Source organism: Mesorhizobium sp. B1-1-5, assembly GCF_006443065.1.
Lineage (GTDB): Bacteria > Pseudomonadota > Alphaproteobacteria > Rhizobiales > Rhizobiaceae > Mesorhizobium.
In genome coordinates this window covers 1-114382 of record NZ_VFWS01000005.1, presented here as the reverse complement: position 1 = coordinate 114382, position 114382 = coordinate 1, and the positions used below count along the sequence as shown (strand labels likewise).

Here is a 114382-nt window from a genome sequence, read left to right as displayed (position 1 = left end):
ACCGTGCGGCTCGCCGGGTGGCCCTCCCTGCCGAACACATCGGAGGAACCCGCAAGCCGGGTGGCCAAGGCGCCGATCGCGCCGGTATCGCCGCGCCAGAAGCGCCTGGCATCGTCGCGGTAGCGATCGTTCCATTCCAGATATGGCGGCCGGAAATTGCCGAGCTGGTAGCCGTTCGGACCGATGTCCCATGGCTCGGCGATCAGCACGCGGTCGGCGAGCCCGGGATCGCCGGCAATGGCCCGAAGCAGCGGCGCTTCCGGGTCGAAGGCGCCGTCGACGCGGCCGAGCACCGGCGCCAGATCGAAGCGGAAGCCGTCGACGCCGGCCAAGCTGACGAAATGGCGGAGCGCGTCGAGTACCATCCGGCGCATCACCGGATGGTCGCAGGCGACAGTGTTGCCGGTGCCGGTGTCGTTGATCAGGCTGCCATCCGGCCGATGCCGGTAGTAAGCCAGCGCATCGAGCCCGCGCAGCGACAAAGTCGGCCCGAGCCGGTCGCTTTCGCCGGTGTGGTTGAAGACGAGGTCGAGGATGGTGCCGATGCCGGCCTGGCGCAGAGCGGCGACGGTGCCGCGCAGTTCCTTGAGACCGCCGGGCGCAAGGCGCGGATCGAGCGCCATGAAGGTGACGGGATTGTAGCCCCAGGCGTTGCCCAGCCCCAATGGCGGCAGATGCCGCTCGTCGATCGATGCGGTGACCGGCATCAATTCGACGGCCGACACACCGAGATGCTTCAGGTGCTCGACGACAGCCGGATGGGTGAGCGCCGCGATGGTGCCGCGCTGGGTTTCCGGCACGTCCGGATGCAGCTTGGTGAAGGAGCGGACATTGAGCTCGTAGATCAGCCCGCCTGGCCGGAACAGAGGCGGCTGGGGCGGCACCGGTTTGGGCAGCGAACGCGCAATCGCCTTCGGCATCAGCGGAGCGGTGTCGGCGCCTTCGTAGCGTTTGGCGGCAAGCCGCCAATGATATTGGTATGGACGATCGACCTCGACGGCATAGGGGTCGGCGAGAAGCTTGTTCGGGTCGAACCACAGGCCGCCCTCCGGCGCATAGTCGCCGTCGGCGCGGAAGCCGTAACGCGCGCCGTCGCGAAGGCCGGAGACAAGGAGCGCGTGCACGCCCCCGCCTTCGGGGTTGAGCTCCAGCCGGTCGGTTTCAAGCGCGCCGCTGTCGTCGAAAAGCGAGACCCACAGGCGTCTCGCCGATGACGACCAGGCGGCAAAGCGGATACCTTCGGGGGTGATGGTGGCGCCGAGGGTCATGCGAGCGCCTCCCCTTCTCCCCTTGTGGGAGAAGGTGGATCGGCGCGCAGCGCCGAGACGGATGAGGGGTGTTGGAAGAAATGAGGCGGCGGCGATGCGAGCGCCGGTTTGCGCCAAGCTGGAGCACCCCTCATCCGGCCGCTTCGCGGCCACCTTCTCCCACAAGGGGAGAAGGGGGAGTCGCGCCACACCACCCTCAAGTAATCACGCTCGGCTTGTTGCGGCCGGTGTGGCTCTTGATGCCGGCGATGTCGTCGGCGGCGGCGATCAAATCGGCGAGAGCTTCTTGCGTGTCGAGGTCGTGCCTTGCCTTGTCCGGCTCGTAGCGCTCGATATAGAGGCGCAGCGTCGCCCCTGACGTGCCGGTGCCGGAGAGGCGCAGCACGACGCGCGAGCCGCCCTCGAACAGGATGCGAATGCCCTGGTGCTCGCTGACCGAGCCGTCGACCGGGTCGTGATAGGCAAAATCGTCGGCCTTGGCGATCTTGAGGCCGCGCACGTTGGTGCCGGGCAGCGAGCCCAGCTTGGCGCGTAATTCGTCGACCAGCGCATTGGCGCGATCGCTCTCGACCTCCTCATAGTCGTGGCGCGAATAATAGTTGCGCCCGTAGGTCTCCCAGTGCCCGGTTACGATGTCCTTGCAGCTCTCGCCGCGCGCGGCGAGGATGTTGAGCCACAGAAGCACGGCCCACAGGCCATCCTTCTCGCGCACATGGTTGGAGCCGGTGCCGGCGCTTTCCTCGCCGCAGATGGTGGCCATGCCGGCATCGAGCAGGTTGCCGAAGAACTTCCAGCCGGTCGGCGTCTCATAGATGCCGATGCCGAGCTTTTCGGCGACGCGGTCGGCGGCGCCGCTGGTCGGCATGGAGCGGGCAATGCCTTTCAGGCCGTCCTTGTAGCCCGGCGCCAGTTTGGCATTGGCGGCAAGCATCGCCACCGAGTCCGACGGCGTGACGAAGATGCCTCTGCCGATGATCAGGTTGCGGTCGCCGTCACCATCCGAAGCCGCGCCGAAATCCGGCGCGTCCGGCCCCATCATCTCGTCGTAGAGATGCTTTGCGTGCACCAGGTTCGGGTCCGGGTGGTGGCCGCCGAAATCGGGCAGCGGCTTGAAGTTGCGGCAGGTGCCGTCCGGCGCGCCGAGCCGGCGTTCGAGGATCTCCTTGGCATAGGGGCCGGTCACCGCATGCATAGCGTCGAAGCGCATGCGGAAGCCCGACTTGAAGAGCTTCCTCAGCGCGTCGAAGTCGAACAGGCTTTCCATCAGTTCGGCGTAGTCCTTGACCGGGTCGCAGATCTCGACCGTCATGTCGCCGGCCTTGACGGTGCCGATGGTGTCGATGTCGATGGCGCCGATATCGGCGATCTTGAAGCTCTTGATCTCCTTCGACTTGGCAAAGATCGCGTCGGTGATCTTTTCCGGCGCCGGGCCGCCATTGCCGGCATTGTACTTGATGCCGAAATCCTCGTGCGGGCCGCCCGGATTGTGGCTGGCCGACAGGATGATGCCGCCGAAGGTCTTGTATTTGCGGATGATGTTGGAGGCGGCCGGCGTCGACAGAATCCCGCCCTGCCCGACCATCACCTTGCCGAAGCCGTTGCCGGCGGCGATGGCGATGGCCTTCTGGATGACCTCGCGGTTGTAGAAGCGGCCGTCGCCCCCGATCACCAGCGTCTTGCCCTGAAAACCGTCCAGCGCGTCGAAGATCGACTGGATGAAGTTCTCCGCATAGTGCTCCTGCTGGAACACCGGCACCTTCTTGCGCAAACCGGAGGTACCCGGCTTCTGGTCGGTATAGGGTTTGGTGGGGACGGTTTTGATCATGCCTCAGGCAGCCCTTTTTGAAAGCAGCAAGCGATAGAGTTCGACATATTTTTCGGCGCTCTTGTCCCAGGAGACATCGGCCTTCATGCCCTGGCGCTGGATCGAGGCCCAGGTCGCGGGCCGCGCATGCTGCTCGACCAGCCGCTGGATGGCATGGAGCATCGCGGCACCATTGTTGGGCGCGAACTGGAAGCCGGTGGCGACGCCGGCCGACAAGGCGGCCTCGTTGGCGTCGATGATGGTGTCGGCCAGACCGCCCGTCCTGGCGACGACCGGCACGCAGCCATAGCGCAGGCCATAGAGCTGAGTCAGCCCGCAAGGCTCGAAGCGCGAGGGGATGATGATGGCGTCGCAGCCGCCCTGCATGACGTGCGAAAGGTCTTCGTCGTAACCAACGACGACGCCGACGCGGCCGCGATGGCGGGCGGCGGCGGCGAGCAGCGTGCCTTCGAGGCCGGCGTCGCCGGAGCCGAGGATCGCCAGCCGCGCGCCGGCGGCGACGATGCCGTCGACGACCGCGGCGAGGATGTCCATGCCCTTCTGCCAGGTCAGCCGGCTGATGACGCAGACGATCGGGCTGCCATCCGCTTCCAGGCCGAAGCGCTCTTCGACCGCCTTGCGGTTCTTGCCGCGCGCCGCAAGCGTCTCGGCCGAATAATTGGCGACCAGATGCTTGTCGGTCTGCGGATTCCAGATGTCGACGTCGATGCCGTTGACGATGCCGTAGAGATCGGTGGAGCGCATGTTGATCAGCCCGTCGAGACCCATGCCGAATTCGGGCAAGCGGATTTCCTGCGCATAGGTTGGGCTGACCGTAGTGATGGCCCAGGCGGCTTGCAGGCCGGCCTTGAGAAAGCCGACGCCGCCATAATATTCGACGCCGTCGAGCTGCATCGCCACGCTCGGCAGGCCGAGCTCGCCGAAGATGCCGGCGCCGAACTGACCCTGGAAGGCGAGGTTGTGCACGGTGATCAGCGACGGCACGCCGACCGCCTTGCCGTAGCGCATATAGGCAAGCGTCATCGCCGACTGCCAGTCATGGGCATGCACGATGTCGGGCTGGTAACCGGAGATCGCGCCGCCGGCAATGTCGCCGCCGGCCTGGCTGAGCGCGGCGAAGCGGCGCCAGTTGTCCGGCCAGTCGGCGCCGGAGGCGGTGCCGTAAGGGCCGCCCTGACGATCGAAGAGGTGCGGTGCGTCCAAAACGAAGAGATCGAGATCGCCGATCCTGACGGCATGGATCGAAGCCTTAGCGCCCTGCAGCAGCGGGTATTGGTAGACCGCCTTCTTCTTGGCGAAGGCCGCCATCACCACGGGATAGCCGGGAACCAGAGTGCGCATCGCCACGCCCTTGCCGGCAAGCGCGATCGGCAAGGCGCCGGCGACGTCGGCAAGCCCGCCGGTCTTGATCAGCGGGAAGATTTCGGGCGTGACCGACAGAACCTGCATGCGCTCCACATTCCGATCTCAAGATGACAGCTCAAAGTGACAATCTGTTGATCTAGTCGTCAGCTTGCTGATCGACCCCCTCAGCTTGCTGATCGACCTGGCAGCTTGCCGATCGAGCCTATCAGGCCGACAGCTTGCCGATCGAGCCTACGGGGTCGACAATTTGTTTATCGACCCTACGGGGTCGAAAGCTTGTTGATCATGTCCTGCGTGATGAGGCAGATGCCCTTTTCCGAAACGCGAAAACGCTTGGCGTCGAGCGCCGGATCCTCGCCCACCACCAGTCCTTCCGGGATGTGGACGCCGTGATCGATGACGACGCGCTTGAGGCTCGCGTTGCGGCCGACCTGGACGTCGGGCAGCATCACCACTTCCTCGAGCTTGGAATAGGAATTGATGCGCGCGCCGGTGAAGATCAGGCTTCGGCGCAGCGAGGCGCCGGAAACGATGCAGTCGCCGGAGACCAGCGAGGAGATCGCCTCGCCGCGGCGGCCGTCCTCGTCATGCACGAACTTTGCAGGCGGCTTCAACTCGGCATAGGTCCAGATCGGCCAGTCGCGGTCGTAGAGGTCGAGCTCGGGCGTGATGTCGGTGAGGTCGATATTGGCTTCCCAATAGGCGTCCACCGTTCCGACGTCGCGCCAATAGGGTTCGGCCTCGTGCGAGGAACGCACGCAGGATTTTGCGAAGCGGTGGGCGATCGCCTTACCGTGCTCGACGATGTAAGGGATGATGTCCTTGCCGAAGTCCCGGCTGGAGCCGGGCTCGGCGGCGTCGCGGCGCAGCTGCTCCATCAGGAACTTGGTCTTGAAGACATAGATGCCCATCGAGGCCAGGGCGAATTCCGGCTTGTCCGGAATGCCGGGCGGATCGGCCGGCTTTTCGACGAAAGCGATGATGTTGTCCTTGTCATCGACATGCATGACGCCGAAGCCGGTCGCCTCCATGCGCGGCACTTCCAGGCAGCCGACGGTGACGTCGGCGCCGGCGTCGACATGCTGGCGCAGCATCAGCTCGTAATCCATCTTGTAGATGTGGTCGCCGGCGAGGATGACCATGTATTCAGGGCCGTAGGCCTCGATGATGTCGATGTTCTGGTAGACAGCGTCGGCCGTGCCTTCATACCACTGCGTTTCCGAGACGCGCTGCGATGCAGGCAGGATGTCGAAGCTTTCGTTTCGCTCGGGCCGCAGGAAGTTCCAGCCGCGCTGCAGGTGGCGGATCAGCGAGTGCGCCTTATACTGAGTGGCGACGCCGAGGCGGCGGATGCCGGAGTTGAGCGCATTGGAGAGGGCGAAATCGATAATGCGCGTCTTGCCGCCGAAATAGACCGCCGGCTTGGCGCGCCGGTCGGTCAGCTCCCTGAGGCGGCTGCCGCGGCCGCCGGCCAGCACATAGGCCATGGCATCGCGTGCCAGCGGCTGGGTTCTTCTGATCTCTGCCATTCTGTTACCCTCCCAAACAAGCTGCCCGGACTGTTGCAAGAGCAGGATGAGACATCATCTGCTTCAGTCCGTGACGAATTCCAGCATGATCGTCGACAGCGGCGGCAAAAGCATCGTCGCCGATACGCCGCCTCCTTCCCCGCTTGCCTCGACCGTGCCGCTATTGCCCATGCCGGAGCCGCCATAGACCTCGGCGTCGGTATTGATGATCTCGCGCCATTTTCCCGCCTTCGGCAGCGGCACGCGATAGTTCTCGCGCGGCACCGGCGTGAAATTGGAGATCACGGCGATCGAATTGCCGTCCGGCGCGCTGCGCAGCCAGGCGAAGACCGAATTGTCGCGGTCGTCGACGATCAGCCAGGAAAAACCCTCCGGCTCGCAGTCGCGCGCATGCAGCGCCGGGCGCGAACGATAGAGATAGTTCAGGTCGCGCACCGTCTGCCAGACGCCGCGGTGCGGCGCGAATTCGAGCAGGTCCCAGTCGAGCGCGCGTTCCTCGCTCCACTCGCGGCGCTGGGCGAATTCCTGGCCCATGAACAGGAGCTTCTTGCCGGGATAGCCCCACATGAAGGCGTAGTAGGCGCGCAGCGTGGCGAACTTCTGCCAGTCGTCGCCCGCCATCTTGTGGAGCAGCGTGCCTTTGCCGTGCACGACCTCGTCATGCGAAAGCGGCAGCACGAAATTTTCCGAGAAGGCGTAGACCAGGCCGAAGGTGATGTCGTTGTGATGGTGCTTGCGGAAGATCGGCTCCTTGGAGAGATACTCCAGCGTGTCGTGCATGAAGCCCATGTTCCACTTGAAGCCGAAGCCGAGGCCACCTTCATGCACGGGACGCGACACTTTCGGCCATGAGGTCGATTCCTCGGCGATCGTCATCACGCCGGGGTGGTGGCCGTAGACCTCCTTGTTCATCTTCTGCAGGAAGCTGACGGCCTGCAGGTTCTCGCGCCCGCCCTTCTCGTTGGGGATCCACTCGCCGGCCTTGCGCGAATAATCGAGGTAGAGCATCGAGGCGACCGCGTCGACGCGCAAGCCGTCGACATGGTATTTCTCGGCCCAGAACAGCGCGTTGTTGACCAGGAACGACACCACCTCGCGGCGGCCGAAATTGTAGATGGCCGTGTTCCAGTCCGGGTGGAAGCCCTGGCGCGGGTCGGCATGCTCGTAGAGCGCCGTGCCGTCGAAATGGACCAGGCCATGCTCGTCGACTGGGAAATGCGCCGGCACCCAGTCGAGGATGACGCCGACGCCGGCGCGGTGCGCGCCGTCGACGAAACGGGCGAAGCCGTCGGGGTCGCCGAAGCGGGCTGTCGGCGCATAAAGCCCGGTGGTCTGGTAGCCCCAGGATGGGTCGTAGGGGTGCTCCGAGATCGGCAGGAACTCGATATGGGTGAAGCCGGTGTCGACCACGTAGGGAATCAGCCGCGCGGCGAGTTCGTCCCAGGAGAGGAACGTGCCGTCGTCGCGGCGCTGCCAGGAGCCGGCATGGACCTCGTAGATCGAGATCGCCTCGCGCCGGGGATCGGCTTTCTGCCAATAGCCGCGATGCGCCTCGTCGCCCCATTGATGCGCCATGGGCGGCGCCGTCACCGAGGCGGTCGCCGGACGCAGTTCGGATTCGAAGGCGAACGGGTCGGCCTTGAGCGGCAGGCGCACGCCGTCGGGGCCGATGATCTCGAACTTATAGGGCTGGCCCGCGCCGAGATCTGGAATGAACAATTCCCAGATGCCGGTGTCCTTGCGGTCGCGCATGGTGTGTCGGCGGCCGTCCCATTCGTTAAAGGCGCCGACCACGGAGACGCGCCGTGCGTTGGGCGCCCAGACGGCGAAATGCACGCCGGTGGCGCCCTCGTGTTCGACGATGTGGGCGCCGAGCTTGTCGAAGAGCCTGAGATGCGAGCCTTCGGCCATGTAATAGTCGTCCATCGGACCGAGCACCGGGCCGAAGGAATAGGGATCGGTCAGCCACCAATCGCCGCCGGCATTCCTGGCGTGATAGCGCAGCGGCTGGCGCTTGCGGATCGAGACCTTGCCCTCGAAGAAGCCGGCGTCGTCGCGGCGGGAGAGCTCGCCGACCTCCTTTCCGGTCAGCGTGTAGGCCATGACGAATTCGGCGTTGGGCACGAAGCAGCGGGCGACGAAACCCTTGCCGGCTTCCTGCACGCCCAGGACCGCGAAAGGATCGCCATGCGTTCCGGCGACAATCGCCGCGACATCTCCGGCTGGCGCCAGTCCGTCCGGCCCGCTTGTCGCAGCGGTCGCGCGCGGCTTCCTCATCAAACGGTCGCCCTCCCCGGGCACCTTGTTCTGGCGCATGCCTCGCTCCGGCATGCGCTGTTCTTTGTCTTGGTGCATGTCGTGGTCCCAAAACCGCTACGCACTTTTGGGCGACATGCATCTGGCCACATTCTTTGTGGCTCATGCAATCATATCAGACGGGCACGTTCCAGATGTCTTTCGCATATTGGCGGATTGTGCGATCGGACGAGAACCAGCCGACGCGGGCGACGTTGCGGATGGCGCGCGCGTACCAGTCGGGGCTGTTGCGCCACACGGCGTCGACCTCGCGCTGGCAGGCGGCGTAGGAATCGAAGTCGGCCGCCACCATGAACCAGTCGCTTTGGTAGAGGCCGTTCATCAGGTCGCGATATCGGTCGGGATCGTCGGGTGAGAAGACGCCGGAGGAAATGGCCGATACCGCCTGCGCCAGCTCGGACGAGGTCTCGATCACACTGCGCGGATTGTAGCCATTGCCGCGCCGCTCGGCGACCTCTGCGGTGGTGAGGCCGAAGATGAAGATGTTGTCGTCGCCGACATGTTCCTTGATCTCGACATTGGCGCCGTCGAGCGTGCCGATGGTCAAGGCGCCGTTCAGCGCGAACTTCATGTTGCCGGTGCCCGAAGCTTCCATGCCGGCGGTCGAAATCTGCTCGGAGAGATCGGCGGCCGGCATCAGCACCTCGGCCAGGCTGACATTGTAGTTCGGCACGAACACCACCTTCAGCAGGCCGCGCACCGACGGATCGCCATTGATGACCTTCGCGACGTCGTTGGCCAGCTTGATGATCAGCTTGGCGTTGTGATAGCTGGGCGCCGCCTTGCCGCCGAAGATCTTGACGCGCGGCATCCAGTCCCGTTCCGGATGCGAGCGAATTTGATCGTACAGCGCGATCGCTTCCAGTATGTTGAGCAGCTGGCGCTTGTATTCGTGGATGCGCTTGACCTGGATGTCGAACAACGCCGACGGATCGAGCCTGATGCCGAGCCGGTCGGCGACGAGATTGGCGAGCCGCGCCTTGTTCTGCCGCTTCACGGCGGCGAATTTCTCACGGAAAGCCGCGTCATCGGCGAGCGGATCGAGATCCTTGATCGCCTCGATGTCGTCCATGAAGCGGTCGCCGATCGCCTCGCGGGCAAGCGAGGTCAGGCCGGGATTGCACTGGATCAGCCAGCGCCTGGGCGTGATGCCGTTGGTCTTGTTGTTGATGCGATCGGGATAGAGCTTGTGGAGATCGGCGAACACCGTCTCCTTCATCAGCTCGGTGTGCAGCGCCGAGACGCCGTTGATCGAATGCGAGCCGACAAAGGCCAGATTGCCCATGCGCACGCGGCGGTCGCCATTTTCCTGGATCAGCGAGATGCGGGCGATCTGATCGCCCGAGAACTGGTTGGTGGCGCGGGCCTCGAGCAGCACCTGCGCATTGATGGCGTAGACGATCTGCATGTGGCGCGGCAGCAGACGTTCGAACAGCGGCACCGGCCAGCTTTCAAGCGCCTCGGGCAACAGCGTGTGGTTGGTGTAGCCGAAGGTGCGCTTGGTGATGTCCCAGGCCTGGTCGAAGTCCATGCCATGGACGTCCATCAGGAGCCGCATGAGCTCCGGCACCGCGACCGCGGGATGCGTGTCGTTTAAGTGGATCGCTGCCTTGTCGGGCAGCGATTTCAGGTCGCCATACTGGCTCAAATGACGCTGGACGATGTCCTGCAGCGAGGCGGTGGAGAAGAAATATTCCTGCCGTAGCCTGAGCTCCTGGCCGGCCATGTGGGAATCGGCAGGGTAAAGCACGCGCGACAGCGCGTCGGCCTTGTTGCTCTCGGCCAGCGCGCCGATGTGGTCGCCCGCATTGAACTTGTCGAGCAGGATCGGGTCGATCGGCATGCCGGACCAGAGTCTCAGCGTGTTGACGCGCCTGGCGCGCCAGCCGGCCACCGGCGTGTCGTAGGCGACGGCGAGCACATGCTCGGTCGGCTTCCAGACGTGGCGTTCGAGCCGGCCTTCCTTCGAGGTGATCGATTCCACCGAGCCGCCGAAGCCGACCTCGAAGGAACGCTCGCGCCGTTCGAACTCCCAGGGATTGCCGTGATCGAGCCAGGTCTCCGGCAGTTCGACCTGCCAGCCGCCGTGGATTTCCTGGCGGAACATGCCGTTGGCATAGCGGATGCCATAGCCATGGGCGGGAATATCGACGGTCGCCATGCTTTCCATGAAGCAGGCGGCGAGACGGCCGAGGCCGCCATTGCCGAGTGCGGCGTCCGGTTCGAGCCCCGCGATCAGGTCGAGATCGACCCCGAGGGAGGACAGCGCCTCACGCATGTTCTCCATCAGGCCGAGATTGGAGAAGGCGTCACGCATCAGGCGCCCGATCAGGAATTCAAGCGAAAGGTAATAGACGCGTTTTTCCTGCTGGTCGTAGGCTTCCCTGGTCGCCTGCATCCAGTGGTCGACGACGCGGTCGCGCACCACCTTGATCGAAGCGGTCAGCCAGTCATAGGGCGTGGCGACGGTTGTGTCCTTGCCGACTCGGTATTTGAGCGACATCAAGACTTCTTCGGCGAGCGTCTTGGGGTCGGGATTGTCGAGAACAGGGACTTCGATCGTCATGGCGGATGTCATGCTGCCTCTCGTTCAACTGGCCTGATCATAGCGGCTTTCACCGTTCCTCCCAGCCCATCTTAGTGCGTTGCAGCATAGGTTCAATCGATTTACTCAACCGACCCATCAGCCCGCCTGCGGCAACAGGGACATGTCGTAGGGATCAAGCCGCCAGCGCGTCCTCCGGCGGCTTCTTGGCGCCGGTCATCAGCGCCACCGCGTCCGACATGGAAATCTGCTTAGGATCGACGACGCAGAGACGCCTTCCAAGCCGGTGGATGTGAATGCGGTCCGCCACCTCGAAGACATGCGGCATGTTGTGCGAGATCAAAACGATCGGCAGGCCGCGCTTCTTGACGTCTAGGATCAGCTCAAGCACGCGGCGGCTTTCCTTCACGCCAAGGGCGGCCGTCGGCTCGTCCATGATCACCACTTTCGAGCCGAAGGCGGCAGCACGCGCCACCGCCACACCCTGGCGCTGGCCGCCCGAAAGCGTTTCCACCGCCTGGCTGATGTTCTGGATGGTCATCAGGCCGAGCTCCGTGAGCTTGTCGCGAGCACGCTTCTCCATCGCCGGGCGGTCGAGCATGCGCAGCCAGCTGCCGAGCGGACCTGGCTTGCGGATCTCGCGGCCGAGAAACATGTTGTCGGCGATCGACAGCGCCGGCGACAGAGCGAGGTTCTGGTAGACCGTTTCGATCCCGGCTTCCCGGGCCTCCATCGGCGACTTGAAGGCAACGGGCTTGCCCTCAAGCCGGATTTCGCCTTCGTCGGGCACGGCCGCGCCGGAAATCGCCTTGATGAGCGATGATTTTCCAGCGCCGTTGTCGCCGATGACGGCGAGGATTTCGCCCGGATAGAGGTCGAAATCGGCATTGTCGAGCGCGGTAACGCGGCCATAGCGCTTGATGAGGCCGCGCGCTGTGAGAATGGGCTCCTGGGTCATGACTATGCCGAAACCTTTCTGATCCATTGATCGATCGCCACGGCGCCGATGATCAGCACGCCGGTGAGCAGCACCTTCCATTGCGGATCGGCGCCCAGCATGTTGAGGCCCATCGAGACGACGCCGACGATCATGGCGCCGAACAGCGTGCCGAGGATCGAGCCGCGCCCGCCGAACAGCGAGATGCCGCCGATCACCGTCGCGGTGATGGCCTGCAGATTGTAGTCCGTGACAGCGGCGGACGGCGAGACCGAGCCGTTGCGGCCGATCGAGACCCAGGCCGCGAAAGCGGCGATCAGTCCGGCAAGGGCATAGACCGTCATCAGCACTTTCTTGGTCTGGATGCCCGACAGTTTCGCAGCCTCCTGATCGTCGCCGACGGCGTAGACATGGCGGCCCCATGCGGTGTGGTTGAGCACGTACCACAGGAGGATCACCAGCAGGACCATGGCAATGACGCCAAGCGTCAGCACGGCAGAGCCGACCCTGAAGCTCACCGCAAACAGATGCAGCAGCGGCGCCTGCACGTCGACATCGGTGTCGCGGATCGTCTCATTGGCCGAATAGATGAAATTCGTCGCCATGACGATGTTCCAGGTGCCGAGCGTGACGATGAAGGGCGGCAGCTTCATGTAGGCGACCAGGAGACCGTTGAGCAGTCCGCAGGCGCCGCCGGCGGCAAGCCCAATCGCCACGGCGAGAATGGCCGGCATCCCATAGGTCACCGCGCAATTGCCCATGATCACGGCCGAAATCACCATGATGACGCCGATCGAGAGATCGATGCCCGCGGTCAGGATGACCAATGTCTGCGCGGCACCGAGGATGCCGACGATGGCGATCTGCTGCAGGATCAGCGTCAGCGTGTAGGACGAAAAGAAACGTCCGCCGATGGCGATGCCGAAGATGATGACCGACAAAACCAGCACGATCAGCGGCACCGCCGCCGGCGTGGAGTGCAGGAAGTGCTGGGCGCGCTTGACGGCCGATTTGTGCTCGTCGAAGGCGGCGACGCTGGTGTCGCTTCCCGTAAGTACCTTCTCGAATTCCTGTATCTGAGACATATGTCCTCCCGTCTGCATACGGCCTCTCATTGCCGCACACGCCGTCGACGCCTATTCCGGTCTTGTCGCCAGGATTGTCGCGCTTTGACGAAAGCGCATCGTCCACCCGATGCGGCCGGGGATCAAGCCCCCAGCCGCACGGTTCGTGGACCTCTCAGAGCATCAGCCCCAGCACTTGGCCAGGCCTTCCTTGGTGTCGATCGACTTGACGCCATTGGCCGGCTTGTCGGTGACAAGGTTGACGCCGGTGTCGAAGAAGTTCTTGCCTTCGGTCGGCTTGGGCTTGGTGCCGTCCTTGGCGAAGGCGGCGATCGCCTCGATGCCGAGCGCCGCCATCTGCAGCGGATATTGCTGCGAGGTGGCGCCGATGACGCCTTCGGTGACCGACTTCACGCCCGGGCAGCCGCCGTCGACCGAGACGATCAGCACCTGCTTCTCGAGGCCGACGGCCTTGAGCGCCTGATAGGCGCCGACAGCGGCCGGCTCGTTGATGGTGTGGATGACGTTGATGGTGTTGTCCTTCTGCAGAAGGTTCTCCATCGCCTTGCGGCCGCCCTCTTCGTTGCCGTTCGTCACGTCATGGCCGACGATGCGCGGATCGGTTTCGTCTCCGATCTTGTTGGGGTCCTTCACGTCGATGCCGTAGCCCATCATGAAGCCCTGGTCGCGCAGGACGTCGACGGTCGGCTGCGAGGGGGTCAGGTCGAGGAAGCCGATCTTGGCGTCCTTGGCCTTGTCGCCAAGCGTAGCGGCGGCCCAGGCGCCGATCAGCTTGCCGGCTTCGAGATTGTCCGTTGCGAAAGTGGCGTCGGCGGCGTCGATCGGATCGAGCGGCGTGTCGAGAGCGATCACCAGCAGGCCGGCGTCACGCGCCTTCTTCACCGTCGGCACGATGCCCTTGGTATCGGAGGCCGTGATCAGGATACCCTTGGCGCCGTCGGCGATGCAGCTTTCGATCGCCGCGACCTGGCTCTCGCTGTCGCCGTCGATCTTGCCGGCATAGGTCTTGAGGTCAACGCCCAGTTCCTTGGCCTTGGCGGTCGCACCCTCCTTCATCTTGACGAAGAAGGGGTTGGTGTCGGTCTTGGTGATCAGGCAGGCGCCGACGCCCGCGGCCGACGCGGACGAGGCAAATGCGAGCAGGCCCAGCCCGGCCGCCGCGAATACGGTGGATTTCAGCAGCGATTTCTTGGTCACGATTTCCTCCCAGTGGAACCATTCCGGACGCCGGCCAACCCGGCGCCTCAAACGCATCCAACAATTTCTCCCAGCGTGGACGCCAGATCAAAAGACACCAGTCCGCAACGGCTGTCAATAATTAAATCACTCTTATTTATTATTGACAGCCTTGCGCTGTTCACCCATTCTGAACGAAAAGCATCGAGGGGAAACAGACGGGAGGAAACAGGGTGGAGACCGGCATTGCGAGGCACGGTTCGCCCGAGGCTTTGGAGAGCCGGCTGCACCGCGGCACCAACCAGAGCGGCATGCGCGACCACAATGAGCGGCTCGTGCTGTCCCTGGTGCGCCAGCATGGCAGCCTGGCCAAATCCGACATTGCGCGCATGACCGGGCTGTCGGCCCAGACGGTGTCGGTGATCATGCGCGAGCTCGAGGAAGACAAGCTGCTTGTGCGCAAGGAGCCGCTGCGCGGCAAGATCGGCCAACCTTCGATTCCGATGGCGCTCAATCCGGAAGGCGCTTTTTTCATCGGCCTCAAGATCGGCAGGCGCTCGGCCGAGCTCGTGCTGATCGACTTCCTCGGCAATGTGCGCGCCATGCTGCAGCATTCCTACCGCTATCCCGCACCGCGCGAGACCGTCGAATTCGTCACTGCCGGCATCAAGACGATGCGCGGCGAACTGACGCCGGCCCAGGATAAGCGCATTGCCGGGCTCGGCATCGCCATGCCATTCGAGCTATGGAACTGGGCAGACACGGCCGGCGCGCCGCGCGAGATCATGGACGAATGGCGCCATCGCGACATCCGCGCGGACATCCAGGGGCAGTGCGAGTTCCCGGTTTACCTGCAGAACGACGCGACTTCGGCTTGCGGCGCGGAACTCGTCTTCGGACGAGCGGGCGCAGCGCGCGATTTCGTCTATTTCTACATCGGCGCCTTCGCCGGCGGCGGTATCGTGCTCAATGGCCGCCTCTACAGCGGGCCGAACGGCAACGCCGGTGCGCTGGGCTCGATGCCGGTGCCCGGGCCGGACGGCAAGCCGACGCAGCTCATCGACGTCGCCTCGATCGCGATGCTGGAAAAGGCGCTCTCCGCCAAGGGCATCGACGGCTCCTATCTGTGGACCTCGCCGCAGGAATGGGGCGAGATCGGCGCCGAGCTCGACGAATGGATCGCCAGCGCCTCGCGGGCGCTGGCCTATGCCATTGTCGCTGCCTCGTCGGTCATCGATTTCGAAGCGGCGGTTATCGACGGCTGGATGCCGCTCGATGTGCGGCGCCGGCTGGTCGATGCCGTCACGGAAGCGATCGCCCGCGTCGATGCCGAAGGACTGAAACTGCCTGTGGTGCGCGAGGGAACGGTCGGCATTCACGCACGCGCCATGGGCGGCGCCAGCCTGCCGCTCTCCGAACGTTTCCTGATCGGGCCTCACACGTCCGGGGGCGCCTGACATGCTGATCGGCATCCCGTCGCTGCTCGGGCCCCAGTTCCTGGCGACGCTCAGGGCCATGGGCCATGGCGACGAAATCGCGATCGTCGACGGCAATTATCCGGCCGAGGAACAGGCGCGGCGGCTGATTCGCGCCGACGGCCACCACGTCATAGCCGTCCTCGACGCCGTGCTCAGCGTGCTGCCGGTGGACGAGGCTGTGCCGCAGGCTTTGTTCCGTGCCTCGGTGAAGGGCGACCCGGCGCTGGCCGACGCCGTGCATCATGAGATGGAAGCGGTTTGCGCCAAGCGTGCGCCCGGCCACAAGGTGGTTGCGCTGGCCGGGCCCGACTTCTATGCACGCGTCAAGGCGGCGCACGCCATCGTTGCGACCAGCGAACCCAGGCTCTTTGCCAACATCATCATCCGCAAGGGCGTGATCCATCCGCCGGAGACCAAGACGACATGATCCTTTGCTGTGGCGAAGCCCTGATCGACATGCTGCCGCGCACCACGACGCAAGGCGAAGCGGCCTTCGCGCCCTATGTCGGCGGCGCGGTGTTCAACTCGGCGATCGCGCTCGGCCGGCTCGGCGCTCCGGCAGGTTTCTTCTCCGGCCTCTCCTCCGACCTGTTCGGCGGCCAGTTCCGCGAGGCGCTCGGCGCGAGCAAGGTGAGCTCTACCTATGCGCACACCTCGCCGCGTCCGACGACGCTCGCCTTCGTCCGGCTCACCAACGGCCAGGCGACCTACACCTTTTATGACGAGAACACCGCCGGGCGCATGCTGACGATCGAGGACCTGCCGAAGCTCGGGTCCGAGATCGAGGCAATGCTGTTCGGCGCCATCAGCCTGATCTCCGAGCCGGCGGGATCGGCCTATGAGGAATTCATGCGGCGCGAACACGAGAGTCGGGTGATGATGCTTGATCCCAACATCCGGCCGAACTTCATCCCGGACAAGGCGAAGCATCTCAGGCGTATCCGCCAGATGATGGCGATGGCCGACATCGTGAAACTCTCCGACGAGGATCTCAAATGGTTCGACGAGGCCGGCTCGCATGAGGATGTGGTGCGCAACTGGCTGGAGCGCGGGCCGAAGCTGATCGTCGTCACCCATGGCAGCGAAGGCGCCGTCGGCTACAGCAAGGCGCACAAGGTCACCGTCATGCCGCAGAAAGTGAAGGTCATCGACACGGTCGGTGCAGGCGACACCTTCAACGCCGGCATTCTGGCCTCCCTGCACGAGCAGGGCCTGCTCACCAAAGCGGCGATCGGCGACCTGCCGGAAGATGCGATCCGCAAGGCGCTGGAGCTCGGCGCCAAGGCGGCGGCGGTGACGGTTTCGCGGGCCGGCGCCAACCCACCCTGGCGGCACGAAATCGCCTGATCCAGCGTGAGAGCGGACGCGAATCCGCCCTTTGCGGCCGATCACTTTATGTTTCCCATCGGCGGATGACGCGATAGGAGGGGCTGGAAAACGCCTCTCACAGCTCGGATTTTCAGGCATTGCGCCGGCAAAATCGGTAACAGGCTGCGACACCTGAGCAATTTGCGCCGGCCGCCACCGGCTTTCTCAGCCGGTTCAAGTCTGTTACCAGCGGGCCGGTTTTACAGTCACTTTCGAGGCCGACATGCAGTTCATCGATCTTGGCGCGCAGCGCGAACGTATCCGCGACCGGCTGAAGGCCGCGATCGACCACGTCGTCGAGGACGGCCGCTATATCCTCGGGCCGCAGGTTGCGGAATTCGAGAACAAGCTCGCCGCCTATATCGGCGTCAAGCATGTGGTCGCCTGCGCCAACGGCACCGACGCGCTGCTCCTGCCGCTGTTTGCCGCCGGCATCGGCCCGGGCGATGCCGTGTTCGTGCCGAGCTTCACCTTCGCAGCCACCGCCGAGGTGGTGGCGCTGGCCAAGGCCGAGCCGGTCTTCGTCGACGTCGACCGCGACACCTACAACATCGACATCGCCAGCCTCGAGGCGGCGATCGAGATGATCAAGAAGGAAGGAAGGCTGAAGCCGAAGGCGATCATCCCGGTCGACCTGTTCGGGCTCTGCGCGAACTACGAGGCGATCATGGCGATCGCCAAGCGCGAGAACCTGTTGGTGATCGAGGACGCTGCGCAGTCGATGGGCGCTTCCGCCGACGGCACGGCGATCGGCGATTCCGCCGACACCAAGATGTGCGGCGCCTTCGGCCATGTCGGCTCGACCAGCTTCTATCCGGCGAAGCCCCTTGGCTGCTACGGCGATGGCGGCGCGATGTTCACCAATGATGCCGCGCTGGCCGACAAGCTCCGTTCCTTCGCCTTCCACGGCAAGGGCGAGACGCAATATGACAATGTCCGCATCGGCATCAATTCGCGCCTCGACACGCTGCAGGCGGCGATCCTGATCGAAAAGCTCGCCATCCTCGAGGATGAGATGGTGGCCAGGCAGATGGTCGCGGACCGCTACGCCAAGGGCCTTGGCGACATCGTCAAGGCATCGCGCAATCTCGGCCACGGCCGCTCGGCCTGGGCGCAGTACGCCATCGAGACGCCGAAGCGCGACGGACTCAAGGCCCATCTCGGCGAAAAGGGCATCCCGTCGGTGATCTATTACGTAAAGCCGCTGCACGAGCAGGTCGCCTACAAGCACTATCCGCGGACACCGACCGGCCTTGCCATCTCGGAGCAATTGCCGAAGCAGATCCTCTGCCTGCCGATGCACGCCTATTTGAGCGAGGCCGATCAGGACCGGATCATCGAGACGATCAGGAACTACATCGGCTCGAATTCGGCGCATGTAGCGGCGGCCTGATCTCCCTCGTGGGGGAGATTACGCGCCCTTTCCCGTCGCGACGAAATGCGGATTGGCGAAATCGCTGTCGCTGGCCTGGTTGCGCTTGCCGTAGATCAGCGGCTCACCGTCCAGGGTCCGCGTCATGCCACCGGCGGCGCGCAGCACCGCGTCGCCCGCCGCCGTGTCCCATTCCATGGTGCGGCCGAAGCGCGGATAGACGTCGGCTTCCGCCGCGGCGAGCAGGCAGAATTTCAATGACGAGCCGATCGAGACGATCTCGGCGGCGCCGAGATCGCGGATGAATTCCTCGGTTTCCGGCGTGTTGTGTGAGCGGCTGGCGACGACCGCGAGCGGCATGCCCCCTGCCCGCACCGTGATCGGCCGGCGGCCGGCGATGCGATAGTCGGCATCGATCTCCAGCGCCTCGGCCTTGCCGGGTCGCCCGGAGAAAAAGCGTCCCGTGCACGGCGCGAAAACGACGCCGACTTCCGGCGCACCATGGCGGACCAGCGCGATGTTGACGGTGAAATCGGTGCGGCGGTTGACGAATTCCTTGGTGCCGTCGAGCGGATCGATCAGGAAGAAGGCGCCGTCGAGATCGGGCGTGGCGATGCCCGCCGCGACCTCCTCCTCCGCCACGCAGGGTATGTCCGGATAGGCGGCGCGCAGGCCGGCGAGGATGATCTTCTCGCTTTCGCGGTCGGCTTCCGTCACCGGCGAAGTATCGGCCTTGCTGTCGACGGCGCAGCCCTCGTGGAAGACGCGCATCACCTCGCGCCCGGCCTCGAGCGCCAGGCGCTCGAAGACGCCGAGCATCGCCTCGTCAGATACCGCCGCCATTGTCGTACTGCTCCTCGGCAATGTCGCGCTCGGTCAGCCAGTGTTCCAGCGCTTCCGCCATCTCCTGCGGGCTCCTGCCCAGAGTTTTCAGGTGAATTTCCGGATTCTGCGGCGCCTCATAAGGAGAATCGACGCCGGTGAAATTCTTGATCTCGCCGCTCAAGGCGCGCGCGTAGAGGCCCTTCGGATCCCGGCGGGCGCATTCCTCGAACGGGGTGTCGACGAACACCTCGACGAACTCGCCCTCGGCCATCAGCTCGCGCGCCATGCGCCGCTCGGCGCTGAAGGGCGAGATGAAGGAGACGATGACGATCAAGCCGGCATCGGCCATCAGCTTGGCCACCTCGGCGACGCGGCGGATGTTTTCCACACGATCGGCGTCGGTGAAGCCGAGATCGCGGTTGAGGCCGTGGCGGACATTGTCGCCGTCGAGGATGTAGGTATGGCGGCCGGACGCGAACAGCTTCTTCTCGAACAAATTGGCGATGGTCGACTTGCCTGAGCCGGAGAGCCCGGTGAACCAGAACACGGCCGGGCGCTGGTTCTTCAGGTCTGAGCGGCCGCGCTTGCCGACATCGAGCGATTGCCAGTGGATGTTTTCGGCACGGCGCAGCGAATGCAGGATCATGCCGGCGCCGACGGTGGCGTTGGTGATGCGGTCGATCAGGATGAAGGCGCCGGTGGTGCGGTTTTCGGCGAAGGGATCGAAAGCGATCGGCGCTCGCGTCGACAGATTGCAGACGCCAACCTCGTTGATGTCGAGCGACTTCGCCGCCTCATGCGCGAAATCGTTGACGTTGACCCGGTATTTCAGGTCGGTGACGGTCGCGCTCACCTGGTCGGTTTCGGTGCGCAGGATGTAGGAGCGGCCGGGCAGCAGCGCCTGCTCGTCAAACCAGACGATGTTGGCGGCGAACTGGTCGGCGACCTGCGGTCGTGCAGCCGGCGACACCAGCATATTGCCGCGCGACACCTCGACCTCATCGTCGAGCACCAGTGTGATCGCTTGGCCGGCGACCGCCTGCTCGAGGTCGCCGCCTTGCGCAACGATGCGCTTGACCCTGGATGCCTTGCCCGACTTGGCGACGACGACCTCGTCTCCTTCAGAGACGGTGCCGGAGGCGATGGTGCCGGCAAAGCCGCGGAAATCGAGGTTCGGACGGCTCACATACTGAACGGGGAAGCGGAACGGCAGCTCGACGGCGGCCTCGTCGACAGACACGGTTTCCAGATGCTCGATCAGCGACGGTCCGGAATACCAGGGCGTGCGCTCCGAGCGGCTGCTGACGTTGTCGCCAAAGCGCGCCGACATCGGGATCGGGGCGACGCTCATGAAGCCCAGTTCCTTGGCGAATTCGCCGTAGTCGGCGACGATCCGGTCGAACACGATCTTGTCGAAGCCGACGAGGTCGATCTTGTTGACCGCAAGCACGATATGCCGGATGCCGAGCAGCGAAGCGATGATGGAGTGACGCCGGGTCTGGCGCAGCACGCCCTGGCGCGCGTCGATCAGCACGATGGCGAGATCGGCTGTCGAGGCGCCCGTCGCCATATTGCGTGTGTACTGCTCGTGGCCGGGCGTGTCGGCGACGATAAACTTGCGCTTCGGCGTGGCGAAGAAGCGATAGGCGACATCGATGGTGATGCCTTGCTCGCGCTCAGCCTCCAGCCCGTCGACCAGCAGCGCGAAATCGATGTCGTCGCCGGTGGTGCCGTGCTTGCGCGAATCCCTTTCGAGCGCGGCGAGCTGATCCTCGAAAATCTGCTTGGTGTCGGAGAGCAGCCGGCCGATCAGCGTCGACTTGCCGTCGTCGACCGAGCCGCAGGTGAGGAAGCGCAGCAGCGACTTCTTCTCCTGCGCGGCCATGTAGTCGCGGATCGAATCGGTCGGGGCGAGGCTCTTGGCCATGATGTGGCGCATTATCAGAAATACCCCTCGCGCTTTTTCTTTTCCATGGAGCCGGCCTCGTCGCGGTCGATGAGGCGGCCCTGGCGCTCGGAGGTGCGTGCGGTCAGCATCTCGCCGACGATGGCTTCCAGCGTGTCGGCATCGGACTCGATCGCGCCGGTCAGCGGGTAGCAGCCCAGCGTGCGGAAGCGCACCAGGCGGTTCTCGATCACCTCGCCGGGATGCAATTGCATGCGGTCGTCATCCTTCATGATGAGCATGCCGTCGCGCTCGACCACCGGCCGCTCCTTGGCGAAATAGAGCGGCACGATCGGGATGTTCTCCTGCAGGATGTACTGCCAGATGTCGAGTTCGGTCCAGTTGGACAGCGGAAAGACGCGGATCGATTCGCCCTGCGCGATGCGGGTGTTGAAGATCTTCCACATTTCCGGCCGCTGGTTCTTCGGGTCCCAGGCGTGCTGGGCGTTGCGGAAGGAAAAGATGCGCTCCTTGGCGCGCGACTTCTCCTCGTCGCGGCGGGCACCGCCGAAAGCGGCGTCGAAACCGTATTTGTCGAGCGCCTGGCGCAGCGCCACCGTCTTCATGACATGGGTGTGGGTGTTGGAACCATGGTCGAACGGATTGATGCCGTCGCGCACGCCGTCCTCGTTGACGTGGACCAAAAGGTCGAAGCCGAGCTTCTGCGCCATCTGATCGCGAAAGGCGATCATCTCGCGGAACTTCCAGGTGGTGTCGACATGCAGGAACGGGAAAGGCGGCTTGGCCGGATAGAAGGCCTTCATCGCCAGATGCATCAGCACCGAGGAATCCTTGCCGACCGAATAGAGCATCACCGGCTTGGAGAAAGACGCCGCGACCTCGCGGAAGATGTGGATGGATTCGGCCTCGAGCCGCTGCAGATGCGTGAGCGCGATATTCATGGAGCGTCGAGCGTTCTCTCGTGCCGTGGAGCGGAAATCTTGCATCGCAGGGGCAATCCGATGCCGCCCAGGCGCAGATTTCACTTCGGACAAACTGTTTCGTGCGGGCGTTCTAACAGATCGGCGCCGCCGATAACAATGCAAGACCCGCGCGGCTCGCGGTGATTGGAGAACGAATTTTCCAAACATGCCCGGCAAAGCGGAAAATCCTGCCGGAGCCATCGAAAACGCTGAGCGGGGAAAAGCCGTGGTGCCAAGACAATTCCGGAGTTCCCCGATCCTCACCGGACCGGGGGATTTCTGTCGCAACATTGTCGACCGCACTATCGCAGATCGGCGCCAGCCGCTATATGGGCTCGGGGAACGGGCAAGGCGCGGCAAACGGAGACCGGCGAGGCGGCCTTTGGCTGGCTCCATGGATCCGGGCGCAACCTGGAAAATTGCGAAGCGAAGCATTTGAACCCGTCTACAACGCTCCGGCGCCACCTCACGCCCGCACAGATCAACATCTATTTCTCGATCGTCTGCTTTTTTTCGCCGCCGGTGCTTGGATCGCTGGTCAGCGTCGCCTTCAATGCCGGTGGCGTATGGTCGGCGATGGTGGTGGCCGCGAAGCGCCGACGCTTCAATATCGACCGGCCGATGCTCGCCGTCACGGCGGCGATCTATGCCTATTGCGCGGCGATGGTTCTCGCTTCGATCGTCAACGGCACGCTGACTGCCGATTTGCGGTTCTTCCTGCCGTTGATCACCTTCCTGCTTTTCCCCCTCTCCTATTCGACATGGAGCATCACCGAGAAGGCCGCGCTGGCACGCATCGCCATTCTGGCCAGCACCGCGGCCTGCTTCGGCGCGCTGGCGATGGCCGTGTTCCAGTCTCACCGGCTCGGTGTGAGGGCGGAGGGCGGTGCCGGCAATCCAATCGTTTTCGCTACCGTCACGTGCCTTGCCGCCGTGACATGCCTTGCCGGCGCGCTGTCGGGCATCGAGAAACGCTGGAAGCTGCTGGTCCTGGCAGCGATCGCCGGAGCCATGGCGATCGTCTATTCGGGATCGCGCATGATCTGGGTGGCCGTGCCGATTGCCGGCATCGTCGTGCTTCTCATCAACCGCCGCCGGTTCACCGGCGCCAGCGTGGCGCGCTTCGTGGTGATCGGCGTCGTGGTCGCCCTTGTGATTGCCGCCATCGGCTCTCGCGTCATCCTGGACCGGGCCGATTTCCTGGTCAGCGACTGGGATGCGCTGAATGCCAATGGCGACCATTCAACCGCGCTCGGCTTGCGCGTGGCGATGTGGGAAATCGGTTTTGCCGCGTTTCGCGAGATGCCGATTTTCGGCCACGGCATCTCGGCGAGCCGGGCGCTGATGAAGCAAGGCTTGCAGGACCAGTTCGGCCTACAGCAGGGTTTCAGCCATTTCCACAACGGCTTCCTGACGGCGCTGGTCGAGGCCGGCCTGCTGGGAGCATTGGCCCTGGCCTCGATCTTCGTCGTTGCCGCATGGAATGCGGCACGGACGCTGCGCCGCAGCGCCGATCCGGTGGAGCGGTTCGGCGCGACGATGATCCTTGTCGCGGTCATCACCTATCTCACCGGCGGAATGACCGGCATCCTCGTCGGCCACGACATCCTCGACGCGACGCTGATGGTGTTCTTGATTGCGGGAACCTACCTCGCGTCCGGGCGGACGATAGCGCCGACCGGCAAAAGCGCGCCCACCATGGCGCCGGGCGCCAGCCCGCAACCATGAGGGTCCTGGTCACCGGCGCGACGGGCTTCATTGGACGCCGGGTCGTGAGCCGGTTGGGCGAGGCCGGATTCGACACACGGATCGCATCGCGCCTGCCGCAGCGGCTGGCAGGCGACGACGATGCCGTCGCGCTGCCCGGTAGCGATGCACCGCAGGAAGCCTTTCTGGCCCTCATGCGTGACGTGACGCATGTCGTCCACTGCGCGGCGCTCAATAATGACCGCAGCGCCGGCACGGCCGACTTGCGAGCCGTCAATGCGACACTGACCGGACGGCTGGCCCAAGCGGCGGCCACGCGTATCGACGGGCGCTTCGTCTATCTCTCCTCGATCCGCGCCGTGGTGGGCGCAGGGTTCAGCGGCACGATCGACGAGGCCACGCCCCCTGCCCCGCAATGCGCCTACGGGCGCTCCAAGCGCGAAGGCGAGATCGCAATGCTGGAGACTTTTGCAACCGCCGGACGCGCCGGCGCGACGGCGCTACGGCTGCCGCCCGTTTATGGCGAAGGCATGAAGGGAAATCTGCGCGGGCTGATGCGGTTGGCCGCCACCGGTCTGCCGTTGCCGACAGCCGCTCTGACGGCGGTTCGCTCGTTCGTCTCGCATGACGCCGTGGCCGGCGCCGTGACGCATCTTTTGAGCCGTCCCACGGCGCCGCTCCCAACTTATGTGCTGGGCGATGCTTCGCCGGTTGCGGTGTCCGAAATCGTCACCGCGTTCCAGCGCGGATACGGCCGGCCGGCCCGGCTTCTTCCCGTACCGGCCTGGCCGTTCCGAATGCTGGCCACGCTCAGCGGCAGACGGGCGGCGTGGCAAGCTCTGGTGGCGACGCAGGTCTGCGATTCGTCGTTGCTTGTTTTGGAAGGCTGGGAACGGGAGGCCGACACACTCGGCCGGCTTGAAGAACTGGCGCGACAGAGGAGCCGTTCGCCGCTTCCGTGAACGGTGAACCGCTCTATGCGCGGAAGAACGTACCCAGCAATATCTTGAGGTCCAGGCCGGTCGAGGCGGCCTTGACGTAGGCCGCATCGGTTTCCGCGCAAAGTCTTGGATCGGACATATCGATGCCCTTGATCTGCGCCAGCCCTGTGATGCCCGGAAGTGCGGTGAGCACGCTCAGTTCCTTGCGCCGCTCGATCAGCTCCGCCTGCGTCGGCAGGCAGGGACGAGGCCCCACAAGGCTCATCTCACCCTTCAGCACGTTCCAGAGCTGCGGCAGTTCGTCGATCTTGGTTGCGCGCAGAACCTTGCCGACCGCAGTGACCGAACGGGCCGGCGCCTCGTGGGTGGGCAAGGAAGGGGTTTCCCGATACATGGTGCGCAGCTTGTGGCAGGCGAAGAGGGCTCCTCCCCGGCCGACGCGGATCTGCGAGAAGATGGCGGGGCCTGCCGACGTCGCCCGGATCGCCAGCATCGCGACAAGCAGGACGGGCGACGTTGCCGCCAGCATCGGAACTGCGATCGCCAGGTCGAGCGCGCGCTTGGCCGTCATGTCTCAGATCCGGCGCCAGAGGAAAGCGACATAGAGCCCGAGCGTGCCCATGAATGTCTGCCGGTAGACACCGCTTTTGCCGAGCAGGCCGAAGCGCCTGAAGACATTGCCCTTGCGCGACCTGATGAACAGGCGAAGGCAAAGCGCTGCATCGCGCGCAATGAGGTCGCGGTTGACGGCTAGGCCGCGCAGATTGGTGTCCGTCCAGGTGGCGAACTGGCCCTTGAACAGGCGGCCCAGCCTTGAAAACCTCGCTTTCCATGAAACGTTGGCGCCGACGAGGTTTGCCGCGTGCTGGCGGTATCTGACCAGCGGCCGCGGCTCGTAGCGGACTTTGCCGCCGGCGGCGGTGACGATGAGATAGGCCCACCAGTCATGGCTGACGAATTCGGTTCTGGCCGACGCTTTCGCCAGAAGGTCGCGCGCCTTGCGGTTGAAGAGCATGGTGTTGCCGCCGGCGATGCTTTGCACCAGCGCGTTGCGGAAGGACGGCGGGCGCCGGAAGAGCGGCGAGTAGCCGGCCGGAACGCCGGCCTCAGAGATAGTCGCCGTGCGCGAGCAGAACAGGAGCGGCGTTTCCATGTCCTCTGCCTCGATCCAGCGGATGGCGCTCTCCAGGCGATCCGGCTCCCAGACATCGTCCTGGTCGCAAAAGGCGTAGCAGTCGGCATCGATGCGCGGATCGAGGATCATGGAGCGGAAATTGGCGGCGAAGCCCCTTCGCGGGCCCTGCAAAAGTGTCAGCGACCCCTTGGTCCAGCGGGACCGCCACGCCTCGACGATCGCGGCCGTGGCGTCCGACGAGCCGTCGTCGGAGACCCAGAGATCGACGAGCGGCCAGGATTGCGTAGCCAAGGATTCCAATTGTTCGCCGATATAGGCCGCGCCATCCTTCGTGCCCATGAGAACGGCCACGCGCTGATCTTTTCTGGTCACGACTTTGGAATCACTTGCCCGCGAGGTGCTTGAAAGGTTTCAATAGCTAATTGCGGGCACGCGGCAAAGTTCTAACCGACCTGCCCGGCCGTTTTCGGTTCCGCTTCCTCGCGCACGCCGCCCATGTCTTCTTCCGCCCGGTAGAGCGCGGCCAGGATGGCAAGTGCCTCGGCCTTGTCGCGATGGTGCATCGCGGTCGCCAGCGCCGGCAGGGCCGCCTCGATCCTCGGCCATTCGACGACGCCGGTCCTGAGGCCGAAGATCTTGGCGGTGTCGAGCTTGACCACCTCCTCGTTCTCGGCGTGCAGCGTCTCGTGCAGCTTCTCGCCGGGCCTGATGCCGGTGAAGCGGATCGGAATATCGGTGTGGGGGCTTTTGCCGGCCATGCGGATCATGGTTTCGGCGACTTCGAGGATCGGCACCGGCTTGCCCATGTCGAGCATATAGATGGCGTAGTCGTCCTTGCCCTGGCGCTGCTCGGCATCGGCGGCCGACATGATGACGAGATCGACGGCCTCGGCCACGGTCATGAAATAGCGGGTCATGCGCCGGTCAGTGATGGTGACCGGCCCGCCGGCCTCGATCTGCGCCTGGAAGACGGTCGCCACCGAGCCGTTGGAGCCGAAGACGTTGCCGAAGCGCACGGCGATGAATTTCGTGCCCGAATGACGCAGATCGGCGGCGCCGGCATGACCATTCGCCGCGCCGGCACGCGGCGCCGAGGCCGCCTGGGCCTCATGCAGCGAGGAGACGATCTGTTCGGCCGCACGCTTGGTGACGCCCAGCACCGAGGTCGGGTCGACCGCCTTGTCGCTGGAAATCAGCAGGAACCGCGGCACCCCGCATTCGGCGGCGATCTCGGCGCAGGCAAGCGTGCCGAAGACATTGGTCTCGATCGCCGCTTCCCAGTTCTCCTCGAGCAGCGGCACATGCTTCAGCGCAGCGGCATGAAAGATGATCGCGGGTTTGAACTCCTTGACGAGGCGCGTCATGTGGGGCCGGTCGGTGACGTCGACGATGCGGCTGGTCAGCCGGTCGCGGTCGGCGTCGTCGGTCTGCTGATCGAGCTGGAAAATGCCGAATTCGGAATTGTCGGCCACCAGCACCGCCTCGGCGCCCAGCTCCAGCGCGCGCTTGACGAGCACGCGGCCGATGGAGCCGGCGCCGCCGGTGACCATCACGCGCTTGCCGCCGACGAAGGCGCCGATGCGCGTGGTATCGGTGGCGACCGCCGAACGGCGCATGATGGTTTCCATTTCAACGGCATCGAGAACCAGCTTGCCACCCTGCCCCAGTTCCGACAGGCCGGCAAACTGGACGACGGCGATGCCGCTGTGGCGGGCGACGCGCACCAGCTCGGCATAGTCTTCGATCTCGCGCTCGACCCCCTGGCCGAAGATCAGGAGGTCGAGGCTTTGCGTGCCTTTGACATAGTCTTCCAGCACCTCGACCAGGCGCGGTCGCAGCGCCACGACCGGAACACCCTGGATCCGCGTGCCGAGCGGCGCGGCGCTCTCGGTGGCCATGATGCCGGCGATGGCGTATTCGGCGGGCTGAGCCGTGCGGGTGAAGCGCACGATCAGATCCGCCTCGCCCAGCCGGCCGATGAACAGCGCCTGCTTGGTCGAGCCCTCGCCGGCGGCGCGGCGCAGGATGCGCCAGCTCGCGCCATCGCGCAGGAAGCGGTAATAGAGCCTGGGAGCCGAGATGATGGTGAAGGAGACCAGGAAGAAGACGATGAACTGGCGCTCGTTGAGGCCGGCGACGGGCTGGAAGAAGAAGCGGAAGGCAAGCGAGGCCAGGTAGAGCACCACCGTCAGGCTGCCGCAGCCCTTGAGGATGTTGAAGAAGTCGGGCGTGGAGGCAAAGCGCCAGACGGTGGTGTAGAGGCCGCTGGATCGGAACAGCAGATGGGCGATGAGCACGATGAGCGCCCAGCAGGCCAGCCCGCCGACGGAGAACGCGTCGAAGGAAAGCCGCGACTGCGACAGGATCAGACTAAGCGCCACCGCGACCAGGACCATGACGAGATCCTGGACCATGATGATGGCGCGCCGCATCCTCGGTCGGAGTTCCGATAAGGCTTCTACGTATGCGGTCATTGGGCAGTACTGACTCCAGGCGCGGTGATACTATCAGAACGGGCGAGGACAAAACATCGCCCACCGCCACTTCAGATTGCAATCCCCAACCCCGTCACCCGGTTATCGCCTTAGCGCGGAGAGGGCGGGAGGGCTAGAGGTTTTTTGGGGATATTTGATTGTGCGAATGATTTGACTAGGAACGGCAATAACTCGGAGCGGATTGTCAGTCGTTCAGAGAACCTGTCGGGCGCCCAAAAGGGAAGCCAATAGATGTCACGATGTGACGATCCGGCTTCACCACGGCGCAGCACGCTGCAACAAGCTTGTCGCAATAGCTATGAGTCGCTGACGGCGGTGCCGATCAGGTCTGCCGAAGCGGTTTTGGCCAGCCCCTAGGCTCACAGCGTTCCACAAATGACGCCAGCCTGTCGCGACCGAGCCGAAATCTCAATAGTTGGGCACGTGGTTTTGGCTTTCCGCTGTTTCTGCGGTGCAAGTATTCTTAACTGAGTCATGCCAGAATCATCTGAATTTCCGAATGTTTGCGGGCGAACACGCCGGAGCGAACAAGACACGCTGTCGAGTTGTTGATGACGAAGCCGAATGCCGTTCCGATGAATGATCTCAAGCGTCTGTACCAGCGCTATGAGGTTGAAATCGCGCGCGAAGTAGCAGGCACGCTGCGGTCCGGATGGTGGCTCAATGGCGCGGCAGGGAAGCGATTCGCAGCGAACTTTGCGACGTTTGCAGGAGCCTCGGATTGCATCCTCGTCGCCAACGGAACGGACGCCCTTGAACTCGCTTTACGCTCTATCGTCGGGCTTGGCGATGCGCATGGACGCGAGGTGATCGTGGCGGCGAATGCCGGGGGATATGCCAGTTGCGCGTGCTGGCACAACGACCTTATTCCACACTACGTCGACATCGAACCAGCCAGCCAACTTGCAAGCGTCCAATCGGTGCTGGAAGCGGTGAGTACCGACACGGCTGCGATTGTCGCTACCCATCTTTACGGCGGCGTGGTCGATGTACCCGCTATCCGGGCAGGACTTGTCAATGCCGGCATGTCGCACATACCGGTCATTGAGGATTGCGCCCAGGCACATGGTGCTCGCATCGGGGGTGAAACGGCTGGATCACTTGGAGACATCGCCACCTTCAGCTTCTACCCGACCAAGAATCTCGGCGCGATGGGTGACGGCGGCGCGGTCCTCACCTCCAACCCAAGACTGGCGGAGCGCGTTCGTCAGCTTCATCAATATGGCTGGAGTTCCAAATACCATGTAGCCCTGCCGGGAGGGCGCAACTCTCGCATGGACGAGGTCCAGGCCGCGATTTTGGATGTACTTCTTCCGGACTTGAACAGCCGCAACGAACAACGCCGTAGCATCGTTAGCAGATTTAAGGCCGTTACCGGACGCCGGCTCAAATTCCTCGACGGCGGCAACGGCGCCGTCGCACACCTTGCGGTCCTGCTCTGTGACGACCGGGACGCATTCCGCGCCTTCATGAAGGAGCGCGGCGTCGATACCGATGTCCACTATCCCGTGCTGGATTGCGATCAGATTGGTTGGGCTGCCCTGCCCATGAAAGGGACCGAAAATCTCGCAATCTCCCGGGCAAGCATCAGTCGTCTCTGTTCCGTCCCGTGCTACCCGGACATGACGAATGATGAGGTCGAGCAAGTGTGCGGGGCCCTTGGCGAATGGGAGGCAATGTGACTGCGCGCTCTCTTGTTTTTCCCATTTACCGCAATGAGCCGAACATCCCTTCCCTGTTGCAGGCCGTCGCCGATTTCGACGCCATGTATGAGGGCGACATCGAGTTTGTCTTCGTCATCGATGGGTCGCCCGACCAGTCGGGCGGCCTGCTGGTCAGGGCTTTGAAGGACGCCAGCTACCGATACAAGATCATCTTCCACAGCCGGAATTTTGGTTCCTTCACGGCCATTCGGACGGGGCTCGAGCACGCGTCCGGCAAACATGTGGCCGCGATGGCGGCCGACCTGCAGGAGCCGCCCGAACTCATTGTCGAATTCTTTTCGATGCTGGAAAAGGACACGGCCGACGTTGTGTTTGGCCGCAGAACCGGCCGCGACGACCCCCTTCTGACACGTTTCCTGTCCCGGGCCTTCTGGAGCGTTTACCGCAGGCTGATTTTGCCCAGCATGCCGAGCGGCGGCGTCGATATATTTGCCTGCAACCGCCAGGCGCTCGATGCGATCCTGTCAATCGAGGAGCCAAACAGCTCGCTTGTGGTTCAGCTGTTCTGGGTCGGGTTCAGGCGGGAGTTCGTGCCTTATCGGCGGCGCGAGCGGGAGCATGGGAAGAGTGCCTGGGGTATTGGGCGCCGGCTCAGATATATGATGGATTCGATCTTCTCGTTTTCCGATTTTCCAATCGTTTTCATACTCTGGGTAGGAATTGCGGGCTGCGTGCTCAGCCTTGTGTTTGCCGCGATCACCGTCGTCGCCCGCTTGCTGGGCAAGATCGATCCGGCCGGATACACGACCCTGGTGCTGCTGATCGTGGGGTTTGGATCAGCGATCCTCGCGGTGCAAGGCATCCTTGGCTGTTATCTTTGGCGGGCGGTTGAAAACACCAAATCGCGCCCATTGCGGATAATAAGCCGCATTGTCGACGGGACGTCCGCATGAACGACAAACCGTTTTTTGTCCATGACCGCGGTATCTGCGAAAGCACGCGCGTCGGCAATGGCACGCGCATATGGGCGTTTGCCCATGTCCTCGCAGGCGCCGTGATCGGCGCGAACTGCAACATCTGCGATCATGTCTTCATCGAAAACGACGTGACCGTCGGTGATGACGTCACGATAAAAAGCGGCGTTCAGCTATGGGACGGCGTTCGGCTGGGTAATCGCGTGTTCGTCGGCCCGAATGCGACCTTCACCAACGACCGCTTCCCGCGTTCGAAACACTATCCGGAGCAGTTTCTCCAGACGGTCGTCGAGGACAGCGCGTCGATCGGCGCCAACGCAACGATCCTGCCGGGCATAACGATCGGCCGCCAGGCGATGATCGGCGCCGGCGCCGTGGTGACCAAGAACGTCCCGGCAAACGCCGTGGTCGTTGGAAATCCGGCCGTCATCGTCGGCTATCAGACCGGCCCGCAGGTCGAGCCGGTGATGACGCAAGCGGCCCCTGGCGCCGCAGGCGACAGGATGGCGCTGGGCGTCGGCGGATGCGAGCTCTGGCGGCTGCCGCACTTCAGCGACCTGCGCGGCGAGCTGGCCCCGCTCGAGTTCGGACAGAACCTGCCGTTCAAGCCCTTGCGCTCGTTTCTGGTTTACGGCGTGCGTTCCGACAAGGTCAGGGGCGAGCATGCGCACCGCCAATGCCAGCAATTCCTGATTGCCACCCATGGCCGCCTGTCGGTCGTCGTCGATGACGGTCACGACAGAAAGGAAGTGTCGCTGGCGGATCCCTCGGTCGGGCTCTATCTGCCGCCCGGCGTGTGGGGCATCCAGTACAAGTTCCAGCCGGACACGGTCTTGCTGGTCATGGCCTCGCACCCCTATGACGCAAGCGATTATATCAGGGACTATTCGGATTTCCTCGCGACGGTCGGGCCGGATGACCGCTGACCGGATAGGCTCGGATGCGCTCCGTTTTCTTGCGGCGGGAGGACTGAACACCGCGCTGACGAGTGCCGTCTACTTTGCCGGCCTGACGATCCTGTCGTCGGGCGTTTCCTACACGATTGCCTGGCTGGCAGGCCTCGCATTCGTGATGGCGTTCTATCCGGACCGCGTCTTTCCCGGCGGGCGCACCGGCTTGACGGACCGGCTGGCGGTCGGCGGCTCGGTCGCCGCGGTGTTTGTAGCCGGGTTGGCGACCCTTCATTTTCTCGAGCGAGCGCTGCAAAGCCGAGTGGCGGCGTTCTTTGCAACGCTGGCCATCACAACAGCGCTCAATTTCCTGGTTTCTCGATGGATACTCCGTAGACGATACTGACACGCCCTTCCCGATCCGGGCGGCGCTGTCGGTGGCCATGATGCCGGCGTATTCGGCAGGCTGGGCCGTGCGGGCGAAGCGCACGATCATGGTGCGCCCGCATCCTCGGACGGATTTCCGATACGGCTTCTACGTCTGCGGTCATTGGGCAGCACTGAACTCCAGGCGTGAGGACATGCATACCAAAACCGCGCCGGACCGACCATCGTCCGCCACCATTCTAGATTGCAAAACCCCAACCTCCGTCACCGGCTACCTCATCAGCGCGGAGCGGGCGGGAGAGCCATAGATTTTTTGGCCTCCCACCCATGCCAGAGTTGCAAGATTACTGCGCACCTACCAGCTTGGGCAAAGTTAGAGCGCTTCACCGTTTCAGTGAAACGGTGAAGCGCTCTAATGTCCCCAAACGGCCAGTTCGTTGCCGGCCGGATCGGTGAAATGGAATCGCCTGCCGCCGGGAAAGGCGAAAATCGGCTTGACGATGGTGCCGCCGGCGCTCTCCACCGCATCCAGCGTTTCCTCGAGGCTCTCGGAATAAAGCACCGGAAGCGGCTTGGCCGGCGCCTCCCCGGCATCTGCCTGGAAGCCGCCGTCGAGCCCTTCGGCAAAGGCGGCGTAAGTCGGACCGTAGTCGGTGAACGACCATGAAAAGGCGGCGCTGTAGAAAGATTTGACGCTGTCCAGCGTGCCGCCCGTCGCCGGCAGTTCGAGATGGTCGAGTTTTCCGTTGAGTTTCATCACGCTACTCCACTGCGTTCCCGTTATGTTCTAGATCGGCCGTTTCCCTCCGGCAAGTCTTTTTGACGCAGCTTTTGCTTAATCGATTGTAGCCGCAGTGGTTGCTTGCCGGTGCCTTGCCTTTCGCACTGCAGCATCCTATCGCTCGGAGCGGGGAAGGCGGGAAACGGCACTCATCCGGATGTTTCTATCTTCCACGAACTGGAGGGCAAGCATGACCAAGTGGGTTTACACCTTCGGCGACGGCGCCGCCGAGGGCCGTGCCGGCGACCGCAACCTTCTCGGCGGCAAGGGTGCCAATCTGGCCGAGATGTGCAGCCTCGGGCTGCCGGTGCCGCCCGGTTTCACCATCACCACGGAGGTCTGCAACGCCTATTACGCCAACGGCCGCACCTATCCCGGCGGGCTCGAGACGGATGTCGTCTCCGCTCTCGACCATATCGGCCGGATTACCGGCCGCCGCTTCGGCGACCCGTCGAAGCTGCTTCTGGTCTCCGTGCGCTCCGGTGCTCGCGCCTCGATGCCCGGCATGATGGATACGGTGCTCAATCTCGGCCTCAACGACGAGACGGTCGAGGCCTTGGCCGCCGATTCCGGCGATGCGCGTTTCGCCTATGACAGCTACCGCCGCTTCATCCAGATGTATTCCGACGTCGTCATGGGCCTGGACCACGAAGTGTTCGAGGAAATCCTCGAGGACCAGAAGGCCAGTCTCGGCCATGAGCTCGACACCGGCCTGACGGCCCAGGAATGGCAAGGCGTGATTTCGCTCTACAAGGCCAAGGTCGAGGAAGAGCTCGGCAAGCCGTTCCCGCAAGATCCGCAGGAACAGCTCTGGGGCGCGATCGGCGCCGTGTTCTCGAGCTGGATGAACAACCGCGCGATCACCTACCGGCGCCTGCACGACATCCCGGAAAGCTGGGGCACCGCCGTCAACGTCCAGGCCATGGTATTCGGAAATATGGGCGACACGTCGGCCACCGGCGTCGCCTTCACGCGCAATCCTTCGACCGGCGAAAGGCAGCTCTACGGCGAATTCCTGGTCAATGCCCAGGGCGAGGACGTGGTGGCCGGCATCCGCACGCCGCAGAACATCACCGAGGCGGCGCGCATTGCCGCCGGCTCCGACAAGCCGTCGCTGCAGAAGCTTATGCCGGACGCCTTCCAGGCTTTCGTCGACATCTCCGACCGGCTGGAAAAGCACTACCGCGACATGCAGGATCTCGAATTCACCATCGAGCGCGGCAAATTGTGGATGTTGCAGACCCGCTCCGGCAAGCGCACCGCCAAGGCTGCGCTGAAGATTGCCGTCGAGATGGCGAAGGATGGGCTGATCACCAGGGAGGAGGCGGTCGCCCGCATCGACCCGGCCTCGCTCGATCAACTGCTCCATCCGACCATCGACCCGAATGCCGCGCGCGATGTCATAGGCATGGGCCTGCCGGCGTCGCCCGGCGCCGCCACCGGCGAGATCGTTTTTTCCTCCAGCGATGCCGAGGACGCCAGGGCGCAAGGCCGCAAGGTGATCCTGGTGCGCATCGAAACCAGCCCGGAGGACATCCACGGCATGCATGCCGCCGAAGGCATCCTCACCACGCGCGGCGGCATGACCAGCCACGCCGCGGTGGTGGCGCGCGGCATGGGCAAGCCCTGCGTGTCCGGCGCCGGCTCGCTGCGTGTCGACTACAAGGCCGGCACGCTGCTCTCGATGGGCCAGACCTTCCGCAAAGGCGACATCATTACTATCGACGGCGGCAACGGCCAGGTGCTCAAAGGGGCGGTCGCCATGCTGCAGCCGGAGCTGTCGGGCGATTTCGCCGCCATCATGGAATGGGCCGACGCCACGCGCCGCATGAAGGTGCGCACCAATGCCGAAACGCCGCTCGACGCCCGCATGGCGCGCTCCTTCGGTGCCGAGGGCATCGGCCTTTGCCGCACCGAGCACATGTTCTTCGATGGCGACCGTATCGTCGCCATGCGCGAGATGATCCTGGCCGACACCGAGAAGGACAGGTGTGCGGCCCTGGACAAGCTCCTGCCCATGCAGCGCTCGGACTTCCTCGAGCTGTTCGAGATCATGGCCGGCCTGCCGGTGACGATCCGCCTGCTCGACCCGCCGCTGCACGAATTCCTGCCGAAGACCGAGGCCGAACTCGCCGAGGTCGCCTCCGCCATGAACGTGTCGGCCGACAAGCTCAGGCAGCGCACGGATGCGCTGCACGAATTCAACCCGATGCTCGGCCATCGCGGCTGCCGGCTCGCCGTCTCCTATCCCGAGATCGCCGAGATGCAGGCGCGCGCCATCTTCGAGGCAGCGGTCGAGGCCGGCCGCAAGGCCGGCGCGCTGGTCGTGCCGGAGATCATGGTGCCGCTGGTCGGCCTGGTGAAGGAGCTGCAATACGTCAAGGCGCGCATCGATGCGGTCGCGCAAAGCGTCATGAAGGAGACCGGCACCAAGATCGATTATCTGACCGGCACGATGATCGAATTGCCGCGTGCGGCGATCCGCGCGCACGTCATTGCCGAAGCGGCCGAATTCTTCTCCTTCGGCACCAACGATCTCACGCAGACCACGTTCGGCATCTCGCGCGACGATGCGGCGTCCTTCCTCGAAACCTACCGGCAGAAGGGCATCATCGAACAGGATCCGTTCGTGTCGCTCGACATTGACGGCGTCGGCGAGTTGGTGCGGATCGCGGCCGAAAAGGGCAAGGCGACGCGCCCGAGTATCAAGCTCGGCATCTGCGGCGAACATGGCGGCGATCCGGCTTCGATCCGTTTCTGCGAGGAGGTCGGCCTCGATTATGTATCGTGCTCGCCCTACCGCGTGCCGATCGCCAGGCTGGCCGCTGCGCAGGCGGCAGTGGCGGCAGCGAAGGGTGCGGCAAAACGCGCCTGACGGGCTTCGGCCAGCGGCGTCCCGATACATTACGACTTTGTATGCAATGTCACGCGAACGTGCGCGTGACGGCCCTGAATCTCGACACCGTTCCAAGCGACTTTCCGACACCGAATTTATCTGTGTCGGAAAACCCATGTTGCAGATTTCCCCATCCGTTTACCGATCGATCCTGATCCTGCAGACCAAGTTCATCGGCGACATCGTGCTTGCCTCGGCACTGGCGAAGAACCTGCAGCTTCAATATCCGGGCGTCAGGATCGTGTTTCTCTGCGAAGCCCATTTCGCCGGCTTCCTGACTGCCCATGGCATAGCTTCCGAGGTCGTCCCCTTCAGCCGTGCCAGGATGCGTGGCTCGCCGCTCGAGCGCGGGCGCGAGCTCTTCCGCATTGTGCGCACATTGCGGCGACACCGTTTCGACATGACCATCGACATCACCGACTCCAAGACCTCGCGGATCATTTCCGGACTGGTCAACGCTCCGGTCAGGGTCGGCTATTTTCCGACGGAGCGGCCTTTGCGCTGGCACGAGCGTCAACCCGCCAACGTCAGGATGAAGCCGTTCGGATTCGGCAAGAAGCACTATCTCTACCGTTATTTGTCTCCGCTGGAGGCGCTGGGCATCGATCTGCGCGTCAGGGCGCCGGCCATCCGGCCGCTGCCCTTCGAGACGACGCGCGTCCTGGCCTTGCTCGCCAGGCACCGGATCCAGCCAAACGCTTTTGTTGCGGTCCATGCCGGAGCAAGCTTCGCGGGGCGGCGGTGGCAGCCGGAGCGCTTTGCCGAGACAATCGACAGGATCGTCCGCGAAACCGGCCTGCGCGTGGTCATGGTCGGCGGTCCGGACGAGGTTGAGGCGACCGACAGGATCATGGCCGCGGCGAAAACGCCTGTCGCCAACCTGGCGGGCACGCTGCGGCTGGAAACGCTGCTGGCGCTGCTCTGTGAGGCGCGGCTGTTTCTCGGCAACGAAAGCGGACCGATGCATATGGCAGCCGCGGCCGGAACACCGGTCGTCGGCCTGTTCGGCCTGACCAACCCGGTCCTTTGGGCGCCGGTCGGCGTGCCCAGCATTTCGTTGCGGCCATCGATGCCTTGCGACTGCGTCGGGGGCGACCTGTGCCGCCGAACCGACCCGAGCAAGGCATGCTGCGTCTGGCGCCTGGAGGTCGATCCGGTGGTGGACGCGGCGCTGGAACTCTTGGCGCGCACCGAGATGGTCCTGGAAGCCGCGGTCTGACATTTGCTGGAATTGCGGACCGCCCGTCGGCCGCGTCTCCCTTCTTTGCGCAAGCCAGGAAAACGTGTGAAACGGTCGGGTCCTGGGACTTCGCCTTAGCCTTCCGTCCGGAATTGCGTCAAAGACGACGAAATAGCGCATTCTTCGCGGTTTCCGAGAAATGTTGAAACGCTCTATCGGCGCGCGAGACTCCGATGGTTCGCGACCGTGTCGTCTTGTATAAGATCACGTGAAAATGCGCGTGATGGTTCCACATGTCGACATCTCAACCCGGCTTCGCGAATTCCGGTCCGTCCGGCCCCCGGACACCGACGTTGCGGGCTCCCTCCGCGGTCCGCTCGATCCTGATCCTGCAGACGAAGCACATTGGCGATCTCGTTCTTGCCTCCGCGCTGGCGAAGAACCTGCAGCTCGAATACCCTGACGCCCGCGTCGTCTTCCTCTGCGACGCCCGCTTCGGCGGTCTCCTCACCGCCAACGGCATCGCCGCCGAGGTTGTGACCTTCCGCCGTTCCCATATGCGCGGCACGCCGCTGCTACGCCTGCAGGAGCTCGTTCTCACGCTCTTTAAGTTGCGCCGCTACCATTTCGACATGGCCATCGACATCACCGACACCAAGACGTCGCGGTTCATCTTGGGGCTGGTCGGCGCACGGGTTCGCGTGGGATATCACCCGTCCGAGAGGCCCCTGCATTGGTTTGCGCGCCAACCTGCCAATGTGAAGGCCAAGCCGTTCGGCTATGGCGAGCAGCACTTTCTCTATCGTTATCTTTCGCCGCTGGAGGCGCTTGGCGTCGACTTGCGCGTGCGGGCTCCCGCCTTCCGGCCGCTGCCGTTCGAGACGACGAAAGCCTTGGCGCTGCTGGACAAGCTGCACCTTCGGCCGAACGCCTTTGTCGCGGTGCATGCCGGGGCAAGCTTCCCTGGGCGCCGCTGGCAGCCCGAGCGCTTTGCCGCTGCAATCGATCGGATAGCGGCCGAAACCGGTCTCGACGTCGCCCTGGTCGGAGGCCCGGATGAGAACGGGGTGGCCGAGAAGATTCTGGCGACTGCCAAGACGCCGATCGTCAACCTGGTCGGGGCGCTCCCGCTCGAAACGTTGCCGGCGCTGTTCAAGCAGGCGCGGCTGTTTCTCGGCAACGACAGCGGCCCCATGCACATGGCTGCCGCGGTCGGCACTCCCGTCGTCGGCCTGTTCGGCCTGCAGAGCCCGATCCACTGGGGGCCAGTCGGCGCGCCGAGCATCGCGGTATGCCCGTCCATGCCTTGTGACTGCGTCGGTGGCGACCTGTGCGAACGGCCCGACCCCAACAAGGCATGCTGCGTCTGGCGCCTGGAGGTCGACGCGGTCGTCGAGGCCGTGCTCCAGTTGCTGGCCCGAACCGAGATGCCTCTGGAAGCAGCGGTATAGGCGAAAGCAAATTTTCGCGATTGCTGTTTTTACGCTGTTTGCCGTCCCGATTTTCGCCTAGATGCCGGTCTTCTAGAGACAAGTTTTTGGCGCGGCGCGAAGATGATGCCGAGCGTGCCGGTTTGGAATGAATGATGGGTCTGCTTCGAAACTCCTTTTGCGCGATGGTGCTGTTCGCGGCGTCGGCGGGCAATGCCGCGACGCTGCTCGAGCCGACGCTGCATCTGAAGCCGCAGGGCGTTGAAGGTGGTGGTCGCGTCGCCTTGACACTCGATGCCTGCGGCGGAAAGACCGACACAAGGATACTTTCGGCGCTTGTCGACAACAGGATACCGGCGACGATCTTCGTTACCGGCATCTGGCTGAAGCGCAATGCCGAGGCCGTCGAGATCATGCGGGCGCATCCCGACCTGTTCGAGTTGGAAAATCACGGCGGCCGCCATATTCCGGCGGTCGATATGCCGCGGAAGATCTTCGGCATCCGCAGCGCCGGCAGTCCGGACGCCGTGCAGGCCGAGGTTGAATCCGGCGCCGCCGCCCTGGTTGGCGCGGGCGGCCCTGCGGCAAAATGGTTTCGCGGCGCCACCGCCGAATACAGCCCCTCGGCGATCGCCATGATCCGCAGGCTGGGCTTCAAGATCGCAGGCTTCTCGGTCAATGGCGACGGCGGCTCGCTGCTCGGCGCGAAGGAAACGGCGCGCCGCATCGGGGCCGCCAAGGACGGCGATGTCATCATCGCCCACATCAACCAGCCGACCCATGCCGCCGGCGAGGGCGTGGTTCAGGGGCTGCTGGCCTTGAAGCAGAAGGGCATGACCTTCGTACGCCTCGACGATGCCGAGGGCGTCGGCAATGACGGCACCACGGATTGAGAGCGCGGCGCGAGGGTGGCGACGGCTGAATTTTTGGCAGCCACATGCTTTCGAGATTGACGTAAACGCCCTCCCTTTACGGCTCAGTCCGGCGTGGCTTCGACCGTCACCTTGTTCGTGTAGAACGCGCCGTGATTGCGGATCTCGACCATTTCGTCGAACGGATGCTCGTAAGCCCACATCGCATTCTCGCCGGCTTCGCCGGCTGGCTGGACGCTCCAGTAGCTGGCATCGCCCTTGTATGGGCAATGTGTCGAATGGTCGGTCGGGGCGAGCTTGCCGAAATCGATATCGTCGAACGGGATGTAGAAGACGGCCGGGTAAGGTGGCTCCGAGAGAACCTTTGCCGCAGTCGATGTGGCGATGATCCTGTCGCCCGCGCGGACCGTGACGGTGCCGCGATAAGGTTCGACCGTGATCACCTTGTCCCGGTTGCGCTGGAAGCCGGGCGCTGGATTGGTAAGCTTGTCCATGAATGGTCTCCTGGAGCAATTCCAGGAAAAGTGCGTTTTTCCGTCCGGAATTGCGTCAAAACGAAGAGAGAACGTTTCGTCGTTTCCGCGAAACGGTGAAACGTTCTCAGGGGGGACTTACATGTGTCGGCCAGGCGCGTCGCGCAAGCGCGCGTCCCGCTTGGCGTCATCACCATTCATTGAACGTCAGCTTCGGGTCGTCAGGCGGCCGTCTTGAAGGCGTCCATGAGGCCGGCATAGGCAGCAGCAATGCCCGCGACCGGATTGGTGCTTCTCGCCGCCGTCTCGACCTTCAGCGCGCCGCCGGTGGTCGGCAGCGTGAGCAGCAGGAACTGACGATTGTCGGCGTTACCGATGCAGGCCGCGGCGACATGCTCGCCCTCGGCGCCGTTTTCAACGCGCATCTGGAACAGCAGCGTTCCGCCGACGGCCTCCAGCGCGCCGCCGACGACTTCGGCAAATTCATCTTCGGAAACGGTTTTGGTGTCCGGCGTCAGATCGTCCAGACTTTCGGCAAGCGTGCTTTCGAGGGCCTTATCGTCGAGCTGCGCGTCCATGCGAACCTCTCCATCCGCCAATCTCACCGAGCCCGTTAATGAACCTTAACGGCGACGATGGCCGGATTATGGCGGCTTTGCCTGGCCCTTCGATCCATCCACCGGCTTCGACTTATGACGGCTGGACAATCCGCCGGTTCGTTCCACAATGCGTGAAACAAATGACGCGAAATGCGCAAAGGGGAGGAATTGATGCTCGGATTGATGCAGGAATGGCCGCTGCTTTGCCACAAGCTGCTTGATCATGCGGAACGTCAGCATGGCGGCAGGGAGGTGGTGTCGCGCTCGATCGAAGGCCCGATCGTGCGCACCACCTTTGCCGAGATCCATCACCGGTCGCTCAAGGTGGCGCAACGGCTGGAGCGCGACGGCTTCAGGCTCGGCGACCGCATCGCGACTCTCGCCTGGAACACGGCTCGCCATATCGAGGCCTGGTACGGCATCATGGGCATCGGCGCGATCTACCACACGCTCAACCCGAGGCTTTTTCCCGAGCAGATCGCATGGATCATGAACAATGCCGAAGACAAGGCGATCTTCGTCGACCTGACTTTCGTGCCGATCCTGGAAAAGATTGCCAGCGCGGTCCGGTCGCTGACAAAGGTGATCGTGCTGACCGACCGGGAGCATATGCCGCAAACGTCGCTGACGAACGCCGTCGCCTACGAGGAATGGCTGGCCGAAGCCGACGGCGCCTTCGCCTGGAAGACGTTCGACGAGAACACCGCCGCCGGCATGTGCTACACGTCGGGCACGACGGGCGACCCGAAAGGCGTCCTCTACAGCCACCGCTCCAATGTCCTTCACGCCATGATGGCCGCCATGCCCGACGCCATGGGCATGTCCACCCGGGACGTGATCCTGCCGGTCGTGCCGATGTTTCACGCCAACGCCTGGGGGCTCGGTCAGAGCGGGCCGATGATCGGTGCCAAGCTGGTGATGCCGGGCTGCAAGATGGACGGCGCTTCGATCTATGAACTGCTCGACACCGAGAAGGTGACGTTCAGCGCGGCCGTGCCGACCGTATGGATGATGCTGCTCCAATATCTTGAGGAAACCGGCAAGAAGCTGCCTCACCTGAAGAAGGTCGTCATCGGCGGGGCGTCCTGTCCGCGTGCCATCACCGCCAAGTTCCAGGACAACTACAACGTGCAGGTGGTGCATGCCTGGGGCATGACCGAGATGTCGCCGCTGGGCACCCTGTGCACCTTGAAGCCGCAACATGAGATGCTGACCGGCGAGGCGCGGCTCGATGTCCAGGGCAAGCAGGGTTTTCCCCCCTTCGGCGTCGAGATGAAAGTGACGGACGACGACAACAACGCGCTGCCCTGGGACGGCAAGACCTTCGGACATCTCAAGGTGCGCGGCCCCGCGGTGGCCCGAGCCTATTATGGCGGCGCCGGCGCCGAGCAGTTCGATGCGGATGGTTGGTTCGATACCGGCGATGTCGCCCATATCGACGCCAGCGGCTATATGCAGATCACCGATCGCGCAAAGGACGTCATCAAGTCCGGCGGCGAGTGGATATCGACCATCGATCTCGAGAACCTTGCCGTGGGCCATCCGGACGTGGCGGAGGCGGCGGCCATCGGCATCCCGCACTCCAAATGGGGCGAGCGGCCTTTGCTCGTCGTCGTGCGCAAGCCCGGCAAGGAGCCGACCAAGACCGACATTCTCGCCTTCATGAGCGGCAAGGTGGCGAAGTGGTGGATGCCCGATGACGTCGCCTTCGTCGGCGAAATTCCGCACACCGCCACCGGCAAGATCCAGAAGACCAGTTTGCGCGACCAGTTCAAGGATTACCGCCTGCCGACGGATTGACGAAAAATGTTCGATCTTTCGGCTTCAAGCCGGCGCCAAAAACCGCTAACTCTCGGCCCGGGTTGGGGCGACACGGCAAAGAATGGCATCTATTCCTGAACGGCAGACGTCAAGGGCGGCCGGCTGGTCGCGGCGGATCGGGGCATTCTCTCTCGTCCTTTTGCTCACCGCCGTTGCCGCTTACCGGCTGGGTCTCGTCGAAACGCCGCCTTTCCTGTGGGTGCTGGCGCTCGTCGCGCTGCTGGCCGCGCTTGCCCTGTTGCTGGCCGGGCTCGGCCTGGCCAGGGTCTGGAGCTTCGGCGATCGCGGCGGCCGCGATCTCTCCATCGGCGCGCTGCTGGCCCTGCTGGTGCTGGCGCCCTACGGCGTCGCCGTCTACTGGGCGACGATCTATCCGCCGCTGCGCGACATCTCGACCGATCTCGACGATCCGCCTGTGCTGGACACCAGCGACCGCACCGGCGACATGAACGAGTTGTCGCCGCCGACCCCGGGCGAGCAGAGCCTGCAGGCCGATGCCTATCCGCTGGTCAGCGGGCGCAGCTACAATCTGCCTTTCGAAACCGTCGTCGACGCTGTCGAAACCGTGCTCGACCGCCGCGACTGGCAATTGACGGCACCTTATCCCGACATCAACGGCCAGAGCGAAGCGACGATCAACGCGCTGGCCAAGGGCTTCGTGCTCGGACTGCCGGCCGACGTCGCCATCCGCATTACCGACGACGGCGAGCAGGTCATCGTCGACATGCGCTCGGCCTCGCGCTACGGCCGCTACGACCTTGGCGACAACGCCGCCCGCATCACGGATTTCCTCGGCGAGCTCGACCAGGAGGTCGCGGGGCAGGTCGGCGCGGCGCCGGCTGAGTGATCACGCGGCGGGGCTGAAAATTCCGTCTATGGCCGGATCGCCGTCCGTGACGACCAGGCCGCGCGCGACCAGATCCTCGAGATGGGCAAGCACCGACAGGCCGGCAGCGCCGTGCAGCCGCGGGTCGGTGTCGCGATAGATCGCCGCAACCATCTCCGCGATCGTCCGGTCCCCGGCGCGGATGCGTTCCAGGATCGCCCTTTCGCGCATCTTGCGATGCGTCTTCAGTCCGCGCATGAAGCTTTGCGGCGCGGTCACAGCTCCGCCGTGGCCCGGCAACAGCAAACGATCGTCGCGCGCCAAAAGCTTGTCGAGGGAGCTCATATAGTCGGCCATGGCGCCATCCGGCGGCGCGACGATCGAGGTCGACCAGGCCATGACATGGTCGGCTGAAAACAGGGTTCCGGTCCCCTCGAGGGCAAACACGGCGTGGTTGGCGGTGTGGCCGGGCGTCAGCACGGTGCGGATGGCCCAGCCGTCGCCCTCGGTCAGCGCATTGTCGGCCAGCACGACATCGGGAACGAAGGCGAGATCGGCGCTGGCGTCGAGCGGATTGACTTCGCCGATGCGCAAGGCGCGCGCCGGCCGATGCGGGCCTTCGGCAAGCATTGGCGCGCCGGTGCGCTCTTTCAGCCGCGCCGCCAAAGGCGAATGGTCGCGATGGGTGTGGCTGACGAAGATGTGGCTGACCGGTCGGCCGCCGATCGCCTTGAGCAGTGTTTCGAGATGGGCGTCGTCTTCCGGCCCTGGATCGATCACCGCCAGCGTGTCGCGGCCGACGAGATAGCTGTTGGTGCCGTGGAAGGTGAAAGGGCCCGGATTTCTTGCGGTGATGCGCAGCACATCCGGCGCGACCGAAACCGCACGGCCATAGGCAGGATCGAAGCTGGTGTCGAATTCAAGGGCCATGCCTGCGGGCTCCGTTGCGATGCGGCAAAATGATTGCCGTCCGATACGGAAGCCAATATAGGAAAAACAATGCATGTCTCCCAAAACTGCGCAGCGGTTTTGGGAGAACGACATGCATCAAGACAATTCTAAAGCGCGTCGCCTGAATGCGTTTCTGCGCGATGCGCTTTAAGAGCCAGCTGATCAGCCACCCGGCAAATCAGCCAGAATGGGGAAGACCATGGCAACTGCAACCACGATGCGCCCGCTTGTTTCTCTCACCCTGCCGGATCGGGGTGTTGCCCGGCTGGCGACCCAGCTCTTCCTGGCGCTCGCCGGAACCTTGCTGCTGACACTTTCAGCCAAGACCAAGGTGGTGCTCGGCCCGGTCGACATCTCGCTGCAGACGCTGGCCGTGCTGTTGATCGCCTCGGCGTTCGGCCTGCGCCTTGCCGTCGCGACGCTCCTTCTCTACCTCGCCGAGGGCGCTTTTGGTCTGCCGGTCTTCCAGGGCACGCCGGAAAAGGGCATCGGCATTGTCTATATGCTGGGCTCCACGGGCGGCTATCTCGCCGGCTTCGTGGTCATGGCGGCGATCGCCGGCTGGGCCGCCGACCGCGGCTGGGACCGCGACCCGTTCAAGCTGTTCGGCGCCATGCTGGCGGCGGAGGTCGTCATGATGGCCATGGGCTTTGCCTGGCTGGCCACACTCATCGGGCCGGAAAAGTCCTGGCAGTTCGGCGTCCTGCCCTTCATCGTCGGCGACCTGATCAAGGTGGCTTTGGCCGCCAGCCTGGTGCCGGCCGTGTGGACATTGCTCAAGCGCGGCTGAGAACAATCGACGAGAAAAGGGCCGGCGGGCGACAGGCGCCTGCCGGCCCTTTTTCATGGCGCTGTCGGATTTCGCTCGAAACCGCCTTACGCCGGATGATAGAAAGCGATGAAGTAACGTCGGAAAGCAGTCAAAGCCGACATTGACAAGCCAGCGCCCGAAAACTAAGCACGGGCAACTTGGCGTCGAGGCGGGGGCCGCGGTAGTTCAAGGAGAGCTTTTTGAAAGGAATTATCCTTGCGGGTGGCAGCGGAACACGTCTCTATCCGCTAACATTAGCGGTTTCTAAGCAAATACTGCCGATCTACGACAAGCCGATGATCTATTACCCGCTGAGCGTGCTGATGCTCGCGGGAATTCGCCAGATTCTGGTCATTTCAACTCCGCGCGACTTACCGGTTTTCCAGGCGTTGCTGGGCGACGGTTCCGAATTCGGGCTGGAATTGTCCTATGCCGTGCAGGCGCTGCCCAACGGCCTCGCCGAGGCCTTCATCATCGGCCGCGACTTCATCGGCAAGGACAGCGTGTCGATGATTCTCGGCGACAACATCTATTTCGGCGGCGGCCTGTCGCAGCTCTGCCGCGAGGCGGCGACGCGCGACGGCGGCGCCTCGGTCTTCGCCTATTATGTCGACGATCCCGAGCGCTATGGCGTGGTCTCCTTCGACAAGGCCACCGGCAAGGCCCTGACGATCGAGGAGAAGCCGCAAAGGCCGAAGTCCAACTGGGCCGTGACCGGTCTCTATTTCTACGACAACGACGTGGTCGACATCGCCTCGACGATCCGCCCTTCGGCGCGCGGCGAGCTCGAGATAACCGCGGTCAACAATGTCTATCTCAAGCGTGGCGAATTGCATGTGCATCGCCTCGGCCGCGGCTATGCCTGGCTGGACACCGGCACGCATGACAGCCTGCTCGAGGCATCGTCTTTCGTGCGCACGATCGAGCATCGCCAAGGCATCAAGATCGCGTGCCCGGAAGAAATTGCGCTGGAGCAGCACTGGATCGGCGCCGACAAGGTTCTGGACCGTGCCGCGCGGCTCGGCAAGAACGAATATGCCGCCTATCTGCGCCGGCGGGTGGCCGATCTGATGGAGGAACGCGGTGCTTGAGGTCAGGCGGCTCGGCCTCGACGGCGTGCTGGAGATCGTGCCGAAGCGGCATGGCGACGCGCGCGGCTTTTTCAGCGAGACCTGGAATGCGGAGCGCTTCGCCGAAGCCGGCATCGATCTCGATTTCGTGCAGGACAACCATTCCTATTCCGCTGCGGCCGGCGTGCTGCGCGGCCTGCATTACCAGCTGCCGCCGCGCGCGCAAGCCAAGCTGCTGCGCGTCATCCGGGGCAGCGTGCTCGATGTCGCGGTCGATATCCGCCGTTCTTCGCCCACTTTCGGCAAATGGGAAGCGCTGGAGATATCGGCCGACAAGGGCAACCAGGTCCTGGTGCCGAATGGCTTCGCGCATGGTTTCGTCACGCTCGTGCCGGATACCGAGGTGCTCTACAAGGTGACCGACACCTATTCGCCCGGGCACGACCGCTCGATCCGCTTCGACGACCCGGCGATCGGCATAAAATGGCCGGAGATCGCCGGCGGCTTCCAGCTTTCGGACAAGGACCGCAACGCGCCGCTGCTGGGCGCGGCGGAGGTGTTCGCGTGAGGAGGGACGGCGGCATGAATTTCCTGGTCACCGGCGGCGCCGGCTTCATCGGCTCGGCCGTGTGCCGGCATCTGTGCGCCAATCCGGCCTACCGCGTCACCAATCTCGACAAGCTCACCTATGCCGGCAACCTCGCTTCGCTGAGGCCGATCGAGAACGCGCATAATTACCGCTTCGAGCAGGCCGACATCTGCGACGAGCGCGCGGTGCTGGAGATCTTGCGCCGCGACGATATCGACATCGTCATGAACCTCGCCGCCGAGAGCCATGTCGACCGCTCGATCGACGGTCCAGGCGCCTTCATCGAGACCAACATCGTCGGCACCTACCGCATCCTGAACGCCGCGCTGGAATATTGGCGCGGCCTGCCCGACGAGCGCAAGGCGGGCTTCCGCTTCCATCATGTCTCGACCGACGAGGTCTTCGGCGACCTGCCTTTCGACGGCGGCATGTTCGTCGAGGACACGCCCTATGCGCCGTCCTCGCCCTATTCGGCCTCCAAGGCGGCCTCCGACCATCTGGTGCGGGCCTGGCACGAGACCTACGGCCTGCCGGTGGTGCTTTCCAACTGCTCCAACAATTACGGCCCCTATCATTTCCCGGAAAAGCTGATCCCGCTGGTCATCCTCAACGCGCTCGACGAGAAGCCGCTGCCCGTCTACGGCGCCGGCGCGAATGTGCGCGACTGGCTGTTCGTCGAGGATCACGCGCGCGCCCTGGAGCTGGTGGCGACCAGGGGGCGGCCGGGCGAGAGCTACAATGTCGGCGGCAATTCCGAGCGCACCAATCTGGGCGTCGTCGAGGCGATCTGCGACCTGCTCGACCTGCGGCGGCCGCGCGCCGGCGGCAAGCGCCATCGCGAGCTGATCGCCTTCGTCACCGACCGCCCCGGCCATGACCGCCGCTATGCGATCGACGCCTCCAAGATCGCGCGCGACCTCGGCTGGGCGCCGCGGGAGGATTTCGACAGCGGCCTGGCCCGGACCGTCGACTGGTATCTCGACAACAAATGGTGGTGGGGGCCGATCCGCGAGCAGCGCTACGACGGCGCGCGGCTGGGCCGGGCTACGGCGCGCCCGGTCGAGAACGCCCTGGTCGAGAACGCCCCGATCGAGAACGCCTTGATCGGCAACGCCCCGATCGGCAACGCAAAGACCGAACGCAGCCCGGCTGAAAACGCGGCCGAGAGCAGGAAGGTGACCACGTGAGGCTTGCCGTCACCGGACGCGAAGGCCAGGTCGCCGCAAGCCTGGTCGAGGCGGCGCGGAACCGCGACGATGTCGAGGTCGTCGCCGTCGGCCGGCCGGCGCTCGACCTTGCGCGGCCCGGCACCGTGCTCGCGGCCCTTGAAGCGGCAAGGCCCGACCTCGTCGTTTCCGCCGCCGCCTACACCGCCGTCGACCAGGCCGAGGACGACAAGGACCTGGCCTTCGCCGTGAACGCAACCGGCGCCGGCACGGTGGCGCAAGCCGCGGCAAGGCTCGGCGTTCCCGTCATCCATCTGTCGACCGACTATGTCTTCGACGGCGCCAAGCACGGCGCCTATGTCGAGACCGACCCGACCGCGCCGCTCGGCGTCTACGGCGCCTCCAAGCTCGCCGGCGAAGAGGCGGTCGCCGCGGCCAACCCGCGCCATCTCATCCTGCGCACGGCCTGGGCCTACAGCCCCTTCGGCAGGAACTTCGTCAAGACAATGCTGAGGCTGGCCGCCGACCGCGACGAGATATCGGTCGTCGCCGATCAGTGGGGCAATCCGACATCGGCGCTCGACATCGCCGACGCGATCCTGCATGCGGCGGCGAAATTGGCGAACGACAAGAATTTTGCCGCCTTTGGCATCTATCACTTGGTAGGAAGTGGCGACACCAACTGGAGCGGCTTTGCCCGTCACATCCTCGACACAAGCCGGGCGTTTGGTGGTCCATACGCGACCGTGCGCGATATCGCGACGGCGGACTATCCGACCAAGGCGCGGCGTCCTGCCAACTCACGGCTCTCAACAGTGAAGTTCGCCTCGGCATTTGAATGGGCCGCGCCACAGTGGCGCGAGTCTACCGCAGAAATCGTGTCGCGTCTTGTGCTCGGAGAGGCAAGACAGGCAAACATGCAACTGAACCAGTAGGCAACGCTGGAGGAACGATGACTGTTCAGCTATTTGTACCAAGTTTCCGTATTGAAGAGTGTCTGTCGGAGATCCGCGAGTGCCTCGAAAAAGGCTGGACGGGACTGGGCTTCAAGACAACGGAATTTGAGACCGCGTGGAAGGATTATACCGGGATTCCGCACGCTCACTTTCTGAATTCCAATACCGTCGGACTTCACCTAGCTTTCCAGATTTTTAAGTCGAAACATGGATGGACCAACGAAGACGAAGTCATAACGACGCCGTTGACATTCGTTTCGACGAACCATGCCATTCTCTACGCTGGCCTCAAGCCGGTGTTCGCGGATGTTGACGAGCATCTTTGCCTCGACCCTGAAAGCGTCACCAAGCTTATCACCGACAGAACAAAAGCCCTCATTTTCGTCGGCATGGGCGGGAATGTCGGCAGATATCAGAAGATCTTGGAAATATGCCGTGCGAACGGCATCAAAGTTGTGCTCGATGCGGCCCACATGGCGGGAACGCGCGTTGACGGCAAGCACATCGGCGGTGAAGCTGACGTATCAGTGTTCAGCTTTCAGGCTGTCAAAAATCTCCCCACAGCCGATTCCGGAATGATTTGCTTCAAGGATGCGGAAGACGACGAGCGGGTCCGCAAGCTCACTTGGTTGGGCATCAATAAGGACACCTATGCCCGCACTGCTGCCCAGGGGGCTTACAAATGGATGTATGACGTCGAGGAGGTCGGTTATAAATTCCATGGTAACTCGATCATGGCAGCGATGGCCATTGTCCAGTTGAAGTATCTCGATATCGACAATTCCTTCCGGCGCCAGCTGGCCGTCTGGTATCGGCAGCATTTTGATGGGCACAACAGGGTAAGCGTCGTGCCGACCGCCAAGGGATGTGAATCTGCACAGCATCTCTTGCAGATACGCGTGAAGAATCGCGACATGCTGATGCTGGCGTTGAACGAGCATGGCGTCTATCCTGGCGTCCACTATCGCGACAACACTGATTACCAGATGTACGCTTTCGCCGCGGGCACATGCCCAAATGCGGCAGCCGCAAGCCAGGAAATCATCTCCCTGCCTCTGCACCTGCGGATGCGCAAGGCGGATGTGGATCTGGTTTCCGAACTGGTCCTCCAATACGCACAATGAAGCAGCACGTCACTCCTTTTGGAGATGGAACCGTCGTCTTGAGACTCGTGGAGGAGCGAGATCTTGAGACTATCCTTGCTTGGCGCAATCGCGACGAGGCGCGCGTCTGGTTCAAGAGTTCCGACAAGATCGCCTTCGAAGCGCATCTCTCCTGGTACAAACGCTACCTTCAAAAGGAAGATGATTTTTTCTTCCTGATAGAAGCTAATGGCCGACCAGTAGGCCAGTGCGGCATCTATGACATCGATCACTATGCTGGAAGCGCTGAGATTGGGCGGTTTCTTGTTGCTCCGGATATGGGGGGGAGGGGTTACATAAAGCGCTCGTGCGCTGAACTCGTGCGGTTCGGAATCGATGTACTAAAATTGCCCAATTTATTCCTGGAGGTCATGGAGCGGAATCGCAAAGCAATCGAACTCTACACACGATGCGGCTTTGCAGAAGAGAGTCGTTCGAACGGCCTCATCCGGATGAACTTTAACCAAGAGCCCGCCAGATGACTCCAAGAGAGCAACTTTATACCGATGCGCTTACATCGCTGAAGCTTTGGCGAGTTTGGACCTTCCTAGGTGTTCAAGACATCAAGGCACGATTCCGACGCTCGTTTATTGGACCTTTGTGGATCCTGCTTAATTTGGCGTTTTTCGTCGGCGGCGCTGGTCTTGTCTATGGCGTCATGCTTGGTCAGCCTATGGCTGATTTTTTGCCCTTCTTGAATACCGGTTTTGTTATATGGGGATTGATACTTTCTTCATTTACTGAAGCCGGGTCGGCATTCATCGTCTCTGAGGGTTACATCAAACAGTTTTCATATCCAAAACAGATATATCTTCTGCGCGCTCTTGTAAGTTACAGCATAATTATGATAATTGGATTTTCGGCAATTGTCCTAATGCAATTGTTTTTTGGGCGAATGCACATTGTGGGCTGGCTAATCGCCGTTCCGGGGCTTGGGCTCTTGTTGGTCGCTGCTCTTGGTCATATTGTGATTTCCGCATATCTCGGCACTAGATTTAGGGATTTTCCTTTCGCACTGGCGGGAATATTACAAGTTTTGTTCTTTGTAACCCCAATCATGTTTCCTGTACAAGTACTTCAGGCGAAGCACCTAGATTTTGTCTACAGGTATAACCCACTTTATTATCTGATTGATGTTGTTAGACACCCAATTCTTGAAGGAGGATTCCCTCCGTTGGAAAACTATTTTTTTACGGTGATCTATGTTTTCGCGGTGTGGGCAGTTGCCGCAGCGATCGCCCGTAGTCTCGATAATCGGCTTGTTTTCCTGCTATGACCGAATTCGCAATCAAACTCGAGGACGTGGGAATTCGTTTTCAGGGCGAGCGCAGTAGCGACGGTTTGAAAGACTGGTTGGCTGGCCGCTTAACGGGGAGAAAGCCGCATCAGTCCACATATAGCGTGGACGCGCTTCGTGGGGTCAACCTCAGTATCGGGAGCGGCGAAAGAGTTGGCCTTATAGGCCTCAACGGCGCGGGTAAAAGCACGCTGCTGAAGGTTATGGCAAAGATTTATCCACCAACGTCCGGAAAGGTGGTTGTTCGGGGTCATGTTTGCCCGATGTTCGAATTCGCGACCGGTTTCGAGATGAATCAATCCGGTTGGGATAATATTCGCATCCGCGGTCTTCTGCTTGGTATGTCTCCCGCCGAGATCGAGGAGAAGTTGCCCGAAATCGGGGCATTCACGGAGCTCGGAGAATTTCTGGATTATCCGGTTCGCACTTATTCAGCCGGCATGTTTATCCGCCTAGCTTTTGCCGTGTCGACCAGCATTAATCCTGAGATCTTGCTGATCGATGAGGTGATGGGTGCCGGGGATATCAGATTTGCGGACAAGGCCAAGCGGCGGATGTATGAGTTTATGGAGCAAGGCAAGGTTCTGGTCTTCGCAAGCCATGCAACGAATCTTCTGGAGTCTTTTTGCCGGCGAACGATTTGGCTCGATGCGGGCGGAGTTCGTATGGACGGAGAGACGTCTAAGGTACTCGAAATCTACTCGCGTACAAACTTACCAAATCCATGATGGCTGAATTACGATGAAAGTCAGAGACTTAGTGAAAGATACGATCTGGATTCCAGGATCCGGATATTCGGACGACCACAAGCCGGCCATTTCTGTGCTGCTGCCTACATACCGCCGAGGCGCTAGCGGCCTATTTCGTAAGGCGGTCCAGTCCGTGTTGGGTCAGACGCTGGAAGACATCGAGCTCATTATCGTTGACGATGCAAGCACTGACGGAACTGCCGATCAGATCGCAGAATTGATGCGTGGCGATGGACGCGTAAGCTGCCTCAGGCATCCACGCAACATCGGCCTTCCAGCTATATCTGAATTTGAGGCCTTTACTAAGGCTCGCGCCGACTTTATCGCATTCGCATTCGACGATGATATCTTCTACCCCGATGCGCTCGAAAAGTTGCTAGAGCATAGTCTCGCCAACCCTGGTCGAGTTTGCTACGGCTATGTTACAATGTTAGCTAGAGAATATGGTTCATCTACAATTCAATCTGTAAGGCTAGGTCAACCGCTATCTGCATACAATTTGCAAACCCGAAATTTAATCTCTAACTCTGCCGTACTTTTGCCAAGGCGCGTTATAGACGTTATTGGGCTGTATGATCCTAACGTAGTTATGACTCGGATATGCGATTGGGATTTGTGGCGCAGGGTCGGCGAAAAGTATCTGCTACATTACGTTGATGTAAACGTTGGTGAGATAACTGGACCTTCGACTGAAGATTCGTTAGGAAAAACTTATGTTATGACGTCGGGCGCAAGCGAGGAGTGGATGCGTGCTGACCGTAGAAATCTTACTCCTCAGGTTTTTCTCGATATCGATGTCTTTTCGTCGCGGCCAGGAATTTCTGCGCGTACGACTGCTACAATTGCGGACTTGGCCACCTCTCACATTTCAAAGCGGCAGTGGCTGAATGATATGCCGCTCGGTGAAAAGTCCGCCCAGAAGAAAGAAATTATCGTCTTAACATCTGCGCATAACGCTTCGACGTCGTTGTATTTCGACTACCTTCCGAGAGCGATGCAAGGTCAAGTCCGAGTTATTCTCTCGCAGGGTAATCTCCAAATTTCTGAATTACCTTCAGCTTCTTGTGTCGTGATCGTACGACACCTCGACATTCACATGGAGTGGATAAACGCCGCTCATCAACTCGGTATACCGTTGTATTATTTCCTTGATGACAATTTTACTGAGCTGTCATCAGTAGAATCTTACGTAACGTCCGAAGATTTTTCTAAGCAGCAACTAAGGATAAAACTAAAAAGGTTCTCTGGGGTCCTGCTGAGCAGCCCTGAATTGTTGGAATATTTTGACGCCAATCTTATACATCCGAATTTGTATTTGTTCCCTGTCAGCTACGCAAAGACTCCCCCAGAATTTACAGAATCAACCAAAGTACGCGACTTCGAGTTGAAAGTTGCTTCCATTGGAGGAAAGCATCGGCAACGCGGTCTGCGGGAAAATGTTCTTCCTGCTCTGCGTCAACTGGCGAGCAAGGCATGTAGAATTCACTTTATTGTGGGTGGCTTCGATGCCGAGGACGCAGAACTCTGGGATCTTGCCTCCGAAAACCGAAATCTGAAGATAACTTTTTTGCCGTTCGATATAGATTGGAATCGAGCGCTGCTCCAGCTTGCGGAGTACCGCCCAGATATCCTCATCCACGCGCCCAGCAGGACCATCAATAACAAATATAAAACTCTCAATGTGGCGCTCTGCGCCTACCTGCTCGACGCTTTGCTAATGGTGCCGAACGATCCACCCTATGATATCCCGGCGTTTGACGGCGCCTCGGCAAGAGTGGAGCCGGCGCAAGAGCCCAGAGCCTGGCTTCTGGCACTAAAGAGGCTTATCGCCAATCGCGAATCCTGGGAAAGTTGCAAACGGGTCAACGCCGCTTTCTGCCGAACACATTTCTCTGGCGAGCAAAATTTGAGGACACTGCACAAGATTGTTGAGGCCACGCCAGCCGTCAGCCCAACGACTATCGAATCTCGATTGAAAGAAATGCTTCTTTCTAAGGCAAGCGCGAACCGCGCCTCGGATATTAACTCGCTCAAAACGAGCCTGCTTGAGCTTTCAGGACTGAGGACAAAAATTCGACGTTATAGGCGCTTCAAGCCGCGTCTCACCCGAGAAGACCTCTGGCCTCATGTCTCGCCCGTCTTTGAGGACATTCGCCAATATGTTCAGAAAAATAGGATTCGCACCCCGAACAGCTATTTAGAATTGTCAGATGGTATTCAGGATAAGGTTTTCGTTGAATACCCAATTCCGCTTAGGAGCGGAATGCTCAGGAGCATTTCTTGCGCTTTCTCATCTGAGGGCGTTCATGAAGGGCTTGTCGGGATCGAATTGGTTACGCCTGACGGGGACATCGCCATTCAATCGACACATGCTCTCGACGCAATGGATCTCCAGTTTCCGGTCACCTTCGACCTGAAAGGAACTGTAGTCCATCAGGATGGCACATGGCGTCTTCGTCTGTTCGCTCGTTCCGGTTGGCCGATCTATGCCCTCGAATTTGCGACCTATTCTCATCTGGGCTGGAACCGCTTAGCCATCGCTCCGTTTGCAAAGGTCGAATACGTAGAACAGATTCAAATCGCAAAAGTTACCAGGGACGCGGTCGTCGGAGGTGGTTTGGCATAGCCATTGCAAGCCTGTCGAGCCGTTGTAGCCATGCCTAACGTCGCCAACATACTGGTCGTAATCGAGGCGGAAATCGCCACAACGCATCTAATCGAGCAGATTATGAGGGCATGCCACGAACATGGTGTTCGCCATAAAACTCAGTTTCTCGACCGTTTGCAAGCATCTGAGATTACACCCGACGTCATTCCGATGTTTGTCCGATGCGCAGATCCGCTGGCTCTCTGGTGGGCGCAGATATTGGTCGATGCAAAGCGGCCCTATGCATATTACATCGATGACAACTTCTGGCGTATTGCCGGAAATACTTCTCTCGCCGCATATTATCGACATCCCGTTGTAAGGAAGTCGCTAGAGTTTGCGGTCTCTAACGCACAAGCAGTGATTGCCAATTCCATCGAACTGGCAAAGTTCGTTTCGAGTTTCAATGATCGTGTCACCGTTCTGCCAACGTTTTTTGATTTCGCTGCGATTGATGGTGTGCAACCGTCCCCTACGGATGAAATCCGGATTGGTTTTGCGGGCAGCCCGTCACGTATCGACGATTTGGACTTGATATCAGGGGTTATCAAACCGACTCTAGAGAGATTCCCCAAGGCCGTATTCGAGTTCGCTGGCGTCCTTCCAAGGGATGTCACGATTGGGGAGCGCATCCGCTTTTTTCCGCACACCGGCGACTATGATGCCTATATTAAATTTCAGGTCGCCAGGAATTGGGCAGTCGGGTTAGCGCCACTGGTGGACCACGAAGCCAACCGCGGAAAAACGGATAATAAGTACCGTGAATACGGTGCCTGCCATATAGCCGGCATCTACTCGAACATTACACCCTACAGCGACGTTGTGAAACATTCGGCCACCGGGTTGCTGGTCGATAACACCCAGGCATCCTGGTTGCAGGCGCTATTCATTCTTCTTGAGCACACCAATCGGCGCGAGACCTTGGCGAAATGCGCATTTGAGGACGTCAAAGCACGCTATGACGTCTTGCACGTTTCCCACACCTGGGCGAGCTTTTTCAAGCAATTGGCGGGGCACCGTGCAAATCACCCTAAGCCGCTTGACCAAGGCGGCTTCAATACGAAGAGGTTCTGGAGGTGGCTCGATCGGCTAAAGCTCCATCTCTCAATCACTTATGAGGAGGGCGGACTCCCTTTGATCACTCGGCGCATTATAAAAAGATTCAAAATTCTCGGGTGAGATGCGCTTTATGGGAATGAATATGGACCAGATTCACAGTGTAACGATGTAGGCTGTGCCTCCGATCGGGAGGGGTTCCACATCGATACTCCTAAAATCCTTGGGCGGGACACCATAGATTGCTCTTTTGACATAGGCGTCGGAGTATCGCCGGTGCAAAAATTTGACGCCATCGATTATTTCGCAACTTTCAGCGATGTCGGCGCTATCGCTCGGCCATACGGTAAAGATGCATGTCTCTTTTGCGACGCGGATCAACTCGCGGACGACCGGTTCGATCTGCGGGATGTGGCCGAGAACTTCGAAGCACAAAACAGTATCGAATTCTCTGTCTCTAAAAACGAGTTCATAACCATCGCCGTAAAGAAATTGCCCCTGAGGGAAATTTTCCCTGGCGATTTCAAGCATCTTTATCGAGGAATCAACACCAGTATACCTGATATTGACGGGTAAGTTTGTTACGAGCTTTTCGTAAACGAGGCCTGTTCCGGAGCCGACTTCCAATACAGACGTTTGAGCGCGGGTGACATAGCGGGACACAACGTCCACTAATCTCTCGCGATGGGCAAGTTCAGCCTCGGAACCCTGCCAAATTGCTTCAATCTCGCTGGCAACGCCTCCGACGTCCCAATTTTCCCAATCTCGACTCATCAATCAACTCCTTCAATTAACAATTATACAGCTGACGAAGCCAATGGGGCAGCTGTAGTGGACGATCTAGGAATTATGGTGGCGCAGGCACATTAGGGTTGATTTTCGGACAGCGCCGCAAGGTGCGAGGCTCACACAACGTATCGGCCGTTTGGCGCACAGCATCTCAACAGCGCTTCAAAAAACCTCTAGCCCTCCCTCTCTCCGCGCTAACGCGATAACCGGGCGACGGGTTGGGGTTTTGCAATCTGAAGTGTCGGTGGACGATATTTTGTCCTGGGCCTGCCTGATGGCATCTTCGCGCCTACTCAATTAGCTTGAGGATGGTGATGGCAGTGACTCAGGACGGTCTGAACGGCTTTGATGAAGAATTCCTGGCGAAGTGGGAGCCAACATCGAACCGGGAAAAGTGCTTGGCGCGCGGCGTTCTCTATAGGGAACAAAAGGGCCTTGAAATAGGCGCTCTTAATTTCCCTACTCTGCCAGTCGGTGATGTCTCCTACGTCGACTATGCGTCGACTGAAGAACTGAAAAAACGGCATCGCGACCATCCTAAACGGGTACAAAGGATGGTGGATGTGACGTATGTGTGGCCCGGCTCCGGCTCTCTGGCTGCAATCGTCGGTGACACCGATGTCTTCGATTTTGCAATCGCATGTCATGTCATCGAGCATGTGCCCAATGTCCTTGGATGGTTTAGAGGCATCGGCGAAGTGTTAAAGCCAGGAGGCGTGTTCAATCTCGCCATCCCGGATCGTAGATACACTTTCGACATCAGATGCCCATTAAGCACAATGGGTGAGTTGGTGGAGGCCGATCTTCTTGGATATGTTCGTCCGAGCATCAGGCAGATGTTCGATCATACGTACTATGCCAAAGCCATCGAACCAGGAGCTATCTGGAATACCGATGTCGATGTCGACGCGACCCCTGCATTTTCCGGATCGCCAGCTCCATTCTTGGCTTTGCAACAAGCATATGAAATTAGGGACAATGCATCTTACATCGATAGTCACTGCTGGATATTTACGCCGTCTTCGTTTCTCGACCTGATTGACGGCGCTTGCAGGTTGGGCCTCTTTACCCTGGTTCCGGATTTTCTCGAGCCGACGTCCCCTGGCCAATTCGAGTTCTATTTTTCCGCGAAGAAGGCACCAGTTGAGATGCCAGAAGAAGCACTGAGGTCGCTGCAAGCCGAGAAGATCTCGTCGATCCGCAACAGCTTGCGCAAGCGAGACAAGGAACTGCGCCTGCTTATTTCGTAAGCTGCATCGCCAAGCATGGCTCTTTGATTTTACGCAATTCCGGACGGAAAACCGCTCACACTTTTCCTGGAATTGCTCTAGGAAAGACGCGGATTTCGAGTTGTTTTTGCTGTTGACAGCCGGGGGCGGCCGGGCTCATTCCAATGAGCGTCGGCAGTCTTCCAACAGCAAAGCAGACTGATGAAATTCGGCTCAAGCGGCGTTCGGGGTTTGGCTTCCGAATTGGTTGGAAGGCCAAGCGGACTTTATACCGAGGGTTTCGCCCGGCGCTTGCGGTCGACCGGATTTCAGCAAGGCAAGGTCTTCGTCGGGCGCGATTTGCGCGACAGCAGCCCAACGATTGCCGAAGACTGCATGGCGGCATTGGCCGCGGCCGGCTTCCAGCCGGTCGATTGCGGTCCCATCCCCACGCCCGCGCTCGCCTTTTATGCCCGCCTGCACGGCGCCGCGGCGCTTATGGTGACCGGGTCGCATATTCCCGCCGACCGCAACGGCATCAAGTTCTATGGGCCGAAGGGCGAGATCGACAAGGCGGACGAGGCCGCGATCACCGCTCATGTCGCGGAACTGTCGGATCGATATCCCTGGCCTCCGGCCCATGCGGACCGGCAAGCCGGCCACGAACAGGCGCTCGCGGCCTTTCGAGATCGTGTCGACGGCATTCTGCCCCCTCGCGCCCTTTCCGGAATGAAGCTCGGCGTCTACCAGCACAGCACGGTTGCGGCGGAGCTGCTGGTCGAGGTCCTGCGGTCCTACGGCGCCGAGGTGATCCCCGTCGGGAAAACGGAAACCTTCGTGCCCGTCGATACGGAGGCCGTCGGCCAGGAAACGATGGCGAAGGTGAACGACTGGGTGCGCGAATTCGAATTCGACGCCGTGCTCTCGGCCGACGCCGATGCCGATCGCCCGCTTGTCATCGACGACAGTGGCGAGCTGTTCCGCGGCGACTTGATCGGGCTGGCCACGGCGCTGTTCCTTAAGGCCGATATTGTGGTGACGCCGATCACCTCCAACTCAGGCATCTCCGAGGCTTTCGGATTCGGCGTCAGGAGAACGAAAGTCGGATCCCCTTTCGTCATAGAGGGAATGGACGCCGCGCGGCAGGCAGGCGGCATTATCGTCGGCTTCGAAGCCAATGGCGGGGTTCTTCTGGGGTCGGACTGCGTGGTGAACGGCAAGGTCTTGTCGGCGCTGCCGACGCGGGATTCATTTTTGCCGATCCTGGCGGTGCTGGGCACGATGGCATCGTCCGGAAAATCGCTGTCCGGCCTGCGCGAAACCTGGAGGCTTCCGGTCTGCGCCAGCGAACGGCTCGAGAACTTCCCTGTCGAGAAATCGCGCGGCTTGATGCGAAAGCTCGCCGACCGCGACGCCTTGCAGCACTTCCTTGCCCCCTTCGGCAGCGTCTTGGACGTCGATGAGACCGACGGTCTCAGGGCACAGATGACCAGCGGCGAGATCATCCATCTGCGGCCTTCCGGCAACGCTCCCGAATTTCGGTGCTATGCCGAGGCCGCCAGCCATGACAGGGCGAGCGAGATTGTGGCAATGGCGCTGGAACGAGCGCGCGACACCACACTGGCAGATGAATCAGAAGCCGTATAACGAAGATGGAGCCAGCGATCGCCGCGGGCTTGGGGCGCGGCCCGCTCTACAATAACGGGGACTCGTGCCCCACGTCTCGCTCGAGCCCTGAGAGCATCGATGACAAGAACGGCGTTGATAACCGGCATTACCGGGCAGGATGGCGCCTATCTGGCCCAGCTCCTGCTTTCGAAGGGTTACCGAGTCCACGGACTGGCGCGGCGGTCGAGCACAGCCGACGTCAACACCACGCGCCTGAAATGGCTGGGGATCGAAAACGACGTGCGGATCGTGGACGGCAACCTGACGGACCTGTCGGGTCTTAGTCGAACCATGCGCGACGTAAGACCGGACGAGGTCTACAACCTTGCCGCACAGTCTTTCGTCAAATCCTCATGGCAGCAGCCGATTCTGACCGGAAATGTCACCGGTATCGGCGTCACCAATGTTCTGGAGGCGCTGCGTCTCGAGATCCCCGAGGCGCGTTTCTACCAGGCGTCGTCGTCGGAGATGTACGGCCTTATCCAGGAGCCGGTGCAGTCGGAGACCACGCCTTTCCATCCCCGCTCTCCCTACGCGGTGGCGAAGGTCTACGGTCACTGGATCACCGTCAATTATCGCGAGAGCTTCGGCCTGCACGCTTCGAGCGGCATCCTGTTCAATCACGAATCGCCGCTTCGCGGCATCGAATTCGTGACACGCAAAGTCACCGACGCCGTCGCGCGCATCAAGAAGGGGCTGGCAAGGGAACTGCGCCTGGGCAACATCGACGCCAAGCGCGATTGGGGCCACTCCAGGGACTATGTCCGCGCCATGTGGCTGATGCTGCAGCAGGATCAGCCCGACGACTATGTGGTCGCCACCGGCAGGACGACGACGGTGCGCGATATGTGCAGGATCGCGTTCGAGCATGTAGGGCTGGAGATGGATGACCATCTTTTCATCGATCCCGACCTGTTCAGGCCGGCGGAAGTCGAAATCCTTCGCGGCAATCCGGCCAAGGCAAAGGCGAAGCTCGGATGGGAAGCGACGATCTCCCTGGAGGATATGATCCGCGAAATGGTGGACGCCGATCTGGCGCGCCACTCGGCTGCCAGGAATTGAAAGGAAGCTCTTGCATCTACAGGTCGATGACTTGACGCACCGTCTTCTGCCACGCATCCGCGTGCGGACAATTCGTCGTGGTCCGTGAGGCCGGCATGCGCGTTTTGATAACCGGCGCCAACGGTTTCGTCGGGCCCTATGTGGGCGACGCGCTGCGCAGGATTTGCGGCCGCGAAATTGCCATTGTCGCGACCTCCAAGGATGGTGGTCCGCATCCCGCCTTCGGCCAGGTGGAAGAACTGGACGTGACCGATCCGGCCGCCGTCCATGATGCCATTGCCCGTCACCGGCCCACCCATGTCATTCACATGGCGGCGGTCGCCGCCCTGGGTGCTGCCCAGGCCGATCCCCGCAACACATGGCGCATTCATGTGGGCGGCGCGCTCAACGTGGCCCGTGCCGTCCTCGACAAGGCTCCGGACTGCTGGCTGGTTCATGTCGGATCGGGCTTGGTCTATGGCGAAAGCGCCAAGACCGGACGCCCGCTCGACGAAGGCACGCTGCTTGCTCCGATCGACGACTACGCCGTGAGCAAGGCCGCGGCCGACCTCGCGCTCGGCGCGCTTTCGCGCCAGGGGTTGAAGTGTGTCCGAATGCGCCCCTTCAACCATACGGGCCCGGGCCAGACCGAGGCATTTGCCGTGCCGGCCTTCGCCATGCAGATCGCCCGGATCGAAGCGGGCCTGGCTCCGCCGGTGATCCGCGTCGGCAATCTCGATGCGAGGCGCGATTTCCTGGATGCACGCGACATCGCCAACGCCTATGCGCGCGCGGTTCTGAAGAGCCGCGATCTTGCGCCGAACGCCATTTTCAACCTTGCGTCCGGCCTCTCCTGGCGGATGGGAGACATCCTCGATCGGCTGCTGGCCCGCAGCAGCGTCAAGATCGTCACGGAGCAGGATCCGCTGCGGCTGCGGCCGAGCGATCTGCCATGCATCGTCGGCGATGCGACCCGCGCCCGGACCCTGCTCGGCTGGGCGCCCGAGCATCCCTTCGACGATACGCTTGCGGCCGTCCTGGAGGATTGCCGCGCACGCGTGGCCCAGGCGGAGGCAAGGACACATCGCCTGCTTCCCTGAAGCCGGAGCTGAGCCGCTCCCGCGCCAGCACTGCTCGAAGCAGCCGCGCGACGCGTGCGGCTTACGATCCACCGCCGGGCGATCGGCGACGAACTGGCCGGAAATGGCGCCCCGCCTCGCTGCCGATTTTAGTTGATCTCCCGGCATTGAGCTTTGCGCCGCCTCGTCCTATAAGGCCGCGCGCAGCGCGGCATGCCCGCCTGCTGGGGCGTCGCCAAGTGGTAAGGCATCGGTTTTTGGTACCGACATTCCCAGGTTCGAATCCTGGCGCCCCAGCCAACCTCCACATCAACGCCAAGCTCGACGGACGATCGGCCAACGCGTTTGAAGCATCGTGATTTGACCGGGAAGCCGGTCGGACATCAGGTGCCTTGAATGGCGATTGCGGTGGTGAGCAGGATCAGGCTCAGCATCGCCAGTGCCGCGCGGATAACGTGCGACAGTTCCCAGCGGTTGCGCAACGCCGTCCACTCCTGCGCTGGTGGGAGCGGAGCTCCGTCGCTGCCTTCAGTCGCGAAGAAGCGCTTTGCCGGCGCGTTCAATTCCACGTCCTGCAGCCAGTGCTTGTTGACCGGCTGGGTCATGAACCAGAAGACAAACTGCATGGCGAGGAGCGCGATCAAGGCGCCGGCGATCAGCCAGACATGGAGCGCACCGCTCGACGTCAGCATCAGCGCAAAAGTCGCGAGGATCCCACCGATCTCCGCGATGCCGCCTCCAATCGTGAAACCCGGGTAGTAGATGCGTTGGACAACGAAATACTCTTGCCTACCGAGTAGCAACTTGCCGGGCAGCTCCAGCGCGTGGGCGAGCGCCATAGCCATCGCCCCGGCCACAAGGACGACGGTCAGGACCTCCAGAAAGACATACATCGGATCGGCATCTCACTCCAGCTCGAGCGCTTGTGCGGAAGCAACCTCGTCAAGACGGAACGTGATCCTGCCGACCGAGTTCCCATCGGCGTACGCTCCAATTCCGCTGGGCAGCGCGCTGTATGGGCCGTGAGCTGGGCGAAACACCGCGATCGTTTCGACACCTAAACCTTTTCCGCCGACAGGCGTTGTTCGTTCCAGACGGACCGACAAACACCGTTCGGAGAGGTTTCAACCGATGTATTTCATGGCATTGGCCACCGATTATGACGGCACGCTGGCGCATGATGGCCTGGTCGCGGCCAGCACGATCTTGGCACTGGAGAAGCTGAAGAAGTCCGGGCGCAAGCTGATCCTGGTCACCGGGCGGGAACTGCCCGATCTCAAGGAGGTGTTTCCCGAACTTTCCCTGTTCGACAAGGTGGTCGCCGAAAACGGCGCGCTGGTCTACACGCCGGCCAGCGAGGAAGAGCGCACGATCGCCCCCTCGCCTTCCGTGGATCTTGTCGACAGGCTCAAAAAGCGCGGCGTGAAGCCGCTGTCCGTCGGCCGCTCGATCGTCGCCACCTGGGAACCGCACCAGGCCACCGTGCTCGACGTCATCAAGCTGCTTGGGCTGGAGCTGGAGATCATCTTCAACAAGGGCGCGGTGATGATCCTGCCTTCCGGCATCAACAAGGCGACCGGGCTGGCGGCGGCGCTAGACGACCTGAAGCTGTCGCCGCACAATGTCGTGGCCGTCGGCGACGCCGAAAACGACCACGCCTTCCTCAGGGCTTCGGGCTGCAGCGTCGCGGTGGCCAACGCGCTGCCCGCCGTCAAGGAGACTGCCGACCTCGTCACCAGGGAGGCGCGCGGCACGGGCGTCGAGGAACTGATCCGCAAGCTGATCAAGCACGATCATCTGGTGGCTAAGAAACGCTTGCGCGGCGTGCTGCTCGGGACCTCGCGCGGGAAAGAGATCTATTTGTCGCCGATGGAAACGGTGCTGATCGCCGGCAGCTCGGGCATCGGCAAATCGACCTTGGCCATAGCGCTCACCGAGCGGCTGGTCGAAAAGGGTCTGCAATTCTGCATTTTCGACCCCGAGGGCGACTATGACGAACTGAAAGGCGCGGTGCCGCTCGGCAACGGCTCAACCGCGCCGAACAAGGAACAGTTGCTGGAATTGATCGAGAAACCGCAGACCAATATCGTGGTCAACGGCCTGGCACTGAAGGTCGATGAGAGGCCCGATTTCTTCGCCGAATTGCTGCCCGGCCTCGGCAATGTCCGCTATCGCACGGCAAGACCGCACTGGCTGATCATCGACGAGGCGCATCATTTGATGCCCAAGCGACGCGGGGATACGCGATCCGTGCTTTCGATCGAGCTGCCCGGCACGGTGCTGATCACTGTCCATCCGGAAGCAATCTCGACCGATGCGCTCGGCCTGGTGACGGCGGTGATTGCGCTTGGGCCCAAGGCGAAGGGCGTGATCAAGACCTTCTGCAAGGAAACGGGGCTCCAGGCTCCAAAGAGCATTCCGTTGCCCAAGGGCGACCGGGTGCTGTTCTGGCGGCCGCACGACGGCAAGAAGCCGTTCACGGTAAAGGCAATCGAGCCCGACCAGTCGCTGAAGCGCCACAGCCGCAAATATGCAGAAGGCGAACTCGACGAGGCGGGCAGCTTCTACTTCACCGGCCCGAGGAAGGCGATGAACCTCAGGGCCCACAATCTCATCATCTTCGCGCAGATGGCGGAAGGCATCGACGACAAGACGTGGGAATACCATCTGCGCGCCGGCGACTATTCCAAGTGGTTCCGCCAGCAGATCAGGGACGAGGACCTCGCCCGAGAAACGGCTGAAGCGGAGAAGAACAAGACATTGTCGGCCGACGAGAGCCGCAAGCTGGTGATCGACGCCGTGCGCCGCCGCTATACGGCGCCAGCCTCCGCTGCGGAGAAGTAGATCGGTTCGCCAGCCTGAACCGGCCGAGCTCTCAGCTCGCCTCGCGCATCGCCTCGGCGGCCTGCAGATCGACCGAGACCAGCTGGCTGACGCCCTGCTCGGCCATGGTGACGCCGAACAGCCGATCCATGCGCGCCATGGTGATGGGATTGTGGGTGATGATGACGAAGCGCGTCTCGGTGGTCTTCGACATCTCGTCCATCAAATTGCAGAAGCGCTCGACATTGTGGTCGTCGAGCGGCGCGTCGACCTCGTCGAGCACGCAGATCGGCGCGGGGTTGGTGAGGAACACCGCGAAGATCAGCGACATCGCCGTCAGCGCCTGCTCGCCGCCGGAAAGCAGCGTCATGGTCTGCGGCTTCTTGCCAGGCGGACGGGCGAGGATTTCCAGCCCCGCCTCCAGCGGATCTTCCGATTCGATCAACTGCAGCTCGGCCGTGCCGCCGCCGAACAGATGCGAGAACAGCCGCTGGAAGTGGCCATTGACCACCTCGAAGGCCGACAGCAGCCGCTCGCGGCCCTCGCGGTTGAGGCTCTGGATCGCCTGGCGCAGTTTTCTGATCGCCTCGATGATGTCCTCGCGCTCGGAAACGATGGTTTCCAGGCGCTCCGACAATTCCTTCTGCTCCTCCTCGGCGCGCAAATTGACGGCGCCGAGCCGCTCGCGCTCGATCTTCAGCCGGTCGAGCTGGCGTTCGATCTCGGTCATGTCGGGCCTCGGATCGTCGGCTTCGAGGCCGGTATGCTTGATGACCAGATGCGGCGGCGTGTTCAGCGCCTCCTGGATACGCGCCTCGACCTCGGCGCGGCGTTCATCCGCCGCGGTCAGCCGCTCCTCGGCGCGAACGCGGGTTTCGCGCGATTCGGCGAGCGACTGGATGGCGGCGGTGGCCGCCTTGTCGAGCTCCGCCTGCTTGTTTTCCGCCTCCTGTAGACGGTCGCCGGCAGCCTTGCGCAGTGCCTCGGCCTCGGAAAGCTGCGTCAGCAGCGCGCGGCGCTTGGCGTCGATCTCGTCGGGCGCATCGGCCAGCCTCTCGCGCTCGGCTTCGGCTTCGGCCTTGCGCTCGCCGAGCGCCGCGATCTGCGTCGAGGCATTTTCGGCGCGCTCCAGCCAGTTCCTTCGCTCGGTGCCGATGGCGTCCAACCGGCGAATGCGCGCCTCGGCCTCGCGCCGCAGCCCTTCATGCACGGCGCGTGCATCGGCAAGCGTGGCGCGGTCGCGCGAGACGTTGGCGGAAGCCTGTTCGAGCTGAAGCTGCAGGTCGCCGAGATCGGGCGCGTCCTTCAGCATCTCCTCGGCTTCGAGGAAGGAGGCCTGCGTCTCCTCGTGGCTGTCAACGATGCGAGCGCGTGCCTCTTCAAGCGCGGCGCGCCGGCTCAACAGTTCGCCGCCGGCCTTCTCGGCCTCGGCCAGCGCGTTGCGCGCGGCATCCAGCGCATGCTGGGCATCGCGGCCGGCTTGGCGCGCATTGCGCTCGGCCTCGCTTGCCTGGCGCATCGCCTGCTCGGCGCGCGCCAGCGCTTCCTCGGCCTCGCGCACGACGCGCGTCGCCTGCACGGCTTCGGCGTCGAGCTCGGCCAGACGGTTCTTCTGCGCCAGCCGCTGCGCGGCGGCGGTCGGGGCATCGGCGCTCGCGGTCAGGCCGTCCCAGCGCCAGAGCGCGCCGTCGCGGCTGACCAGCCGCTGGCCGGGCGAAAGCTGCGCCTGGAGACGGCGGCCGTCGGCGCCATCGACGATGCCGATTTGCGCGAGGCGCCGGGCAAGCTGCGGCGGGGCGCGCACGACGCTGGCAAGGCTCTTGACGCCTTCGGGCAGCGCCGCATCGCTGGGCTGCACCACGCTTTCGCCCCAATGCACCGGGGCGCTGCGGTCGAGCGGGACGTCGAGATCCTCGCCGAGGGCTGCGCCAAGCGCGGTTTCATAGCCGCGCTCGACATTGATCTGCTCCAGCACGGAGGGAAAGAGATCGCCGCTGGCGGCGTTGAGTATCTTGGCCAGCGTGCGCGCTTCGGTCTCGATGCGCGCCAGTTCGGCCCTTGCATCCTGCAGCGGCGGGCGAGCGGCGCTTTCGGCCGCGCGCGCCTCGGCGACGGCCTGCTCGGCGGCAATGGCGCCGGCCTCGCTCTCTTCCAGCCGAGCCAGCGCGTCCTCGACCAGCAGGCGCTTCTCGGCCGGATCGGGCAGGCCGGAAATCCGCGCGACGATATCGGAAAGCTCGCGGTCGACCTCGGCGAGCTGGCGGGCGAAGCGGTCGCGGCGCTCGGCGGTCTCGCGCAGCGAGCGCTCGATCTGGTGGCGCGAGGCGGCCGCCTCGGCGCGCTCGGCGGTCAGCGCGGCAAGTTTTGCCTCGCTTTGCGACAGCGTCGCGCCGGCCTGCTCGAAGGCGGCGCGCGTGGTCGCCTCGCGCTCGGCGGCACCGGCGTTTTCCGAGTTGAGCTCGGCCTCCTCGGCGCGCAGGCGCTCGAGGATGTCGGCATTGTCGCGCACCATCCGCTCCTCGCGGGCGATGTCGGCGTCGAGCTGCTGCAGTCGGCGTTCGAGCTCGGTCTGGCGCGCACGGATGCGGCCGGCCTCTTCCTCGATCTGGGTCTTGGCGATCGACAGGCGCTGGAAGGCGGCTGCGGCGGCAGCTTCCGCATCACGCAAATCCGGCAGCCGGTGCGCGGCTATGCCCTGCTCCCTGGCCGCCGCCATCTGCGCGGCCGCGCGGTCGCCAACCAGCGTGGTGGCGACGGCAAGCGCGGAACGCGCCTCGCCTTCCTGCGTCTTGGCCAGCGTCCAGCGCAGATGCAAGAGCGTTGCCTCGGCCTTGCGGATATCCGCCGACAGGTTCTTGAAGCGCGAGGCCTGGCGCGCCTGGCGCTTCAGGCTCTCGATCTGGCCTTCCAGCTCGCCGACGACGTCGTCCAGCCGCTCGAGATTCTGCTCGGCACCCTTCAGTCTGAGCTCGGCTTCATGACGGCGCGTGTGCAGGCCGGAAATGCCTGCCGCCTCTTCGAGCAACGCGCGACGGGCCTGGGGCTTGGCCTGGATCAGCTCGCCGATGCGGCCCTGCCCGACCATCGAGGGCGAGCGCGCGCCGGTCGACTGGTCGGCGAACAGAAGCTGCACGTCCTTGGCGCGCGCTTCCTTGCCGTTGATGCGGTAGAGCGAGCCCGCCTCGCGCTCGATGCGGCGCGACACCTGCAATTCGTCGGCATCGTTGAAGGCGGCGGGTGCCGTGCGGTCGGTGTTGTCGAGGAAAAGCGTGACTTCGGCGGTGTTGCGCGCCGGCCGCGCACCCGAGCCCGAGAAGATCACGTCGTCCATGCCGGACGCGCGCATGTTCTTGTAGGAGCTTTCGCCCATCACCCAGCGCAGCGCTTCGACGAGGTTCGACTTGCCGCAGCCGTTCGGCCCGACAATGCCGGTCAGCCCGCGTTCGATGACGAACTCGCCGGGCTCGACGAAGGACTTGAAACCGAGGAGGCGAAGGCGCGAAAACTTCATTCGCGCCGCCCAACACTACAGGAGTGCGCGCCGAAGCCGGACCGCTTCGGCGCGGCCTGGATGTCAGAGCAGAGGGTCGATGATGGCCGACATTTCCTCAATCGACATCGCCCCTTTGTAGGTCTTTCCATTGATGAAGAAGGTCGGCGTCGAGTCGACCTTGAACTCGTCCGCTCCGCGTTTCTGGACTGCTCTCACATCGTCCAGAAGTTTCTGGTCCGTCAAGCAGGACTCAAAGGACTCCTGTGTAAAACCGGCCAGCTTGGAAATCTGCAGCAGCGCTTCCTTGGTGTTGCTGACGCCAACCCAGCTCGGCTGCTGCTTGAACAGCACGTCGACCATGGCGAAGTAATTGTCCTTCGAGCAGCGCGCCAGCATGAAGCCGGCCTCGGCGCTCGGGTCGAACGGGAATTCGCGCAGGATGTAACGGGCCTTGCCTGTATCGATATATTTGGTCTTCAGCTCAGGGAAGGTGGTCATGGCGAAATGCGCGCAATGCGGGCAGGTCATCGACGCGTATTCAACGATGGTGACCTTGGCGTCGTCCTTGCCGAGCTGCTTTTCGGGCAGCGCGCCGGGCTTGAGCAGTTCCGCCATGTCGACGGTGCCCTGCGCCTCGGGCACCTGGGCCGCCGCCGGCGTGGCAGCCGGCTTGGCAGGCGTCGACGGGTTGGCCGGTTTCACATCGGCGGCCTTGGCCTGCTCGCCGGAGTCGCTGCATGCTGCAAGCAGCGCCACCGCAGGAACAGCAGCCAGCGTGGTCAGAAGGTTCCTGCGAGACAGACTTTTGCCAAACGGGGCACGGTTCATGCGAATCACCTGATATCGGTTGGATTTTGCAATGCAAGGGCTAGAAAAGGCGAGAGTTGGCGCGAATTAAGGCATCGCGATCCCCAATCCAATCGGGAAACTCGATCATGAGCATCACGAATGCGCGAGATCGGTAACGCATTCATGACGCTTCTTACGACCCTTTGGGCTTCCTTTCACCCATAATCGTGGCGCCGAGCCGCTCCAGCGAAGCGCGCAGGCCGTCATCCTCGATCTTGCCGACCATGCGCGAAAGCTTCGATTTCTCGGCGTCGCTCAAAGGGCGCGGCGCCGGCTTTGGGCGCGCCTTTTGCGAAAGCACCGGTTTTTGCAGAATCTTGATGCGGCCGACCGCGTTGAAACCCAGGAAGGCGTTGACGCGGTTGATGACCTCGCCGGCCTCGTGCTGCAGATGCAGCGCAGCCATGCCTTCGCAGGCGATGATCAAGGTCGCCGGCTCGAACGGGTCGTCCTCATGCAGCCGGCGCGGCCACTGGATCTTCTCTGGCCGCGAGTAGGCGGCCAGGCGCGGTCCGGCGATCTCTTCCCAGGACTGCACCAACCCTATCGAGATGCCGGCGCGCTTCTTCAACACCGGATCGAGGATCTCGGTCGCGAGATCGCTCACCGGAACGGGATTGCCGAAGGGCCTTTTCCCTGCCATGTGCGTTCTCCAGTCCCCAGCTCATCCGATCAATGACACCGCTCGATCAGACCCGCAAGGCATCACAGAAGGCCCCGTCCGGCGATACGGGATCCGGAGATACCAGCAAAGCTGGATCCCGGGATATCGGGGCCCGCCTGCTTGCCTGGTATGATGCGCATCATCGCGACCTGCTCTGGCGCGTGACGCCGGGCGCGTTTGCGCGCGGCGCAAGGCCTGACCCCTATCGCGTCTGGTTGTCCGAAGTGATGCTGCAACAGACCACGGTCGAGGCGGTAAAAGCCTATTTCAGCAAGTTCGTCGAGAAATGGCCGACGGTCGAGGCGCTGGCGGCGGCACCCGCCGAGGACGTGATGAAGGCCTGGGCCGGGCTCGGCTATTATTCCAGGGCGCGCAACCTGAAGGCCTGCGCCGACCTCGTGGCGCTGCGAGGCGGCCGCTTTCCCGACACCGAGGCGGGCCTGCGCGAATTGCCCGGCATTGGTGCCTACACCGCGACGGCGATCGCGGCGATCGCCTTCGACCGGCCGGCGGCGGTCGTCGACGGCAATGTCGAGCGGGTCGTGGCCCGGCTCTATTCAATCGAGACGCCGCTCAGCGAAGCCAAACCGCAAATCCGCGCCCTGGTGGAAAAGCTGGTCCCGCAAACGCGGCCCGGCGATTTCGCCCAGGCGATGATGGATCTCGGCGCGACGATCTGCACGCCGAAGCGGCCGCGCTGCATGCTGTGCCCGGTGCGCGGGGATTGCAGCGCCATTCTCAGTGGCGATCCGGAACGCTTTCCGGTCCGCCTGCCGAAGGACGACAAGCCGCTGCGCAAGGGTGCCGCCTTCGTCGCCGAGCGCGACGACGGCGCCATCCTCTTGCGCAAGCGGCCCAACAAAGGCCTGCTCGGCGGCATGACCGAGGTGCCGACCACCGCCTGGACCGCCAGGGTGGATGGCGCGACGACCGCGGACGCCGCGCCTTTTCCCGCCGATTGGCGGCGCGCCGGGCAGATCGGCCATGTCTTCACCCATTTCGCGCTCGAACTCGACATCTTTCACGCCCACGTCAAGCGCGATGCGCCCGACGGGCATTTCTGGTCGCTGGCCCATGAAATTTCCGGGGAAGCGCTGCCCACCGTCATGAAAAAGGTAATCGAGACCGCCATACCGGGCGCGACCAAAAAGCAGCACCCGCATTGAAAGGACCGCAATGACCGAAATCCGCCATATCGTCTTCGACATCGGTAAGGTGCTTATCCATTACGATCCGGACATTCCCTTCAGCCGCCTGATCCCCGATGCCGAGGAGCGGAGGTGGTTCTTCGACAATGTCTGCACGAGCGCCTGGAACATCGAGCAGGATCGCGGACGGACGTGGGAAGAGGCGGAGGCGGCGCTGATCGCCGAACATCCCGACCACGCCGAGAACATCCGTAACTTCCGCCGCCACTGGCATGAGATGGTGCCGCATGCCTACGAGGATAGCGTCGCCGTCATGCTCGGCCTGATCGAGAGGGGCCACGATGTGACGATGCTAACCAACTTCGCCGCCGATACGCTTGCCGAAGCCAGGCAACGTTTCGATTTCCTCAACCGGCCGCGCGGCGTCACCGTCTCCGGCGAGATCGGCCTGATCAAGCCGGATCAGGCGATCTACGACCATCACGTCGCCGCATTCGGGCTCGAACCGCTGGCGACGCTGTTCATCGACGACAGCCAGAAAAATGTCGATGGCGCCAAAGCGGCAGGCTGGCAGGCCGTGCTGTTCACCGACGCCAAGGCGCTTAAGGCAGACCTTGAGCGGCTGGGGATTGCAGCCTGATCTGAATCGCTTGCGGCGATCCGTTGATGTTTTGATTCAGCTTCAGGCGGATCAGCCCCCCGCCCGCTCCATGCCGAGGCGCGCGATGCGGCGCAGCTCGTCGATCGGGGTCAAGCCGCCGCTGCGCTCATAGTGCCAGAAGGTCCAGCCGTTGCAGGCATCCAGCCCCTGCACCTCGGCGCCGATCTTGTGGATCGAGCCGGCGCTGTCGCCGATGGCCAGCGTGCCGTCGGCGCGCACTTTGGCCGCCCAGCGCTTCTTGGCGTCGTAGAGCGTCGCGCCCGGCGTCATCAGGCCGTTGTCGAGCAGGCTGATGAAGGCGACGCGCGGTTCGGCGCGCTTGCCGGAAAGCACGGTGAGATCGGCGCTTTCCAACGGGCGCACCGCGGCGATGCGCTCATTGGCGGCATCGATATAGGCTTGTTCGCGCTCGATGCCGACAAAGTGGCGGCCAAGGCGCTTGGCGACGGCGCCGGTGGTGCCGGAACCGAAGAAGGGATCGAGCACGACGTCGCCCGGCTTGGTCGAGGCCATCATGATGCGGGCAAGCAAGGCTTCCGGCTTCTGCGTGGGATGCAGCTTGTTGCCATTCTCGTCCTTGAGCCGCTCGCCGCCGGTGCAAATCGGGAACAGCCAGTCGGAGCGCATCTGCAGGTCGTCGTTCGAGGCCTTCAGCGCTTCGTAGTTGAAGGTGTAGCCCTTGGCCTTCTGGTCTCGCGAGGCCCAGATCATTGTCTCATGCGCGTTCTGGAAGCGGCGGCCGCGGAAATTCGGCATCGGGTTGGTCTTGCGCCAGACGATGTCGTTCAGGATCCAGAAGCCGAGATCCTGCATGCGAGCGCCGACGCGGAAGATGTTGTGATAGGAGCCGATGACCCAGATGGTACCGCTGGGCTTCAGCACGCGGCGCGCCGCGAGCAGCCAGGCGCGGGTAAAGGCGTCATAGGCCTCGAAACTCTCGAACTGGTCCCAGTCGTCGTCGACGGCGTCGACCTTGGACTGGTCGGGCCGGTGCAGGTCGCCGTCGAGCTGCAGATTGTAGGGCGGGTCGGCGAAGATGACGTCGATCGACTTTTCCGGCAGCCGGTCGAGCGCGGCGACGCAATCGCCTTTCAGGATGGTGTCCAGCCATTCGGACCGCTGGGGAACGTGGGAAAGCTCGTCGAGAAGACGCATGGCAGACATCAAAGCACCCAAGGCACGCGTTACGGTTTACTGGCTGTTATGGTTACCGATCAGCGTAAACATTCGGTGAAGGCTGCGGATGTATGTACCCCAGGCGACGCCGGTCAATCTTCATCGTCCTGCAGCAGCCGGGTGAAATCCCGGGGGCGCGCATCCGATAGCAGCCGGCCGGCTTTCGCCACGCGCTGCACCACTATATGCTTGTATATGCTTGCCGGAAGACAGGAGCCGACAGTGCAAGACGAGACAGGCAAGCCGGCCAAGCGCCGGCTCAACCAGAGTGAAAAGCGGGCGCTAAGGGCTGCACAGGTTCAGCTCTTTGCCAGGCAGTATGCTCGGAAGGCTCAACGGAAAACCGAGCCTAACGATAGGCGCTATGATCGTGAGGTCGAAGCCGAGATAAAGCGGATGTGTCCCGATACGTTGGACACACTGATCCGTGACGAGGAAGTGTGAATGCCTGCCTGACGGATCCTTGAGGGCGTTTGCGCCGGCCGGCCCGTTGGTGTATGCCGCACCGCTTGGGCCAGCCATGCCATGCTCCCCTTCTCAACTTCCGGATTGCCATGCCCCAGCCAGACCTTGTCATCTTCGATTGCGACGGCGTGCTCGTCGATTCCGAAATCATCGCCGCGCGCGTCGATGCCGAGCTTCTGACGTCGGCCGGATTCGAGATTTCGGCCGAGGAGCTTGCCGAGACCTATGCCGGCCTGACCTTCAAGGACATCATGCTGCGGGTCGAGGAGAAGTCGCGGATCCCATTCCAGGCCTCGCTGATCGACCGCGAGGAAGAACTCGTCGACCGCAAGCTGCGCGCAGACGTGCGCGTCATCGACGGCGCCCGCGAGGCGGTTGCCGCAGTCACCGCGCCACGCGCCGTCTGCTCCAATTCACGCACCGAGCGGGTTGAATTCATGCTGGAGAAAGTGCGGCTGCTGCCGTTCTTCGCCGGCCGCATCTTTTCGGGCCTTGATATTCCCAGCAAGAAGACCAAGCCGGCGCCGGACGTGTTCCTCTACGCCGCCGAAAAGCTCGGCGCCAACCCGAAGAACACTTTCGTGATCGAGGATTCCGTGCACGGCATCGCCGGCGCCAGGGCCGCCGGCATGCGCGTTATCGGCTTCACCGGCGCCGGGCACAGCTATCCGGGCCATGCCGATGCGCTGACCGAGGCCGGCGCCGAAACGGTCATCCGGCGCTGGGCGGAGCTCAACAGCACGATCGCGGCGCTGTCGGAGTGGTCCGAGGACGCCTAGAGAATTCAAGGATCCGGCTACGAGCGCGTCGTCAGCGTCGACAGCTGGTCGGTGTCGTAGCGGTTTCGCAAATCGGCGAGCGCTTTCGGATCCGGCGCGCCCTGCGCCGTGAGTTCGGCAAGCTCTTCGAAATAATGCTCGTGACCGGGCGGAGAGACGGTCATCAGCACGCGCGCCGGCTTCTTGCTGACATTCGTGATGTTGTGCGGCATTCCCGGCGGGATGAACAGAAAGGTGCCGGGCGTTGCCCGAATCGTCCTGTCGCCGACATGCCATTCACACTCGCCCTCGAGCAGGTAAAAGGTCTCTTCCTGCACCCGGTGAACGTGTCGCCCGGTGGCGAATTCCGGCGGGATCGTCCAGTCGAACATGCTCGTATGCGTGGTATTTTCATCGGTAACGAGGAAAGCCATTGGATGGCCACGCAACATGACGCCCTTCTTCTCGTCGGGCATGCGGATGACGGCATCAGCGCTCATATGATCCTCCTCTGACAGGGCGCTTGTTTGCGGCAAGCGTTCGCGCAACATCGGCTGCTCACGCCGGAAAGTCGTGAATCCGTTGCCAAAAATTTGCTAAAAGACTCGAATGACAGCCAGGGGCGACGCCTACCAGTTCGGCCCGTTCCGCCTCGATCCCGAGGTGGGCATTCTCTTTTACGGGGCCGAGCCGACCATGCTTGGGCGGCGCGCCGTGGCGCTGCTGCGGCTGCTGATCCAGAATGCGGGCCAACCCGTATCGAAGGACGCGCTGATCGACGCGGGCTGGGGCGGATCGGCGGTTGCCGATAACAATCTGACGGTTCAGATTGCAGCCTTGCGCCGGACTCTGGCCGACGCGGCGAATGTCGCGAGTTGGATCGAGACGCTGCCACGCCGCGGCTACCGCTATGTCGGACCGGCCGTCGCCACCAATCTTCCCGACACCTCGGCCACCACCCGCGCCGCGTCGGCGCCGAGCTTACCTGAGAAACCCTCGATCGCGGTCCTGCCGTTCTCGAATTTGAGCGGCGACCCGCAGCAGGAGTATTTTGCCGATGGGATGGTGGACGACATCATCACAGGCCTGGCGCGCATCAAATGGCTGTTCGTCATCGCGCGAAACTCGAGCTTCAGCTACAAGGGTCGCGCCATCGACGTGAAGCAGGTCGGCCGCGAGCTTGGCGTTCGCTATGTCCTCGAAGGCAGCGTGCGCAAGGCCGGCGGCAGCGTGCGTGTTGCCGCGCAAATGATCGATGCTTCGACCGGCGCCCATGTCTGGGCCGAGCGCTACGATCGCAGCTCCGAAGACATCTTTGCGCTCCAAGACGAGATCGCACTGGCAGCAGTAGGAGCGATTGCGCCGAGCGTGCGGAAAGCCGAAATCGAACGAGTCAAGCGCAAGCGCCCCGACAGTCTCGACGCCTACGATCTCGTGCTGCAGGCCCAGCCTGACGTGGATTCAGGCATGCCGGATCAGGTGACCAGGGCGCTGGTGCTTCTCGAGCGTGCGCTCGCGCTCGAGCCGGCCTATGCACTGGCGCATGGCAATGCCGCGATGTGCCATCATTGCCTGTTCCTTCGCGCCGGCCTGCAGGAGATCAACCGTGCGTCTTCGATCCGCCACGCGCGGTCGGCCATCGTCCACGGGCAGGATGATGCGCTCGCCCTCACATGGGCGGGCTTTTCCATCGGAATGGATGCGCATGATCGCGCCGGCGCATTCGCGGCATTGGAAGCTGCGCTTGCCATCAGCCCGTCATCGGCGCTGACCTACATCCTCGGCAGCGTCATGCTCGGATGGAGCGGTGAGGCAGAGCGCGCGATAGAGTGGAGCGAGCAGGGCATACGGCTGAGCCCGTTCGATTCATGGGCCTGGGCCGCATTTGACGCGCAGGCGATGAGCCATTTGCTGCGCGGCCGTTACGAAGAGGCTTGCCGTGCTGCCTACAAGTCCGTCCAAGCCAATCCGGCGCACAGCATCACCTATGTGCAATTGGCCGCCGCGCTGGCCAAGCTTGGCCGATTGGACGAAGCGAGGGCGGCCGCCGCCCGCGTGATCGAGCTTCAGCCTGGCTTTCGCTACAGCCGCCAGTTTGCAGGCGTGAATTGCGCGCCCGCGCTCGCGCAGGCTCTTGGCAGCGCATTACGGGCAGCCGGATTACCTGAGTAGACGACGAACACGTCTGTTTCGTTGGCCAGCGAGACGCCGTTGTTGTTTCCTGCCGTTGCTCAGTTCGTCGCCGGAGCGCGTTTCTTCCTCTTGCCTTTCGGCTTGTCGGCCGAGGCGACCGGCGTGTTCTCGTCATAGCCGGCATAGGCCTGGTAGTCGCGCGCGGTCGGCTCCGGCACCACGACATTGTTGTCGACGAAGACGAATTGGGTAGCGGCCGATGGGTCGGTAATCTGCACCTGGTACGGATGCAGCTGCGAATAAAGCACCTCGTCGCCATGCTGAACCGCGATGCGGATCGGCATGGTGACGGTGCCGGGCGCGAACATCGGCCCCGGCACGACCTTGCCGGCGACGGCTATCTTCATCGACATCTGGCCGTTGGCATGGGTGCAATCGCGCGTCACGTCGGTGATCGACGCCTGGTAGATGATCTTCGAAGGATCGTGAGCGGGATCGATCGGCTGGCCGTTAGGTCCGGTCTGTGCGGCCGCGGCGGCTGCCTGAGCCTCGGCGTCGGCCGCGGCGTCAACCTTCTTTTTCTTGGGCTTCGCCGTCGTGCCCTTGGCATAGGTGTTGAAATAGGCGGTGCCGTCGCGCAGCGTCACCTTCGGGCAATAGGCGCGCAGCTGGCTGGCGAGGATCTTGGGATCCTGCGGCGGCGGCGGCGCGACGGGATCCTTCTTGGTTAAACCAAAGTTAAGAATACCATTGTCGCTCGATTGGCAGCCGGCGGCGGCAAGCATAAAGCCGGTGAGCGCCAGACCCGCGACAAAACGACGGTTGACCGAATAAAACCCCATGAAACTGCACTTCCCTCTCACAAAGCCGGTGACGTATAGCAACCGCGCGGCAAAAATGCGACTGAGCGGGCTCGGAAAATTAACCAATTGCCGTGGATGACTCGACCGGCAGCAATAGGCCTTTGACGATGCAATATGTGAGTACCCGCGGGGATGCGCCCGCGCTTGGATTTTCGGACGCTGTGCTGGCCGGCCTGGCGCGCGACGGCGGGCTTTACGTGCCGCGCGAGTGGCCGCAGTTTTCGGCCGCCGACATCCGCGCCATGCGCGGGCTTGCCTATCCGGATCTTGCCATCCGCGTGCTGGCGCCGTTCCTCGGCGGCGAGATCGCGGCGCCCGTCTTCGAGCGGCTGGTGCGCGAGGCCTATGCGACTTTCCGGCATGAGGCCGTCTGCCCGCTGGTGCAGACCGGGAAAAACACCTTCATCCTCGAGCTGTTCCACGGCCCGACGCTGGCCTTCAAGGACGTGGCGATGCAGTTGCTGGCGCGGCTGATGGATCATGTGCTTTCGGAACGCGGCAAACGCGCCACCATCGTCGGCGCGACCTCGGGCGACACCGGGGGTGCTGCGATCGATGCGTTCGCCGGCCGCGACCGCACCGACATCTTCATCCTGTTCCCGCACGGCAAGGTCTCGCCGGTGCAGCAGCGCCAGATGACGACGTCGAGCGCGGCAAACGTCCATGCGCTGTCGGTCGAGGGAAATTTCGACGACTGCCAGGGCCTGGTGAAGGACATGTTCAACGACCACGCCTTTCGCGACAGGGTGTCGCTGTCTGGTGTGAATTCGATCAACTGGGCCCGCATCATGGCCCAGATCGTCTATTATTTCTCGTCGGCCCTGTCGCTCGGTGCGCCCGACAGGCCGGTCTCCTTCACCGTGCCGACGGGCAATTTCGGCGATATTTTCGCCGGCTACGCCGCCAAGCGCATGGGCCTGCCGATCGAGCGGCTGATTATCGCCACCAACGACAACGACATCCTGGCGCGCACGCTGGCGAGCGGCGAATACCGCACCAAGGGCGTGTTCGCCACGACCTCGCCGTCGATGGACATCCAGGTGTCGTCTAATTTCGAGCGGCTGCTGTTCGAGGCCGCGGGCCGCGATGCCGAGACGGTGCGGCGCTATATGAACGGCCTGAAGCAGTCAGGCGCCTTCACCATCGAAGCAGGCGAGCTCAAGCGCATCCGCGCCGAGTTCGACGCCGGCCGCGCTAGCGTCGACGAGGTCGCCGCCACCATCCGCGCGACGCTCGAGGCGAGCAACTACCTGCTCGATCCGCATACGGCCGCAGCCGTCCGTGTCGCCGCCGCCCATGACTCCGGCGCGGTGCCCATGGTGGTGCTCGGCACCGCGCATCCGGCGAAATTCCCGGCGGCGGTCGAGGCCGCGAGCGGCATCACCCCTGCCCTGCCCGCATGGCTAGGCGGCTTGATGACAGCCGACGAAAAATACACGATACTTCCATCCGAGTTGAAAATGGTGGAAGATTACGTGGACCGCCACTCGCGGGCGGCGCGTTAAGGAGTACTTGCCATATGGGTGTTGAGGTAAGCCGTCTGTCGAACGGCCTGACAGTCGCCACCGAAACCCTTCCAAGCATCGAATCGGTTGCCCTTGGTGTCTGGGTGAAGTCAGGCGCCCGCAACGAGCGCGACGAAGAGCATGGCATGGCCCATCTGCTCGAGCACATGGCGTTCAAGGGCACCAAGCGCCGCAGCGCCTTCGAGATCGCCTCGGAAATCGAGAATGTCGGCGGCGAGATCAACGCTGCCACCAGCGTCGAGACGACCTCCTACTACGCCAGGGTGCTTTCCGACGACGTGCCGCTGGCGGTCGATATCCTGGCCGACATCCTGCAGGAATCCGAATTCGATCCCGACGAGCTGGAGCGCGAGCAGCATGTGATCCTGCAGGAGATCGGCGCCGCGCACGACACGCCCGACGACATCGTCTTCGACCGCTTCACCGAAACGGCTTTCCGTCATCAGACCATCGGCCGCTCGATCCTCGGCACGCCGGAGACGGTCAAATCCTTCACTTCCAAACAGCTGCACAGCTTCATCGAGCGCCAATATGACGCCGAGCGGATGGTCGTCGTGGCCGCCGGCGACGTCAAGCACGACAATTTCGTGCGCGAGGTCGAGAAGCGGCTTGGCGGCTTCCGCGCCAAGGCGGCGGGCAATATCCCGCAGTATGCGCAATATGTCGGCGGCGACTTCCGCGAGGACCGCGACCTGATGGATGCGCAGATCGTGCTCGGCTTCGAAGGCCGCGCCTATCATGTGCGCGATTTCTACGCCTCGCAGGTTCTGTCGATGATCCTGGGCGGCGGCATGTCGTCGCGGCTGTTCCAGGAGGTGCGCGAGAAGCGTGGCCTCTGCTACTCGGTCTATGCCTTCCACTGGGGTTTTTCCGACACCGGCATCTTCGGCGTGCATGCCGCCACCGGGCAGAGCGACATCGCCAAGCTGGTGCCGGTGATCATCGGCGAATTGCAGAAGGCCGGCGAGAGCATCCAGCAGGACGAGCTCGACCGGGCGCGGGCGCAATATCGCGCCGGCCTGATCATGTCGGCCGAAAGCCCAGCGAGCCGCGCCTCGCAGATTGCCCGGCAACTGCTGTTGTTCGGGCGGCCGATTGCCAAAGAGGAATTGATGGAGCGGCTTTCGGCGCTGACCATCGAGCGGCTGACCGACCTCTCCTCGCGGCTGTTCTCGACCAAGCCGACGCTTACCGCGGTCGGTCCCGTGGGCACGCTGGCGCCCTACGAGGCGATCCTCGAATCGCTTGCGGGCCCGCAGACGACGGCCCGCCGGCTCGCCGTCTGATCTTCGACCAAAACCGTGTTCGCGCTCCCTTTCTTTCGCCGCGACCTGCCGGCACTGAAGGGCGACAAGGTCACGCTGCGCGTGCCCTTGACCAACGACTACCGCGAATGGTCGGCGGTGCGCGGTGAAAGCCGCGCCTTCCTCGAACCCTGGGAGCCGCGCTGGCAGCCGGACGAGCTCGACCGCAATGCCTGGCGCCTGCGCATCAGCCGCTACCGCGAGGATTATGCCCAAGGCACGGCCATCGCCTTCTTCATCTTCGAAAAATCGAGCGGCAAGCTTGCCGGTGGCATCACGCTCGGCAACATCCGCCACGGCGTCGCGCAGAGCGGCCATATCGGCTACTGGATCGGCGAACGCTTCGGCGGCCGCGGCATGATGACCGAGGCGGTCAAGCTGGTGTCGCGCTTCGCCTTCGATACGCTGCGGTTGCACCGGATCGAAGCTGCCTGTATTCCCGAAAATGCCCGGTCGATCCGTGTGCTTGAAAAAGCCGGATTCCGGCGCGAAGGACTTCTGCGATCCTATCTCAGGATCAATGGCATCTGGCAGGATCACTACCTCTACGCCCGGATCGCGGACGATCCGCCGGGCGATGGAACGAAGGGCTGATTGTGACGAATTTTCCGCGATTAGCGTCGCTGTTCGCCCTCATCATGACGGTCGTCGTCACGCTTTTTTCGGCCATGCCGGCTTTTGCCGTCGAGCCGATCAAGATCGCGCGCGACGACAAGGCGCTGGACCTGTCGCGGGCTGTGGAAATCTACCGGAACCAGGGTGAGAATTTCCAGGTCTCGACGGCGCCCGGCCCCGACGGCATCGTGCGGCGCATCGAGGTGGAAGCCAATGATGCTCGCTCGAGCGGCGACTGGGCCGTCTTCGCGCTCGCCAACACCACCGACCAGCAGCTCGACCGGCTGATCGTCGCGCCGCATTTCCGGCTGGTGAATTCCGGCATCTTCTGGCCGGATCTCGGCTCCACGCGCATCGCCGCCATCACGCCCAGCGAGGGCTTCGCGCTCGACCGCCAGACAAGCCCGGACGCCGACGTGTTCCGGGTGACGCTGAACCCCGGAACGGTGGTGACCTTCATCGCCGAGCTCGCCTCGCCGAAACTGCCGCAGGTCTATCTCTGGGAGCCGGATTCATACAAGGACTCGGTCAACTCCTACACGCTGTTCCGCGGCATCGTCATCGGCATTTCGGGGCTTCTTGCGCTGTTCCTGACGATCCTGTTCGTGGTCAAGGGAACCTCGATGTTCCCGGCGACCGCGGCGCTCGCCTGGGCGGTGCTGGCCTATATCTGCGTCGACTTCGGCTTCCTCAACAAGATCATCGAGATATCGCCCGGCAACGAGCAGATCTGGCGGGCCGGCACGGAGGTGGCCCTGGCCGGAACCTTCGTGGTGTTCCTGTTCGCCTATCTCAATCTCAACCGATGGCATGGTCATTTCAGCTACGGCGCGCTGGTCTGGATCCTCGGGCTGCTGTTGATCGCGGGGGTGGCCATCGTCGATCCGGCGGTCGCCGCCGGCGTTGCCCGCATCTCGTTCGCCGCCACCGCGCTCACCGGCCTCGGCCTCATCATCTTCCTCGGCATTCGCGGCTATGACCGCGCGATCATGCTGGTGCCGAGCTGGGTGATGGTGCTGCTATGGCTATGCGGGTCGTGGATGGCGATCACCGGCATGCTGGACAACGACATCGCCCAGCCGGCGCTGGGCGGCGGGTTGATCCTGATCATCCTCTTGATCGGCTTCACGGTCATGCAGCACGCCTTCGCCGGTGGCGCGCTGCACCAAGGCCTGTTCTCCGACCTCGAGCGGCAGGCGCTCGCCGTCGCCGGCTCGGGCGACATCGTCTGGGACTGGGACGTGCTGCGCGACCGCGTGGTGACCAAGCCGGACATCAGTCTGCAGCTCGGCCTTGCGCCCAACAGCCTTGGGGGCGCGGCGCGCAACTGGCTGCCGGTGCTGCATGCCGACGACCGCGACACGTTCCGCACCACGCTCGACGTGGTGCTGGAGCATAGGCGCGGCAAGGTGGCGCAGAACTTCCGCCTGCGCGGCGCCGACGGCCATTACCACTGGTTCTCGCTGCGCGCCCGCCCGGTGATCGGCTCCGACGGCGAGGTGATCCGCTGCGTCGGCACCATGATCGACGTCACCGAGCAAAAGAAATCCGAGGAAAGGCTGCTGCACGACGCCGTGCATGACAATTTGACCGGCCTGCCGAACCGCGAATTGTTCATGAACCGGCTGGAAGCGATCATCTCGATCGCCCGCACCGAGGAGAAGGTGCGCCCGACGGTGTTCATCATCGATATCGATCGCTTCAAGCAGGTCAATGACGGCCTCGGCATCTCCGCCGGCGACACCATTCTGCTCACTGTCGCACGCCGGTTGCACCGGCTGCTCAAGCCGAAGGATTCGCTGTCGCGCTTTGCCGGCGACCAGTTCGCGCTGATGCTGCTTTCGGAACAGGACCCGGCCCGCATCGCTGCCATGGCGGACGCCATCAAGCACGCGATCAACAATCCGATCACCTTCGCCAAGCGAGAAATCGTGCTCACCGCATCCATCGGCCTGATCACCTGGACGACGGCGCAGACTTCGGCCGAGGACATGGTCAAGGACGCCGAGCTTGCCATGCACCAGGCCAAGCGTTTCGGCGGCGATAGAATCGAGCCTTTCCGTCCCGCCTTCCGCACCGTCGGCACCGACCGGCTGCAGTTCGAATCCGACCTTCGCCGCGCCATCGAGCGGCGCGAGTTCACGCTTGCCTACCAGCCGATCGTGCGGCTGGAGGATGGCAGCGTCGCCGGCTTCGAGGCGCTGCTGCGATGGGACCATCCGCGCCGCGGCATGATCCCGCCCGGCGACTTCATCCCGGTCGCCGAGAATTGCGGGCTGATCGTGCAGCTCGGCCTGTTCGCCATGCAGCAGGCGGCCGAGGACCTCGCCACCTGGCAGAAGCAGATCGGCGACGCGCCGCTCTCGGTCTCGGTCAACCTGTCCAGCCGCCAGCTCATCCGCCGCGACCTGGTCAGCGACGTCCGCTCGGTGATCGCGCGCGCCAATCTGAAACCGCGCTGCTTCCGGCTCGAGCTGACCGAATCCCTGGTGATGGACAATCCCGAGCAGACCGCGCATGTGCTGACCAAGCTGAAGCAGCTCGGCATCGGACTGTCGCTCGACGATTTCGGCACCGGCTATTCCTCGCTCTCCTATCTGACGCGCTTCCCCTTCGACACCATCAAGATCGACAAGAGCTTCGTCGACGACGCCACGCCGAAACGTGCCGTGCTGCTCAAATCCATGGTCAACATGGCGCATGAGCTGGGGCTTTCGGTCGTGGCGGAAGGCATTTCGGATGAAAGCGACGCGCTGGAGCTGCGCCAGATGGGCTGCGAATATGTACAGAGCTTCATGTTCGGCGCGCCGATGCCCGGCGACCAGGTGCTGAAGACGCTGAGGGAACAATATCCGCTGACCCAGGCTTAGAGGCCGTTTGGAAACTCTGCTCCTGCGGCCATCTGGAGGCGTTTTCTGCGCTTCCGGTGCTCACGTGCGTTAAGCACGCTCCGCTCCGGTTCTCGAAATCACCACCATATGACTCGCATGAGCGAGTTTCGAAACGGCCTCTGTGTCTGCTCGGTAGGCTAGGCGTGCCCGGCGGCGGCGCTCAGATGGGCGAGGTCGATGCCGATCGAGGCAAGGATACGGTCGTATTTGCGCTCGATATCGGTGTCGAAGAGAAGCTCTGGCGTCGCCGGACAGGTGAGCCAGCCATTTTCGGAGATCTCCGTTTCGAGCTGGCCGGCGCCCCAGCCGGAATAGCCGAGCGCCATGAGGGCATGGCGCGGGCCGCGGCCGGTCGAGATGGCGCGCAGGATATCAACGGTTGCCGTCAGACAGATATCGTCGGAGACGTTGAGCGAGGATTCCACGCGATAGTCGCCCGAATGCAGCACGAAGCCGCGGCTGCGGTCGACGGGGCCGCCGTTGCGCACGACGAAATCGCGCGTATGCGCCGGCAGGCGGATCGCTTCCTGCTCGTTCATGATGCCGAGTTGCACAAGCAAGTCCGGAAATAGCATCTGCTGCGTCTGATTGATGATCAGGCCCATCGCGCCCTCGTCGCTATGGGCGCAGATGTAGATGACGGAGCGCGCGAAACGGTCGTCCTTCATGCCAGGCATGGCGATCAGGAACTGATCGTCGAGGAAACCGCGTCCGGCGGCCGACTTCTTGTGGCGCAGCAAGTCCATGGCTTCAGCGTAACGCGTTTCGGCAGCGCCGAAAAGATGGTGCCAGTCCCCGATGTCACGCAAATATGATACCGGGAGAGCGATGAAGTCATTGCGCGGCCAAGAACGGACGGTCAAATCACCGCATGCGATACATGAAATTACTGGTTCTCGGCGTCGTTTTCGGGTGGGCGACAAGCCTGCCGGCCGAGGCCTCCTCCTCGAACTGGTACAACAGTGAAGGCGGCAAGGTTCGGCTGGTGACCACCGGCAAGCCCGACGAGGCCGGCAAGATCCACGGCGTGCTCGACATCGCGTTGAAGCCCGGCTGGAAAACCTATTGGCGCGATCCAGGCGACGCCGGCGTGCCGCCGCAACTCGACATATCTGGCAGCACCAATGTCGCCGACGCGCAATTGTCGTTCCCGCCGCCGCAGCGGCATGACGACGGCTACGGCAAATGGGCCGGCTACGATCGTCCGGTGTCGCTGCCGGTGACGTTCACGCTGTCTTCGCCCGACCAGCCGGCGACCATTGATGCCAACATCTTCCTCGGCATCTGCGAGACGATCTGCATTCCGGTGCAGACCCGGCTCAGCGTCGATCCCGGGTCCGATCCGGATAACGCGACCGACGCGGCCCTGGTGAAAACCGCGCTTGCGACGCTGCCCTCCCCGGCGCGGTCCGATTTCGGCATCAGGGTGCTGTCCAGCGACCATGAGACCCTTGTCGTCCAGGCGCAGTCGCCCGGCGATCCGCAATCCGTCGATCTCTTCATCGCCGGCGAGCGCAACTACATGTTCGGCGCGCCGGTGCGCAGTCAGAAGGATGGCAAGCTCGTCTTCACCGTGCCGATCCTCGACCGGCCGTCGGCGGCGCCGACCGATGGCGGGCTGTACTACACGCTGACCAGCGCCGAGGGTTCGGTGGACGGGCTGCTGCCTTTCCCTTGAGCCAGGGTCTTTCCGAGCCGGAATTCCGGACGGAAAACCGCTGCACGCTTTTCCTGGAATTGCTCTGAAGAGTTGCCGGAGCCCGCGCAGTCCGATATCGAAGGCATCGATCCTTCCCATCCCCCGAGCGAGGCACAACATGACCATTGCGGTTGGCGAAAAACTGCCCGAAGCGACCTTCAAGACGATGACCGCGGACGGCGCAAAGTCGATCACCGGCGATGAGATCTTCGCCGGCAAGAAAGTCGTGCTGTTCGGCGTTCCCGGAGCCTTCACGCCGACCTGCAGCAACAACCACCTGCCTGGCTATCTGGAAAACCATGACGCCATCCTCTCGCGCGGCGTCGACACGATCGCCGTCGTTTCGGTCAACGACGTGCATGTCATGGGCGCCTGGGCGCGGTTCACCGGCGGCGAAGGCAAGATCCTCTATCTCGCCGACGGCAGCGGCGATTTCGCCAGGTCGGTGGGACTCGACAACGATCTGTCCGGGGCCGGCATGGGCCTGCGCTCGAAGCGCTTCTCAATGATCGTCGACGACGGCAAGGTCGTGGCGCTCAATGTCGAGTCCAAGCCGGGCGTCGACGAGAGCGGCGCGGCGAAAATCCTCGAGCAGCTCTAGATCAGGATCAGGTTTCGTTGACCGCATGATCTTGTCCGAAAACCAGTTTCCACTTTTTGCGTTCGCTGACCTTCGGTTCAGGATCGTGCTCTTTGTTGGAGCATGATCTTGTCCGAAAACCGGTTCCCACTTTTCGGGATCATGCTCTGATGCTCGAGACCGTCTGGCGCGCAGTGGCGATCGGCATCGGCGCCACGGTGTTCATGGATATCTGGGCGATCGTCCTCAACAAGGCGTTCGGCCTGCCATTGCCCAACTGGGGCATGGTCGGACGCTGGGTGCGGCATCTACCGGAGAGGGTCTTTCACGACGATATCGCCAAGGCCGCGCCCTATGCGCATGAAAAGGCGCTCGGCTGGGCATTCCACTACCTCGTCGGCATTCTCTATGGCGTGATCCTGGTGGTGCTCGCCGGCGCAGGCTGGCTGGCGGCGCCGACATTCCTGCCGGCCTTCATTCTCGGCATTGTCACGGTCGGGGCCGGCTGGTTCCTCCTGGCGCCGGGCATGGGCGCCGGCTGGGCGGCGTCCAAGCTTCCCAATCCGATGAAGGTGCGCGCGCTCAACCTCATAGCGCACACGGTGTTCGCGCTCGGCATGTTCTCGACGGCGCTGCTGATCCGCTAACGATCAAATGCCGCTATGCGGCGTCGATGGGGCGCCAGCCGTGCAGGACGCGGCGCGCGCCGATATCATAGGCGAAGTAGTTGCCGCCGCCCGCCGGCTGATCCGCGATACGGCTGATCTGGCGGCCATCGAGCGAAAGCAGCAGAAGTGTCCCCACGCCTCCGTGGCCAATGAAAGCCACATTGCCGGTGAGGCCGGCGTCAAGCACGGCGTCGAGTTCGTCCGTGATGCGCTGCTGCGCGTCTATCGCCCTTTCCCATCCGCGGATGCTGTCGTGCGGCCTGGCGAAGAACTCGTCGGCAACCGCTTCGAATTCCGGCGGCGGCAGGAAGCCCGTCGCCGACCGGTCGTTCTCGTGCATCCGCTCCCGCACCTCGACCTCAAGATGAAGGTGCTTCGCCAGGATTTCCGCAGTTTCGACCGCCTTGCGTTCAGCGGACGACACGATGCGCCCTATCGAGCCAACCCAGGGCTGATCGAGCATCGCAACAGCCCTTGCCCGGCCGATGTCAGACAACCCCCATTCCGGCACCGGAATGTTGGCGTCGATCCGAACCTGCGGATGGGTAATGTAATAGGCGATCGGCAAGGCAAACTTTCTCCGATCAGATGCGGGCTGGATGGCCGATCAGTAACTCTGGGTCGAGCGTCGCGCCTTTGCTAGCGCTGGCCGCTTCGGCTGCGCTGCAGGCTGCGCCGCCAAGACGGGCTTCACCGGCCCCTTCTTGAACGGCGCCATGCCTTGCCGGGCCAGTTCGTCGGCGCGCTCGTTCTCCGGGTGGCCGGCATGACCCTTCACCCAGTGCCAGGTGACCTTGTGGCGCCGATTGGCCTCGTCGAGCGCCTGCCAGAGCTCGCCATTCTTGACCGGCTTCCTGTCGCCGGTTTTCCAGCCGTTCTTCTTCCAGCCGTGGATCCACTTGGAGATGCCGTCCATGACGTATTTGCTGTCGGTGTAGAGGTCGACCGCGCAAGGCTCCTTCAGCGCGTTGAGCGCGGTGATGGCGGCGAGCAACTCCATGCGGTTGTTGGTGGTCTCGGCCTCGCCGCCGGACAGCTCCTTGGTGACGCCGTTGTAGCGCAGCACTGCGCCCCAGCCGCCCGGCCCGGGATTGCCCGAGCAGGCGCCGTCGGTGAAGATCTCGATCTGCTTGTTCATGTCAGCCCGTATTCGGATGGCGACTTGATGGCGCGGTGGAAGCGCATGCGGCGGATATATTCGGTCGGATCGCGCTTCATCACCAGCCCGCCATCCGGAATGGTCAGCCAGTCATAGAGGCGGGTCAGCATGAAGCGCAGCGCCGAGCCGCGCGCCAGCATCGGCAGCGCCGCCTTCTCGTCTTCCTGAAGCGGCCGCACCGACTGGTAGCCGGCCAGCAGCGCCGTCCCCTTGGTCAGATTGAAGGAAAAATCCTTCTCGAAGCACCAGGCGTTGAGGCAGGTGGCGACATCATAGGCGTAGAGGTCGTCGCAGGCGAAATAGAAGTCGATCAGCCCCGACAGTTTCTCACCGAGGAAGAAGACGTTGTCCGGGAACAGATCGGCGTGGATGATGCCCTTCGGCAGGCCGGTGGGCCAGTTGCGGTCGAAATCGGCGAAATCGGCATCGACCTCAGCCGCCAAGCCGGGCTCGACCTCATCGGCGCGCTCGCGCGAGGCCGCCCAGAGCTTGCGCCAGCCGTCGATGGCCAGCGCATTCGGCCTTCGCATCTGAAAATCCCGGCCGGCAAGATGCAGGCCGGCGAGCGCTTTACCGACCTCGCCACAATGTGCGGCCGTCGGCCGCCTGAGCGACAGGCCTTCGAGGAAAGTGATGATGACGGCGGGCCGGCCGGCCAGCGTGCCGATGACGGTGCCGTCATGCGCGGTGACCGGCAGCGGGCAGGAAATGCCTTTCCTGGCGAGATGGCCCATCAGGCCGAGAAAGAACGGCAGGTCGGCCTTGTCGACCCGCTTCTCGTAGAGCGTCAGGATGTAGGAGCCGGTCGAGGCGTGGACCAGGAAGTTGGAATTCTCGGTGCCTTCGGCGATGCCCTTGTAGGAAAGCAGCTCACCCACCGGATAGGCGTTGAGGAATGCGGTCAGCTCGCCTTCGTTGACGTCGGTGTAGACGGCCATCCGGTTTCACGCCGCTCCATTGACGAAGGCCATGTCGGCCGCCGTCAGTTCGACATCGCGCAAAACCCGCATCACCGGAAAATCCTCCGTTTCCGTGGCCGTGACGGCCAGATCGATGGTGACATCGAAGCGTTGCCGGAACGCGTCGATGATCTCGTCGACGATGATTTCCGGCGCCGAGGCGCCGGCCGACAGGCCGAGCGTCCTGATCCCGGCGATCTCATCCCACGGAATTTCAGCCGCGCGCTGCACGAGAAGCGACATCGTGGCGCCGGCGCGCTCCGCCACTTCGACAAGGCGACGCGAATTGGACGAATTGGGAGCGCCGACGATAAGGAAAAGATCGGCGCCGGCCGCCGTCTCCTTCACCGCTTCCTGGCGGTTGGTAGTGGCGTAGCAGATCGATTCGGCCGCGGCCGCATGCAGTTCGGGAAACCGCTCCTGGAGCGCGCGAATGATGCCCGCGGTGTCCTCGACCGACAAGGTCGTCTGGGTGACGAAGCCCAGCGCCGAAGCGTCGACGGGCACGAAGCGCGCGGCGTCAGCCTCGGTCTCGATCAGCGTCACCGCGCCTTCCGGCAATTGGCCCATCGTGCCGATCACCTCCGGGTGGCCGGCATGGCCGATCAAAAGCACATGGCGACCAAGGCGCTGGTGGCGCATCGCCTGCTTGTGCACCTTGGAGACGAGCGGGCACGTGGCGTCGAGGTAGAAGAGATTGCGCGCTTGGGCGTCCGCCGGCACCGATTTCGGCACGCCATGCGCGGAAAAGACCACGGGCGACTGGCGATGCTCCGGCGGAATCTCGGACAGTTCCTCGATGAAGACGGCGCCCAGGCTCTGCAGCCCTTCGACGACGTAGCGGTTGTGCACGATCTCGTGGCGGACATAGACCGGCGCGCCGTATTTCTTCAGCGCCAGCACGACGATCTGGATGGCACGGTCGACGCCGGCGCAGAAGCCGCGTGGCTGGCAGAGCCTGATCGTCAGCGGTGGCTTTTTCTGGGTCATGAATGCAAGGCCGATTCAGTCGGAACCAAGAACATGATGCCGAAAAGTGTGAAGCGGTTTTCGGACGACATCATGCTCTATCTGTTTGATTAGGCGAAATGAGGTGCGCACCCCTGCCCTGTCAAGAGCGACGGCGCTCACTGCTCCTTCGCCGGGCGGCGCAACCTCAGGATCAGCACGGCTGCAAGGGCGGCGGCCAGCCCGTACCAGGTGACGGCATATTGCAGGTGGTTGTTCGGCAGATCGATGATGGTGACGCCGCCGACCGGCAGGCCGCCGGGATTCGGCGTCTTGTCGGCATCGACGAAGAACGGCACCAGCACGAAACCGGCAGGCAGGCCGGCGGTCGCCGCCATGACGTCGCGGTCCTTCCAGTAGAAGATGTTCTTGGCGACGTCATTGTCGGGAAGCATCATCGACGGCTTCGCGGGCAGCGGATTGCGGGCGAGCCCGGTCACCGTCACCTTGCCGGCAATTTCGCCCTGCCGGCGCTTGGAGGGATCCTTGAGGTCATAGGGAACGAAGCCGCGGTTGACGAGCACGAAGCGGCCGTCCTCGAGCTGCAGGGGCGTGTAGACGTTGAAGCCGCTGTCGCCTTGCCAGGTGGAAAAGAAGTGCCGCTCGCCCTGGTGCAGGAAAGTGCCTGTCACCGTCACGGGCGTGTAGTCGACATCGTGGGAAGCGGCGAATTCCTTCTCGACGTCCGCCAGAGCCAGCGGTGCGGAATGGGTGCGCTTGTCAATGGTTGCGAGCAGGCCTTCCTTCCAGTGCAGGCGCTGGACCTGCCAGGTGCCGAGCCCGATCAGGACAGCGAACAGGACAAGGCCGAGGCCAAGCAGCAACGCCGTGCGCGGCCGCGAAGGGCCGGCAACCAAACCGGTCGTCCCGCTCATTCGTTGGAATCCAGCCTGCCCTCGGAGGCCTTCTTCGAATACTGCAAGGTGATCAGCACACCCTTGATCAGGCGCAGCGCCGTCAGGCACAGCACCAGGGCGAGCGGTATCCACAACATAAAGTGCAGCCAGAGCGGCGGACTGAACGTCACCTCCATCCACAATGCCAGGCCGACGACGACGAAGCCGATGATCAGGATGACAAACACTGCCGGCCCATCGCCCGCATCGGCGAAGGAATAGTCGAGCCCGCAATTATAGCAGCGCTTGCCGACGGTGAGGAACCCCGAGAACAGCTTGCCTTCGCCGCAGCGCGGACAGCGGCCATGCAGGCCGGCCGAGATCGGATCGATGGGGGGCCAGATCGCCTTGTCTTCGCTCATGTTCTCACCCTAGACCTTTTCGCCCCAAAGAATAAGGCGGCCACGTCGCCGCGGCCGCCCCTTGGGATTCCCAAACCCGCCGGTTTAATGGCCTTCGATCATGGCGCCGTTGGAGGCCCAGACATAGATCGCGCTGAACAGGAACAGCCAGACCACGTCGACGAAGTGCCAGTACCAGGCGGCCGCCTCGAAGCCGAAATGCTGCTTCGGCGTGAAGTCGCCGCGCATCGCGCGCACCAGGCAGACCAGCAGGAAGATGGTGCCGATGATGACATGGAAGCCGTGGAAGCCGGTCGCCATGAAGAAGGTGGCGCCGTAGATCGAATCCCTGAAGCCGAACGGCGCGTGCATGTACTCGTAGGCCTGCACCATGGTGAACAGCATGCCGAGGCCGACGGTCAGCACCAGGCCGTTGATCAGGCCCTTGCGGTCGCCATGCAGAAGCGCGTGGTGCGCCCAGGTCACCGTCGTGCCCGACAGAAGCAGGATGATGGTGTTGTAGAGCGGCAGGTGGAAGGGATCGAGGACTTCAAGCCCCTTCGGCGGCCACACGCCGCCGGTGAAGGCGGTGCGGGCATACTGGTTCGCCTCGCCGGGGAAGAGACTTGCGTCGAAGAAGGCCCAGAACCAGGCGACGAAGAACATCACCTCCGAGGCGATGAACATGATCATGCCGTAGCGCAGATGCAGCGACACGACGCGCGTGTGGTGACCCTCATGCGCTTCCTTGATGGTGTCGGACCACCAGGCGAACATCGTGTAGAGCACGATGATCATGCCGATGAAGAACAGCCACGGATTGGCGATGTTGTGGCCGAAGACCGGGAAGTTGCCGGCCTTCAGATACTGCATCAGGCAGACGCCGCCGATTGCGGTGACCAGCGCGCCGATCGAACCCAGGAAAGGCCACGGGCTGGGGTTGACGAGATGGTAGTCGTGTTGTGGTTTTGCGTGCGCGTCTGCCATATCAACCCCCGAGGCTTGCGTCGGAATCTGGAACTTTGTTGCTGCTGCCAGCGGCCGGCGCCGACGAGGCGACCGGCTTTTTGTTTTCGACCGGGAACATCGTGTAGGACAGGGTGATGGTCTTCAAGTCCTTGAGTTCCGGCACGTTGACGATGTCTGGATCGACATAGAACACGACCGGCATGTCCAGCGTCTCGCCGGGCTTCAGCGTCGTGTCGGTGAAGCAGAAGCACTCCACCTTGTTGAAATAGGCACCGGCCATTTCCGGCTGCACGTTGAACGAGGCGCGGCCGGTGATGGTGCGGTCGAACTTGTTGGTGGCGCTGTAATGCGCCTGCGCCGTCGCGCCGATCTTGATCGTCACCGAGCGGGCGACAGGCTCGAACTGCCATGGAATGCCGTTGGTGTTGGCATCGAAGCGGATGGTGATATCGCGGTCGAGCACGCGGCCGGCATATTGTTTTTCGGCGCGCTGCGTGGTCCCGCCATAGCCGGTGACCTGGCAGAACATCTTATAGAGCGGCACCGCCGCATAGGCCATGCCGACCATGCCGGTGAAGAAGGCGAGGCAGACGGCAGCGACGATGCCGTTGTTCACCTTGTGGGGCTTGCTGCTAGCCTCGCCGCTCATCAGCCGCCTCCCAACAGGCCGGAGCCGGTGATGCTGGCCCCGCTGTGACCGAAGCGCACGATGGTGGCGGCATAGAAGACGACGACCAGCGCTGCCAGCGCGAGACCGATGGCGATGGAGCGGTTGCGGCGCGCCTTCTGCTGGCGTTCGGTCAGCGTGACCAGTTCGAGTTTTTTGTCGGCCACGATCATGCTCCCCCCATCATGAGGACGCGCCCGACCACGCAGTCGACGAGATAGGCGGCAAAGATAGCGAAGAGATAGAGCAGCGAGTAGCCGAACAGGGCCTTGGCCGGCTTCATCGCGCGATCATCGTCGGCCATGGCAAGCACTTTCCAGGCATACCAGACGAAGCCCGCGCCGAGGGCCGCCGAGACGACGCCGTAGCCGGCCGTTGTGTAGCCGAGTGCCCAGGGCAGCACCCCAACCGGCGCCAGGATCAGCGCATAGGCAAAGATCTGCCGGCGGGTCGAGGCCTGGCCGGCGACGTTCGGCATCATCGGGATGCCGGCGCGGGCATAATCGTCGGACTTGAACAGCGCCAGCGCCCAGAAATGCGGCGGCGTCCACAGGAAGATGATCAGGAACAGGACCACGCTTTCGAGGCTGACCGAGCCGGTCACGGCAGCCCAGCCGATCACCGGCGGGATAGCGCCGGCGGCGCCACCGATGACGATGTTCTGCGGCGTCCAGCGCTTCAGCCACATGGTGTAGACGACGGCGTAGAAGAAGATGGTGAAGGCCAGAAGCGACGCCGACAACCAGTTGACCAGCACGCCGAGCGTCATCACCGACAGAACCGACAGCACGAGGCCGAAGCTCAACGCCTCGCCTGGCGTGACGCGACCGGACGGCACCGGGCGGCCGGCGGTCCTGGTCATCACCGCGTCGATGTCGGCGTCGTACCACATGTTGAGCGCGCCGGAGGCACCGGCACCGATGGCGATCGCCAGGATGGCGATCACCGCCATGAGTGGATTGATGGCGGCGGGTGCCGCGATCATGCCGACAAAGGCCGTGAAGACGACCAACGACATGACGCGCGGCTTCAACAGGGCGAAGAAATCGCCTGCTGTCGCTTCCGACATGCGAAAGCCCGCTTCCTCCATCAATCTGTCCTCGGCAAGCGCCATGCGTACTTAAAGTCCATCATTCCGTTGGCAAAGACCGCCGGACGAGCCGGCGGCCGCGTATGCGTTGTGACGCTGCCTACTTGATCTTCGGCAGCTGTTCCCACTGGTGGAACGGCGGCGGCGAAGGCAGCTGCCATTCGAGCGTGGTCGCGCCCTCGCCCCACGGGTTGGCGCCCGCGACGCGCTTCTTCTGGAAGGCCTCGAACACGCCGTAGAGGAAGATCGCGACACCGACGGCTGCGATGTAGGAGCCGTAGGACGACACCATGTTCCAGCCCGCGAACGCGTCCGGATAGTCGACGGTACGGCGCGGCATGCCGGCCAGGCCGAGGAAATGCTGCGGGAAGAAGATCAGGTTCACGCCGACGAAGGTGACCCAGAAGTGGGTGTTGGCGATAACCGGCGAGTACATGTAGCCGGTCATCTTCGGGAACCAGTAGTACCAGCCGGCGAAGATCGCGAACACCGCGCCCAGCGACAGCACATAGTGGAAGTGGGCGATGACGAAATAGGTGTCGTGCAGCGAGCGGTCGAGGCCGGCATTGGCCAGCTGAACGCCGGTGACGCCACCGATGGTGAACAGGAAGATGAAGCCCAGCGCCCACAGCATCGGCGGCTTGAAGGAGATCGAACCGCCCCACATGGTGGCGATCCAGGAGAAGATCTTCACGCCGGTCGGCACCGCGATGACCATGGTGGCGAACACGAAGTAACGCTGCGTGTCGAGCGACAGGCCGGTCGTGTACATGTGGTGCGCCCAGACGATGAAGCCGACGGCGCCGATCGCGACCATGGCGTAGGCCATGCCGAGATAACCGAAGACGGGCTTCTTCGAGAAGGTCGAGACGATATGGCTGACGATGCCGAAGCCCGGCAGGATCAGGATGTACACTTCGGGATGGCCGAAGAACCAGAACAGGTGCTGGAAGAGGATCGGGTCACCGCCCTGGTCCGGCACGAAGAAAGCGGTGCCGAAATTGCGGTCGGTGAGCAGCATGGTGATGGCGCCCGCCAGGACCGGCAGCGACAGAAGCAGCAGGAAGGCGGTGATCAGCACCGCCCAGGCAAACAGCGGCATCTTGTGCAGCGTCATGCCGGGAGCGCGCATGTTGAAGATGGTGGTGATGAAATTGATGGCGCCGAGGATCGACGACGCGCCGGCGATATGGATCGACAGGATCGCCAGATCCATCGCCGGGCCGGGCTGGCCGGATGTCGAGAGCGGCGGATAGATGGTCCAGCCGCCGCCGACGCCGAAGGCGCCCGGCGCGCTCGGCACAAACATCGAGGAGAGCAGCAGGATGAAGGCCGGCGGCAGCAGCCAGAACGAGATGTTGTTCATGCGCGGGAAGGCCATATCCGGCGCGCCGATCATGATCGGCACCATCCAGTTGGCGAAGCCGCCGATGAGCGCCGGCATGACCATGAAGAAGATCATGATCAGGCCGTGCGCGGCGCCGAAGGCGTTGTACATGCTCTTGCCGCCGTCGATGGCGGCGTCGCCCTGCATGCCGTAGACCATCTGGGCCAAGCCGCTGAAGATCTGGATGCCCGGCTCCTGCAGCTCCATGCGGATGGCGACCGAGAGCGCGCCGCCGACGATGCCGGCCATGATCGCGAAGATCAGGTAGAGCGTGCCGATGTCCTTGTGGTTGGTCGAGTAGACCCACCGGACCCAGCCATGCGGCCTGTGGTCGCCGTGATCGTGAGCTGCAGCCTCTGCCATGTTCCGCTCCGTTCCCTAAATCTTGCTAACCCGCGGCATCAGTTGCCGGCGGCCGCTACCTTGTTGGTACCATCGATCTCGGCCATCAGCGCCTTATTGGCGGCAGGCACGTCGGTCTTGGCCGTATCCAGCCAGGTCTTGAACTGCGCATCGGACACCACGCGCACGGCGATCGGCATGAAGGCATGGTCCTTGCCGCAGAGCTGCGAGCACTGGCCGTAGTAGAGGCCTTCCTTCTCCGCCTTGAACCAGGTCTCGTTGGTGCGGCCGGGGACGGCATCCATCTTGATGCCGAAGGACGGCACGGCGAAGGAGTGGATGACGTCGGTGGCGGTGATCAGCACGCGGGTCATAGTGTTGACCGGCACGACCAGCTCGTTGTCGACCGCGAGCAGACGCGGATAGCGGGCGCGGTCTTCCTTGCCGGCTTTGGCGCGGTCGCCATCCTGCAGAACCGCCGAGTTGAAGGAGAAGGTCTTGTCGACCTGGTACTCGTAATCCCAGTTCCACTGGTTGCCGGTCGCCTTGACGGTGAGCTTGGCTTCTTCCGGCGGCGTGTACTGCGCGGTGAGCAGCTGGAAGGAAGGAATGGCGATGAGCAGGAGCACGATCACCGGCCCGACCGTCCAGATCACTTCGATCAGCGTGTTGTGGCTGGTCCTGGACGGCACGGGATTGGCGCTGGCGCGGAACCTGACGATGCAGACCAGCAGAAGCACCAGCACGAGGATGGTGATCGGGACGATGAACCACATGGTGTAGTTCCCGAACCGCTCGATCTGCCGCATCATGTCGGTCGCGGGCGCCTGGAAGGTCATCTCCCATTCCCGCGGCTGGTCGGCACGAGCGGCCGCACTGGAGAAGAGCACGGCCGAAGCTGCCGTACCTGCCAAGAATTCAGCGCTTGCCAGGAATTTCCTCATCGCCCTCTCGTCTCCCATTTCCCGCGATCTGGTCGCACCAATAACGGACGCTGCCAGGATCGGGAATCCCGGGTCTGTCCCGAGGGTGGTTCAAACCATACTCTATTTCCCTCCGCAAGAAAGGAGCGGAGGAAACCGTGCGGCATTTTTGCGCGCAGGCCGAAGGCCGCGTTCGGCGCCCGCCATGCTATATGCGCGACGGTCGCAATTCGGGCGAATTTGCTTTGGAAAAGCATGCAATTGCCGGTATCGGGACGGGCCGGCGGAGGTCTCGTCCTTTACTTGGCCCCGGCGCGGCTTAAAGTGCCGTGATTCGCAATGGAGCCGTTATGACTTCCTGGCTTTCGAGAACCCTGGCGAAGGTCGTCCTTGCCGTCGCCTTGCTCGGTGTCGGCGTAGCCGTCGGCGCCGCCGCCTCGCCGAACGACGCCAAGCCGCCGAGCGGCACGGTGAAGTCGACGCATGGCGCGTGGTCGATCATCTGCGATACGCCTGCAGGTGCTACCGCAGAGCAATGCGTGATGATGCAGAACGTCGTCGCCGAGGACCGCCCTGAAATGGGGCTTTCGGTCGTGGTGCTGCGCACAGCCGACAACAAGGCCGAGATCCTGCGCGTGCTGGCGCCGCTCGGCGTGCTCCTGCCCAACGGCCTTGGCCTCAATGTCGACGGCAAGGATATCGGCCGCGCCTATTTCGTGCGCTGCTTCCAGGACGGCTGCTACGCCGAGGTGATCCTTGAAAAGCCGTTGCTCGACACGCTGAAGAGCGGCACGTCGGCCACCTTCATCGTCTTCCAGACGCCCGAAGAAGGCATCGGCATTCCCGTCGATCTCAAGGGCTTTGCAGACGGCTTCGCCGCCCTACCTTGATCTTCTTACCCATGCACCGCGACCATTTCCGACGCTGAGGTCGGATGGCGAATGCGGATTTGGCGGCAGGAAGGCTCCATGCGCACGTCATTGTCCGCTTTCATCGCTGGGCTGGCGCTGGTCGGTGCGGTTTCGGTCGCCCGGGCAGAGGATGCCGAAATCCTCCAGAGGCCCGACCCGGCGGCGATCCTCGATATCGCCAAGGGCTTCGGATCCGCCAGGATGGGCAAGGACGACAATGGCGATCCGATGATTTCGGGGCGGATCGACGGCGTTAAATACCTGATCTATTTCTACGGCTGCGAAGACCACGAGAACTGCAAGTCGCTGCAATTCGCGACCGGATACGCCGACCCGCTTACCGCTGACCAAGCCAACGCCTGGAACGCAAAATACCGGTGGGTGAAGGCTTATTCGGGCGACGGCTCGAATTTCAGGATGGATGTCAGCTTTGCCGGCGGCATCACCAGGGCCAATCTCGAGGAGCAGTTTTCCAATTGGAACGCGATGGCCGGCAACATCAAGGACTTCGTCAGCGGCAAGTGATGGCGGCGCAATCGTCCGCTTGACCCAGTTGGCGATTGTGCGACGGCAGCTTCGCGCCTACATGCCGAGGAACGATTTGTTTCCATGAATGGATTTGCCATGAACAGCCTGATCGGCCAATTCGACATTTCCGACGATCGCGTCAAGGAGATCGTCACCGAGACCATCAAGGGCGCCGACGACGGCGAGCTGTTCCTCGAATACAGCGAGAGCGAAGCGCTGATGTTCGACAATGGCCGGCTGAAGACGGCCAATTTCAACACCGACCAGGGGTTCGGCCTGCGTGCCGTGGCCGGCGAGGCCAGCGGCTATGCGCATTCCAGCGATCTCTCCGAAGCCTCGCTGCTGCGCGCGGCGGACGCCGTCTCGGCTGTCAAGGGCGGCTATTCCGGCACATTGGCCGGAGCGCCCGCCCGCACCAACCGCCATCTCTATGGCGACGAGAACCCTATCCCCTCGCCTTCCTTCGAGGCCAAGGCCAAGCTGTTGCAGGAGATCGACGGCTGGCTGCGCGCGAAGGATCCGCGCGTGCGCCAGGTGACGGCGTCGCTTGCCGCCTCGTGGCAGCATGTCGAGATCGTGCGCGGCGACGGCCAGATCGTGCGCGACATCCGCCCGCTGGTCCGCATCAACGTCTCGGTCGTTGTCGGCAGCGGCGACCGGCAGGAGAGCGGCTCCTACGGCATGGGTGGCCGCAAGAGCTTTGGCGAGTTCGTCGGAGAGGAAAGCTGGAAGCATGCGGCTAGTGAGGCGCTGAGACAGGCGCTGGTCAATCTGGAGGCCGTCCCTGCGCCGGCGGGCACGTTCGACATCGTGCTGTCCAGCGGCTGGCCGGGCGTGATGCTGCACGAGGCGGTCGGGCACGGGCTCGAAGGCGACTTCAACCGCAAGAAGACATCGGCCTTCGCCGGCCTGATGGGTCAACAGGTGGCGGCGAAGGGTGTCACCGTGGTCGATGACGGCACCATCCCCGAGCGGCGCGGCTCGCTGACCGTCGACGACGAAGGGACGCCCTCGGCGCGCAACGTGCTGATCGAGGACGGCAAACTCGTCGGCTATATGCAGGACCGCCAGAACGCCCGGCTGATGGGCATGAAGGCGACCGGCAACGGCCGCCGCGAGGGCTATGCGCACCAGCCGATGCCGCGCATGACCAACACCTACATGACCTCGGGCGACGTGGAGCCGGAAGAGATCATCGCCTCCGTCAAGAACGGCATCTATGCCGTTTCCTTCGGCGGCGGCCAGGTCGACATCACGTCGGGCAAGTTCGTGTTCGGCTGCACCGAAGCCTACATGATCGAGAACGGCAAGGTGACGCAGCCGATCAAGGGCGCGATGCTGATCGGCAACGGGCCGGACGCCATGCACCGCGTCAGCATGATCGGCAACGACATGAAGCTCGACAGCGGCATCGGCATGTGCGGCAAGGCCGGACAGGGCGTGCCCGTCGGCGTCGGCCAGCCGCATCTGCGGATGAACCAGATGACGGTGGGCGGCACCAGGGTTTGAAGTCTAACCGATACCTTCGTCTTACACAGGTAAGGTGCCATGACCACCTCTGAAAAGCTGACGACCACCGTCTCGACCAAGGGGCAAGTGATCCTGCCCAGCGCCATCCGGAAACGGAGAGAGTGGGGCCCGGGAACGAGGCTCGAGGTTGAGGAAACGGCTGAGGGAGTGCTTTTGAAGCTGGCGCCTGTGTTCGCGGCGACGCAGCCGAACGATGTCTTTGGCTCCCTGCCATCTCCTGGCGCGCCGAGGACACTGGAAGAAATGGACGCCGGCGTCCTCGCCGAAGCACGGCGGCGCCATGCTCGAGATTGATGCCAACATTATCGTTCGCTGCCTGACGAACGAACATCCCGAGCAGTCTCCGCGCGCCAGGCGGTTGATTCCGGCTTGAATGCATCCTCCACCTTGAAGTGAACACAATCGTGTTAGGACATTATTAATTGTTTAATTGGCGGGGCGGGCGTTTGCGCATTAGCTTCTCCACAGTCTTCTCGTTGCGGTGGTGTGGCAATGCAGCGTTCCCCTGGCGTCCTGACTTCTTCTTTCCTCATTAGTCTCGTTTCGCTGGTTGGCGCATCATCGCTGCAAGTTGGCCCTGCAGCGGCGCAGTCGTCGCTGTTCAAGCTAGCGGCTGCGAGCTCCGCCGCAGTCGGCGGCAGCACCAGCGTCCCATATGGCTGGCTCGATTTCTGTCATCGCCGGCCGAAGGAATGCAAAGTGCCTGCCCTGCCCGCCACAAGCGTCAGGCTGACCGCGCAGAACATGAGCATCCTCAAGCGGGTAAACCAGAAGGCGAACCGTTCCATCAAGCCCGTCAGCAACTACGACCACTGGGGCACGACGATGGACCACTGGGACTATCCGACGGACGGCAAGGGCGACTGCAAGATCTACGCGCTCTACAAGCGCAAGCTGCTCCTGGAAGCGGGCTTCCCCCGGCAGGCGCTGCTGATGACGGTGGTGCGCGATCTCCACAATGAGGGCCACACCATTCTGACGGTGAAAACCGACAAGGGCGATCTCGTGCTGGACAATCTGGTCGACGAGATCCGCCCCTGGAACGCCACCGGCTATTATTTCCTGAAACGCCAATCGCAGCAGAACCCGAACACCTGGGTGTCGATCAACCAGCGCGGCGGCACAGCGAAACGACTGTCTCCGAGCTCGTAAGGGCCAGAGCGTTTCACGGAAACGGCGAGCCGCTCCATCTCCTTGGGATGCAATTCCGCACGGAAGGCTATGGCGAAGTCGCCGAGCCCGAACCTTTCACCTTTTCCCGCAATCGCTTCCGGCGTGATCAGAGTAGTCTGGTCTGCTTTGACGGACTGATCCGTCACATTCTCTACCTCGCAAATTCATAGGCCGGAAAATCCGACCCATGAACGAGCGTTGCCGCCCGCGGCCAGGCAAGCCTTGCTGGCCTACTGCTTGCAGGGCGGCTCGCCAGGATGCCCGCAGGTCGGCTTCTTGTTTCCCTGCGGCGGCTGCTCCCTGGGCTGCTGCGGCAGGCGCCGTTCCTGTATCTGAGGCTGGGGCCGTAGCTGCTGCTGCAAGCGTCTTTCTTGCATCTGAGGCTCAGGCCTCAACTGCTGCGGGCGTCTCTCTTGCATCTGAGGCCTTGGCTGCGCCTGGAACTCCGGCCTTTGCGGCCTGAGCACCTGCACGTTCGGTCTTTCCTGCTTGAAGTTGCGCTGGACGTTGGTGCCTGCGCCGGCGGAACCCTCTTCGCCGTTCGGCAGCCTGCGGAACTTCCTGTTTGCATTGGCCGAACCCTGATTCTGGCCGGAGAACACACTCGGATTGTTTCTCCTGAGCCGCTCCTGCACGCTCGCCCGGTTGTCGGCCGGCGCGCCGTTGACGGTCGGCAGCTTGCGGAACTTCTTACCTCTATCGCCTCCGTTGACCGAGCCTTGATCGCTCGGGGCGACAACTGTCGGGCCTGCCGACAGCTCCTTGCGTGTCAGCTTCCTCGGTCTGCCTTCGTTCTGGCCGGACAACGCATTCGGGTTGATCTTCCCCAACCTCTGCTGGGCGTTCTGCCCGTCCTCGCCCGGCGCGCCGTTTACGGTCGGCAGCTTGCGGAACTTGCCCCTCTTGCCCTGATCGTCGACGACTCCGTTCTGCTGGCCGTTGCCGGTAACGGGGGCGCCGGCATTCCCGGTAGCCTGCTGGTTGCCAGTCACAGTGCCTTGCTTGCCCAGCACCTTCCTGTTGGGCGCATTCTGACCGTTGAGCACCGGCTTGCCGTTGACGAGCGGCAGCGCTTTGCCGTCAGCTCCCCGCAAGGCGTGATCGGTCGGGAGCTTGCCCGTCGTCTTCGCCTGCGGCGTCACACCCGGCTGCTGGCCCTGCGTGACAGCCTGGCCCGGCTTCAGCGGCTGGCCCCCCTGGTTCTGCTTGAACAGCGCTGCCCTTTTCTGCAGCAACGGCGGCAGCGCCACCTTGGCTGCCAGGGAGGCCGCGCCCGCACCAGCCGCCGTCTTCCGGCCGGTGGTGAGGCCGCTCGGTGCATTGGCGCTCGGCTGTCCGGCCTGATTGGCCGGCTCGTTGTTGATCGTCGTGTTGTTGATGACGGTCCTGTTGTGAATGTTGTTGAAGATGATGTCGTTCGGCGGCGGCACGATGTCACGCGGCGGCCTGACCCAGACCGGCACGGGGACGAAGACCGGCGTCGGCAGGACGTAAACATCGACCGGCGGCGGGGGCGGCGGCAGCACGACGAAATCCGGCGGCGGCGGCGGCAGGAATACCACGTCGATCGGCGGCGGCGGCTCGAAATCGAAATCGGGATCGTCGAAATAGAGCACCGGCCTGTCGACATAGATGATTTCCTCCGGCGGCGGCGGCGGCACGTCGTAGACGATGACGGTGAAGCTCGTCGGTGGCTCGAGCTCGGCGTCGAAATGCTCCAGGCGGCGGCGCGCGTCCCAGGCATGCAGCCCGTGCGGATAGCGCTCGAAGTAGGACCAATACGCCTCCGGCGTATCCCGCAGCCACGTTTCGCGCCAGGTGATCGCCTCGCGCCGCGCCGCGATGATGGCCCGCACACGCTTGGCCATAGGATCGTGCGGATAGGCGACGAGGAATTCCTCGTAGCCGCGCATGGTATCGCGGTCGAGTGCCGCGACATAAGCGTCATGCGCATTGAAGTCGCGGATCGGCCTGGTTCGGTTGGCCCGTTCTTCGGCCTCCGAAACCTTCGGCGGCGGCGCGTCCGGAGCGCGTTCGAAGAAGACGAAGGGCGCGCTGATCTTCGAGGCGTCCCACGGAACTTCGGCGCCTTGCGTCACCTCGTTGACGCGTAGCCGCGTGCGGTCGAAAACATCGTCAAGCGATATGCCGCCTTCGCGCATCATCTCGGCGAGCGCCTGAGCATAGGCGCCGTATGGGCCCTTGCCTTCCGGCGCAACCGTTCCGGGCGCCGCGTTGAATGCAATCAGCATGTTGGGGTCGGGGTCGACCAGCGCGAGACCGCTGGCCAGCGGCTGGCTCATTTTCGGAAGAGCATTCGGCCGTGCCGCGTCGAGGACGACGATATTGACCTTCGCCGGCAGTCCCGCCAGAGACCTGGTGATATCGGAGAGCCGCATGGCCTGCAGCGGCACGTCGGCCGGATTGGCGATCTGGGCGTCGACCGGCAAGAAATAGTTTTCGCCTTCGAACTGCACGCCGCGGCCGGCGAGGTATACGAAAACGGTCGCGTCCGGACCGGCGGCGGAAACCTTTCCAAGGAAATCGCGCAGCGCGCCACGCAACGATTCCTGGTCGACATCGCGTGCGCCGACCACATCGAATCCTGCTGCCTGCAGGGTCTGCGCGATCAGACCAGCGTCATTCGCGGAGGTGACCAGCGCATCCGACGGATAGGCGGCGTTGCCGATGACGAATGCGAGACGTTTCTGCTGTTGGGCGAGCGCGCCCGTCGTGGACGCGACGGCGAACGCGATAAGAACGACGACAAGGCCGATGACTTTCCGAAGCGAGCGCATTGCAATCCGCCATCCTTGTCCACCATTCGTCCAACGCGATAACGCCGGAGGGGCAGGAATGTTTCCCTAACTGCAGAATTAAGACCCTGCAAAAAGGCGGCTTTAGGGCGCAATTTCGTCGAAAGAACAGAGGCTTCACAATCTTCACGCGAGCCCGGCCGCGAGCTACCGCCGCCGCTTCGGCTTCTCCAAAAGCGCGACGGCCTCGACATGCGGCGACCACAGGAACTGGTCGATCGGCGTGACGCTCTTCAGCGTATAGCCGCCGTCGATCAGGATGCGCAGGTCCCGTGCCAGCGTCACCGGATTGCAGGACACCGCGGCGACCAGCGGCACGTCGGAACGGGCGATCTGCTTCGACTGGTCCTCGGCGCCGGCGCGCGGCGGATCGAAGACCAATCCGTCGAAGGCGTTCAACTCCTTGAAGGTCAGCGGCCGGCGAAAGAGGTCGCGGCGTTCGCTGGTCACGCGCTTCAGGCCGCTGGCAAAGCGGAAGGCGCGGTCGAGCGCGGCAAGCGCCGGCGCATCGCCCTCGACGGCATGGACCTCGGATTGCGCGCCGAGCCTGAGCGCGAAGCTGCCGCAGCCGGCGAACAGGTCCACGACCTTCCTGGCGCGCGACAGATGCTGGCCGACAAGGTCCGCCATCGCCTGCTCGGCGGCCTCCGTGGCCTGCAGGAAGGCGCCGGGCGGCACGGCGACCGCGACCGGTCCGAACTGCACGACCGGCTTCTTCGGCTCGACCACGATCTCGCCGTCGACGGAAAGCCGCGCCAGGCCTTCGGCCATGACGAAATTCGACGCGATACGGCGCTGGTGGTCGCCAAGCTTGCCGGCATCGTGCACGGCAATGTCGAGGCCCGAAGCCGTGACTGTCACCGTCATATGAAACGCCTTCGGGGTGGCGCAGACCAAGCCGGCCAGGGCACGCAATTTGTCGAGCGCCGAGACGATCGCCGGCAGCGAGATCGGGCATTCCTCGATCGGGATGATCTCGGAAGACAGCGCGCGCACGAAGCCGAGCAGCATGCCGGCGTCCGTGCGTCTGGCGCTGAAGGTGACGCGGCGGCGGGTGTGCGGCGCGCAAGGCACCAGCGCAGCGATCTCGCAGGCGATGCCCTTGGCCTTCAGCGCGTGCACAACCCTCTCGCGCTTCCATTGTTGGTAGGCTGTGGCCTCGTAATGCTGCAGCGCGCAGCCGCCGCATTCGGTGAAATGGCGGCAGGCCGGATCGATCCTGAGCGGCGAGGCTTCCAATACCGACATCAGCGCGGCGCGGTCCTTCTGGCGCGCGGCCGTGACCGTTTCGCCGGGCAGCGTGAACGGGATGAAGACCTCCCCGCCGTCGGCATTGGCGATACCGTCGCCCTGCGAGCCGAGCCTTGCAATGGTGAAGCGTGTGCTCATCGCCCGTCCTTCATGGCGGCGAGCAGGAACTCGCGGTTGCCGTCGCCGCCTTCGATCGGCGACGGCTGGAGTCCCAGCACGCGCCAGCGGGGAACACCCGCCAGCCAGTCGCGCAGGTTCCCGGCAATCCGCTCGGCATCGCCCGGGTCCTTGAGCAGGCCGCCCTTGCCGATGGCCTCGCGGCCCGCCTCGAATTGCGGCTTGACCAGCACAACTGCCTTGGCGCCCTCGCCCGCCAATTCCAGCGCCGGCGGCAGCGCAAGCTTCAGCGAGATGAAGCTGACGTCGCAGACAAGGAAACCGGGAACGCGGCCGCCGAGATCGGCTGCGGTCAGGTCGCGCGCGTTCAGTCCTTCGATCACTGTGACACGCGGGTCGCCGGCAATGTCGGGATGCATCTGGCCGTGACCGACATCGATCGCCGTGACATGGGCCGCGCCGCGCTCGAGCAGCACCTGGGTAAAACCGCCGGTCGAGGCGCCGATGTCGAGCGCCTCGCTGCCGGAAGGATCAAGGCCGAAATGGTCGAGGCCGGCGATCAGCTTCAACGCGGCGCGCGACACATAGGCCTGCGCCGGATCGTCGATGGCAACCAGGCAGTCCGGCGCGACGGGCTGGCCGGGCTTGCGGGCGACGGCGCCGTCAACCGTCACCGTACCGCGCTCGATCGCGTCGCGGGCGCGCGAGCGGCTGGCAAACAGACCGCGCCCGACGAGCAGTTCGTCGAGCCGCTGGCGCCGGCTGGCTGGCAAAGGGGAACTCATCGGCCTTCATTGACGAAAGCCGGGCACGAACGCAATGGTTGAATACGGCGCAAGAGGCTGCAGAATGCCGACAGGAAAGGGCGGTTCGCCAGCCGGTGGAGGTGGCAATGCTGAAGGGGGCCTGTCATTGCGGCGCAGTTCATTGGACGCTGGAAGGCGATCCCGGTGGAATCACCGCATGCAATTGCACGCTTTGCCGCCGCTACGGAGCGCTCTGGGCCTATGACTATGTCGATGAGCGCATCCGCGTCGCCGGACCGGTGAAATCCTACACACGCGCCGAGCTGGCGGAGCCCGCGCTGGAAATCCTGTTCTGTCCGACCTGCGCCTGCGTGGTCGCATGGCGCGGCCTGCGTTCCGGCAAGAGCGGCCGCACGCGCATCGCCGTCAATGTCAGGCTGGCGCCGCCCGAGGAGGTCGCCGACCTGCCGATCGACCATTTCGACGGCCTGGATAGTTTCGACGACCTGCCGCGCGACGGCCGCTGCGTGCGCGATATGTGGTTCTAAAAAATGGTGCGCGAAACCTGGCGCTCGATGGCGGGCATCAAGCCGTCATTGCCCGAGGCTTCCTTGCGCGGCGGCTCAACCGGAGTGGCCGCGATGGGCGTAGCATCCGGCAGCACGACGAGTTGAGGAACCTGCTTATAGGAAAAGCCGCCGCGGATGTTGCCCATCTTGCCGGCAACGATATCCAGCACCGCCTTTTCAAGATTGCGGTCGTAACGCGTTTCGGCTGCGACCGGCACCGTCACGGCCGCAAAAAGGGCCACTCCGCACAGAAGCGTCTTCATTTTTGGTCGTCTCCCTGCCTGGCTCGAGCTTCTAGCAGGGCGCCGTTGAAAATCGGCCAAGAGACAGGGTAAGCGAACCGCCAAACGGGAGCGTTAACAGATACTTACATCTGGCACCCGGCAAACCGATTCACCGCTTGAAGCCCTGATTCAGGCGCGCTGCGCCTGCACGCCGCGACCGAGCGCGGCGAAGACCGTGCGCACGATGCCTGCCGAATCCAGCCCGGCATCGGCATACATCTTCTCCGGCTTGGCATGGTCGCTGAACACGTCCGGCAGCACCAGCGGCCGCACCTTGAGGCCGCTTTCCAGCAGGCCTTCATGGGCGAGGAAATGCAGCACCTGGCTGGCGAAGCCGCCGATGGCGCCCTCTTCCACGGTCACCAGCACCTCATGCGAACGGGCGAGCCGCCGGATCAGATCCTCGTCCAGCGGCTTGGCGAAGCGGGCGTCGGCAACGGTCGTGGAAAGGCCCGCAGCGCCCAGTTCCTCGGCCGCCAACAAACAATCCTGCAGCCGCGTGCCGAAGGACAGCAGCGCGACCTTGGTCCCTTCCTTGAGGATGCGGCCCCTACCGATCTCGATCAGCGACCCGCGTTCCGGCATGTCGACGCCGACACCATTGCCGCGCGGATAGCGGAAGGCGATCGGGCCGTCATCATAGGCAGCCGCGGTGCGCACCATATGGCGAAGCTCCGCCTCGTCTGCCGCGGCCATGACGACGAAGCCCGGCAGCGTGGTCAGGAAGGTCGTATCGAAAGCGCCGCAGTGAGTGGCGCCGTCGGCGCCGACGAAGCCGGCGCGGTCTATCGGAAAACGCACCGGCAGTTTCTGGATCGCCACGTCATGGACGACCTGGTCGTAGGCGCGTTGCAGGAAGGTCGAATAGATGGCGGCAAAAGGCTTGTAGCCTTCGGTGGCCAGCCCCGCGGCGAAGGTCACCGCATGCTGCTCGGCAATGCCGACATCGAAGGTTCGCCTCGGAAACACCTCGCCGAAGAGATCGAGACCGGTGCCGCTCGGCATGGCGGCGGTGATCGCGACGATGCGGTCGTCCTCGCGCGCTTCCTGGATCAGGCTCTCGGCGAAGACCTTGGTGTAGGCGGGCGCGTTGGCCGGCGCCTTGGCCTGCGCACCTGTGATGACGTCGAACTTGTTGACGCCGTGATATTTGTCGGCTGCGGCCTCCGCCGGCGCGTAGCCCTTGCCCTTCTGAGTCACGACATGGATCAGCACCGGGCCTTTGCCGTTGTCGCGGACGTTCTTCAGCACCGGGATTAGGTGTTCGAGATTGTGCCCGTCGATCGGACCGATGTGATAGAAACCGAGCTCCTCGAACAAGGTGCCACCGGTGACGTAACCACGCGCATGCTCGACCGCACGGGTGATGGCGCGATCGGCGCGCTTGCCTAGATAAGATGTCAGTTTCTTGCCGAAATCGCGCAAGCCCAGATAGGCCTTGCCGGAAGCGAGCCTGGCCAAATAGGCGCTCATGGCGCCGGTCGGCGGCGCGATCGACATGTCGTTGTCGTTGAGGATGACAATCAGCCGGGCGTCGAGCGCGCCGGCATTGTTCAGCGCCTCGAAAGCCATGCCGGCCGACATCGAGCCGTCGCCGATGACGGAAATGACATTGTTGCGGCCGCCCGACAAGTCGCGGGCCATGGCCATGCCGAGGCCGGCCGAAATCGAGGTCGAGGAATGCGCGGCACCGAACGGGTCGTATTCGCTCTCGGCGCGCCGGGTGAAACCGGAGAGGCCGCCTTCCTGGCGCAGCGTGCGGATGCGGTCGCGGCGGCCGGTCAGGATCTTGTGAGGATAGGCCTGGTGGCCGACGTCCCAGATCAGCCGATCCTGCGGCGTGTTGAAAACGTAGTGCAGCGCGACAGTCAGCTCGACAACGCCGAGGCCGGCGCCGAGATGGCCGCCGGTCTGCGACACGGTATCGATCAGCTCGGCGCGGAGTTCCGCGGCAAGCTGCGGCAGCGCGCTCTCATCAAGCGTCCGCAAATCCGCCGGAATGCGGACCTTGTCGAGCAGCGGCGTGTCTGGCTTCACTCGGGGCGCGTCCTGCCTTATCGATCGAACACGGCGCTACCAGCAGATTGCGCCATAATCATGCGCGGGAATAGTCCGCCGACGGGCGAATGTAAATGCGCGCCAGTGACGCGTGCTACGCTGCAAGGTGTATTGAGATTCAGGTCAGGCCGCGCCGAAAATGATGGATTCCGAGAACCGGAGCGGAGCGTACTCAAAGTACGTGAGCACCGGAAGCGCAGGAAACCGGCATTTGCAGGCCGGCCTCACCTGAATATCAACACACCTTAGTTCTCGGGCAGCGGAATGAACTCCTCCTCATCGCCGGGAACGATATCGAAGCGGCCCGTCTTCCATTCCTGCTTGGCCTGCTCGATGCGTTCCTTGGAGGACGAGACGAAATTCCACCAGATGTAGCGTTTGGAGCCCAGCGACGCGCCGCCGAACAGCATGAAATGCGCACCGCGCTCGGAGGAAACGACGATCTCCTCGCCCGGCTTGAACACCAGAAGCCGCTCGGCCGGGAAAATATCGCCGGCGATCGAGACGTCGCCTTCCAGCGTGTAGATGGCGCGCTCCTCGGCATCGGCCGGAATCTTCACGCTGGCACCGGCGGCCAGCCTGAGATCGGCGTAGAGCGTGTCCGATGCGGTCGCCACGGGCGAGCGAAGGCCTGAGAACGCGCCGATGACGACGCGGCCGCTGACACCCTCGGCATCGATCTGCGGCAAGCAGGCCACCGACGTGTTCGCGAACACCGGAGCAATCTCCTCCTTGCCGTCGGGCAGCGCCAGCCAGGTCTGCAAGCCCGAGACCGACATCGGCGCGCCGCGCAATTCCTGCGGCGTGCGCTCGGAATGAACGATGCCGCGCCCGGCTGTCATCAGATTCACGTCGCCCGGCGCGATCACCATTTCGGTGCCGAGCGAATCCCGATGCCTGATCCTGCCGTCGAACAGGTAAGTGACGGTGGACAGGCCGATATGCGGATGCGGGCGCACGTCGAGCGCATGGCCGGCGCGCAGGATCGCAGGGCCCATGCGGTCGAAGAAGATGAACGGCCCGACCAGCCGGCGCTTCGCCGTCGGCAAGGCGCGGCGCACCTCGAAGCCGCCGATGTCCTTGGCGTTCGGAACGACCATCAGCTCGATCTGGTCGCAGGCGAAGGCATCGCCGGGTTCAGGGTCGTTTCCCGGAAAGAAACTCATGTCGGATCCTCAGGCGAAACGCAGCGCCGACCTGGCCTTCGCCTTGGCAGCTTCTTCCTCGCGGTTGCGCGGTTCCTGGTTGGTTTCGAGCGAATCGATCAATTCGCGCGCGACAGCCGCGATCGCCTCGACGGCATGGTAGAAGGCATGCTCGTTGCGCTTGGACGGCTTGGTCGAGCCGCTAAGCTTGCGCACGAACTGAAGTGCGGCGTCATGCACTTCGTCATTGGTCGCCGGCGGCTCGAAATTGGCCAAGGTCTTGATGTTGCGGCACATGGCTTGAACTCCTTACCTGCTTTCTCTGCCCTTACCCGGTCTGAGATCATCCACTGAGGTGTTGAGATTCAGGTCAGGCCGAGCCGAAAATGGTGGTTTCCGAGAACCGGAGCGGAGCGTACTTGAAGTACGTGAGCACCGGAAGCGCAGGAAGTTGCCATTTGCAGGCCGGCCTCACCTGAATATCAACACCTCAGTCGGCGTCCAGCGGTTCAGTTCCCACCGGCTTGCCGTCGCGCGAAAGCCTGATCTTTTCGACCTTGTCCTCGGCCGCTTTCAGCAGCCGGTCGCAATGCGCCTTCAGCGCTTCGCCGCGTTCATAGATCTTGATCGACTGGTCGAGCGGAACGTCGCCGCGCTCCAGATCATCGACGATCTTCTCCAGCGCGTCGAGCGCCTGTTCGAAGCTCATCGCCTTGACGTCCTCATTGCCTTCCAATGCCATACCCTATCCCTTCATCAGCCGCCCGACATGGGCGGCGACTGAAAATGCCAGTCCCTGCAGATCGTAGCCGCCTTCCAACAGGCTGACGAGCCTGTTGGCGCTATGGCGCCCGGCGCGCTCCATCAACTGGCCTGTCGCCCAATCGAAATCGTCCTCGGTCAGGTTGATCTCGGCCAGCGGATCGCGGTGGTGCGCGTCGAAGCCGGCGGAAATGATGATCAGGTCCGGCGCGAACGCATCGATGGACGGCAGCACGCGCGACAGGAATGCGTCGCGGAACAGGTCGCTGCCGGTCTGCGGCGAAAGCGGCGCGTTGACGATGTTGCCGGCGCCGGTCTCGCCCTTCGCGCCGGTGCCTGGGTAAAGCGGCATCTGGTGCGTCGAGCAATAGAGCACCGACGGGTCGTCCCAGAAAATGTCCTGCGTGCCGTTGCCGTGATGGACGTCCCAGTCGACGATGGCGACGCGCTCGGCCTGATGCTTGTTCTGGGCGTAGCGGGCGGCGATCGCCGCCGTGTTGAACAGACAAAAACCCATCGCCGTGGTCTTCTCGGCATGATGTCCAGGCGGACGCGCGGCGACGAAGACGTTTGCCGCACGACCCTCGAAGACGTCGTCCACCGCCGCATTGGCACCGCCGATCGCGGTGATCACGGCCTGCCAGCTTTTCGGGCTGGCGCTGGTATCGGCGTCGATCGACACGATCCCGCTGTCAGGGATCGCCGCGCGCACGCGCTCGACGAAATCCTCGGGGTGCGCATAGAGGATCGTTTTCTCGTCGCCTTCCGGCGCCTTGACGCGGTCGAGCGCCGCAAAAGCCTCGTCGTCCAGCACGCGCTCGATGGCGCGCAGGCGGTCGGGCCGCTCGGGGTGACCGGGCGGGGTGAGGTGTTCCAGGAAGATCGGATGCGTGTAGAGACGGGTGGCCATGGCGCCTAATCTAGGGACCTGGCGGCCGAATGACCATGTTTGGCAGGCCGAATGGCTGGGGAAAATCGCGTCTTGCCGTGTCGCTAACGCCATTGGCGCGGCCCGAACTTCGCTGTAAGGTCGCGTCGCTGCCTGGTGCCCGCGACGCGGGAGAATCGGGAACACGGTTGAACTCCGTGGCGTGCCCAACACTGTAAGGGGGACCGCGCCGGCAAACGCCACTGTCGAAGACGGGAAGGCGCCGGATGCGGGACGATCCCGAGCCAGAAGACCGGCCCGGCAGACATGGTTTTCCGCTTGGTCAGGCGGGGGACTGCTTGTCGCAAGGGGAAAAGCGATGACGGCAGCAGCGATCGCCGCGAGCGGCGACGACTTTGACCAATTGGCGCGCGACGCGGTCTACCGGGCGATGTTCACCAGGCGCGACGTGCGCAGCCATTTTGTCCCCGACGATCTCGACGACAGCGTGCTGGCCCGGCTCATCACCGCCGCCCATCACGCCCCGTCGGTCGGCTATATGCAGCCGTGGAATTTCATCGTCATCCGCGATGCCGAGCGACGCAGACAAGTGCGCGACCTGTTCCTCGCGGCGCGCGAGCAGGAATTGCCGGCGATCGAGGCGGAACGGCAGGCGCTCTACCGCAAGCTGAAGCTCGAAGGCATCTGCGAAAGCGCGCTCAATCTGTGCATCACCTGCGACCGGCAGCGCTCGAAGGACTCGCCGCTCGGGCGCTGGCACAATCCGGAGATGGACCTCTACAGCACCGTCTGCGCAGTGCAGAATTTCTGGCTGGCGGCGCGGGCCGAGGGCGTCGGCGTCGGCTGGGTGAGCATCATCGAGACCGAAGCGCTGAAGCGGCTTCTCGCGATCCCCGAGCATGTCACGCCGATCGCCTATCTCTGCGTCGGCCGCGTCTCGGCCTTCGCGCCGAAGCCGGACCTCGAGGCGCATGGCTGGGGCAAGCGCCTGCCGCTGCCCGAACTGATCATGAGCGAGACGTTTCGCGGCGCCGGCGAGACGCCGCTCAAATCGGCGATCGCAAAGCTCGGCAGCGCATCAAAGCCATGATCAGGCGGCCCTTGGCGTATCCCAGCGCGAGCCACCGCCGAGAGAGCCCAGCGCCTTGTCGCGCAGTTCCCTGAATTTGGACGAGGTCTCGGCGAGCCGCCGATCCCATTCGGGATTGGGCACCTGGCCTTCGATGGCTTCGAAATAGACCTGCATCAGCGAGGCGATGGCAAAAGGCTCGATGAAGGATGCCTTGAAGGCCCAGGCAAAGACGATGGCGAGCACGAAAGCCCAGCCGGCAAGCTGGCCCGGCATGACCCACAGAATGGCGGCTGCGGGCGCCAGCATCAACAGGAAGATGACGAAGGACACGCCCCACATGATCGCCGCCAGCCAGACGGCGTTCTTGACCATGTGCTTGCCGTTTTGCGCGTAGAGCACGACGCCTTGCCGCGCCGTCTCGAAAGGCGAGCTCGAATTGATGCGGATGTTGTAGCCGAGGATGATCTCGTCGACATAGGTCAGCGACAGGCGGATCACCGTGTTGATGAAGCTGACGATGCCGCTCAGGCCCGGAATGGGCAGGAAGGCGGCGATGCCGCCGATCAGGCCGGTGATGGCTCGGATGGCGCCCTTGACCAGCTGGTCGACGACGAAAAGGATATTCGCCTCGGCAAAACGCTGGGTGACCACTTCCTTGGCGTAGGCGATCTGGCCCTGGCCGTCGGGAATGTCATGGCCGTCGATCAGATGCACCATGACGGCGATATGGCCCGCTTTCAACACATAGAGGATGTATTCGCGGATCCAGTAGACGGCGATCGAGACGACGCCGAAGCCGACCACGCCGCCCCAAAGCGCGAAGGACACCGGCCCGTCGGGATCGGTCGAGATGTGACCGACGCCGTAGCCGACGCTGGCGCCCGTGCCGGTCGCCATGATGTAGGCGACCGTGATGCCGAAATAGACGATCATGCGAAAGACGATGAACGGCCATGTCCGCATCATGATCGACACAGATCTGGCGATGCTGAAGTCCCACATGCCCCGAGTCCCCCTCATCCTGCGCATGACCCCGAAAATCGGAATCGATTTTCGGAAAAGGATCATGCGCCGAATTAAAGTTTTACAGCGTTCCTTTGCGCGTTCAAAGAACGCGCGGCGCTGTAATAGATGGCGAAGGAGCATGCGCTTGCCCCGGCGATTGTCAATCGCGGCAGGGTTGCGCCGGCCCGAAACCGGTGCACAAGCCGGTGGCTTGGTTACCCGAGCGTGCCGTCAAGGCTTCTTTCGCAAGCCTTCGAGCAACTGCTTGAAGGCAGCGATCGCCTTTTTCGAGGTTGCCTCGGGGTCCGTCGAATTGGCGATGCGCTGCGCGGCCTGGCTGCTGGCGCCATTGATCAGCCGTGAGGTCGTCTCGGGATCAAGCTCCGGAACGACCTCGCCCTCTTCCTGCAGCCTGGTCAGATGGTTGGTCATCGAGGCGGTGCAGGCGCTGGCATTCGGCCACTGCGCCGGGTCGCCGAGCACCGCCGGGCCGTCGCGGAACATGATGCGCTGGATTTCCGGCTCCAGCGCCATCTCGATATAGGTGGTGCATTCGTCGACGAAATGCTGCCAGCGGGTCGGCGCTTTCGAAGCCACCTCGTTCACCCGCACAGCCATTTCGCCGTCGATCTCGGCGATCACCGCCTGCAGCAGTCCCTTCTTGTCGCCGAAATGATGGTAGAGCGCGCCGCGCGTGAGGCCGGCCGACGCGGTGAAATCGTCCATCGAGGCCTCGGCATAGCCTATCGTGCCGAAAGCATGGCGAGCGGCTGCGATCAGCTTGGCGCGCGTCTCGGCGATCATCTCCTTGCGCGGTCTGTGCATGGTTCTGGCCCTATTCACATACGCCTCGTATGCCAATTGACATACGTGGCGTATGAACTATCTCACAGTCATACGCAGCGTATGTAATTTTAGTGTGCACCGTTGTCGAGGAGCAGGATCATGCGAAACCCTTATTCGGACATCTTTCGGGCTCCCGGCACGAAAGGCTTCGCCGCGGCGGCTTTCATCGCGCGCTTGCCGATCGCCATGGCGCCGATCGGCATCGTGGCGATGCTGTCGCAGACGCATGGCGAATATTGGCTGGCCGGCGCCGTCTCGGCGATCTATGCGCTGGTCAACGCTTTCCTGTCGCCGCAAGTGTCGCGGCTGGTGGACCGGCGCGGCCAGACGGCGATCGCAGCACCCATGACGCTCGTCTCGGTGCTTTCCTTCGCGACATTGATCGTCGCGGCCAACCAGCACTGGCCGGTCTGGACGTTGTTCGGGTCGGCGCTGCTTGCCGCCGCCATGCCCAGCATCCCGGCGCTGGTCAGGGCGCGCTGGACCGAGATCTTCCGCGACCGGCCGGAGCTCAACACGGCGTTTGCCTTCGAATCGGCGGCGGACGAGTTGGTCTATGTCGCTGGCGCCTCGCTGTCGGTGGGCTTGAGCGCGGCGTTCTTCCCGGAAGCCGGCATGGTCGTCAGCACGTTGCTGCTTGCGCTCGGCTCGGCGGCATTCCTGCTGCAGCGCTCGTCCGAGCCGCCCGTCCGCCCGGCCGAACATGGCGCGGCCGGGTCGGCGATCCGCCTGCGGCCGGTGCAGATCATCACCTTCGCGCTGATCTTCGTCGGCGCGACCTTCGCCACGACGGAAGTGACGACGGTGGCGATCACCAAAGAGCTCGGCCAACCTGAGGCGGCGAGCCTCGTCATCGGCGTCTATGCGCTGGGATCCTTCATGCTCGGCATCATCGTCGGCGCGCTCAGCCTTAAGGCGCCGCTGCAGCGGCAACTGGCGGTCGCGGTCACCGCGATCGCGCTCACCACCTTGCCACTGCTCTTCGCCGACACCGTGCCGACGCTGGCGCTCGCCGTCTTTGTCAGCGGCGTCGCGATCTCGCCGACCTTCATCACCGCCTTCGGCCTGATCGAACGCCACGTGCCGGCGGCGATGCTGACCGAAGGCGTTACCTGGGTGACGACCGGCATCGGCATCGGCATGGCGCTGGGCTCCTTTGCCGCCGGCTGGATGGTCGACAATTTCGGTCCGCAGAACGGGTTCTGGGTTTCGGTCGCGGCAGGCGCCATCGCGCTGGCCACCGTGCTCGCCGGTCAATGTCGGCTGGCGACGGGTGATTGCGATGTGGACAGGGGCGAGGCGGTGGTTCCGGCGGAGTGACGGTTATTCGGCTACGGTCAGCGCAGACGTTGGTAGTTGGCCGGAGCCTCCGCGAC

General features: G+C 63.1%; 103 protein-coding genes, 1 tRNA gene and 1 riboswitch (1 of these 105 cut by a window edge). Of the genes, 53 read left to right on the top strand and 51 right to left on the bottom strand.

Annotation, left to right across the window (positions count from 1 at the left end):
• From glgX to FJ980_RS03710, 9 genes are all read right to left on the bottom strand, one after another.
• Window positions 1-1268: the 5' portion of a glycogen debranching protein GlgX gene (gene glgX, locus FJ980_RS03750; RefSeq protein ID WP_140541601.1), read on the bottom strand. Its footprint begins 730 nt before the window's first position; 1268 of the gene's 1998 nt are visible here — the first part of the coding sequence; the start codon lies at window positions 1266-1268; its stop codon lies off the left edge, out of view.
• A 196-nt stretch (window positions 1269-1464) separates the two neighbouring features.
• On the bottom strand, window positions 1465-3093 hold the full coding sequence (locus FJ980_RS03745; RefSeq protein ID WP_140541600.1) for an alpha-D-glucose phosphate-specific phosphoglucomutase: 1629 nt from the start codon (window positions 3091-3093) through the stop codon (window positions 1465-1467).
• Window positions 3094-3096: 3 nt separating this feature from the next.
• Window positions 3097-4542, bottom strand: a complete 1446-nt coding sequence (gene glgA, locus FJ980_RS03740) for a glycogen synthase GlgA (protein WP_140541599.1) — start codon at window positions 4540-4542, stop codon at window positions 3097-3099.
• Window positions 4543-4718: 176 nt separating this feature from the next.
• Complete coding sequence (gene glgC / locus FJ980_RS03735; protein WP_140541598.1) at window positions 4719-5987, bottom strand: glucose-1-phosphate adenylyltransferase; 1269 nt, start codon at window positions 5985-5987, stop codon at window positions 4719-4721.
• 63 nt (window positions 5988-6050) lie between these two features.
• Window positions 6051-8264, bottom strand: coding sequence for a 1,4-alpha-glucan branching protein GlgB (gene glgB, locus FJ980_RS03730; RefSeq protein ID WP_140541616.1), 2214 nt, complete (start codon window positions 8262-8264; stop codon window positions 6051-6053).
• A gap of 154 nt (window positions 8265-8418) precedes the next feature.
• Window positions 8419-10881 carry a glycogen/starch/alpha-glucan phosphorylase gene (locus tag FJ980_RS03725; RefSeq protein ID WP_140541597.1) on the bottom strand — a complete coding sequence of 821 codons (2463 nt, stop codon included), beginning with the start codon at window positions 10879-10881 and terminating at the stop codon, window positions 8419-8421.
• Between the two features lie 142 nt (window positions 10882-11023).
• A complete protein-coding gene (locus tag FJ980_RS03720) occupies window positions 11024-11806 on the bottom strand; it encodes an ATP-binding cassette domain-containing protein (RefSeq protein WP_176477005.1) in 783 nt (260 codons plus the stop codon).
• A gap of 2 nt (window positions 11807-11808) precedes the next feature.
• A complete protein-coding gene (locus tag FJ980_RS03715; RefSeq protein ID WP_140541596.1) occupies window positions 11809-12870 on the bottom strand; it encodes an ABC transporter permease in 1062 nt (353 codons plus the stop codon).
• A 162-nt stretch (window positions 12871-13032) separates the two neighbouring features.
• Window positions 13033-14067, bottom strand: coding sequence for a sugar ABC transporter substrate-binding protein (locus FJ980_RS03710; protein WP_095767162.1), 1035 nt, complete (start codon window positions 14065-14067; stop codon window positions 13033-13035).
• A 212-nt stretch (window positions 14068-14279) separates the two neighbouring features.
• Between FJ980_RS03710 and FJ980_RS03705 the strand changes: the two genes are divergently transcribed.
• The 4 genes from FJ980_RS03705 (at window position 14280) to FJ980_RS03690 (ending at window position 18285) form a co-directional block, all read left to right on the top strand.
• Window positions 14280-15503: an ROK family transcriptional regulator gene (locus FJ980_RS03705; RefSeq protein ID WP_140541595.1), complete on the top strand. Its 1224-nt coding sequence runs from the start codon at window positions 14280-14282 to the stop codon at window positions 15501-15503.
• Window position 15504: 1 nt separating this feature from the next.
• On the top strand, window positions 15505-15951 hold the full coding sequence (locus tag FJ980_RS03700; protein WP_140541594.1) for an RbsD/FucU domain-containing protein: 447 nt from the start codon (window positions 15505-15507) through the stop codon (window positions 15949-15951).
• Window positions 15948-16871, top strand: a complete 924-nt coding sequence (locus FJ980_RS03695) for a carbohydrate kinase (RefSeq protein ID WP_140541593.1) — start codon at window positions 15948-15950, stop codon at window positions 16869-16871. Before FJ980_RS03700 ends, FJ980_RS03695 begins: the two co-directional genes overlap by 4 nt.
• A 244-nt stretch (window positions 16872-17115) precedes the next feature.
• Window positions 17116-18285, top strand: coding sequence for a DegT/DnrJ/EryC1/StrS aminotransferase family protein (locus FJ980_RS03690; RefSeq protein WP_140541592.1), 1170 nt, complete (start codon window positions 17116-17118; stop codon window positions 18283-18285).
• A gap of 18 nt (window positions 18286-18303) precedes the next feature.
• On the opposite strand, the gene cysQ is transcribed toward FJ980_RS03690, so the two are convergent.
• The 3 genes from cysQ to cysD are packed head-to-tail and all read right to left on the bottom strand — an operon-like array spanning window position 18304 to window position 21936.
• A complete protein-coding gene (gene cysQ, locus FJ980_RS03685) occupies window positions 18304-19083 on the bottom strand; it encodes a 3'(2'),5'-bisphosphate nucleotidase CysQ (protein WP_181181093.1) in 780 nt (259 codons plus the stop codon).
• Window positions 19084-19090: 7 nt separating this feature from the next.
• Complete coding sequence (cysN, locus tag FJ980_RS03680; RefSeq protein WP_181181091.1) at window positions 19091-21028, bottom strand: sulfate adenylyltransferase subunit CysN; 1938 nt, start codon at window positions 21026-21028, stop codon at window positions 19091-19093.
• 2 nt (window positions 21029-21030) lie between these two features.
• Window positions 21031-21936: a sulfate adenylyltransferase subunit CysD gene (cysD, locus tag FJ980_RS03675; RefSeq protein WP_246676294.1), complete on the bottom strand. Its 906-nt coding sequence runs from the start codon at window positions 21934-21936 to the stop codon at window positions 21031-21033.
• A gap of 456 nt (window positions 21937-22392) precedes the next feature.
• Between cysD and FJ980_RS03670 the strand changes: the two genes are divergently transcribed.
• Both FJ980_RS03670 and FJ980_RS03665 read left to right on the top strand, forming a co-directional pair.
• Complete coding sequence (locus tag FJ980_RS03670; protein ID WP_140541588.1) at window positions 22393-23685, top strand: O-antigen ligase family protein; 1293 nt, start codon at window positions 22393-22395, stop codon at window positions 23683-23685.
• The gene (locus FJ980_RS03665) at window positions 23682-24626 is read left to right on the top strand and encodes an NAD-dependent epimerase/dehydratase family protein (RefSeq protein WP_140541587.1); all 945 of its coding nucleotides are present in this window, start codon (window positions 23682-23684) and stop codon (window positions 24624-24626) included. Before FJ980_RS03670 ends, FJ980_RS03665 begins: the two co-directional genes overlap by 4 nt.
• Before the next feature lie 13 nt (window positions 24627-24639).
• Here the strand turns inward: FJ980_RS03665 and FJ980_RS03660 are convergent, their stop codons facing one another.
• From FJ980_RS03660 to FJ980_RS03650, 3 genes are all read right to left on the bottom strand, one after another.
• On the bottom strand, window positions 24640-25176 hold the full coding sequence (locus FJ980_RS03660) for a sugar transferase (RefSeq protein ID WP_140541586.1): 537 nt from the start codon (window positions 25174-25176) through the stop codon (window positions 24640-24642).
• Window positions 25177-25179: 3 nt separating this feature from the next.
• Complete coding sequence (locus FJ980_RS03655) at window positions 25180-26091, bottom strand: glycosyltransferase family 2 protein (RefSeq protein WP_246676293.1); 912 nt, start codon at window positions 26089-26091, stop codon at window positions 25180-25182.
• Between the two features lie 92 nt (window positions 26092-26183).
• Complete coding sequence (locus tag FJ980_RS03650; RefSeq protein WP_181181090.1) at window positions 26184-28214, bottom strand: nucleoside-diphosphate sugar epimerase/dehydratase; 2031 nt, start codon at window positions 28212-28214, stop codon at window positions 26184-26186.
• A 572-nt stretch (window positions 28215-28786) separates the two neighbouring features.
• Between FJ980_RS03650 and FJ980_RS03645 the strand changes: the two genes are divergently transcribed.
• Genes FJ980_RS03645 through FJ980_RS03630 form a run of 4 tightly spaced genes read left to right on the top strand, consistent with a single transcriptional unit; the run spans window position 28787 to window position 32169 of the window.
• A complete protein-coding gene (locus FJ980_RS03645; protein WP_140541584.1) occupies window positions 28787-29917 on the top strand; it encodes a DegT/DnrJ/EryC1/StrS family aminotransferase in 1131 nt (376 codons plus the stop codon).
• Window positions 29914-30852: a glycosyltransferase family 2 protein gene (locus tag FJ980_RS03640; RefSeq protein ID WP_210243727.1), complete on the top strand. Its 939-nt coding sequence runs from the start codon at window positions 29914-29916 to the stop codon at window positions 30850-30852. Before FJ980_RS03645 ends, FJ980_RS03640 begins: the two co-directional genes overlap by 4 nt.
• Window positions 30849-31799 (top strand): WxcM-like domain-containing protein, encoded by a 951-nt coding sequence (locus FJ980_RS03635; RefSeq protein ID WP_140541582.1) that lies wholly within the window; start codon window positions 30849-30851, stop codon window positions 31797-31799. Before FJ980_RS03640 ends, FJ980_RS03635 begins: the two co-directional genes overlap by 4 nt.
• Window positions 31789-32169, top strand: coding sequence for a hypothetical protein (locus FJ980_RS03630; protein ID WP_140541581.1), 381 nt, complete (start codon window positions 31789-31791; stop codon window positions 32167-32169). Before FJ980_RS03635 ends, FJ980_RS03630 begins: the two co-directional genes overlap by 11 nt.
• A 393-nt stretch (window positions 32170-32562) precedes the next feature.
• Here FJ980_RS03630 and FJ980_RS03625 read toward each other — a convergent pair whose 3' ends face one another.
• On the bottom strand, window positions 32563-32907 hold the full coding sequence (locus FJ980_RS03625; protein ID WP_140541580.1) for a VOC family protein: 345 nt from the start codon (window positions 32905-32907) through the stop codon (window positions 32563-32565).
• A 214-nt stretch (window positions 32908-33121) separates the two neighbouring features.
• Here FJ980_RS03625 and ppdK point away from each other — a divergent pair, with 214 nt between their 5' ends.
• The 4 genes from ppdK (at window position 33122) to FJ980_RS03605 (ending at window position 39330) form a co-directional block, all read left to right on the top strand.
• Entirely contained in the window at window positions 33122-35806 is a 2685-nt protein-coding gene (ppdK, locus tag FJ980_RS03620; RefSeq protein ID WP_140541579.1) for a pyruvate, phosphate dikinase, read from the top strand.
• Window positions 35807-35942: 136 nt separating this feature from the next.
• Window positions 35943-37046 carry a glycosyltransferase family 9 protein gene (locus FJ980_RS03615; protein WP_140541578.1) on the top strand — a complete coding sequence of 368 codons (1104 nt, stop codon included), beginning with the start codon at window positions 35943-35945 and terminating at the stop codon, window positions 37044-37046.
• A gap of 314 nt (window positions 37047-37360) precedes the next feature.
• Entirely contained in the window at window positions 37361-38458 is a 1098-nt protein-coding gene (locus FJ980_RS03610) for a glycosyltransferase family 9 protein (RefSeq protein WP_246676292.1), read from the top strand.
• A gap of 134 nt (window positions 38459-38592) precedes the next feature.
• A complete protein-coding gene (locus FJ980_RS03605) occupies window positions 38593-39330 on the top strand; it encodes a polysaccharide deacetylase family protein (RefSeq protein ID WP_140541614.1) in 738 nt (245 codons plus the stop codon).
• A gap of 83 nt (window positions 39331-39413) precedes the next feature.
• On the opposite strand, the gene FJ980_RS03600 is transcribed toward FJ980_RS03605, so the two are convergent.
• A complete protein-coding gene (locus FJ980_RS03600) occupies window positions 39414-39803 on the bottom strand; it encodes a DUF427 domain-containing protein (RefSeq protein WP_140541576.1) in 390 nt (129 codons plus the stop codon).
• Between the two features lie 200 nt (window positions 39804-40003).
• Window positions 40004-40360 (bottom strand): hypothetical protein, encoded by a 357-nt coding sequence (locus tag FJ980_RS03595; RefSeq protein ID WP_140541575.1) that lies wholly within the window; start codon window positions 40358-40360, stop codon window positions 40004-40006.
• Between the two features lie 192 nt (window positions 40361-40552).
• Between FJ980_RS03595 and FJ980_RS03590 the strand changes: the two genes are divergently transcribed.
• Entirely contained in the window at window positions 40553-42181 is a 1629-nt protein-coding gene (locus tag FJ980_RS03590; RefSeq protein WP_140541574.1) for a fatty-acid--CoA ligase, read from the top strand.
• A gap of 82 nt (window positions 42182-42263) precedes the next feature.
• Entirely contained in the window at window positions 42264-43049 is a 786-nt protein-coding gene (locus FJ980_RS03585; RefSeq protein WP_140541573.1) for a DUF1499 domain-containing protein, read from the top strand.
• Here the strand turns inward: FJ980_RS03585 and FJ980_RS03580 are convergent, their stop codons facing one another.
• The gene (locus FJ980_RS03580; protein WP_140541572.1) at window positions 43050-43958 is read right to left on the bottom strand and encodes an MBL fold metallo-hydrolase; all 909 of its coding nucleotides are present in this window, start codon (window positions 43956-43958) and stop codon (window positions 43050-43052) included.
• Between the two features lie 220 nt (window positions 43959-44178).
• Between FJ980_RS03580 and FJ980_RS03575 the strand changes: the two genes are divergently transcribed.
• The 11 genes from FJ980_RS03575 (at window position 44179) to FJ980_RS03525 (ending at window position 55585) form a co-directional block, all read left to right on the top strand.
• Window positions 44179-44769: a biotin transporter BioY gene (locus tag FJ980_RS03575; protein WP_140541571.1), complete on the top strand. Its 591-nt coding sequence runs from the start codon at window positions 44179-44181 to the stop codon at window positions 44767-44769.
• Between the two features lie 221 nt (window positions 44770-44990).
• Window positions 44991-45881, top strand: coding sequence for a glucose-1-phosphate thymidylyltransferase RfbA (gene rfbA, locus FJ980_RS03570; RefSeq protein WP_140541570.1), 891 nt, complete (start codon window positions 44991-44993; stop codon window positions 45879-45881).
• Entirely contained in the window at window positions 45874-46428 is a 555-nt protein-coding gene (gene rfbC / locus FJ980_RS03565; protein ID WP_140541569.1) for a dTDP-4-dehydrorhamnose 3,5-epimerase, read from the top strand. The genes rfbA and rfbC overlap by 8 nt, the downstream gene beginning before the upstream one ends.
• 14 nt (window positions 46429-46442) lie before the next feature.
• Window positions 46443-47636 (top strand): dTDP-glucose 4,6-dehydratase, encoded by a 1194-nt coding sequence (rfbB, locus tag FJ980_RS03560; RefSeq protein WP_246676295.1) that lies wholly within the window; start codon window positions 46443-46445, stop codon window positions 47634-47636.
• On the top strand, window positions 47633-48550 hold the full coding sequence (rfbD, locus tag FJ980_RS03555; protein ID WP_140541568.1) for a dTDP-4-dehydrorhamnose reductase: 918 nt from the start codon (window positions 47633-47635) through the stop codon (window positions 48548-48550). The genes rfbB and rfbD overlap by 4 nt, the downstream gene beginning before the upstream one ends.
• Before the next feature lie 17 nt (window positions 48551-48567).
• Window positions 48568-49695, top strand: coding sequence for a DegT/DnrJ/EryC1/StrS family aminotransferase (locus tag FJ980_RS03550; protein ID WP_140541567.1), 1128 nt, complete (start codon window positions 48568-48570; stop codon window positions 49693-49695).
• Window positions 49692-50195, top strand: a complete 504-nt coding sequence (locus tag FJ980_RS03545; protein WP_181181089.1) for a GNAT family N-acetyltransferase — start codon at window positions 49692-49694, stop codon at window positions 50193-50195. Before FJ980_RS03550 ends, FJ980_RS03545 begins: the two co-directional genes overlap by 4 nt.
• Window positions 50192-50989, top strand: coding sequence for an ABC transporter permease (locus tag FJ980_RS03540; protein ID WP_140541566.1), 798 nt, complete (start codon window positions 50192-50194; stop codon window positions 50987-50989). Before FJ980_RS03545 ends, FJ980_RS03540 begins: the two co-directional genes overlap by 4 nt.
• The gene (locus tag FJ980_RS03535) at window positions 50986-51738 is read left to right on the top strand and encodes an ABC transporter ATP-binding protein (RefSeq protein WP_140541565.1); all 753 of its coding nucleotides are present in this window, start codon (window positions 50986-50988) and stop codon (window positions 51736-51738) included. The genes FJ980_RS03540 and FJ980_RS03535 overlap by 4 nt, the downstream gene beginning before the upstream one ends.
• A gap of 13 nt (window positions 51739-51751) precedes the next feature.
• A complete protein-coding gene (locus tag FJ980_RS03530) occupies window positions 51752-54385 on the top strand; it encodes a glycosyltransferase family 2 protein (RefSeq protein ID WP_140541564.1) in 2634 nt (877 codons plus the stop codon).
• A 30-nt stretch (window positions 54386-54415) separates the two neighbouring features.
• On the top strand, window positions 54416-55585 hold the full coding sequence (locus tag FJ980_RS03525; protein ID WP_140541563.1) for a glycosyltransferase: 1170 nt from the start codon (window positions 54416-54418) through the stop codon (window positions 55583-55585).
• A 33-nt stretch (window positions 55586-55618) separates the two neighbouring features.
• On the opposite strand, the gene FJ980_RS03520 is transcribed toward FJ980_RS03525, so the two are convergent.
• Window positions 55619-56236: a class I SAM-dependent methyltransferase gene (locus tag FJ980_RS03520; protein WP_140541562.1), complete on the bottom strand. Its 618-nt coding sequence runs from the start codon at window positions 56234-56236 to the stop codon at window positions 55619-55621.
• A gap of 329 nt (window positions 56237-56565) precedes the next feature.
• On the opposite strand from FJ980_RS03520, the gene FJ980_RS03515 reads away from it, so the two are divergent.
• From FJ980_RS03515 to FJ980_RS03495, 5 genes are all read left to right on the top strand, one after another.
• The gene (locus FJ980_RS03515) at window positions 56566-57501 is read left to right on the top strand and encodes a class I SAM-dependent methyltransferase (protein WP_181181088.1); all 936 of its coding nucleotides are present in this window, start codon (window positions 56566-56568) and stop codon (window positions 57499-57501) included.
• Between the two features lie 180 nt (window positions 57502-57681).
• The gene (locus FJ980_RS03510) at window positions 57682-59106 is read left to right on the top strand and encodes a phosphomannomutase (RefSeq protein WP_140541560.1); all 1425 of its coding nucleotides are present in this window, start codon (window positions 57682-57684) and stop codon (window positions 59104-59106) included.
• Window positions 59107-59205: 99 nt separating this feature from the next.
• A complete protein-coding gene (gene gmd, locus FJ980_RS03505) occupies window positions 59206-60189 on the top strand; it encodes a GDP-mannose 4,6-dehydratase (protein WP_140541559.1) in 984 nt (327 codons plus the stop codon).
• 95 nt (window positions 60190-60284) lie between these two features.
• Window positions 60285-61268, top strand: a complete 984-nt coding sequence (locus FJ980_RS03500; protein WP_140541558.1) for an NAD-dependent epimerase/dehydratase family protein — start codon at window positions 60285-60287, stop codon at window positions 61266-61268.
• 204 nt (window positions 61269-61472) lie between these two features.
• Window positions 61473-61547: transfer RNA gene (locus tag FJ980_RS03495), tRNA-Gln, on the top strand.
• A gap of 83 nt (window positions 61548-61630) precedes the next feature.
• On the opposite strand, the gene FJ980_RS03490 is transcribed toward FJ980_RS03495, so the two are convergent.
• A complete protein-coding gene (locus FJ980_RS03490) occupies window positions 61631-62140 on the bottom strand; it encodes an anthrone oxygenase family protein (protein WP_140541557.1) in 510 nt (169 codons plus the stop codon).
• Between the two features lie 238 nt (window positions 62141-62378).
• Here FJ980_RS03490 and FJ980_RS03485 point away from each other — a divergent pair, with 238 nt between their 5' ends.
• Entirely contained in the window at window positions 62379-64091 is a 1713-nt protein-coding gene (locus FJ980_RS03485) for an HAD family hydrolase (protein WP_140541556.1), read from the top strand.
• A 31-nt stretch (window positions 64092-64122) separates the two neighbouring features.
• On the opposite strand, the gene smc is transcribed toward FJ980_RS03485, so the two are convergent.
• The 3 genes from smc to FJ980_RS03470 all read right to left on the bottom strand — a co-directional run bounded on the left by smc (window position 64123) and on the right by FJ980_RS03470 (window position 69055).
• Window positions 64123-67581: a chromosome segregation protein SMC gene (gene smc / locus FJ980_RS03480; RefSeq protein WP_140541555.1), complete on the bottom strand. Its 3459-nt coding sequence runs from the start codon at window positions 67579-67581 to the stop codon at window positions 64123-64125.
• A 63-nt stretch (window positions 67582-67644) separates the two neighbouring features.
• The gene (locus FJ980_RS03475) at window positions 67645-68391 is read right to left on the bottom strand and encodes a DsbA family protein (RefSeq protein WP_140541554.1); all 747 of its coding nucleotides are present in this window, start codon (window positions 68389-68391) and stop codon (window positions 67645-67647) included.
• A 154-nt stretch (window positions 68392-68545) separates the two neighbouring features.
• Window positions 68546-69055, bottom strand: coding sequence for a DUF721 domain-containing protein (locus tag FJ980_RS03470; protein WP_140541553.1), 510 nt, complete (start codon window positions 69053-69055; stop codon window positions 68546-68548).
• Window positions 69056-69087: 32 nt separating this feature from the next.
• On the opposite strand from FJ980_RS03470, the gene mutY reads away from it, so the two are divergent.
• Both mutY and FJ980_RS03460 read left to right on the top strand, forming a co-directional pair.
• On the top strand, window positions 69088-70242 hold the full coding sequence (mutY, locus tag FJ980_RS03465; protein ID WP_140541552.1) for an A/G-specific adenine glycosylase: 1155 nt from the start codon (window positions 69088-69090) through the stop codon (window positions 70240-70242).
• A 10-nt stretch (window positions 70243-70252) separates the two neighbouring features.
• Complete coding sequence (locus FJ980_RS03460; RefSeq protein ID WP_140541551.1) at window positions 70253-70864, top strand: HAD family phosphatase; 612 nt, start codon at window positions 70253-70255, stop codon at window positions 70862-70864.
• Window positions 70865-70915: 51 nt separating this feature from the next.
• On the opposite strand, the gene FJ980_RS03455 is transcribed toward FJ980_RS03460, so the two are convergent.
• Window positions 70916-72049, bottom strand: a complete 1134-nt coding sequence (locus tag FJ980_RS03455) for a site-specific DNA-methyltransferase (protein ID WP_140541550.1) — start codon at window positions 72047-72049, stop codon at window positions 70916-70918.
• Window positions 72050-72283: 234 nt separating this feature from the next.
• On the opposite strand from FJ980_RS03455, the gene FJ980_RS03450 reads away from it, so the two are divergent.
• Window positions 72284-72505, top strand: a complete 222-nt coding sequence (locus tag FJ980_RS03450; protein WP_140541549.1) for a hypothetical protein — start codon at window positions 72284-72286, stop codon at window positions 72503-72505.
• A gap of 110 nt (window positions 72506-72615) precedes the next feature.
• Window positions 72616-73305 (top strand): HAD family phosphatase, encoded by a 690-nt coding sequence (locus FJ980_RS03445; protein WP_140541548.1) that lies wholly within the window; start codon window positions 72616-72618, stop codon window positions 73303-73305.
• 17 nt (window positions 73306-73322) lie between these two features.
• Here FJ980_RS03445 and FJ980_RS03440 read toward each other — a convergent pair whose 3' ends face one another.
• Window positions 73323-73784 (bottom strand): cupin domain-containing protein, encoded by a 462-nt coding sequence (locus FJ980_RS03440; RefSeq protein WP_140541547.1) that lies wholly within the window; start codon window positions 73782-73784, stop codon window positions 73323-73325.
• A gap of 109 nt (window positions 73785-73893) precedes the next feature.
• Here FJ980_RS03440 and FJ980_RS03435 point away from each other — a divergent pair, with 109 nt between their 5' ends.
• Window positions 73894-75456: a winged helix-turn-helix domain-containing tetratricopeptide repeat protein gene (locus FJ980_RS03435; RefSeq protein ID WP_140541546.1), complete on the top strand. Its 1563-nt coding sequence runs from the start codon at window positions 73894-73896 to the stop codon at window positions 75454-75456.
• A gap of 59 nt (window positions 75457-75515) precedes the next feature.
• Here the strand turns inward: FJ980_RS03435 and FJ980_RS03430 are convergent, their stop codons facing one another.
• On the bottom strand, window positions 75516-76259 hold the full coding sequence (locus tag FJ980_RS03430) for a hypothetical protein (RefSeq protein WP_140541545.1): 744 nt from the start codon (window positions 76257-76259) through the stop codon (window positions 75516-75518).
• A gap of 128 nt (window positions 76260-76387) precedes the next feature.
• Between FJ980_RS03430 and thrC the strand changes: the two genes are divergently transcribed.
• Genes thrC through FJ980_RS03410 form a run of 4 tightly spaced genes read left to right on the top strand, consistent with a single transcriptional unit; the run spans window position 76388 to window position 82595 of the window.
• Entirely contained in the window at window positions 76388-77785 is a 1398-nt protein-coding gene (gene thrC, locus FJ980_RS03425; RefSeq protein WP_140541544.1) for a threonine synthase, read from the top strand.
• Window positions 77786-77799: 14 nt separating this feature from the next.
• Window positions 77800-79092, top strand: a complete 1293-nt coding sequence (locus FJ980_RS03420) for a pitrilysin family protein (RefSeq protein WP_140541543.1) — start codon at window positions 77800-77802, stop codon at window positions 79090-79092.
• A gap of 15 nt (window positions 79093-79107) precedes the next feature.
• Window positions 79108-79704, top strand: coding sequence for a GNAT family protein (locus FJ980_RS03415; RefSeq protein ID WP_140541542.1), 597 nt, complete (start codon window positions 79108-79110; stop codon window positions 79702-79704).
• A gap of 2 nt (window positions 79705-79706) precedes the next feature.
• Complete coding sequence (locus FJ980_RS03410) at window positions 79707-82595, top strand: EAL domain-containing protein (protein ID WP_176476983.1); 2889 nt, start codon at window positions 79707-79709, stop codon at window positions 82593-82595.
• A gap of 158 nt (window positions 82596-82753) precedes the next feature.
• On the opposite strand, the gene FJ980_RS03405 is transcribed toward FJ980_RS03410, so the two are convergent.
• On the bottom strand, window positions 82754-83362 hold the full coding sequence (locus tag FJ980_RS03405) for a YqgE/AlgH family protein (protein ID WP_095767156.1): 609 nt from the start codon (window positions 83360-83362) through the stop codon (window positions 82754-82756).
• A 125-nt stretch (window positions 83363-83487) separates the two neighbouring features.
• On the opposite strand from FJ980_RS03405, the gene FJ980_RS03400 reads away from it, so the two are divergent.
• The 3 genes from FJ980_RS03400 (at window position 83488) to FJ980_RS03390 (ending at window position 85542) form a co-directional block, all read left to right on the top strand.
• A complete protein-coding gene (locus FJ980_RS03400; protein ID WP_140541541.1) occupies window positions 83488-84294 on the top strand; it encodes a protein-disulfide reductase DsbD domain-containing protein in 807 nt (268 codons plus the stop codon).
• A gap of 139 nt (window positions 84295-84433) precedes the next feature.
• Window positions 84434-84916 (top strand): peroxiredoxin, encoded by a 483-nt coding sequence (locus tag FJ980_RS03395; RefSeq protein WP_140541540.1) that lies wholly within the window; start codon window positions 84434-84436, stop codon window positions 84914-84916.
• Between the two features lie 149 nt (window positions 84917-85065).
• Window positions 85066-85542, top strand: a complete 477-nt coding sequence (locus tag FJ980_RS03390) for a DUF2938 domain-containing protein (RefSeq protein WP_140541539.1) — start codon at window positions 85066-85068, stop codon at window positions 85540-85542.
• A gap of 13 nt (window positions 85543-85555) precedes the next feature.
• Here FJ980_RS03390 and FJ980_RS03385 read toward each other — a convergent pair whose 3' ends face one another.
• The 12 genes from FJ980_RS03385 to coxB form a co-directional block, all read right to left on the bottom strand.
• Window positions 85556-86131, bottom strand: coding sequence for a histidine phosphatase family protein (locus tag FJ980_RS03385; protein WP_140541538.1), 576 nt, complete (start codon window positions 86129-86131; stop codon window positions 85556-85558).
• A 39-nt stretch (window positions 86132-86170) separates the two neighbouring features.
• A complete protein-coding gene (rnhA, locus tag FJ980_RS03380) occupies window positions 86171-86701 on the bottom strand; it encodes a ribonuclease HI (protein ID WP_140541537.1) in 531 nt (176 codons plus the stop codon).
• Window positions 86698-87660 carry a homoserine kinase gene (locus FJ980_RS03375; protein ID WP_140541536.1) on the bottom strand — a complete coding sequence of 321 codons (963 nt, stop codon included), beginning with the start codon at window positions 87658-87660 and terminating at the stop codon, window positions 86698-86700. The genes rnhA and FJ980_RS03375 overlap by 4 nt, the downstream gene beginning before the upstream one ends.
• A gap of 6 nt (window positions 87661-87666) precedes the next feature.
• Complete coding sequence (gene ispH / locus FJ980_RS03370) at window positions 87667-88671, bottom strand: 4-hydroxy-3-methylbut-2-enyl diphosphate reductase (protein WP_140541535.1); 1005 nt, start codon at window positions 88669-88671, stop codon at window positions 87667-87669.
• 137 nt (window positions 88672-88808) lie between these two features.
• The gene (locus FJ980_RS03365; protein ID WP_181165022.1) at window positions 88809-89564 is read right to left on the bottom strand and encodes an SURF1 family protein; all 756 of its coding nucleotides are present in this window, start codon (window positions 89562-89564) and stop codon (window positions 88809-88811) included.
• A complete protein-coding gene (locus tag FJ980_RS03360; RefSeq protein ID WP_140541534.1) occupies window positions 89561-89947 on the bottom strand; it encodes a DUF983 domain-containing protein in 387 nt (128 codons plus the stop codon). The genes FJ980_RS03365 and FJ980_RS03360 overlap by 4 nt, the downstream gene beginning before the upstream one ends.
• An 84-nt stretch (window positions 89948-90031) precedes the next feature.
• On the bottom strand, window positions 90032-90913 hold the full coding sequence (locus tag FJ980_RS03355) for a cytochrome c oxidase subunit 3 (protein ID WP_140541533.1): 882 nt from the start codon (window positions 90911-90913) through the stop codon (window positions 90032-90034).
• 1 nt (window position 90914) lies between these two features.
• A complete protein-coding gene (locus FJ980_RS03350; RefSeq protein WP_140541532.1) occupies window positions 90915-91544 on the bottom strand; it encodes a cytochrome c oxidase assembly protein in 630 nt (209 codons plus the stop codon).
• Window positions 91544-91735, bottom strand: coding sequence for a hypothetical protein (locus FJ980_RS03345; RefSeq protein WP_140541531.1), 192 nt, complete (start codon window positions 91733-91735; stop codon window positions 91544-91546). Before FJ980_RS03345 ends, FJ980_RS03350 begins: the two co-directional genes overlap by 1 nt.
• Window positions 91732-92676 carry a heme o synthase gene (locus FJ980_RS03340; protein ID WP_140541530.1) on the bottom strand — a complete coding sequence of 315 codons (945 nt, stop codon included), beginning with the start codon at window positions 92674-92676 and terminating at the stop codon, window positions 91732-91734. The genes FJ980_RS03345 and FJ980_RS03340 overlap by 4 nt, the downstream gene beginning before the upstream one ends.
• 76 nt (window positions 92677-92752) lie before the next feature.
• A complete protein-coding gene (gene ctaD / locus FJ980_RS03335; protein WP_140541529.1) occupies window positions 92753-94402 on the bottom strand; it encodes a cytochrome c oxidase subunit I in 1650 nt (549 codons plus the stop codon).
• Window positions 94403-94440: 38 nt separating this feature from the next.
• A complete protein-coding gene (coxB, locus tag FJ980_RS03330) occupies window positions 94441-95325 on the bottom strand; it encodes a cytochrome c oxidase subunit II (protein WP_181181087.1) in 885 nt (294 codons plus the stop codon).
• 329 nt (window positions 95326-95654) lie between these two features.
• Between coxB and FJ980_RS03325 the strand changes: the two genes are divergently transcribed.
• The 5 genes from FJ980_RS03325 (at window position 95655) to FJ980_RS03300 (ending at window position 99425) form a co-directional block, all read left to right on the top strand.
• Window positions 95655-96194, top strand: coding sequence for an invasion associated locus B family protein (locus tag FJ980_RS03325; RefSeq protein WP_140541527.1), 540 nt, complete (start codon window positions 95655-95657; stop codon window positions 96192-96194).
• Between the two features lie 78 nt (window positions 96195-96272).
• Window positions 96273-96740 (top strand): YbjN domain-containing protein, encoded by a 468-nt coding sequence (locus FJ980_RS03320; RefSeq protein WP_181181086.1) that lies wholly within the window; start codon window positions 96273-96275, stop codon window positions 96738-96740.
• Between the two features lie 99 nt (window positions 96741-96839).
• Entirely contained in the window at window positions 96840-98252 is a 1413-nt protein-coding gene (gene tldD / locus FJ980_RS03315) for a metalloprotease TldD (RefSeq protein ID WP_140541525.1), read from the top strand.
• Between the two features lie 39 nt (window positions 98253-98291).
• Entirely contained in the window at window positions 98292-98567 is a 276-nt protein-coding gene (locus FJ980_RS03310) for an AbrB/MazE/SpoVT family DNA-binding domain-containing protein (RefSeq protein WP_140541524.1), read from the top strand.
• 198 nt (window positions 98568-98765) lie between these two features.
• Complete coding sequence (locus tag FJ980_RS03300) at window positions 98766-99425, top strand: transglutaminase-like cysteine peptidase (RefSeq protein WP_181181085.1); 660 nt, start codon at window positions 98766-98768, stop codon at window positions 99423-99425.
• A 251-nt stretch (window positions 99426-99676) separates the two neighbouring features.
• Here the strand turns inward: FJ980_RS03300 and FJ980_RS03295 are convergent, their stop codons facing one another.
• The 3 genes from FJ980_RS03295 to FJ980_RS03285 all read right to left on the bottom strand — a co-directional run bounded on the left by FJ980_RS03295 (window position 99677) and on the right by FJ980_RS03285 (window position 104415).
• Complete coding sequence (locus FJ980_RS03295; protein WP_140541523.1) at window positions 99677-102244, bottom strand: caspase domain-containing protein; 2568 nt, start codon at window positions 102242-102244, stop codon at window positions 99677-99679.
• 165 nt (window positions 102245-102409) lie between these two features.
• Complete coding sequence (locus tag FJ980_RS03290) at window positions 102410-103651, bottom strand: class I SAM-dependent RNA methyltransferase (protein ID WP_140541522.1); 1242 nt, start codon at window positions 103649-103651, stop codon at window positions 102410-102412.
• Window positions 103648-104415 (bottom strand): TlyA family RNA methyltransferase, encoded by a 768-nt coding sequence (locus FJ980_RS03285; protein ID WP_140541521.1) that lies wholly within the window; start codon window positions 104413-104415, stop codon window positions 103648-103650. The genes FJ980_RS03290 and FJ980_RS03285 overlap by 4 nt, the downstream gene beginning before the upstream one ends.
• Before the next feature lie 107 nt (window positions 104416-104522).
• Here FJ980_RS03285 and FJ980_RS03280 point away from each other — a divergent pair, with 107 nt between their 5' ends.
• A complete protein-coding gene (locus tag FJ980_RS03280; protein ID WP_140541520.1) occupies window positions 104523-104924 on the top strand; it encodes a GFA family protein in 402 nt (133 codons plus the stop codon).
• Here FJ980_RS03280 and FJ980_RS03275 read toward each other — a convergent pair.
• The 6 genes from FJ980_RS03275 to FJ980_RS03250 all read right to left on the bottom strand — a co-directional run bounded on the left by FJ980_RS03275 (window position 104921) and on the right by FJ980_RS03250 (window position 110104).
• Complete coding sequence (locus tag FJ980_RS03275) at window positions 104921-105208, bottom strand: hypothetical protein (protein ID WP_140541519.1); 288 nt, start codon at window positions 105206-105208, stop codon at window positions 104921-104923. The genes FJ980_RS03280 and FJ980_RS03275 overlap by 4 nt on opposite strands.
• A 150-nt stretch (window positions 105209-105358) precedes the next feature.
• Window positions 105359-107266 (bottom strand): 1-deoxy-D-xylulose-5-phosphate synthase, encoded by a 1908-nt coding sequence (gene dxs, locus FJ980_RS03270; RefSeq protein ID WP_140541518.1) that lies wholly within the window; start codon window positions 107264-107266, stop codon window positions 105359-105361.
• Window positions 107267-107532: 266 nt separating this feature from the next.
• The gene (locus FJ980_RS03265; RefSeq protein ID WP_140541517.1) at window positions 107533-108453 is read right to left on the bottom strand and encodes a pirin family protein; all 921 of its coding nucleotides are present in this window, start codon (window positions 108451-108453) and stop codon (window positions 107533-107535) included.
• Between the two features lie 9 nt (window positions 108454-108462).
• Window positions 108463-108729 carry a DUF2277 domain-containing protein gene (locus FJ980_RS03260; RefSeq protein ID WP_095766753.1) on the bottom strand — a complete coding sequence of 89 codons (267 nt, stop codon included), beginning with the start codon at window positions 108727-108729 and terminating at the stop codon, window positions 108463-108465.
• A gap of 193 nt (window positions 108730-108922) precedes the next feature.
• Window positions 108923-109174, bottom strand: a complete 252-nt coding sequence (locus FJ980_RS03255; protein ID WP_095766752.1) for an exodeoxyribonuclease VII small subunit — start codon at window positions 109172-109174, stop codon at window positions 108923-108925.
• 3 nt (window positions 109175-109177) lie between these two features.
• Window positions 109178-110104, bottom strand: coding sequence for a histone deacetylase family protein (locus FJ980_RS03250; RefSeq protein WP_140541516.1), 927 nt, complete (start codon window positions 110102-110104; stop codon window positions 109178-109180).
• A 116-nt stretch (window positions 110105-110220) separates the two neighbouring features.
• Window positions 110221-110399: riboswitch (cobalamin riboswitch) on the top strand.
• 42 nt (window positions 110400-110441) lie between these two features.
• Between FJ980_RS03250 and bluB the strand changes: the two genes are divergently transcribed.
• Entirely contained in the window at window positions 110442-111173 is a 732-nt protein-coding gene (bluB, locus tag FJ980_RS03245; protein ID WP_140541515.1) for a 5,6-dimethylbenzimidazole synthase, read from the top strand.
• Here the strand turns inward: bluB and FJ980_RS03240 are convergent, their stop codons facing one another.
• Entirely contained in the window at window positions 111174-112157 is a 984-nt protein-coding gene (locus FJ980_RS03240; RefSeq protein WP_140541514.1) for a hypothetical protein, read from the bottom strand.
• Window positions 112158-112391: 234 nt separating this feature from the next.
• On the bottom strand, window positions 112392-112985 hold the full coding sequence (locus tag FJ980_RS03235; protein WP_140541513.1) for a TetR/AcrR family transcriptional regulator: 594 nt from the start codon (window positions 112983-112985) through the stop codon (window positions 112392-112394).
• Window positions 112986-113105: 120 nt separating this feature from the next.
• Here FJ980_RS03235 and FJ980_RS03230 point away from each other — a divergent pair, with 120 nt between their 5' ends.
• Window positions 113106-114326 (top strand): MFS transporter, encoded by a 1221-nt coding sequence (locus FJ980_RS03230; protein WP_140541512.1) that lies wholly within the window; start codon window positions 113106-113108, stop codon window positions 114324-114326.
• Window positions 114327-114382 lie beyond the last annotated feature (56 nt).

Excerpts from the sequence above, each read along its gene's own strand:
- FJ980_RS03400 (WP_140541541.1), top strand. The coding sequence starts at position 83,488 with ATGCGATACATGAAATTACTGGTTCTCGGCGTCGTTTTCGGGTGGGCG.
- FJ980_RS03310 (WP_140541524.1), top strand. The coding sequence starts at position 98,292 with ATGACCACCTCTGAAAAGCTGACGACCACCGTCTCGACCAAGGGGCAA.
- cysD (WP_246676294.1), bottom strand. The coding sequence starts at position 21,936 with ATGAATATCGCGCTCACGCATCTGCAGCGGCTCGAGGCCGAATCCATC.
- FJ980_RS03360 (WP_140541534.1), bottom strand. The coding sequence starts at position 89,947 with ATGAGCGAAGACAAGGCGATCTGGCCCCCCATCGATCCGATCTCGGCC.
- FJ980_RS03615 (WP_140541578.1), top strand. The coding sequence starts at position 35,943 with ATGTTGCAGATTTCCCCATCCGTTTACCGATCGATCCTGATCCTGCAG.
- FJ980_RS03695 (WP_140541593.1), top strand. The coding sequence starts at position 15,948 with ATGATCCTTTGCTGTGGCGAAGCCCTGATCGACATGCTGCCGCGCACC.
- FJ980_RS03230 (WP_140541512.1), top strand. The coding sequence starts at position 113,106 with ATGCGAAACCCTTATTCGGACATCTTTCGGGCTCCCGGCACGAAAGGC.
- bluB (WP_140541515.1), top strand. The coding sequence starts at position 110,442 with ATGACGGCAGCAGCGATCGCCGCGAGCGGCGACGACTTTGACCAATTG.
- FJ980_RS03390 (WP_140541539.1), top strand. The coding sequence starts at position 85,066 with ATGCTCGAGACCGTCTGGCGCGCAGTGGCGATCGGCATCGGCGCCACG.
- smc (WP_140541555.1), bottom strand. The coding sequence starts at position 67,581 with ATGAAGTTTTCGCGCCTTCGCCTCCTCGGTTTCAAGTCCTTCGTCGAG.
- FJ980_RS03290 (WP_140541522.1), bottom strand. The coding sequence starts at position 103,651 with ATGAGCACACGCTTCACCATTGCAAGGCTCGGCTCGCAGGGCGACGGT.
- rnhA (WP_140541537.1), bottom strand. The coding sequence starts at position 86,701 with ATGAACAAGCAGATCGAGATCTTCACCGACGGCGCCTGCTCGGGCAAT.
- FJ980_RS03500 (WP_140541558.1), top strand. The coding sequence starts at position 60,285 with ATGCGCGTTTTGATAACCGGCGCCAACGGTTTCGTCGGGCCCTATGTG.
- FJ980_RS03580 (WP_140541572.1), bottom strand. The coding sequence starts at position 43,958 with ATGGCCCTTGAATTCGACACCAGCTTCGATCCTGCCTATGGCCGTGCG.
- FJ980_RS03255 (WP_095766752.1), bottom strand. The coding sequence starts at position 109,174 with ATGGCATTGGAAGGCAATGAGGACGTCAAGGCGATGAGCTTCGAACAG.
- glgB (WP_140541616.1), bottom strand. The coding sequence starts at position 8,264 with ATGAGGAAGCCGCGCGCGACCGCTGCGACAAGCGGGCCGGACGGACTG.
- FJ980_RS03600 (WP_140541576.1), bottom strand. The coding sequence starts at position 39,803 with ATGGACAAGCTTACCAATCCAGCGCCCGGCTTCCAGCGCAACCGGGAC.
- FJ980_RS03260 (WP_095766753.1), bottom strand. The coding sequence starts at position 108,729 with ATGTGCCGCAACATCAAGACCTTGGCCAATTTCGAGCCGCCGGCGACC.
- FJ980_RS03530 (WP_140541564.1), top strand. The coding sequence starts at position 51,752 with ATGAAAGTCAGAGACTTAGTGAAAGATACGATCTGGATTCCAGGATCC.
- FJ980_RS03345 (WP_140541531.1), bottom strand. The coding sequence starts at position 91,735 with ATGATCGTGGCCGACAAAAAACTCGAACTGGTCACGCTGACCGAACGC.
- thrC (WP_140541544.1), top strand. The coding sequence starts at position 76,388 with ATGCAATATGTGAGTACCCGCGGGGATGCGCCCGCGCTTGGATTTTCG.
- FJ980_RS03745 (WP_140541600.1), bottom strand. The coding sequence starts at position 3,093 with ATGATCAAAACCGTCCCCACCAAACCCTATACCGACCAGAAGCCGGGT.
- ispH (WP_140541535.1), bottom strand. The coding sequence starts at position 88,671 with ATGACCCAGAAAAAGCCACCGCTGACGATCAGGCTCTGCCAGCCACGC.
- FJ980_RS03295 (WP_140541523.1), bottom strand. The coding sequence starts at position 102,244 with ATGCGCTCGCTTCGGAAAGTCATCGGCCTTGTCGTCGTTCTTATCGCG.
- FJ980_RS03250 (WP_140541516.1), bottom strand. The coding sequence starts at position 110,104 with ATGGCCACCCGTCTCTACACGCATCCGATCTTCCTGGAACACCTCACC.
- gmd (WP_140541559.1), top strand. The coding sequence starts at position 59,206 with ATGACAAGAACGGCGTTGATAACCGGCATTACCGGGCAGGATGGCGCC.
- coxB (WP_181181087.1), bottom strand. The coding sequence starts at position 95,325 with ATGAGGAAATTCCTGGCAAGCGCTGAATTCTTGGCAGGTACGGCAGCT.
- FJ980_RS03460 (WP_140541551.1), top strand. The coding sequence starts at position 70,253 with ATGACCGAAATCCGCCATATCGTCTTCGACATCGGTAAGGTGCTTATC.
- FJ980_RS03430 (WP_140541545.1), bottom strand. The coding sequence starts at position 76,259 with ATGGGGTTTTATTCGGTCAACCGTCGTTTTGTCGCGGGTCTGGCGCTC.
- mutY (WP_140541552.1), top strand. The coding sequence starts at position 69,088 with ATGACACCGCTCGATCAGACCCGCAAGGCATCACAGAAGGCCCCGTCC.
- rfbB (WP_246676295.1), top strand. The coding sequence starts at position 46,443 with ATGAATTTCCTGGTCACCGGCGGCGCCGGCTTCATCGGCTCGGCCGTG.
- FJ980_RS03605 (WP_140541614.1), top strand. The coding sequence starts at position 38,593 with ATGGGTCTGCTTCGAAACTCCTTTTGCGCGATGGTGCTGTTCGCGGCG.
- FJ980_RS03595 (WP_140541575.1), bottom strand. The coding sequence starts at position 40,360 with ATGGACGCGCAGCTCGACGATAAGGCCCTCGAAAGCACGCTTGCCGAA.
- FJ980_RS03630 (WP_140541581.1), top strand. The coding sequence starts at position 31,789 with ATGACCGCTGACCGGATAGGCTCGGATGCGCTCCGTTTTCTTGCGGCG.
- glgA (WP_140541599.1), bottom strand. The coding sequence starts at position 4,542 with ATGCAGGTTCTGTCGGTCACGCCCGAAATCTTCCCGCTGATCAAGACC.
- cysQ (WP_181181093.1), bottom strand. The coding sequence starts at position 19,083 with ATGCTCGGCGTCTTCGAGCGCCTGGCGCTCGAGGCCGGGCGCGAGGTG.
- FJ980_RS03650 (WP_181181090.1), bottom strand. The coding sequence starts at position 28,214 with ATGACCGCATACGTAGAAGCCTTATCGGAACTCCGACCGAGGATGCGG.
- FJ980_RS03340 (WP_140541530.1), bottom strand. The coding sequence starts at position 92,676 with ATGGCGCTTGCCGAGGACAGATTGATGGAGGAAGCGGGCTTTCGCATG.
- FJ980_RS03320 (WP_181181086.1), top strand. The coding sequence starts at position 96,273 with ATGCGCACGTCATTGTCCGCTTTCATCGCTGGGCTGGCGCTGGTCGGT.
- glgC (WP_140541598.1), bottom strand. The coding sequence starts at position 5,987 with ATGGCAGAGATCAGAAGAACCCAGCCGCTGGCACGCGATGCCATGGCC.
- FJ980_RS03525 (WP_140541563.1), top strand. The coding sequence starts at position 54,416 with ATGCCTAACGTCGCCAACATACTGGTCGTAATCGAGGCGGAAATCGCC.
- FJ980_RS03550 (WP_140541567.1), top strand. The coding sequence starts at position 48,568 with ATGACTGTTCAGCTATTTGTACCAAGTTTCCGTATTGAAGAGTGTCTG.
- FJ980_RS03445 (WP_140541548.1), top strand. The coding sequence starts at position 72,616 with ATGCCCCAGCCAGACCTTGTCATCTTCGATTGCGACGGCGTGCTCGTC.
- FJ980_RS03690 (WP_140541592.1), top strand. The coding sequence starts at position 17,116 with ATGCAGTTCATCGATCTTGGCGCGCAGCGCGAACGTATCCGCGACCGG.
- FJ980_RS03540 (WP_140541566.1), top strand. The coding sequence starts at position 50,192 with ATGACTCCAAGAGAGCAACTTTATACCGATGCGCTTACATCGCTGAAG.
- FJ980_RS03725 (WP_140541597.1), bottom strand. The coding sequence starts at position 10,881 with ATGACATCCGCCATGACGATCGAAGTCCCTGTTCTCGACAATCCCGAC.
- FJ980_RS03395 (WP_140541540.1), top strand. The coding sequence starts at position 84,434 with ATGACCATTGCGGTTGGCGAAAAACTGCCCGAAGCGACCTTCAAGACG.
- FJ980_RS03720 (WP_176477005.1), bottom strand. The coding sequence starts at position 11,806 with ATGACCCAGGAGCCCATTCTCACAGCGCGCGGCCTCATCAAGCGCTAT.
- FJ980_RS03715 (WP_140541596.1), bottom strand. The coding sequence starts at position 12,870 with ATGTCTCAGATACAGGAATTCGAGAAGGTACTTACGGGAAGCGACACC.
- FJ980_RS03485 (WP_140541556.1), top strand. The coding sequence starts at position 62,379 with ATGTATTTCATGGCATTGGCCACCGATTATGACGGCACGCTGGCGCAT.
- FJ980_RS03285 (WP_140541521.1), bottom strand. The coding sequence starts at position 104,415 with ATGAGTTCCCCTTTGCCAGCCAGCCGGCGCCAGCGGCTCGACGAACTG.
- FJ980_RS03545 (WP_181181089.1), top strand. The coding sequence starts at position 49,692 with ATGAAGCAGCACGTCACTCCTTTTGGAGATGGAACCGTCGTCTTGAGA.
- FJ980_RS03455 (WP_140541550.1), bottom strand. The coding sequence starts at position 72,049 with ATGTCTGCCATGCGTCTTCTCGACGAGCTTTCCCACGTTCCCCAGCGG.
- ppdK (WP_140541579.1), top strand. The coding sequence starts at position 33,122 with ATGACCAAGTGGGTTTACACCTTCGGCGACGGCGCCGCCGAGGGCCGT.
- FJ980_RS03665 (WP_140541587.1), top strand. The coding sequence starts at position 23,682 with ATGAGGGTCCTGGTCACCGGCGCGACGGGCTTCATTGGACGCCGGGTC.
- FJ980_RS03535 (WP_140541565.1), top strand. The coding sequence starts at position 50,986 with ATGACCGAATTCGCAATCAAACTCGAGGACGTGGGAATTCGTTTTCAG.
- ctaD (WP_140541529.1), bottom strand. The coding sequence starts at position 94,402 with ATGGCAGAGGCTGCAGCTCACGATCACGGCGACCACAGGCCGCATGGC.
- FJ980_RS03490 (WP_140541557.1), bottom strand. The coding sequence starts at position 62,140 with ATGTATGTCTTTCTGGAGGTCCTGACCGTCGTCCTTGTGGCCGGGGCG.
- FJ980_RS03375 (WP_140541536.1), bottom strand. The coding sequence starts at position 87,660 with ATGGCCGTCTACACCGACGTCAACGAAGGCGAGCTGACCGCATTCCTC.
- FJ980_RS03235 (WP_140541513.1), bottom strand. The coding sequence starts at position 112,985 with ATGCACAGACCGCGCAAGGAGATGATCGCCGAGACGCGCGCCAAGCTG.
- FJ980_RS03700 (WP_140541594.1), top strand. The coding sequence starts at position 15,505 with ATGCTGATCGGCATCCCGTCGCTGCTCGGGCCCCAGTTCCTGGCGACG.
- FJ980_RS03365 (WP_181165022.1), bottom strand. The coding sequence starts at position 89,564 with ATGAGCGGGACGACCGGTTTGGTTGCCGGCCCTTCGCGGCCGCGCACG.
- FJ980_RS03440 (WP_140541547.1), bottom strand. The coding sequence starts at position 73,784 with ATGAGCGCTGATGCCGTCATCCGCATGCCCGACGAGAAGAAGGGCGTC.
- FJ980_RS03510 (WP_140541560.1), top strand. The coding sequence starts at position 57,682 with ATGAAATTCGGCTCAAGCGGCGTTCGGGGTTTGGCTTCCGAATTGGTT.
- FJ980_RS03265 (WP_140541517.1), bottom strand. The coding sequence starts at position 108,453 with ATGAGTTTCTTTCCGGGAAACGACCCTGAACCCGGCGATGCCTTCGCC.
- FJ980_RS03575 (WP_140541571.1), top strand. The coding sequence starts at position 44,179 with ATGGCAACTGCAACCACGATGCGCCCGCTTGTTTCTCTCACCCTGCCG.
- FJ980_RS03240 (WP_140541514.1), bottom strand. The coding sequence starts at position 112,157 with ATGTGGGACTTCAGCATCGCCAGATCTGTGTCGATCATGATGCGGACA.
- FJ980_RS03280 (WP_140541520.1), top strand. The coding sequence starts at position 104,523 with ATGCTGAAGGGGGCCTGTCATTGCGGCGCAGTTCATTGGACGCTGGAA.
- FJ980_RS03325 (WP_140541527.1), top strand. The coding sequence starts at position 95,655 with ATGACTTCCTGGCTTTCGAGAACCCTGGCGAAGGTCGTCCTTGCCGTC.
- FJ980_RS03585 (WP_140541573.1), top strand. The coding sequence starts at position 42,264 with ATGGCATCTATTCCTGAACGGCAGACGTCAAGGGCGGCCGGCTGGTCG.
- FJ980_RS03645 (WP_140541584.1), top strand. The coding sequence starts at position 28,787 with ATGACGAAGCCGAATGCCGTTCCGATGAATGATCTCAAGCGTCTGTAC.
- FJ980_RS03300 (WP_181181085.1), top strand. The coding sequence starts at position 98,766 with ATGCAGCGTTCCCCTGGCGTCCTGACTTCTTCTTTCCTCATTAGTCTC.
- FJ980_RS03420 (WP_140541543.1), top strand. The coding sequence starts at position 77,800 with ATGGGTGTTGAGGTAAGCCGTCTGTCGAACGGCCTGACAGTCGCCACC.
- FJ980_RS03405 (WP_095767156.1), bottom strand. The coding sequence starts at position 83,362 with ATGGACTTGCTGCGCCACAAGAAGTCGGCCGCCGGACGCGGTTTCCTC.
- tldD (WP_140541525.1), top strand. The coding sequence starts at position 96,840 with ATGAACAGCCTGATCGGCCAATTCGACATTTCCGACGATCGCGTCAAG.
- FJ980_RS03350 (WP_140541532.1), bottom strand. The coding sequence starts at position 91,544 with ATGAGCGGCGAGGCTAGCAGCAAGCCCCACAAGGTGAACAACGGCATC.
- FJ980_RS03470 (WP_140541553.1), bottom strand. The coding sequence starts at position 69,055 with ATGGCAGGGAAAAGGCCCTTCGGCAATCCCGTTCCGGTGAGCGATCTC.
- FJ980_RS03660 (WP_140541586.1), bottom strand. The coding sequence starts at position 25,176 with ATGACGGCCAAGCGCGCGCTCGACCTGGCGATCGCAGTTCCGATGCTG.
- FJ980_RS03435 (WP_140541546.1), top strand. The coding sequence starts at position 73,894 with ATGACAGCCAGGGGCGACGCCTACCAGTTCGGCCCGTTCCGCCTCGAT.
- FJ980_RS03275 (WP_140541519.1), bottom strand. The coding sequence starts at position 105,208 with ATGAAGACGCTTCTGTGCGGAGTGGCCCTTTTTGCGGCCGTGACGGTG.
- FJ980_RS03625 (WP_140541580.1), bottom strand. The coding sequence starts at position 32,907 with ATGAAACTCAACGGAAAACTCGACCATCTCGAACTGCCGGCGACGGGC.
- FJ980_RS03590 (WP_140541574.1), top strand. The coding sequence starts at position 40,553 with ATGCTCGGATTGATGCAGGAATGGCCGCTGCTTTGCCACAAGCTGCTT.
- FJ980_RS03515 (WP_181181088.1), top strand. The coding sequence starts at position 56,566 with ATGGCAGTGACTCAGGACGGTCTGAACGGCTTTGATGAAGAATTCCTG.
- cysN (WP_181181091.1), bottom strand. The coding sequence starts at position 21,028 with ATGCGCCACATCATGGCCAAGAGCCTCGCCCCGACCGATTCGATCCGC.
- FJ980_RS03520 (WP_140541562.1), bottom strand. The coding sequence starts at position 56,236 with ATGAGTCGAGATTGGGAAAATTGGGACGTCGGAGGCGTTGCCAGCGAG.
- FJ980_RS03355 (WP_140541533.1), bottom strand. The coding sequence starts at position 90,913 with ATGGCAGACGCGCACGCAAAACCACAACACGACTACCATCTCGTCAAC.
- FJ980_RS03475 (WP_140541554.1), bottom strand. The coding sequence starts at position 68,391 with ATGAACCGTGCCCCGTTTGGCAAAAGTCTGTCTCGCAGGAACCTTCTG.
- FJ980_RS03635 (WP_140541582.1), top strand. The coding sequence starts at position 30,849 with ATGAACGACAAACCGTTTTTTGTCCATGACCGCGGTATCTGCGAAAGC.